Source organism: Streptomyces sp. NPDC058274 (assembly GCF_042881375.1).
Classification (GTDB): domain Bacteria; phylum Actinomycetota; class Actinomycetes; order Streptomycetales; family Streptomycetaceae; genus Streptomyces.
Window position 1 is genome coordinate 399107 of sequence record NZ_JBHVXW010000001.1, and the last position, 113457, is coordinate 512563.

The following is a 113457-nucleotide window of genomic DNA, read 5'->3' on the forward strand; positions in this document are numbered from 1 at the left end:
TCTCCCTCCGCGGGGGTCTCCCCGGGTGCGGGGGCGGCGGGGGGGGGGGGCGGGGGGGCGGGGGGGGGGGGGGGGGGGGGGGGGGGGGCGCCCCCCCCCCCCCCCCGGGACGGGACGGGCAGGGGCGGAGGGGGCGAGAACCCCCGATGCCCACCCCCACCGGGCGAAGCAGAGAAGGCCCGGGGCCACCAGAAATCGGTGGCCCCGGGCCTTCGGCGTTGTTACCCCGCACACCCGCACAGGCGCCCAGCGACCGCACAAAAGGGCGGGGCCCCCGGTACAACCCGGGGGCCCCGCCCTGAACGCTGCCGACGCCTAAGGCGTACGAGAGGCCGTCAGTTGTCGTCCTCGTCGATCAGGAATCCACGCATCGGCGAGGGAGCCTGCTGCATCGGCGACGGCCCCTGCGGCCGCACCGGCGCCATCGGCTGGGTCATCGCCGGAGACATCTGCTGCTGACCACCGTAGGACGGCGGCGGCGACTGGTTGCCACCCATCGTCTGGTTGCCGCCGTACGACGGAGCACTCGCACCGGCCGGCGCCATGGACGGCGCGGACGACGGCAGCGAAGCGGTGGCCGGGGCACGCGGCGGAGCCAGCGAGTCGTCCGCCTGGGTCTCCAGCTGACGCAGCTGGGACTCGAGGTAGGACTTCAGACGCGTACGGTACTCGCGCTCGAAGCCTCGCAGGTCCTCGACCTTGCGCTCCAGCGTGGCACGGGCGGACTCCAGGGAGCCCATCGCGACGCGGTGCTTCTCCTGCGCGTCCCGCTCCAGGGCGTCGGCCTTGGCGCGGGCGTCGCGCTCCAGGCCCTCGGCGCGGCTGCGGGCCTCGCCGACGATCTTGTTGGCCTCGGAGCGGGCCTCGGCGATCGCCTGGTCGGCGGTCTGCTGCGCCAGCGAGAGCACCCGGGCGGCGCTGTCGCCACCGGGGCCCTGACCGGGCTGCGGCATCTGCGGACCGTGACCGCCCATGGGGCCACCCATGGGACCGCCCATCGGGCCGCCCATCTGCTGCATCTGGCCCTGCATCTGGCCGGGACCCTGACCCATCGGGCCCTGACCCATCGGACCCTGACCCATCGGGCCGGGACCCTGCTGACCCTGGCCGCTCGGGCCGGCGGGCAGCTGCGGCGCACCGCTCGGCAGCTGGGGCGGGCCGCCCATGGGGCCGCCCATCTGCTGCTGCGGCGGGCCCGATATGCCGGCGGGCACCGGGGCGCCCGGACCGCGCATGCCCTGCGGCGGACCCTGCTGCTGGTGCTGCGGGTCCTGCTGCTCGGGCGGCTTGCGCATGCCCTGCTGCTGGTTCTGCGCAGCCGCGCGCGTGGCCGCCGCCAGTTTGGCGCGCAGGTCCTCGTTCTCACGGAGCAGACGCGTCAGCTCGGCCTCGACCTCGTCGAGGAAGGCATCGACCTCGTCCTCGTCATAGCCTTCTCGGAGGCGGACGGTCGTGAACTGCTTGTTCCGCACGTCCTCGGGGGTCAACGGCATCTCTTCACCTCAACGTAGTCATCGGCAGTCGGCAAGACCGTATCGTCCACAGTCACCTCGCGAGATTTCCCACGAGAGTGATCAGGATGTAGACGATGATCATCAGTACGAAGAAGGACAGGTCAAGTGCCACGCCCCCGAGACGCAGCGGCGGGATGAACCGCCGCAGAACCTTGAGCGGTGGATCGGTGACAGTGTAGGTGGCCTCCAGAACGACCACCATCGCCTTGCCGGGTTGCCATGAGCGGGCGAACTGGAACACGTAATCCATGACCAAACGGAAGATCAGCACGATGAGGAAACACATCAGCGCGACGTAGAGAATATTCAAAACCACGCCCATGATCCGTGCGTCCCTCTCCCCTGCTCCCGTGCGGTGTCCGGCCTTGCGTCTCAGCTCTGGTTGAAGAACCCGCCCTCTGCGATGCGGGCCTTGTCCTCCGCCGTGACATCGACGTTAGCAGGCGACAACAGGAACACCTTCTGCGTCACCCGCTCGATGCTGCCGTGAAGACCAAACACCAAACCGGCCGCAAAGTCGACAAGTCGCTTCGCGTCTGTGTCATCCATCTCAGTCAAATTCATGATCACCGGGGTGCCCTCACGGAAGTGTTCCCCGATGGTACGGGCCTCGTTGTAGGTCCGCGGGTGCAGCGTGGTGATCCGGTACGGCTCTCGTTCGGACACGACCTTGGGCATGATCACCGGTGCGTTCTTCTCCAGGGGCTGGCGTTCTTGTGTGATGGATGCCACGGGTGCGATTCGCGCCGGACGCCCGGATTCCGCGGGGAGCGAAGCGGCACGGGACACGGAGTCGCGCTGCACCGGGGGCTGCACCACTCGTACCGATTCGTCCCGTTGGGACTGATGTGCCTGGTGCGATTGGTGCGACGGCTCGTGCCGCCTGCGGTCCCGCTCGGGTTCCGGGTCGAGCTCTGGCTCGAAGTCGTCGTCGGGGTCGAATCCCCTGCCGTCGTACCCATCGTCCTCCACGAGGCCGAGGTAGACCGCCATCTTGCGCATCGCGCCGGCCATGCTCTGAGTCCTCCGCTCTGTGGTGGATCGGCTGACGAGTTGCCAAGTGCCCGCGATCCACGAGGTCGTTATGCCCGCCTAGCAGCGGTAATGACCATATTTTCTGCTGTGGTCCGACTTCTTGGCGACGTTACCCGAGCCTGGGGCGGACGCCGAGTACCGCAGTGCCGACGCGTACATGTGTCGCTCCGGCGGCCACGGCCTGTTCGAGGTCCGCACTCATCCCTGCAGAGACCATGTTCGCAGCCGGATGGGCACGGCGCAGGACAGTCGACAAATCCATCAGCCGCTCGAACGCCGCCTGTTGGCGCCCCGCGTACGGTCCGGTGAGCGGGGCGACGGTCATCAGCCCGTCGAGCCGGAGCCCGGGAGCGTTCGCGACGAGGTCGCCCAACTCTTCGATTCCGCCGACTCCCACGCCTCCCCGCTCGCCCCGGCCGCTCTCCTCCGCGTCCAGCGCGACCTGGATCAGGCAGCCAAGTTCGCGCTCCGACCGCACCGCTTCCTTCGACAGAGCCGTGACGAGTTTGGGACGGTCGACGGACTGCACGACGTCGGCATAACCGGCCACGGACCGCACTTTGTTGGTCTGCAGCTGACCGACGAAGTGCCAGGAGAGGGGCAGGTCCGAGCACTCCGCCGCCTTGGGCGCCGCGTCCTGGTCCCGGTTCTCGGCGACGTGACGCACACCGAGTTCCGACAGGATCCGCACATCACCGGCCGGATAGGTCTTGGTGACCACGATGAGGGTCACCTCTTCTCGCTTGCGCCCGGCGGCCACACACGCCGCCGTGATGCGCTCCTCCACATTCGCCAGGTTTCCGGCGAGTTGATCCTTACGGTCCGTCATGCCCCATCAGCCCAGCCACACATAGCCCGCGAGCCGCCCGGTGGTGCGGTCGCGTCGGTACGAGAAGTGGTCGACCGACTCGAGCGTGCACACCGGCGACTGCTGCCGGTCGCGCACCCCGAGCCGCTCCAGCTGCGCGTGCACGCCGGCGGTCACGTCGACCGCCGGAGTGCCCCAGCTGGTCTCGGCGTACGCCGCGGGCTCCACGGCGGCGACCTCGGCGCGCATCAGCTCCGGCACCTCGTAGCACCGGCCGCACACGGCGGGTCCGGTGCGGGCGACGATCCGGGACGGTTCGGCACCGAGTTCCACCATGGCCGCGACCGCCGCGGGGACGACCCCGGCGATCATGCCTGGCCGCCCGGCGTGCGCGGCGGCCGCGACTCCCGCGACCGGATCGGCCAGCAGGACGGGGGTGCAGTCGGCGGTGAGCACGGCGAGCGCGAGTCCGCGCCGGGCGGTCACGATCGCGTCGACCTCCGGCACCGGACGGTCGCCCCACGGTGCGTCGACCACCGTCACGTCGGGCCCGTGCACCTGGTTCATCCAGACGACCCGGGCCGGGTCCAGGCCCAGGGATTTGGCGGCCAGTTCGCGATTGGTCCCCACGGCGCCGGGGTCGTCGCCGACCGCGCCGCCGAGGTTGAGCTCCTCGTACGGAACGGCGCTCACCCCGCCCCACCGGTCGGTGAAGGCGAAGTGGGCGCCGCTCGCGGTGCTCGTTTCGGAGCGATGTCCTATCACTTCAGGAAGTCCGGCACGTCCAGCTCTTCGGCCGCGCTGTCCGAGTAGGAGCGGGAGGGCGGGACCGGCGGGGAGACCGGCAGTTCGTTCGCCGGCTCGGGGGCGGGCGCGGGGTCCTCCTTCGGCGTGACGCTGCCGAGCGAGCCGAAGGACGGACGGCTGTCGGCCGACCGTACCGGCGTGGGCTCGTCGCGCTTGGCCGAGGACGAACCGAGGACGGTGTCCCGCTTGGACGGCGGCTGCCCCCCGTCGAAGCCGGCGGCGATGACGGTGACCCGCACCTCGTCGCCGAGGGCGTCGTCGATGACCGCGCCGAAGATGATGTTGGCCTCGGGGTGCGCGGCCTCGCTCACCAGCTGGGCGGCCTCGTTGATCTCGAAGAGACCGAGGTCGGAGCCGCCGGAGATGGAGAGCAGCACACCGCGTGCGCCGTCGATGGAGGCTTCCAGGAGCGGCGAGGAGATCGCCATTTCCGCCGCCGCCACGGCACGGTCGTCCCCGCGGGCCGAGCCGATGCCCATCAGGGCCGAACCGGCCTCGGACATCACGGACTTGACGTCCGCGAAGTCGAGGTTGATCAGACCGGGGGTGGTGATGAGGTCGGTGATGCCCTGAACACCGGAGAGCAGGACCTGGTCCGCCGACTTGAAGGCGTCGAGGACCGAGACCTGGCGGTCCGAGATGGACAGCAGCCGGTCGTTCGGGATGACGATGAGGGTGTCGACCTCTTCGCGGAGTTCCGCGATGCCGTCCTCGGCCTGGTTGGCGCGGCGCCGCCCTTCGAAGGTGAAGGGGCGGGTGACCACGCCGATGGTCAGGGCGCCGAGGGAGCGGGCGATGTTGGCCACGACGGGGGCGCCGCCGGTGCCGGTGCCGCCGCCTTCGCCGGCCGTGACGAAGACCATGTCGGCCCCCTTGAGGACCTCCTCGATCTCCTCGCGGTGGTCCTCGGCGGCCTTGCGGCCGACGGCCGGGTTGGCTCCGGCGCCGAGTCCGCGAGTGAGTTCACGGCCGACGTCGAGCTTGACGTCGGCGTCGCTCATCAACAGAGCTTGCGCGTCGGTGTTGATGGCGATGAACTCGACGCCCTTGAGACCGACCTCGATCATCCGGTTGATGGCATTGACACCACCGCCGCCGACACCGATGACTTTGATGACTGCGAGGTAGTTCTGCGGTGCTGCCACGTCGAAGGCCTCTCGCCTCGAGTTACGTGTCGCCGCCTCGCGTATTCGCGATCCGACGACTGATGCCGAATGGGACGGTCCGAACGCCGACCCGAACCCTAACGCTGAAGTTTAGGGTTACCAGTGTGTCTGTTCCTTGGACTCTCCGAACAGGACACTAAGTCGACAAGTGGCGCACGTTCAACGAACACGCCGAACCTCCCGTTTTTCTTTTCACCCTATGTGATCAGGCGTAGCGCTGCCCAACCAGGGTGCTGGCCTGCGCGGATGTGCGTCAACTCCCTGATGACGCAGGGGCGGTGGGCGCACTTACGTCGAAGTGCCGGGCCCCGGGAGCTGCTTTCATGAGAGCGGTGAGCGTCCGCGCCTTCGCGCGGCCCTTCTCGTCGCTCCCCCATGCCACCGTGCGCCCGCCGCTCAACTCCAGCGAGATGGAGTCGTACGAACGGACCTTGACGGTCCGGGTTTCACGGGCGACGTCGGCCGGAATGTCGCCGGCGACCCGCACCGCCTCGCGCACCAGCCGGTCGGTGCCGAAGCGGCGCAGCCCCGCGGACCGGGGAACCGTCAATTCCAGCGTGGGGATGCCCTTCGGGGCGTCGGAAACCGTAGCGAATCGCACGCCCTCAGCGTCCACTTCGACGAACTTTCCACCCTTTTCGACGATCAGGACCGGAGTGCGCTCGGTCACTTTCAGTCCGATTCCGTGCGGCCAGGAACGAACGACGTCAACCGTGGCAATTCGGGGCAATTTCTCACGCAATCGCGCTTCAATGGCATCGGTGTCGACGGAAATCAGGGGCGACCCGACCGGCACCTCGGCCGCTTCGCGCACCTGTCGGTCCGTCAGTACCCGCATCCCGGTGGCGGACACCTTCTCCACCCGCAGCCAGTGCGAGCCGTAGAGGACCCACACCGATCCGGCGCCCGCCAACACCAGCGCGAGCAAAAGGATGATGAGCGTACGAGGGCGCGGAAGCCGCCCGTTGCGGGGCGGCCGGGGCGGGCCGGACTCCAGCTTCTGCCGTTCGCCGCGTTGCGCGGTGCTCGGTCCGGCCACGCTCCCTGCCTTCCCTCATACGGTGCTAGTGACGGCGTGAGGCGATCGCCTCGTACACCATGCCGACGAGCAGGTCGTCGGCGTCCCGGCGGCCGAACTCGGAGGCGGCGCGGGACATCTCGTACAGCCGGTGCGGGTCGGCGAGCACGGGCAGCACGTTCGCCTGGATCCACTCGGGCGTCAGTTCCGCGTCGTCGACCAGCAGTCCGCCGCCGGCCTTGACCACCGGCTGGGCGTTGAGCCGCTGTTCGCCGTTGCCGATCGGCAGCGGGACGTAGGCGGCCGGCAGCCCGACGGCGGAGAGTTCGGCGACGGTCATCGCGCCCGCACGGCAGAGCATCATGTCGGCCGCGGCGTACGCGAGGTCCATCCGGTCCACGTACGGTACCGGGATGTAGGGGGGCATCCCCGGCATCTGGTGGACCTGCGGCAGTTCGTTCTTGGGTCCGACCGCGTGCAGGATCTGGATACCGGCCTGCTGGAGGTACGGGGCGACCCGCTCGATGACCTCGTTGAGGTGGCGGGCGCCCTGGGAGCCGCCCGAGACGAGCAGGGTCGGCAGCGCGGGGTCGAGACCGAAGGCGGCGCGCGCCTCGGGGCGCACGGCCGCCCGGTCCAGGGTGGCGATGGAGCGGCGCAGCGGGATGCCGATGTAGCGGGAGCCGCGGAGCTTGCTGTCCGGGGTGGAGACGGCGACCTGGGCCGCGTACCGCGATCCGATCTTGTTGGCCAGACCCGGGCGGGCGTTGGCCTCGTGGACGATGATCGGCACGCCCAGGCGCTTGGCGGCGAGATAGCCGGGCAGGGCGACATAGCCGCCGAAGCCGACGACCGCGTCGGCCTTGGTGCGCTCCAGCACCTGCTCGACGGCCTTGATCGTGCCGCGCAGCCGTCCGGGGACGGTGATCAGCTCGGGGGTCGGCTTGCGTGGCAGCGGCACGGCGGGGATCAGCGCGAGTTCATAGCCCCGCTCGGGTACGAGTCGGGTCTCGAGTCCGCGCTCCGTGCCCAGGGCCGTGATCCCCACGGTCGGGTCCTGCCTGCGCAGGGCGTCCGCGAGGGCGAGCGCGGGCTCGATGTGGCCGGCGGTCCCCCCGCCGGCGAGTACGACATGCACCGAAATTCACCGCTCTCCGGACGAACGCGCCGAGGCACGCCGTCGCATCGTGTTCCATCTCCGAGGCTCTCCAGAGCCTCTGGCCGCAGCACGCTTTTTACCAAAGCGGGGTTGCCGCATGGCAAGCGCAGCCCGCGCAGCGGGCTCGTCGCGTGCGAAGGCGATCAGCAGCCCGATGGCGAACATGGTCGGCAGCAGGGCGGAACCCCCGTAGGAGAACAGCGGGAGCGGGACTCCGGCGATCGGCAGCAGACCGAGCACCGCACCGATGTTGATCACGGCCTGCGCCGTGATCCAGGTGGTCACGCCTCCCGCGGCATACCTCACGAAGGGGTCCTCCGTGCGTCCGGCCACGCGGATACCCGCATAGCCTAGAGCCGCGAAGAGGGCGAGTACCGACAGCGTCCCTGCCAGGCCCAGTTCCTCCCCGGTGATGGCGAAGATGAAGTCGGTGTGTGCTTCGGGGAGTTGGCCCCATTTCTCCACACTGGCACCCAGCCCGGATCCGAAGAGTCCGCCGGAGGCCAGGGCGTAGATACCGTGCACGGCCTGCCAGCAGGTGTCGTTCGGGCCGGGTTCCGTGGCGCCGATACAGCCGAGCCGCGCCATCCGGTTGGGGCTGGTCTTGATGAGGATGATGCCGAGCGTCGCGGCGATGGAGAGCACGCCCGCGAACAGCCGGGTCGGCGCCCCGGCCAGCCAGAGCAGCCCGAAGAGGATTGCGGTCAGGATGATCGCCGTACCCATGTCGCCGCCGAGCATGATCAGCCCGAGCAGCATGAAGGTCACCGGAACGAGCGGCACCAGCATGTGCTTCCACTGGGTCAGCAGCCGCTTGTCCTGCTTGCGGGCGATCAGGTCCGCGCCCCACAGCACGAGCGCGAGCTTGCCGAACTCGCTCGGCTGGAGCTGGAAGGGGCCGCCGACGGAGATCCAGTTCTGGTTGCCGTTGACCGCCACTCCTATCCCCGGCACCTGCACCAGGACCATCAGGAAGACGGAGCCGGCCAGTATCGGATAGGCAAGGGCGCGGTGCAGCTTCACCGGCATCCGCGAGGCGATCAGCAGCAGTACGGTGCCGATCAGGGCCGCGAGGAACTGCTTCCGGAAGAAGTAGGAACCGGGCAGCGACATCTGCAGCGCCGTGATCATCGAGGCCGAGTAGACCATCACGAGGCCGAGCACGGTGATCAGCAGACTGCTGCCGAAGATCAGATAGTACGCGGTGAGCGGCCGGTCCCAGACGCGGCGCAGGCGCAGGTAGAGACCCCGCAGAGGGCTGTCGCCCGCGGGACGCGCTGCGGGACGCCTGGCGGCCCGCTGCACGGGAGGGCGGCCGGTACGGCTACTGGGCATCGGCGTCTCCGGGCCACAACGATGTCACGCGTCCGTCCCTCCCAGGGTCGCCCGGCAGGCGGCCGGGTCAGGTGCCGAGTTCGCGAACCGCCTCCGCGAAAGCGTCACCGCGCTTGTTGTAGTTGGCGAACATGTCCATCGAGGCGCAGGCCGGGGCCAGCAGCACCGTGTCTCCCGGCCCGGCGAGCCGCTGGGCCTCCTGGACAGCCGCGAGCATCGCCCCAGTGTCCGTCCGGTCCAGGTCGACGACCGGTACTTCGGGCGCGTGTCGCGCCAGGGCTTCCCGGATGAGGGCGCGGTCGGCGCCGATCAGCACGACGCCCCGAAGTCGCTTCGCCGACTTGGCGACCAGCTCGTCGAAGGTCGCGCCCTTGGCCAGCCCGCCGGCGATCCACACGATCGACTCGTACGCCGCCAAAGAGGCTTCCGCCGCATGGGTGTTGGTCGCCTTGGAATCGTCGATGTACGCGACCTGGTCCACATCGGCCACGTGCGCGATGCGGTGGGCGTCCGGCCTGAAGGCCCTCAGTCCGTCCCGTACGGCCGTGGGGGGCACCCCGAAGGCCCGCGCCAGGGCCGCCGCCGCAAGGGCGTTGGCGACGTTGTGCGGGGCCGGCGGCTGGACGTCGGAGACCTCGGCGAGCTCCTGGGCGTTCTTCTGCCGGTCCTCGACGAAGGCGCGGTCGACCAGGAGGCCCTCCACGACACCGAGTTGGGAGGGTCCGGGCGTGCCGAGCGCGAAGCCGATCGCCCGGCAGCCCTCCTCGACGTCCGCCTGGCGCACCAGGTCCTCGGTGGCCTTGTCGGCCACGTTGTAGACACAGGCGACGCGATTGCCCTCGTAGATGCGGCCCTTGTCGGCGGCGTACGCCTCCATGGAGCCGTGCCAGTCGAGGTGGTCGGGCGCCAGGTTGAGGACGGCGGCCGAGTGGGCGCGCAGCGAGGGCGCCCAGTGCAGCTGGTAGCTCGACAGCTCCACCGCGAGGACGTCGTAGGGCTCGTCGCCGAGTACGACGTCCAGCAGTGAGACCCCGATGTTGCCGACGGCGGCCGTGCGCAGGCCTGCCGCCTTCAGGATCGAGGCGAGCATCTGGACGGTCGTGGTCTTGCCGTTGGTGCCGGTGACCGCGAGCCACGGCGCCGCGTCGGGCCCGCGCAGCCGCCAGGCCAGCTCCACGTCACCCCAGACCGGGACGCCCGCCTCGGCGGCCGCGGTGAACAGCGGCTTGTCCGGCTTCCAGCCGGGCGCGGTGACGATGAGCTCGGTGCCCTCGGGCAGGGTGGCGCCGTCACCGAGGCGCACGGTGACGCCGAGCGCCTCCAGGTCCGCGGCCTGGGCCCGGGAGCGCTCGTCGTCGCCGTCGTTGACGACCGTGACGACCGCGCCGAGCCCGTGCAGTACGCGGGCCGCCGGGATACCGGAGACGCCGAGTCCGGCGACGGTGACGTTCTTCCCCTGCCAGGTGGTCACTTCTTGGCTGCCCATCCCGCGTAGAAGAGGCCGAGGCCGACGATCACGCACATGCCCTGGATGATCCAGAAGCGGACCACCACAAGGACCTCGGACCACCCCTTGAGTTCGAAGTGGTGCTGGAGGGGTGCCATCCGGAAGACGCGCTTGCCGGTGAGCCGGAAGGAGCCGACCTGGATGACGACCGACATGGTGATCAGGACGAAGAGACCGCCGAGCAGGGCGATCAGGAACTCCGTGCGGGAGCAGATCGCGAGACCGGCGAGCGCGCCGCCGAGCGCGAGCGAACCGGTGTCGCCCATGAAGATCTTGGCGGGCGAGGTGTTCCACCACAGGAAGCCGAAGCAGGCGCCCATGAGGGCGGCGGCGACGACCGCGAGGTCGAGTGGATCGCGCACTTCGTAGCAGGCGGCCGGGTTGGTCAGGGTCGCCGCGTTGGCGCAGGACTCCTGGAACTGCCAGACGCCGATGAACGTGTAGGCGCCGAAGACCATCACGGAAGCGCCGGTGGCCAGGCCGTCCAGACCGTCCGTCAGGTTCACGCCGTTCGACATCGCGAGAATCATGAACAGCGCCCAGACCACGAACAGCACCGGTCCGATGGACCAGCCGAAGTCCTGCACGAAGGAGAGCTTCGTGGAGGCCGGGGTGTTGTTGCGGTTGTCCGCGAACTGCAGCGAGAGCACCGCGAAGGCGATTCCGACGGTCAGCTGGCCGGCCATCTTCGCCTTGGCCCGCAGACCCAGCGACCGGCGCTTGACGATCTTGATGTAGTCGTCGAGGAAGCCGACCAGGCCCATCCCCGTCATCAGTCCGAGCACCAGGAGCCCGGAGAACGTCGGCGGCTTGCCGGTGATGACCTTGCTGAGGAAGTACGCGATGAGCGTCGCCAGAATGAAGGCGATACCACCCATCGTCGGCGTACCGCGCTTGGCGTGGTGCTCACGCGGGCCGTCGTCGCGGATGTACTGGCCGTAGCCCTTGCGGGCCAGCAGCTTGATCAGCAGCGGGGTACCGATCAGCGTCAGGAAGAGGCCGATGACTCCCGCGAACAGGATCTGGTTCATCATCGGGCGGAAACCTCACCCTCGGCACCGGGCTCGAGCAGCGCGAGCGCCACCCGTTCGAGCCCGACCGACCGGGACGCCTTCACGAGCACGACATCCCCCGGGCGCAGCTCGCTGCGCAACAGGTCGACAGCCGCCTGTGCGTCGGACACGTGCACCGACTCCTCACCCCACGAACCCTCGTTATATGCGCCCAGTTGGAGCCAGGACGCTTCCCTGCCCCCGACCGCGACGAGCTTGCTGACGTTGAGTCGGACGGCGAGCCGTCCGACCGCGTCGTGCTCGGCGAGCGCCTCGTCCCCGAGCTCGGCCATCTGACCGAGCACCGCCCAGGTCCGCCGCCCCTTGCCCATCGCCGCGAGCGCGCGCAGGGCGGCTCGCATGGACTCGGGGTTCGCGTTGTAGGCGTCGTTGACGACCGTCACGCCGTCCGGGCGCTCCGTGACCTCCATCCGCCAGCGGGAGAGGGAGCCCGCCTCGGAGAGCGCGCGGGCGATCTCGTCTGCGGACATGCCCAGCTCATGGGCGACGGCGGCCGCGGCGAGCGCGTTCGACACGTGGTGCTCACCGTACAGGCGCATGGTCACGTCACTGCACCCGGAGGGTGTGTGAAGCCTGAATGCGGGCTGTCCGCCGTCCGTGAGACGGACGTTCTCGGCGCGTACGTCCGCTTCGCCGGACTCTCCGAAGAGGATCACCCTGGCCTTCGTACGGGATGCCATCGCGCGGACGAGGGGATCGTCGGCGTTGAGGATCGCGGCGCCGTCCTCCGGCAGGCTCTCGACCAACTCGCCCTTGGCCTGGGCGATCTGCTCACGGCCGCCGAACTCGCCGATGTGCGCGGTGCCGACGTTCAGGACGAGACCGATCCTCGGCGGGGTGAGTTCCGTGAGGTAGCGGATGTGGCCGATGCCGCGCGCGCCCATCTCCAGTACGAGGAAACGGGTTTCCTCGGTGGCGCTGAGCGCGGTCAGCGGCAGTCCGATCTCGTTGTTGAGCGAACCGGGCGTGAAGACGGTCGGCGCCTTGCTCCGGAGCACCTGCGCGATGAGGTCTTTGGTACTGGTCTTGCCCGCGGAGCCGGTGAGCGCCACGAGGGTCGCGCCGAGGCGTTCGACCACATGGCGCGCGAGGGCGCCGAGAGCCGCCTGGACGTCCTCCACGACGATCGCGGGGACGCCCACGGGCCGGGAGGCCAGGACGGCGACCGCGCCCGCGTCGACGACCGCCCGGGCGTAGTCGTGGCCGTCCACGCGCTCGCCGACGAAGGCGACGAAGAGGCTGCCGGACTCCACTTCACGGGAGTCCCTGACGACCGGTCCGGTGACCTGTACCGCCGGATCCGGTATGTCGTACGTCTGCCCGCCGACGACTGCTGCGATCTCGGCGAGAGAGAGGGCGATCACAAGTTCATCCCTGGGTCTTCTGGATAGCTTCGCGAAGCACCTGGCGGTCGTCGAAGGGACGGACCACCCCGGCGATGTCCTGGCCCTGCTCGTGGCCCTTGCCCGCGACCAGCACGGTGTCGCCCGGCTGCGCGCGGGCGACGGCGGCGGCGATGGCGGCGGCCCGGTCCTCGAAGACCTGGACCTCGCCGCGTTCGTGCGCCGGCACTTCGGCGGCGCCCGCGAGCATCGTGGCGAGGATCGCGAGGGGGTCCTCGCCACGGGGGTTGTCGGAGGTCAGTACGGCGGTGTCGGCGAGCCGGGCCGCGGCGGCGCCCATCGGCATCCGCTTGGTCCTGTCGCGGTCGCCGCCGCAGCCGAGCACGATGTGCAGCTTGCCCTCGGTCACCTTGCGCAGCGCGCGCAGGACCGATTCGACGGCGTCCGTCTTGTGCGCGTAGTCGACCACGGCGAGATAGGGCTGGCCCACGTCCACGCGCTCCAGGCGGCCCGGTACGCCCGGCACGGCGGCGATGCCGTCGGCGGCGCCCTGCGGGTCGATCCCGGCCACGGCGAGGGAGACGATCGCGGCGAGCGTGTTGGCCACGTTGAAGGGCCCGGCGAGCGGCGACTTCGCCGTGATCCGCTCCCCCTTGGGGCCGATCACCGTGAACGTCGAGTCCATGGGCCCGACTTCGACGTCCGTGGCGCGCCAGTCGGCGTCGGGGTGGCCCTCGGCGGAGAACGTGACCACGGGGACGCCGGCTTCCTTGACGAGCCTGCGTCCGTATTCGTCGTCGAGGTTGATCACGCCGAGTCTGCTGCGTTTCGGCGTGAACAGCTGCGCCTTGGCCCGGAAGTAGTCCTCCATGTCGGAGTGGAACTCCATGTGCTCCGGGCTGAGGTTGTTGAAGACGGCGATGTCGAAGACACAGCCGTCGACGCGGCCGAGCACCAGCGCGTGGCTGGAGACCTCCATGGCGACCGCCTCGACACCGCGCTCGCGCATGACCGCGAACAGCGCCTGGAGGTCGGTGGCTTCGGGCGTCGTACGCTCCGACTTGATGCGCTCGTCGCCGATGCGCATCTCGACCGTGCCGATGAGCCCGGTGGAGCGGACCGTCTTCAGACCGCCCTCGACGAGGTACGCCGTGGTGGTCTTGCCGGAGGTGCCGGTGATGCCGACCTGGAGCAGGTCGCGCCCGGGGTGGCCGTAGATGGTGGCCGCCAGCTCCCCCATCCGGGCGCGCGGGTCGTCGACGACGAGGACCGGCAGACCGGTGGCGGTGGCCCGCTCGGCGCCCGTCGGGTCGGTCAGCACGGCGACGGCGCCGAGGCCGGCCGCCTGCGTCACGAAGTCGGCGCCGTGGAGGCGGGCGCCGGGCAGCGCGGCGTACAGGTCGCCGGGACGTACGGCACGGGAGTCATGGGTGATGCCCGTGACCTCCGTGGCGCTCGCGGGCTTCTCGGCACCCAGCTGATCGGCCAGTTCCGCCAGGGGTGTGGCGGAGACGTGAACCGGTCGCGGCGGCCCCGGATATGTCACAGGAACGCCCTTCTGGGTGGTTTGGGACTGATCAGCGTGTGGCACGGCGGTGAGCGTACCGGGCACACCCCCGCCGGAGCGAAGTGAGGGGCGCGGCGGGGTGTGGTTCCCGGGGTCCGGGGTGATCGTTGTCACGAGCTGTTCCTGGTCCGTTGTGCGGGGAGGAGCTGGTCGGGGCGTGCGCCGAGCGGGTCAGGGAGTGAAGCTGACGGGCAGCCTGGCGGGCTCGGCGCCGGTGGGCGGGACCTGGAGGGTCTTCAGCGCGAACTCCATGACCTGCTTGTAGATGGGACCGCAGATCTGGCCGCCGAAATAGCTGCCCTTGGTGGCGTTCTGAATGGCGCAGTAGACGGTCACCCGCGGTTTGTCCGCGGGCGCGAACCCGGCGAACGACGAGGTGTAGCCGTGGTACTTGCCAGTGGCCGGATCCACGCGGTTGGCCGTACCCGTCTTGCCCGCGACCCGGTAGCCCGGGATGCGCGCCTTGGCGCCGGTGCCCTCCTCGTCGTCCACCACGGACTCCAGCATCTGGGCGAGGGTCTTCGCCGTCTTCTCGCTCACGACCCGCGTCTTCTTGGGCTCGGGAGCGGGTGTGAAGCGCCCGTCGGGGCCCTTCGCGCCGCGCACCAGCGTGGGCTCGACGCGTACGCCGCCGTTGGCGATCGTCGAGTAGACGGAGGCCGCCTGCATCGCGTTGAGGGACATGCCCTGGCCGAAAGGAATCGTGTACTGCTGCGAGGTCGACCACTTGCCGGCGGGCGCGAGGATGCCCTTTGTCTCGCCGGGGAAGCCGAGCCCGGTGTAGCTGCCGATGCCGAACTTGCGCAGATACGAGTAGAGGACTTGGTTGGCCTGCTGCTGGGTCTTGCCGAGCTGGCCGGCCGCGAGGATGGTCCCGATGTTGCTGGACTTGGCGAGGACGCCGTTGAGCGTCAGGTTCCAGGTCGCGTGGTCGATGTCGTCCTGGAAGAGCCGGTCGCCGCGGTGCAGCCGGTTGGGCACGACCACATGGGTCGCGGGCGTCGCGACGTTCTCCTCCAGCACGGCGGCCATCGACATGACCTTGGCGGTGGAGCCGGGCTCGTAGGCGTCCTGGAGGGCCGCGTTGCCGAGGGCCGCCGAGTTCGCCTGCGAGAGGTCGTTCGGGTCGAAGCCGGGCGAGTTGGCCATGGCCAGGATCTCCCCGGTCCGGGTGTCCTGCACTATCACGTACCCGCGGTCCGCCTTGGACTTCTTCACCTGCTCGGTGATGGCGTTCTGCGCGGCCCACTGGATGTCGCGGTCGATGGTCAGCTCGACGTCGGAGCCGGCCACCGCGGGCGTCTCGGTGGAGCCGGCGGTGGGCACCTGCCGGCCGCCGGACTGGGCGTAGCGGATCTTGCCGTCCTTGCCGGCGAGTTCCTGGTTCAGCTTCTGCTCGACACCACCGCCGCCCTTGCCGTCGGCGTTGACCCAGCCCAGTATCCCGGCGGCGAGATCGCCGTTCGGGTACACGCGCTTGCTGGCCGGGACCGCGAGGACGCCCGCGAGGACGTTGAACGTGGTCTTGTCGGTCTCCGCCTTGGCCGCGAGGGTGTCCTTGAGGTCCTTGATCTGCTTCCAGACCTGCGGCGTCTGGCGGTGCGCGAGCAGGGTGTACCGCGTGTTCCTGGTACTGAGCTTCTTGGCGATCCTGTCCGCGTCCTGGTCCAGGATCGGGGCGAGGAGCGCGGCGGCCTGCTCGGGCGCGTCCGACGTCTTCGTGGCGCCGGACGTGAACATCGTGGGGTCGGCCGTGATGTCGTACGCGTCCACGCTGGTCGCGAGCTCGATGCCGTTGCGGTCCGTGATCCCGCCGCGCTCGGCGGCCAGGGTGCGGCCGACGTACCGGTTCTGCTCGGCCTTCGAGGCATAGGCGCTGGCGTCCACGGCCTGCACCTGGAGCAGCCGTACGACGAAGGCGACCATCACCAGGGTCAGCGCGAGGCTGACCATGCGCAGGCGGGGGCGCGGGCTGCCGAGCCGGATGACGCGCGGGCCGCTCTGCCGGGGCGCGCCCGGGCGGCGGGCGGGGCGCGAGCCGGGGCCCGGGCGCCGCTGGCCGGGGCGTACGGGCCTGGCGGGGCCGGGCACGCGGCGGCGCGGCGGTTCCCTGTCGGACACTTCCGTCACCTGCCGTATGTGGTGGGCTGCGTGAAGGGGGCGGTGGTGGGGATCTGCGGGGTGGGCGCGGCCGGGGAGACCTGCGCGGGGGGCGCGCTCACGGCCGGTGCCGGGGTCGGGACCGGGCTGGGGGGCGCCGTCGGGCTCGCGCTGGGCGCGGGGGCGACGACCTCGGGCGGAAGCGCCTGGTTGTGCACCGAGGACTGTTCGGCGGCCGCTCCTGGAACACCCTTGACGGTGCCGTCGGGATTGAGGAACGCGGGGTCGCCGCCGGGGACCATGCCCAGCTCGCGGGCGCGGCGCTGGAGGGCGTCGGGGGCCGAGTAGGAGTCGACGTCCCGCTGGAGCTCCTGCTCCTCGTCCGTGAGGCTCTTCGTCTCCTTCTGGAGGTCGTCGAGCCGGAACGACCCTTCACTGAGCGCGGAGTTCAGCACGAGGAGCCCGATCAGACCGCCGCCGAGCAGCAGGACGACCAGCAGGACGAAGGGGGTGCGGGCGGCGTGTCCCGCTCCGGCGGGCAGGAGCCGCGCGAGCCGGGCGGCCCGGCCCCTCAGTACGGGTTTCCTGCTCACGGACCCTCCCGGCGCGTCTGGATTTCCCACTCATCGGCCACCCCGTGAGTTCGGTTCTCCAACTCACTCACGCTCCCCTGCGTGCGGCTCACACGGCTCCCTTCGTGCGCCTCACTCGGCGTCCTCGCGGATGCGCAGCGCCCCCCGCAGCCGCGCGGGGGCCGCCCGCCGGTTCTCGGCGACCTCTTCCTCGGTGGGAAGTTCGGCACCGCGGGTGAGCAGCTTGAGCCGCGGCTGGTAGCGCTCGGGGACGACCGGCAGTCCGGGCGGGGCGGTGGAGGCGGCACCGGCCGCGAAGACCTGCTTGACCAGCCGGTCCTCCAGGGAGTGGTACGACAGCACGGCGATCCGGCCGTCGACGGCGAGCGCCTTCACGGCGGCGGGGATCGCCCTCTCCAGGACGGTCAGTTCGCCGTTGACCTCGATGCGCAGCGCCTGGAAGGTGCGCTTGGCGGGGTTGCCGCCGGTGCGCTTGGCGGCCTGGGGCAGCGAGTCGCGGATCAGCTCGACGAGCCGGGCACTGTTGCTGAAGGGCTCCTTGTCACGCTCGCGCACGACGGCGGACACGATCCGCTTGGCCTGCTTCTCCTCGCCGTACGCCCGCAGGATCCGCACCAGTTCGCCCGGCGGATACGTGTTGAGCACCTCGGCCGCGCTGATGCCGGTCGTCTGGTCCATGCGCATGTCGAGGGGGGCGTCCTGCGCGTACGCGAATCCGCGGTCGGCCTCGTCGAGTTGCATGGAGGAGACGCCGAGATCGAACAGCACGCCCTGGACGTGCGGGAGGCCCAGGCGGTCGAGTACGTCGGGGAGTTCGTCGTACACCGCGTGCACCAGGGTGGCCCGGTCACCGAAGGGGGCGAGCCGCTCCCCGGAGAGGCGCAGTGCCTCCTTGTCGCGGTCGAGGGCGACGAGCCGGACCTCGGGGAAGCGGGCCAGCAGGGCCTCGCTGTGCCCGCCCAGGCCGAGGGTGCAGTCGACGACCACGGCTCCCGGCCGCTCCAGTGCGGGCGCCAGCATGTCCAGGCACCGCTGGAGCATCACCGGGACGTGTCGACTCTGGCTCAAGGGGCCCTCTCAGGTCCGCGCGGCCGTACGCACCGCCGGGTCCCCGCCCGCTCGAGAAGGGGAGGCCTGCCGGCGCCGGGTGAGTGGCGTCAGCCGACCGGGAGCGGGAGGAGGCCGAGCCGTACGTACGCACCGCGCACGCGGGGAGAAACCGGAAAAGCGCCGGGTTCTCCGGGAAAAGTCCAGCAGGGAGAGCCTCGTCTCCCGCTTCGCGTCACTTTAGTCCACGGTGTCTCGCGGTCAATCAACCGGCATGCGCGTCGCGTACCCCGCTCTCCGTGAAGCGGCGACTCGGAAAGAATCATCCGTACGGGTGCGTCGCCACCGCCCGTGTGGGTTACCTCACAACAAGCCACGATGACGTTTTTTGTCCTCTCTCACAGCAGGACTACGCCCCGCGTGACCAGTAACGTCAGAGCTATGACGACTTCTGCATCCGTGCCCGCAGAGCGCGAAGGCGCCATAGCCACCGGCACCGTCACCGACCGACTCGTCGACGCGAACGAGCAGTACGCCGCCGCTTTCAGCGACCCGGGGATGGACGCCCGTCCCGTCCTGGGCGTGGCCGTCGTGGCCTGCATGGACGCCCGGCTCGACCTGCACGCCGCGCTCGGCCTGGAACTGGGCGACTGCCACACCATCCGGAACGCGGGCGGAGTCGTCACCGACGACGTGATCCGCTCCCTGACCATCAGCCAGCGGGCGCTCGGCACCCGCAGCGTCGTGCTCATCCATCACACCGGCTGCGGCCTGGAGGCCCTCACCGAGGACTTCCGGCACGACCTGGAGATGGAGGTCGGCCAGCGCCCCGCCTGGGCCGTGGAGGCCTTCCGGGACGTCGAGCAGGACGTACGGCAGTCCATGCAGCGGGTGCGCACCTCGCCGTTCCTGCTGCACACCGAAGACGTGCGCGGTTTCGTCTTCGACGTGAAGACGGGTCTGCTGCGCGAGATCGACCCCGCCTGAGCGCCCCTGCGGACTCGTATGCCACTGTCCACACGGAAACTCCCGGGTGTTGCCGGGCCCAAAAGGCCGTAAGACCTGACATAAGACGGCCAGTTATCCACAGGCGAGTGACACGAACCGGTAACGGCAACAAGAATGCGGGTGTGGCGTCACGCGGAACTTTTCCCGCGTGGTGTCCGTGTTTCGGGGTGGGCCGTTCCGCATCACAGAGCGTCGGCCCGGGCAAGGGCCGAGGAGGGCCGGGTGACGACCTATGACGATCGAGCGAGCCTCACTGATCTGACCGCCACTGCGGAGCGTGTCCGCAGTTCGGTGGAAGAGGTGATCGAAGGCAAGCCAGAGGTCGTACGGCTTTCGCTGACCGTGCTGCTCGCCGAGGGGCATCTTCTGATCGAGGATGTCCCGGGCGTCGGCAAGACCATGCTGGCCAAGGCATTGGCGCGGTCCATCGACTGTTCGGTGCGGCGTATTCAGTTCACGCCCGACCTGCTGCCCTCGGACATCACAGGTGTGTCCATCTGGGACCAGCAGCGCCGGGAATTCGAGTTCAAGCCGGGGGCGATCTTCGCGCAGATCGTGATCGGCGACGAGATCAACCGTGCCTCGCCCAAGACGCAGTCGGCTCTGCTGGAGTCGATGGAGGAGCGCCAGGTCACCATCGACGGGCAGACGTACGAACTGCCCAGCCCCTTCATGGTGGTGGCCACGCAGAACCCGGTCGAGATGGAGGGCACGTATCCGCTGCCCGAGGCCCAGCGCGACCGTTTCATGGCCCGGGTCTCCATCGGCTACCCCAGCGCGGAGGCCGAGCTGCAGATGCTGGACGTGCACGGCGGGGTCTCGCCGCTCGACGACCTCCAGCCGGTGGCCCACGCGCACGACATCGTGAAGCTGATCGACGCGGTGCGCACGGTCCACGTCGCCGATCCCGTCCGGCGGTACGCGGTGGATCTGGTCGCGGCCACCCGGACGCACCCCGACCTCAGACTCGGCGCCTCGCCGCGGGCCACGCTGCATCTGCTGCGCGCGGCGAAGGCGTCCGCCGCCCTGAGCGGCCGGGAGTTCGCGCTGCCGGACGACCTGCAGGCACTCGCCGTGGCCGTGCTGGCCCACCGGCTGCTGCCCACGGCACAGGCGCAGCTGAACCGGCGCACGGCCGAGCAGGTCGTCCAGGAGATCCTGCAGCGCATCCCGGTGCCCTCGGCACCCCAGCAGCAGGGCGGCGCCTTCATCACGGGCCGCAGTGCCACCGCGTTCGGCTCGCAGCCGCCACGGAGGCTGTGATGACCTCAGGGGGGACCGGACACGCGGAGGAGTCCAAAGGCGGACTGCGCACGGCGCTCGCCGGGCTCACCACCCGCGGTCGCTCCTTCCTCGCCGCCGGAGTGGCGGCCGCCATCTGCGCGTACGTCCTCGGGCAGAGCGATCTGCTCCGGGTCGGCCTGCTGCTCGCCGTGCTGCCGCTGGTCTGCGCGACCGTGCTGTACCGCACGCGCTACCGGGTCTCGGGCAGCCGCCGGCTCTCCCCCGCGCGCGTGCCCGCCGGTTCGGAGGCCCGGGTCCACCTGCGCATGGACAACGTCTCCCGGCTGCCCACCGGCCTGCTGATGCTCCAGGACCGGGTGCCGTACGTGCTCGGTCCCCGTCCCCGGTTCGTCCTGGACCGGGTCGAGGCGGGCGGCAGCCGTGAGGTGTCCTACCGCGTGCGCTCGGACCTGCGCGGCCGCTATCCCCTCGGTCCGCTGCAACTGCGCCTCACCGACCCGTTCGGGATGTGCGAACTGACCCGCTCCTTCTCGACGTACGACACGCTGACGGTCATCCCGCGCGTGGAGCCGCTGCCGCCGGTGCGGCTGAGCGGCGAGGCGAAGGGGTACGGCGACGGACGGCACCGTTCACTCGCGCTGGCCGGCGAGGACGACGTCATCCCGCGCGGGTACCGGCACGGCGACGATCTGCGCCGCGTGCACTGGCGGCTGACCGCGCGGTACGGCGAGCTGATGGTCCGCCGTGAGGAGCAGCCGCAGCGCGCCCGGTGCACGGTGCTGCTCGACACCCGCGGCGTCGCCTTCGCGGGCGCGGGCCCGGACTCGGCCTTCGAATGGGCCGTGTCGGGCACGGCGTCGACGCTGGTGCACATGCTCGAACGGGGCTTCTCGGTGCGGCTGTTGACGGACACCGGGAGTTCGGTGCCGGGTGAGGGCACCGACGGTTTCGCCGGTGCGAGCCAGGAGTCGGCCGACGCGGCGGGGCTGATGATGGACACCCTCGCCGTCGTCGATCACTCGGACGGCACGGGCCTGTCCCGCGCCTACGACGTGCTGCGCGGGGGCAACGAGGGCCTGCTGATCGCCTTCCTCGGCGACCTGGACGAGGAGCAGGCGACCGTGCTCGCCAAGATGCGCCAGCGCAGCGGCGGCGCTCTGGCCTTCCTGCTGGACAGCGACGCCTGGGTGCGGGAACCCACCGATGTCCCCGGCCCGTTGGACAAGAGCGAGGAACAGCTGCGCATGCTGCGCGAGGCGGGCTGGACCGCCGTGAAGGTGCCGCGGGCGGCGCAGTTCGCCGACCTGTGGCGGCAGGCGGACCGGCAGCGCATGGGCGCGGCGTCGACGGGGAGCACGGCAGGGGGCGGTGGCTCATGAGCGGGCGGGGACGACTGGCGCTGTGTGCCGCGGCGGCGACGCTGATGGCGGCCTGCGCCCTGCTCCCGCTGGTGGACCCGGCGACCTGGATCCTGCAGGCGGCCCTGCTGCTGGCGCTGCAGACGGGTGTGGGCGCGCTGACCCGGCGGGTCCCGCTGGCCCGGCCGCTGACGGTGGCCGTGCAGGCACTGGCGACCCTGATGCTGCTGACCCTCACCTTCGCCCGCCAGCAGGCCATCGTCGGAGTGATCCCCGGTCCCGACGCGTTCCACCGCTTCGGCATGCTGCTCCAGGTGGGCGCGGACGACGTGGGGCGGTTCGCGATCCCGGCGCCGCTGTCGGACGGCATCCGGCTGATGCTCGTCGGCGGTGTGCTGGTCATCGGGCTCGCGGTGGACGCGCTCGCGGTGACGTTCCGCAGCGCAGCCCCGGCCGGGCTGCCCCTGCTCGCGCTCTACTCGGTGGCCGCCGGACTGGCCGGCGGCGGCGCCGCGTGGTTGTGGTTCCTGCTCGCGGCCACCGGCTATCTGATGCTGCTCCTGGCCGAGGGCCGCGACCGGCTCTCCCAGTGGGGACGGGTCTTCGGCGGGGCGCCCCGCGCTCCGGGCGCGGAGCCCGCCGGCGCAGCCGTCGCCCCGGTCCGCACCGGGCGGCGCATCGGCGCGGTCGCGCTGGGCATCGCCCTCGTGGTGCCGCTCGGCCTGCCCGCCCTGGACGGCGGCCTGCTGGGCGCCGCGGGCACGGGCGTCGGCACGGGCACGGGCGGCGGGGGCACGATCTCCGCGGTGAACCCGCTGGTCTCGTTGCGCGACAGCCTGAACGTGAACGAGGACCGCCAGGTCCTGTCGTACCGCACCAGCACCGAGGACACCCAGGAGATGTATCTGCGGATCGTCTCCCTGGACGACTTCGACGGGACGGCCTGGAAGCCGGCCCAGCGCCACATCGAGGCAGTGCCGGACAAGTTCCCCACGCCGATCGGCCTCGGCTCCGACATCCGGCGGACCGAGATCCGCACGAGCATCTCGGCCGCGGACTGGTACGCGCAGGACTGGCTGCCGATGCCCTATCCCGCCAGCGCGGTGAACATCGGCGGCAATTGGCGGTACGAGCCCGTGGGGCGCACGCTCGTCGGCGACCACGGCCAGAACACACGCGGCGTGCAGTACGACGTCACCAGCCTGGTCGTGCAGCCCACGGCCGGGCAGCTCGCCCTGGCCCCGGAGCCGCCGGCGTCCTTGAAGCGCGAGTTCACCAAGGTGCCGGAGTCGCTGCCGGCGGAGGTGGCACAGACCGCGCGCGACGTCACCGAGGGCTCCGCGAACAACTACGAGAAGGCCGTCAAGCTCCAGGACTACTTCGCCGTCAGCGGCGGTTTCACGTACGACACCCAGGTGCAGGTCGGCAGCGGTTCCGCCGCGATCGCGCGTTTCCTGAGGGACAAGGAGGGCTTCTGCGTCCACTTCTCCTTCGCGATGGCCGCGATGGCCCGCACGCTGGGCATACCCGCCCGGGTCGCGGTGGGCTTCACTCCCGGATCCCCGCAGCCGGACGGCTCGATGTCGGTCGGCCTGCGCGACGCACACGCCTGGCCCGAGCTGTACTTCGAAGGCGTGGGCTGGACCCGCTTCGAGCCGACCCCGAACCGGGGGACGGTGCCGGAGTACACGCAGACGGACACGCCCGGCAGTGATGTCCCGACCGTCCCGAGGCCGACCCAGTCGTCGTCCACGGCCCCGTCCGCCGCCCCCTCGGCGAGCGAGAGCTGCTCGGCCCAGCAGAAGAAGCTGGAGGCGTGCGCGAGCGACTCGGCGCAGGCCGCGGTCGGCTCCGGTGACGACGGTCCGCCGTGGTTCCTGATCCTGGCGCTCACGCTGGCGGGGCTCGCCGTACTGGCGGTGCCGTTGCTGCCGATGCTGTGGCGGATACGGGTCCGGGCGGTCCGGCTCGGCGCCCACGGCCGTACGGAGGAGGGCGCGGCGGCGCACACCCTGGCCGCCTGGCAGGAGGTGACCGACACGGCGTGGGACCACGGGATCGCGCCGGACGACTCCCAGACGCCGCGGAAGGCCGCCGCCCGGCTGGTCCGGCTCGGGCATCTCGAAGCGGACGCGGAGGCGTCGGTGCACAGACTGGCGGCGGCGGTGGAGCAGGTGCTCTACGCTCCGCGGCCTCGCCCGACGGCGGGACTCGCGGAGGACGCCCGCCGGGTCGTGGCCGCCCTGCACGCGTCGGTGCGCCGTTCCACCCGGCTGCGCGCCCTCGTGGCGCCGCGTTCAGCCGTCCGGGTGGCCTGGGCGGCATCGGCCCGCTGGACGGCCCTGACATCCACCCTGAGAGCCCGCCGAGCCGCCCTGCTCCGACGCCCGTCCAACCAGAACCCCTGACCCCGTCCTGACCGCGCCCCCTGCCCACCCGGGCCAGGGGGCGCGGGGGGCCGGCACTGTGAGCCACCGCCCGGGGCAGCCGCCGTGGGCCACCGCCCGGGGCAGCCGCCGTGGGCTACCGCTGCGGACACGGGGCCCACCGGCGGACAGACGAGCGCCGCTGCGGACACCCGCCCCCACCGGCCGGCAGACGAGTCCCGCCGCCGCTGCGGACAGACGCCCACCGCCCAGCAGACGAGTACGCCACCGCTGTAGGCAGTCCCCCCACCGCCCGGCGGACGGGCACCGCCACCGCTGTGGGCACCCGCCCCACCGGCGCAGACGGGCACCGCCACCGCTGTAGACAGTCCCCCCACCGTCCAGCGGACGGGCACCGCCACCGCTGTGGGCACCCGCCCCACCGGCGGGCAGACGGGCACCGCTGTGGGCAAGCGTCCCGCAGGGCGGGACGGGTGGGCACAGCCACCAGCGCCGGGTGCCTTCGCATCCAGGGTTCCCAGCAACACCCCGACCAGGGGAGGTCGGCACCCCACCAACGCCCCCGACCCGGGGAAGGTCGGCACCCCACAGGCCCGGCGCGGAGCACCGCGGCCCCCGAGCCCCGACGCGCACCGCTGCAAGCAAGGCAAGACACGCAGACACGCAGACACGCGTGAGGGGGTGTCCTGCCCACACGGGCCAGGACACCCCCTCACGCGACGTAAGACGGCTGCGAACGCCCGGAGGGCCTAGTGGCCCTGCTGTTCGTCGCGACGACGCTGCCAGCGTTGCTCGATACGGTCCATCATGGAGCGGCGCTGCCGCGGCTGGCGCCGACCGCCGGGCGCACCCGCGGCCGGCTGCTCACCCGGCTTGGGCGCCTTGCGCCAACCGGTGACGGCGAGCACCGCGCAGCCCAGCATGACGAGGAACCCCACCACACTGATCCAGATCTGCTGTGCGACCATTCCGGCCATGAGGAGCGCGATACCCACCAGGAAGCCCGCGACCGCCTGGTAGACCCGTCGCCGGGTGTACGTACGCAGCCCGCTTCCCTCAAGCGCTGTCGCGAACTTGGGATCTTCGGCGTACAGCGCTCGCTCCATCTGCTCGAGCATTCGCTGCTCGTGCTCCGAGAGCGGCACGGAGTCCTCCTCATCGTGCAGTCGCCGGGGCGACTGGGGGTCCCCTTCAGGATAGGCAGGGAATCGCCCCCGTGAAACCCGCCCCTCTACGCCAATTAGCCAACCGGAACCCGCCATGACGGTCTCGGCCCACTGAAGCGTGCATTCCCCAGCGGCCGCCCCGTCATGCCGGGAGGTCTCCCTCGATCATACGGCGCAGAGCGCCCGATCGGGGGGCCTGTGGCGTACTCCATGTGCAGCCAAGGGCCTGATCAGCGGCGCGCGACGGGAGGGGCTCAGGCCCCTCCTGTCCCCCGCGTCTCACCGAGCACATGGAGTTGCGTGGCCACGGAGTGGAACGCGGCGACCTCGGCCGCCGCGGCCTCCAGCTTCAGCAGTGCCTCCATGGCGCCCGGTTCGGTGTCCACCAGGACTCCCGGGACCAGGTCGGCGAAGACCCGCACCCCGTGTACGGCGGCGACGCGCAGGCCCGCGCCCTCGACCAGCGCGGTGAGCTGTTCGGCGGTGAAGCGGTGGGGCACGGGATCACCCTCGCCCCAGCGTCCGTCCGGGTCGGCCAGCGCCTGCCTGGCCTCCTTGAAGTGCCCGGCGAGAGCCCGCGCGAGCACGGCGCCGCCCAGCCCGGCGGCGAGCAGGCTGAGGACGCCCTCGTCGCGCAGCGCGTCCACCACGTTGCGGACGCCGTCGGCAGGGTCGTCCACGTACTCCAGGACGCCGTGGCACAGCACCGCGTCGTAGCCGCCGCGCTCGACCACGTCGAAGAGGCCGTGCGCGTCGCCCTGGACGCCCTTCACCCGCTCGGCGACGCCGGCTTCGGCGGAGCGGCGCTCCAGCGCGAACAGGGCGTTCGGGCTGGGGTCGACGACCGTGACACGGTGGCCGAGACGGGCGAGGGGCACCGCGAAGTTGCCGCTGCCGCCTCCGGTGTCGAGCACGTCGAGCGACTCGCGCCCCGTGGCCTTCACGCGGCGGTCGAGGGCGTCCTGGAGGACCTCCCACACCACGGCGGTACGGAGAGAAGCGCGGGGGCGCATCGGGTCCGACACGGCAGTTGACTCCTCGGCGCGGCACCGCCTGTTGGTCGGGCGGAGCGATCGGGACGCCCCCCACCGGCGGGAGGCGTATACGTCTCCCACCCTATTGCCTCCGTCGCCGGACCCGGCCCCCGTCTCACGCGCCGGGAAAGCGGGCGGGCCGCGACCCCAGCGCCGGTCACCCCCGCTCCGCAGGCACACGGCCCACCAGCGGTCGGCGTCTTCGCCCACGCACCCGGAGCTCCCGCCCAGGGCACTCGACCCGCTCGCCGTCACGGGCCGGCAGCGCTCTCGCTCGCAGGCACCCGCCCGGCCGCTCGCGGTCATCAACACCGGGCGCTCCCGCCCACCGGTGCTCAACCCGCGTCCGGGACCCCGTGGTCCACGTCCTGGCGTGGCTGGGGCAGCACCGGCTGGAGGACCAGCATCCGCTCGACGAGGCGCAGGAACATCGCCACGTCGCGTATCAGATCGTCGGCGTCGCGGTTGGTCGCGGCGCCCTGGATGCCCGCCTCGGCGCGGGCGCGGCGCCCGGCTCCGGCGGCGAACAGCGCGCTCCACTCGGCGAGTTCGGGAGCGATTTCGGGGAGCACTTCCCAGGCGCTCCGGATGCGTGCCCTGCGTCGCTGGGTGGGTTCGGGGCGGCCACGCGCTGCGAGCACGGCGGCGGCGGTGCGCAGGGCGGCCAAGTGCGCTGTCGCGTAGCGCTCGTTGGACGTCTCGAGGGCGGTCGCCTCGTCGAGTCCGGAGCGGGCCTGGGCGAGCAGGTCGAGGGCGGCGGGAGGGGCTGTGGTCCGACGCAGCACGGGGTGCACGTCGCTCGCGGGGCCGGTCAGTGAGGGGGCAGGGCCGGTGGCGCGGCGCCGACGGGCGGCGGCTGCGGATGAGTTGGCCATGACGAACCTCCTGTCGTCGTGTGACGGCACTGTGGCCGTATGTGCCCATCGTGAGGTATGGCACTGACAATCCGTTCTGACCAGGCCTTTTGCTTCGATCGAAGGTTCGAGATAGTTTTTGCACTGACCAGTCAGTTCAAAACAGGGGACCTTGACCCGGCCCCCTGCTCAGGGGAGCGAGGGGGACATGGGCGAGCCACAGGCACCGGCCGCGATCGCCGTCAGCGCGCGGGGGTTCGGGCTCAAGGGCCCGCGCGGCTGGGCGTTCAGGGGCGTCGGCATCGATGCGGAACCCGGCTCACTGATCGCGGTCGAGGGGCCGTCCGGTACCGGCCGGACGTGTCTCCTGCTCGCGCTCAGCGGACGGATGAAGCCCACCGAGGGGCGGGCCTCGGTCGGCGCTTTCGAGCTGCCCCGGCAGATGTCGGCCGTACGCGGGATCAGCGCGCTCGCCCATGTCCCCGGCGTCACGGACCTGGAACCGGCCCTGACCGTCGGGGAGCACCTGCTCGAACGGGCCCTGCTGCAGCGGCGGTTCACCGGTTCCGTGGGCGACTCCCTGCGGGACCTGCTGCGGCCGCGCGCCGAGCGGGCCGCCGAGGCGAGGCTGCGTGTCGACACCGCGCTGGCCGCGGCCGGACTCGACCCGTCCGCGCTGCCCAAGGGCTCCCGGACCGCCGTGCGCGACCTGGAGCGGCTGGAGGCGCTGCGGCTCTCCGTGGCGCTGGCCCTCATCGGCAGCCCGCGTCTGCTGGCCGTCGACGACATCGATCTCAAACTCTCGGACGCCGAACGGGACGAGGCCTGGGCCCTGTTGAGGTCGCTGGCCGAGTCCGGCATCACGGTCGTGGCGGTGTGCAGCGAGGCTCCCGAGGGAGCGGTCGTCGTGTCCACGCACCCCGAGGCCGAGCGGGACGAACACCCGGACGCCGCGGACCGCACAGAGACCGGCGACGACCCCGAGCCGGAGGAGCACCGCGATGCCACCGGCCGCGAAGAGACCGACGACAAGGAGACGGCGGATGCGCTCCCCGAAACTGGCCGCGCTTGAGATCAGGCGATTCGGCAGGGGGAAGCTGCCCCGCGCCGCGCTGGCCGCGCTCCTGCTGCTGCCCCTGCTCTACGGCGCCCTCTACCTGTGGTCGTTCTGGGACCCGTACGGGCGTCTCGACCGCATTCCCGTGGCGCTCGTGAACGCCGACGAGGGCGCGACGGCCGCCGGCAAGAAGGTCACCGCCGGCGACGACATCACCAAGGGGCTGCGCGACAGCGACACCTTCGAGTGGCACGAGGTGAGCGCCGCCGAGGCCCGCGAGGGCGTCGAGGACGGCACCTACTACCTGTCGCTCACCATGCCGGAGGACTTCAGCGAGCGCATCGCCTCCAGCTCCGGGGACTCCCCCGAGACGGGCGCCCTCCAGGTGCGTACGAACGACGCGAACAACTACATCGTCGGGCAGATATCCCGGACCGTGTTCAGCGAGGTGCGCACGGCCGCGTCCACGAAGGCCTCGCGGTCGTTCCTCGACAGGGTCTTCATCTCGTTCTCTGACATCCACGGGAAGACCGAGAAGGCCGCCAAGGGCGCCGACAAGCTCACGGGCGGGATCGGCAAGGCCAAGAAGGGCTCCAAGGACCTGGCCGACGGCCTCAAGGACGCCAAGGCGGGCAGCGGGAAGCTGGCCGGCGGCCTGAAGAAGCTCAGCAAGGGAGCGGGCGATCTGGAGGACGGGTCGCAGCGCGTCGCGGACGGAACCCAGACGCTGGCCGACAAGGTCAACGGGATCGCCGACGGGTTGGGGCCCTTCCTGAAGGACAACGAGAAGACGATCGGTGACACCGCCCAGCTCGTCGCCGACTCCGCGTCCGGGATCCGCAAGAACCTCGACAGCCTGGTGAAGGCGGCGCCGATCGCCGCCAAGGGCGCCCACGCGGCCTCCGACACGCTCGACCGCGTCTACAAGGCGCGCTGCGAGACCCCGGTGATCCCCGACCCCGCGTGCCCGGACCTGAAGAAGGCCAAGCAGGCGGCCGCGGACTCGGCCAAGGTCGCCGACGACGTGAACGCGCTGGTGGCCGACCAGGACGGCGACCTCGACAAGCTGGACAAGAACCTGGCCACCCTCCAGAAGCAGGCTCAGGCGCTCGCCGACCGCTCACCACACCTCTCCGAGGACCTCGACGACGCGGTCTCGAAGATCAACCAGCTCAACAGCGGTGCCGGCAAGGTCGCCAAGGGAGCGAAGACGCTGCACACCGGGCTCGGCACGGCGAAGCGGGGCGCGGCGGACCTCGACGAGGGCGTCGGCAAGCTCGAGACCGGTGCGGTCGACCTCAACGGCGGCATGTACAAGCTCGTCGACGGCTCCGGAAAGCTCGCGGGCGGACTGCACGACGGCGCCGGCAAGATCCCCGACTACGACAAGCAGGACCGCGACCAGCGCACCGACGTCATGTCCGACCCGGTGCAGCTCGCCTCGCGGGACCTGCACAAGGCCCCGAACTACGGCACCGGTTTCGCCCCGTACTTCATCCCGCTGTCCCTGTGGGTGGGCGCGATGGTGGCGTACATGCTGATCCCGCCGCTCAACCGGCGCGCGCTCGCGGCCGGCGCCCCGGCGTGGCGGATCGCGGTGGCGGGCTGGCTGCCGGTCGCGGCGCTGGGCGTCCTGCAGACCGTCGCGCTGATGTCGGTGCTGCACTGGGCGGTCGGCCTGGAGATGACCCGGGCGGCCGGGACAGTGGGCTTCCTGTGCCTGGTGACGGCGTGTTTCGCGGCGATCGTGCAGTGGCTGAACGCGCGCTTCGGAGCGGCGGGCCGGATCCTCGTCCTCGCCCTGCTGATGCTCCAGCTGACCTCGGCCGGCGGCACGTACCCCGTGCAGACCAGTCCGGGCTTCTTCAACGCGATCCACCCCTTCCTGCCGATGAGTTACGTCGTCGACGCCCTCCGCAGGCTCATCACGGGCGGCGGTCTCGGCCCGGTCTGGCAGGCCTGTGCCGTCCTCGCGGCCTTCACCGCGGGTGCCCTCGCCCTGACCGCCCTGTCCGCCCGCCACAAGCAGGTGTGGACGCTCGACCGGCTGCACCCGGAGCTGACCCTGTGACCGTTCCTGTGACAATCAAGGCCATGGACAGCACCAGCGCCACGGGGGCCGGCAGCAGCCGTCGCGAGGCGACCCGGCAGAAGCTCTACGAAGCGGCCGTCACCCTCATCGCCGAACAGGGGTTCTCGGCCACCACGGTGGACGAGATCGCCGAGCGCGCGGGCGTCGCGAAGGGCACGGTCTACTACAACTTCGCGAGCAAATCGGTGCTCTTCGAAGAGCTGCTGCGACACGGCGTGGAACTCCTCACCGCGTCGCTCCGGGAGGCCGCCGAGCGGACCGCGCGGGACGGCGGCAGCAAGGTCGACGCGCTGGACGCGATGATCCGGGCCGGGCTCGTCTTCATCGACCGCTATCCGGCCTTCACTCAGCTGTACGTCGCCGAGCTGTGGCGCACCAACCGCGCCTGGCAGTCCACGCTCATGGTGGTGCGGCAGGAGGCCGTCGCCGTCGTGGAGGGCGTGCTGCGCGACGGCGTGGCGAACGGCGAGCTCAGCGACGAGATCGACATCCCCCTGACGGCGGCCGCGCTGGTCGGCATGGTCCTGGTGGCCGCCCTGGACTGGCAGGCGTTCCAGCCGGAGCGTTCCCTGGACGATGTGCACGCGGCGCTCTCCCGGCTCCTCCAGGGGCGCGTCGGCGGCCGCCGCCAGGACTGATCCTCCGGCCGGCTCCCGCACACACGAGAGCGCCGGTCCGCTGTGGCCGCGTCCCCCGCGGGCCACCTCGAACCGGCGCTTCGCCGTACTCCCCCGTGCTTCCCCCGTACCCCGTCGGGCCCCCGTGCGGTCATTCACCGGGCCCCCCGTGCCTCGCTCCCGCCGACGAGAGTCGGCGGAAGGAGCGGTCCAGGGCCTGCCCCGTTCCGCCGCCCCGTGTCGGCGGTGCCGGAGCCGTGCCCCTTTCCGTGCCTCCACTCTGTCGTTCCCGCTGGTCGGGCCCATCCGCGCGGGTACTCATCTACCTCCCTGAGTACGTGTACTCAGACCTGCGCACTCAGACCCAGGACGCACCGCCGCCAAGTGGTTACGATCGCGTCCGTGTCCGTACTCCCCCTGGTCTTCACCAGCGGCTGGGCCAGCGGTGTCAACGCGTACGCGGTGGTGCTCCTGCTCGGCGTCTTCGGCGCGACCGGCCTCAGCGACGACGTTCCGGAGTCCCTGCAACGCCCTGAGATCCTGATCACAGCGGGCGTCCTGTTCCTCTGCGAGGCGGTCGCCGACAAGATCCCCTACGTCGACTCGGTGTGGGACTCGGTGCACACCGTGATCCGGCCGGTGTCGGGTGCGGTGGTCGGAGCGCTGCTCGCCGGGCAGAGCGGTTCGCTGCCCGATCTGGCGGCCGGCGCGATCGGCGGTTCGACGGCCCTGGCGAGCCACGCCGTCAAGGCCGGGACCCGGATGGCGATCAACACCTCGCCGGAGCCGTTCAGCAACATCGCCGTGAGCACCGCCGAGGATCTCGGGGTCGCCGGGATCCTCACCTTCGCGATGTTCCATCCCGAGGCCGCGGCGATCATCGCGGGTGTCCTGCTGCTCGCGGGGCTGCTGCTGCTCTTCTTCCTGGTCTCGCGCATCCGGCGGTTCCTGCGCCGCCGGGCCCAGCGCCGCGAGGAGAAACGGCTCGGGGCGCAGGTGGGACCCCCGCCCGGCTGACCCCGCCGCCCTGGCCCCGGCCCGCCCCGGAGGGAAAGGGCGGACCCGTGGCTGTCAGTGGCGGCCGATAAAGTCCCTGGCATGGCACGGATTGCGGTGATCGGCGCCGGGATGGGCGCGATGGCGTCCGCCGCCCGGCTGGCCGTCGCGGGCCACCGGGTGGTGGTGTACGAGCGCGCGGCGACGTACGGCGGAGCGGTGGGCCGCTTCGAGCGCGACGGCTTCTCCTTCGACCTGGGCCCGGGGCTGCTTCCGCTCCCGGCGGTCTACCGCGATCTGTTCGTCAAGACGGGCAGGGAGCCCCTGGAGGCCTGTGTCGAGCTGGTCCAGGTGGACCCGTCCGCACACCACGTCTTCGCCGACGGCACCCAGGTCGCCGTACCGAACGCTTCGCGCGCGGGTGTCGTGACCGCACTGGACGAGGCCCTCGGCGCCGGCTCAGGCAGCCGTTGGGGCGACTTCCTGGTCCGGGCCCGGGAGGCCTGGGACCGGACACGCCGGCCGCTCCTGGAGGAGCCGCTGTGGCCGAACTGGTCGGTGCTCGCCGACCGCGAGCCCTACCCGGCGGTGCCGCACAAGCGGCTGCTGCGCACCCGGCGGGCCGCCACCCTCGCCGAGATCGGCGCCTGGGAGCTGCGCGACCCGCGTCTTGCGGCCCTGCTGGAGAGCCACGCGCTCGCGTACGGGCTGGATCCACGCGTCACCCCGGCGAGCGCCGCCGTGCTGCCCTATCTGGAGCACGCCTTCGGCACCTGGTCCGTGCGCGGCGGCATCCGGGAGCTGGCCCGCGCCGTCCACGAGCGGTGCGTCGCCTGCAAGGTGGAGTTCGTCTTCGGTGCCGAGGTCACGGGGATCGTCGAGAAGGACGGCCGGGCCGCGGGCGTGGAGCTCGCCGACGGGACGGTCGCGGACGCCGACTTCGTGGTCGCCGGGGTCGCCCCCGTGGCCCTGGACCGTCTTACCCCGGGGACGGCGGTCCGCGGTGAGGGCGAAGTGCCTCCGCAGCGCGGGGCGTTGAGCCGGCTGACCGTATTGCTGGCCCTGCGGGGCGGCCGGCCGCAGGGGGCGGCGCACCGGACGGTGGTGCACGCGGCGGACCGTGACGAGGAGTTGGACCGGCTCTTCGGCGCGCACCCGGGCCTCCCGGCCGCACCCACCGTCACGGTGCTGCGCCCGGACGACCCCGCGTCGGCCCCCGATCAGGAGCACGAGGCGCTCACCCTGACCGTCACCGTGCCGGCCGGCCTGGAGGTCTCCGATTCCGATGTCGAGCGAGTGCTCGCTGTCGCCGGCCGCGCCCTGCCCGGCCTCCGCGACCGCCTGCTGTGGCACGAGGTCCGTACGCCACTGGACATCGCCAGGGCGACCGGCGCGGACGGTGGAGCGGTCCCGGCGCCGGCCCTCGCCGCCTCGGGCGGCCGCCTGCTGCACGCGTCGAACGTCACCCGGCTCCCGGGGCTGTTCGCGGCGGGCGGCTGGGCGCATCCGGGCGGCGGGCTGCCGCACGCGGGGATGTCGGGCGCACTGGTCGCCGGACTCATCGTGGAGGGACCGGAGTTCCGCGGCTCGCAGTGAGCCGGCCGGTCGCCGGTGGCAGTTCCGCGGCCGGGCGTCAGCAGAAACAGGTCAGCACGTCAGTAGGTCGGTAGGTCGGTACGTCAGTAGGTCGGCAGGTCAGTAGCGGTACTGCTCATCGAACCCGTTGCCGTTGCCGTTGTTGTTCCCGTCGCCCTGGTACGGGTACTGCTGCTCCGGCGGGAGTTCGCCGCCGTACTGGTCGTCGGTGGTGCGCTGCTGGGGGACCCAGACCCCGCCGGACGGGGTCTCGCCGCCATAACCGCCGGCCGCGTACTGGGACTGGTCGTAACCCTGCTGGTCGTACCCCTGCTGGCCGCCGTAGCTGTTGTCGTACGTGGCTCCGCCGTAGGTCTGCGTGCCGATGTACGGGTCGGAGTAGGCGGCGTACTGCTGCTGCCCGGCGTCGTAGCCGTACTGCTGCTGGTCGTATCCGGAGTAGCCGTCGTACGCGTAGGCCTGCTGGTCCTGCGGCTGGGCGGCGCCGGCGTAGGACGGGTCGGTGGCGGCCGCGTAGGCGTTGTCGCTGTAGACGCCGTAGGAGCCCGTGTCGTCGGGCAGGGGCTGCGGCTCGTACACGGCGGTGCTCTCGGCGGCGGAGGGCATCGCGCCGGGGTGCGCGGGGGTGAAGACGTCGTCGCGGTCGTAGTCGTCGTCGTCCGCGTACTTCTCCGCGGGGTTCGCATCGAGGTCGGTGACCTCGAGCGTCGGGTCCTGGCGGTCCGGCTCGCCGCGGCGGCGCTTGCTCTTGCCGGCGCTCTTGCCCGCTCCCGGCCGGCTGCCCACGGCCCAGCCGGCCGCGAAACCGCGGCGGAAGGAGAGCGTGACGTAGGTCTGGCCGACGGCGAAGGCGGCCGCGCCCAGACCGATGACGATCACGGAGGGGATCAGCACCCCGAGGACAACCCCGAGGAAACCCACGAAGGCGAGCAGTCGCCAGCGCAGCCGCGCCTTGTACTGCAGCAGCACCTCGCCCAGCAGCCACAGCGCGACAATTCCGAACGCGATGTAGAGGACCGTCCAGCCCATGTACGCCCCTCTCCCAGTGACCGCTACGCAGTGTGTCGTATGCCGGTGCGGCGGTCTAGGCCTGCTGTGAGTGGTGCAGGCCCAGATTCTCGTAGATTTCCAGCGTCGCCGTGGAGTTGTTGAGCGTGATGAAGTGCAGTCCGGGGACTCCCTCGGCCAGCAGCCTCGCGCAGAACTCGGTGGCGAAGTCGATTCCAATCGAGCGTACAGCCGCCGGATCGTCTTTGGCTGTGACGATCCGCTCTTTCAACTCGGCCGGAATGGAGGCGTTGCTGAGCTTCGGCAGCCTCTCCAGCATCTTCACGCTCGTGACCGGCATGACCTCGGGGATGACCGGCGTCTCGCAGCCGGCGGCGACGACCCGGTCACGCAGCCGCAGATACGACTCGGGCTGGAAGAACATCTGGGTGATCGCGTAGTCGGCGCCGGCCCGGCACTTGTCGACGAAGTGCGAGACGTCCAGGTCCCAGGTCGGGGAGCGCGGATGCATCTCGGGGAAGGCGGCCACGCCCACGCAGAAGTCGCCGGACTCCTTGATGAGCCGGACGAGTTCGGCCGCGTAGGTCAGGCCGTGGGGGTGCGGCACCCAGTCGGCCATGGGGTCGCCCGGCGGGTCACCGCGGACCGCGAGCATGTTCCGGATCCCGGCGTCCGCGTACTGGCCGATGATGTTGCGCAGTTCGGCGATGGAGTGGTTGACCGCGGTGAGGTGGGCGACCGGTGTGAGGGTGGTGTCCGCGACGATCTGCTCGGTCTCCCTGACCGTGCCGGCACGCGTGGAGCCGCCGGCGCCGTAGGTGACGGAGACGAAGTCGGGTGCGACGGCCTCGACCCGGCGGAGGGCGTTCCACAGGTTCCGCTCACCCTTGGGGGTTTTCGGCGCGGAGAACTCGAACGAGTACGTCTTCTTGCCGGTCGCGAGCATGTCGCGCACGGTGCGTGCGCGATCAGTCCTGGTGGAGGCAGATCCGAGGGCCATATCCGCAGGTTAGCCAGGGGACGCCGGTCCCCCAACCGAACCGATGAGATTTGTCCGATTTGTCGACTTCTTGTCCACCCTTCGGACACGCAGCGTCAAGCTCCGGCGCCTTACGCCGCCGGAACCGCTGTGCGAGCTGGTCAAGCCGCCCGGAGCCGCTTCGCGAACTCTCCGGCCGCCGCCGCGGGGTCGTCCGCCTCGGTGATCGCCCGCACGACGACGACGCGGCGGGCGCCCGCTTCGAGCACCTCGTCCAGATTGCCGAGGTCGATGCCGCCGATGGCGAACCAGGGGCGGTCGGTGCCCAGCGAGGCGGTGTGCCGCACCAGGTCGAGGCCGGGGGCGTGACGGCCGGGCTTGGTGGGGGTGGGCCAGCAGGGGCCCGTGCAGAAGTAGTCCACGCCGTCCTGGACGGCGGCGGCCGCGGCCTCGGGCCCGGCATGCGTGGAGCGGCCGATCAGGACGTCCTCGCCGAGGATCGCGCGGGCGGCGGGGACGGGGAGGTCACCCTGGCCGAGGTGCAGCACGTCGGCGCCGACGGCATGGGCGACGTCGGCACGGTCGTTGACCGCGAGGAGCTTGCCGTGGCGGGCGCAGGCGTCCGCGAAGACCTGGAGGTGCTCCAGCTCCTCGGCGGCCTCCATGCCCTTGTCGCGCAGCTGCACGATGTCGACCCCGCCCGCCAGGGCCGCGTCCAGGAACTCGGCGAGGTCGCCCTGGCGCTTACGGGCGTCCGTGCACAGGTAGACCCGGGCGTCGGCGAGCTGTCGGCGGGCGGTGGCGGCGGTCTCGGGCATGCGGGTATGTCCCCCGTGGTCGGTGGCACGTACGGACCGCGGCGGCCGGGTGGAGCGGCGAGCCGTGGTCCGTACGCCGGACGGTTGTCGGATCAGACGGCGAGCGCCTGGGCGCGGCGCTTCACCTCCGTGCCGCGATTCTCGCTCAGAGCCTGCGCGGGGGTGCCGGGCAGGGTCGGGTCGGGGGTGAAGAGCCACTCGAGCATCTCTTCGTCGGAGAAGCCGTCGTCCCGCAGGAGCGTCAGGGTGCCGGTCAGGCCCTTGACGACCTTCTGCTCGGCCCCGTCGATGAATGCGGCGGGGACGTGCAGCGCGCGGTTCTCACCACGGCGTACGGCGATCAGCTGGCCTTCCCTGACCAGCTGCCGGACGCGGGTCACCTCGACGCCGAACTGTTCGGCGATGTCGGGGAGGGTGAGCCAGGCGGGGACGAGAGCATCGATCTTTGCGTCAATCTCGGTCACAGGACAAGCCTGCCATCCCGGACTGACAGTCGGAAGCCAGACCCCTCCGACCTGGGGTGACGGATAGTGCCTGTCCGGTGGATCGTGCGGTGGATCGCGGGGTCAGCCCTCTTTCCCGGCACCGCCGGGACGGAACCGCCGGACGGAACCACCGCAACCGGACCAACGGAACGGAACCGCAAGATCCGCCGGACGGCCCCAGGTGCCTAGGCCGCGGCGGCCTTCAGTGGCCGCGCCGGGTCCGCGAGGAGTTCCGGATCCATGGGGATCCCCGCCTCGATGACCTTGCGGCCCTGGGCCAGGTCCCGGGGGCGGCCGACCGCGAGAAGCGCGACGAGCCGGCCCTCCCGCAGCCAGCAGACCGTCCAGGCCGCCCCCGTCGGGTCGCCGCGCCACACCGTCGTGTCGGCGGGGGCGTGATGGCCGACGTACTGCACGAAGCGGCCGAACTGCTCGGACCAGAAGTACGGAACCGGGTCGTAGGCCGCCGGGGCCTCGCCGATGATGTTCGCCGCCACCGTGCGCGGCCCCTGCAGGGCGTTGTCCCAGTGGTGGACCAGAAGACGCCCCTCGTACCGCCCCGAGGGGAAGGAGGCACAGTCGCCGACCGCGAACACATCCGGCGCGGAAGTGCGCAGATGGGCGTCGGCCAGCACCTCGCGGTGGGCGCCGAGCGTGATCCCGGAGCCGGCCAGCCAGGCGGTCGCGGGGCGGGCGCCGATGCCCACGACGACCGCGCCAGCGGGCACCCGCGAACCGTCGTCCAGGATCACCGCGCCGGGCTCGACGCGCTCCACGCGCGCGTGGGTGCGCAGCGTGGCACCGCTGTCGGCGTACCAGGCGGCCATCGGCGCGGCCACCTCGGCGGGCAGCGCTCCGGCCAGCGGCCGGTCGGCGGCCTCGACGACGGTCACCGCGCAGCCGGCCTCACGCGCCGCCGTGGCGAACTCGGCCCCGATCCAGCCCGCTCCCACGACCACGATGTCGTGCTGCTGGGCGAGCACGGGACGCAGCCGCTCGGCGTCGTCGAGGGTGCGCAGCAGATGGACCCCCGGCACGCCCTCCGTGCCCGGCAGCCGGATCGGTTCGGCACCCGTCGCGAGGACGAGGACGTCGTACGGCACCGGACCGGAGTCGGTGTCCAGCTCGTGGTCCCCGGGGCGCACGGCGAGTGCCTCGCGGCCGAGCTGCAGTTCGATGCCCAGTCCCTCGAAGTCCACGTCGAAGGCGGACCCCTCCGACTTGCCGAGCAGCACGGCCTTGGACAGGGGCGGCCTGTCGTAGGGCTGGTGCGGCTCCGCGCCGATCAGGGTCACGCTGCCGGTGAAGCCCTGTTCCCGCAGGGCGACCGCGGTCTGCACCCCGGCCATGCCCGCGCCCACGACGACGACCCGTCGTGCGGTCCGCTCCTGCGCCTGCGTCTGCTCGCTCACCTGATCACCTTAGACACCTGACAAATTGTCAGTCAGGGGACGTGCTCAGTGACCTGTTCCACACTTCTCGTGGATCTGTTCCACCACGCTCGTCCCGCTGCCCGCCTGCGATTCCCATTGCCAGGTCTCCTCCAGGCGCACCCGGCCGTCGGCCAGTTCGACGACCGCGGACACGCAGTGCCCGGAGGAGGTCGTGCCGTCGTGCTTCAGCTGCACGTAACGGAAGTCGAGCCGGTCACCCTCCCGTCTACCCACGAGATGACCACGTACGACATCACCGCCCGCGTACTCGGCCCAGATCACTCCGTCCTTCTCGTGGTACGTGAACCGGGTGCGGGTGCCGACCTGACCCGGCGCCTGGTCGGCGACCGGGGCCAGGACGAGACCGTCGAGCGAACGGGCCATGCGCGGAGGCTCCTCTACTGAGGTTCGAGACGAAGGGCTAGGCTGGCCAACGTAAAGCACACGCGGGAGCCCGGACGCACCGGGCTGAGAGGGAGGCTGGGACGGCCTCCGACCGTACGAACCTGATCCGGGTCATGCCGGCGAAGGGAGGGGCTGGACGCCCATGTCGCGTACCTCAGACGTCCTGGTCATCGGGGGCGGAATCATCGGTCTGGTGACCGCCTGGCGGGCCGCTCAGCGCGGGTTCTCCACCGCGGTCGTGGACCCGGAACCGGGCGGCGGAGCGGCGCAGGTGGCCGCCGGGATGCTGGCCGCCGTGACCGAACTGCACTACGGCGAGCAGACCCTGCTGGGGCTCAACCTCGCCTCCGCGCGCCGCTATCCGGACTTCGTGGCCGAGCTGACCGCGGAGACCGGCCTGGACCTCGGCTACCGCCAGTGCGGCACGCTCGCCGTCGCGCTCGACGCCGACGACCGGGCCCATCTGCGCGAACTGCACGCCCTGCAGAGCCAGTCGGGCCTGGAGTCCGAGTGGCTGAGCGGCCGCGAGTGCCGCCGCCTGGAGCCGCTGCTGGCGCCCGGGGTGCGCGGCGGCCTGCGGGTGGACGGCGATCACCAGATCGACCCGCGCCGGCTGGCCAGGGCCCTGGTCACCGCATGCGAGCGCGCCGGGGTCGTCTTCCACCGGACCTGGGCCGAGCGGCTCTCCGTCGCCCGGGACCGGGCCACGGGCATCGGCACCGCGCACGGCACCGCACTCTCGGCGGGCCACGTCGTCCTCGCCGCGGGCAGCCTCAGCGGGCGGCTCGCCGGGGTCCCCGACGCCGTACTGCCGCCCGTGCGGCCGGTGAAGGGGCAGGTGCTGCGGCTGACCGTGCCGGGCCGGTACGCGCCCTTCCTGAGCCGGACCGTGCGGGCCGTCGTCCGCGGCAGCCATGTCTATCTGGTGCCGCGCGAGAACGGCGAGCTGGTCGTCGGCGCCACCAGCGAGGAGCTGGGCTGGGACATGACGGTGACCGCGGGCGGCGTGTACGAGCTGCTGCGCGACGCCCATGAGCTGGTCCCCGGGATCACCGAACTGCCGCTCACCGAGACCCGGGCGGGTCTGCGCCCCGGCTCGCCGGACAACGCGCCGCTGCTCGGCCCGACCGAGCTCGACGGCCTCCTGCTGGCCACCGGGCACTTCCGCAACGGCGTCCTGCTGACGCCCGTGACCGGCGACGCCATGGCCCACGTACTCGCCACCGGTGAACTCCCGGCCGAGGCACGCCCCTTCACCCCCAAGCGCTTCAGCACGGCCCTCACGGAGCAGCCCGCATGAACATCATCGTCAACGGCGAACAGCAGCGGATCGCCGCGGGCACCGCGCTCGACACGCTCGTCTCGACCCTGACCCCGGCCCCGTCCGGCGTCGCCGCCGCGCTCAACGAAACCGTCGTCCCACGCGCGCGGTGGTCGTCCACGTCCCTCTCCGAGGGTGACCGCGTCGAAGTCCTCACCGCCGTCCAAGGAGGCTGACCCATGGCCGACGATCCCTTCGTCCTCGGCGGTACGACCTTCTCGTCCCGGCTGATCATGGGCACCGGCGGCGCCCCCAGCCTCGACGTGCTGGAACGCTCGCTCGTCGCGTCCGGCACGGAGCTGACGACGGTCGCGATGCGGCGCGTGAACCCGGCGGCGCACGGCTCGGTCCTCTCCGTGCTCGACAGGCTCGGCATCCGGGTGCTGCCGAACACGGCGGGCTGTTTCACCGCGGGTGAGGCCGTGCTGACCGCTCGCCTGGCCCGCGAGGCCCTCGGCACCGACCTGGTCAAGCTGGAGGTCATCGCCGACGAGCGCACGCTGCTGCCCGATCCGATCGAGCTGCTGGACGCCGCCGAGACGCTCGTGGACGACGGCTTCACCGTGCTGCCGTACACGAACGACGACCCGGTCCTGGCACGGAAGCTGGAGGACGTCGGCTGCGCCGCCGTGATGCCGCTGGGCTCGCCCATCGGCTCCGGGCTCGGGATCCGCAATCCGCACAACTTCCAGCTGATCGTGGAGCACGCACGCGTGCCGGTCATTCTGGACGCCGGTGCCGGCACCGCGTCCGACGCCGCGCTCGCCATGGAACTGGGATGCGCCGGTGTGATGCTCGCCTCGGCGGTGACCCGCGCGCAGGAGCCCGTCCTGATGGCGGAGGCCATGCGGCACGCGGTCGAGGGCGGGCGTCTGGCACGGCGCGCGGGACGCATTCCGCGCCGGCACTTCGCCGAGGCGTCCTCCCCCGCGGAGGGCATGGCCCGGCTGGATCCGGAGCGGCCCGCCTTCTAGACCCTGTCACTGAGAGATGTCCCACCCTCGGCGGCCGCGGTTCCCCGTCGGGGTGGGACAGGTCCGTCACAGGTCGGCTGCAGTCATGCGCCGGTATCGGCCGAACGGGCGGTGTGTCGGTGACGGATCGTAGACTCACCCGCGTGGATACGACCCTTCAGGACCCGCTCGTCGGGCACGTGCTCGACGGCCGCTATCGCGTCGACGCGAGGATCGCGGTCGGCGGGATGGCCACGGTCTACCGGGCCCTGGACACCCGCCTCGACCGCGTGCTCGCGCTCAAGGTGATGCACCCGGCGCTGGCCGCCGACGGCTCGTTCGTCGAGCGCTTCATCCGTGAGGCCAAGTCGGTGGCACGGCTCGCGCACCCCAATGTGGTGCAGGTCTTCGACCAGGGGACGGACGGGTCGTACGTCTATCTGGCCATGGAGTACGTCGCCGGGTGCACCCTGCGTGACGTGCTGCGCGAGCGGGGCGCGCTGCAGCCGCGGGCCGCGCTCGACATCCTGGAGCCGGTGCTCGCCGCGCTGGGGGCCGCGCACCGCGCCGGATTCGTGCACCGCGACATGAAGCCGGAGAACGTCCTCATAGGGGACGACGGCCGCGTCAAGGTGGCGGACTTCGGGCTCGTCCGCGCGGTGGACACGGTCACGAGCACGACCGGGTCCGTGCTCGGCACCGTCTCGTATCTCGCTCCCGAGCAGATCGAGCACGGCACGGCCGACCCCCGCGTCGACGTGTACGCGTGCGGGGTCGTGCTCTACGAAATGCTCACCGGCGAGAAGCCGCACTCCGGCGACTCCCCCGCCCAGGTGCTCTACCAGCACCTGCACGCGGACGTGCCGGCGCCGTCGGCCGTCGTGCCGGGGCTGGCCTTCGCGCTCGACGACCTGGTCGCCTCCGCCACCGCCCGCAACCCCGAGGTGCGCCCGTACGACGCCGTGGCGCTGCTCGCGCAGGTGCTGGAGGCGCGCGCCGGGCTCAGCCCCGAGCAGCTCGACGCCGTACCGCCGAAGGCCCTGACCCCGGACCACGACAACGCCGAGGACCGTACGAGCGTGATCCCGCGCTCGCTGTCCGGGCAGCGGCCGCTGCCCGTGAACGAGGACGACGCGGCCGTACTCAACCGGACCAGCCGTTTCGAGAGCCCGCCGCCGCCTCCGCGGCGCCGCGGGACCCGGCCCCGCCGCGGGCTCTTCGCGATCATCGCGGCGGTGCTGCTGGCGCTCGGCCTCGGCGCCGGTGTCTGGTACATCAACTCGGGGCAGTTCACCAAGGTCCCGCCCGTGCTGGCGAAGACCGAGGCGCAGGCGAGGGAGCGGCTCACAAAGGCGGGCCTGGACGTCAAACAGGTCAAGCAGGCCTACAGCGACACGGTGAAGCGGGGCACGGTCAGCACGGTCGACCCCGGGGTCGGCGCCCGCATCCGGGAGAACGACGGGGTGACCCTGACCATCTCCAGGGGCCCGGAGACCGTGAAGGTGCCCGATGTGGCGGGTTCCTCCCTCAGCGAGGCCAAGGCGCAGCTGAAGGACAAGGGCCTGGCGCCGGGCATGGTCACCAGGGTTTTCAATGACGACGTCGACCAGGGTTCGGTGATCAGCACGGCCCCAGCAGCGGGCACCGAGCGGCACGCCGGTTCGGCCATCGCGATCACCGTCAGCAAGGGCAGCCGGATAGAGGTGCCGGAGGTCACCGGCGAGTCGGTGGAGGACGCCACCGCGGACCTCGAGGACGAGGGCCTGAAGGTGAAGATCGCCTCCCAGCGCGTGACGTCCGAAGTCGACAAGGGCGAGGTCGCCGAGCAGACACCGGTACCGGGCCGCTACCTGGCCGAGGGTGACACCGTCACCCTGACCATCTCCAAGGGTCCCGAGATGATCGAGGTCCCGGACGTCGTGGGGGACAGCGTGGACGACGCCACGAAGGCGTTGAAGGGCGCCGGGTTCGAGGTCGAAGAGGACCGAGGGCTGTTCGGGCTCTTCGGGGACACGGTCAAGAGCCAGTCGGTGGACGGCGGGGACGAGGCCCCCAAGGGGTCGACGATCACTATCGAGATCCGCTGAGGTGGTCCTCGTGCGATGCGCTGAGGCGGTCCTCCTGAGATCTGCTGAGGCGGGGCTCGTGAACTGCGCTGAGCCGGCCCGGGTGAGATCCGCCGACCGGTCACCGCTCAGCGCGTGACACCCTGAAGTACGTGACCAGCGAGAAACTCCGCAATCCTGTCGGCGGCCATGTGCCCGTGGCCGGCGGCCTCAGCTCCGTCGGCCTGACCTACGCGCGCGAGATGGGCGCCGAAGCCGTCCAGGTCTTCGTCGCCAATCCGCGCGGCTGGGCGACCCCGCCCGGCAACCCTGAGCAGGACGAGGAGTTCCGCGCGGCCTGCGCCGCCGAGTCGATTCCGGCGTACGTCCATGCCCCGTACCTGATCAACTTCGGCTCGCACACCGAGGCGACCGCCGAGCAGTCGGTGCACTCCCTGCGGCACTCGCTGCGCCGGGGCCGGGAGATCGGCGCGCTCGGCGTCGTCGTGCACACCGGGAGCGCCACCGGCGGCCGGGACCGGGCCACGGCCCTCGCGCAGGTACGCGAGCGGATGCTGCCGCTGCTCGACGAGCTCACGCACGACGACGACCCGTATCTGCTGCTGGAGTCGACGGCCGGCCAGGGCGCTTCGCTCTGCTCCCGCACCTGGGACTTCGCGCCGTACTTCGAGGTGCTGGACGCCCATCCGAAACTCGGCGTCTGTCTCGACACCTGCCACATCTTCGCGGCGGGGCACGACCTGACGGGGCCGAGCGGGATGCGCCAGACCCTCGACCTGCTGGTCGACACGGTCGGCGAGGGCCGGCTCAGGCTCATCCACGCCAACGACTCCAAGGACGTGGTCGGCGCCCACAAGGACCGCCACGCGAACATCGGCGCAGGTCACATCGGTGAAGATCCGTTCCGGGCGCTGATGACCCACCCCGCCACCGAGGGCGTACCCCTGATCATCGAGACGCCCGGCGGGAAGGAAGGGCACGCGGGGGACGTCGAGCGGCTGAAGAAACTCCGCGACATGTGAGTCGGTGGCCGGCGCGGTTCCTCAGCCGCTGCCGAGGCCTCCGCAGCGCCCATCCGAAGCGGCTTCCGGAGCTGCTCCCGGTCCTTCCGAAGCCGCACAGGCGACGCTGCACTGCCTCACCGGCTGCGCCATCGGCGAGGTGCTGGGCATGGTGATCGGCACCGCGCTCGGCTGGGGCGATGTGCCGACGATGGTGCCGGCGATCGCGCTCGCCTTCTTCTTCGGCTACTCGCTGACGCTGCGCGGGGTGCTCAAGGCGGGCGTCGGCTTCAGGACGGCCTTCCGGGTCGCCCTGGCCGCGGACACCCCGTCCATCGCGGTGATGGAGCTGATCGACAACGGCGTGATCGCGCTCTGGCCGAGCGCGATGGAGGCACACCTCGACGACCTGCTCTTCTGGGGCGCGCCGGCGATCTCACTGGTGATCGCCTTCGTGGTCACGACCCCGGTCAACAAGTGGATGATCGGCCGCGGCAAGGGTCACGCGGTGGTGCACCAGTACCACCACTGACCGCGCCAGGCGGTACTCGGGAGACCTCAGAGCTCGGGGCCGTCCCCGAGCTCTTCCTGGTAGGAGTAGCGCTGCTCGCGCCAGGGGTCGCCGACGTTGTGATAGCCGCGCTCCTCCCAGAAACCGCGGCGGTCGGCCGTCATGTACTCGACGCCGCGGACCCACTTGGGGCCCTTCCAGGCGTACAGGTGGGGCACCACCAGGCGGAGCGGAAAGCCGTGTTCCGCGGTGAGCAGCTCGCCGTCCTTGTGGGTGGCGAAGATCGAGCGGTCGGAGGCGAAGTCGTCGAGGCGCAGGTTCGAGCTGAAGCCGTACTCGGCCCAGACCATCACATGAGTGGCGGTGGGCGCGGGCGGGGCGATCTCCAGGATCGTCCGCGCGGGAATGCCGCCCCATTCGGCACCGATCATGCTGAACTTCGTGACGCAGTGCAGATCACCCACCACCGTCGCGTACGGCAGGGCCGTGAACTCCTCGTGGGTCCAGCAGTGCTTCTCGTTGTCCGCGGTGGCGCCGAATACCCTGAACTCCCAGCGCTCGGGGCGGAACTTGGGCACCGGGCCGTAGTGGGTGACCGGCCAGCCGCGCTGCAGTCGCTGTCCCGGCGGGAGCTCCGACCGTGCCGCTTCTCCAGATTCACGCTCCACCGGCTGACCCATGACTCCATCCTGACAGACCTGGGACGGTGCACATGACCAGCCTTGTTCCGATTCGGGCAACTCCTACTAAGCATGCACTTACTGGACGGCCCTGAGCGCCGGTGCAAGGATGCGGCGCAACCTGCCCAGTCCCCCCACTTGGAAGGAGCCTCTGCAATGCAGGGCGACCCCGAGGTCATCGAATTCCTCAACGAGCAGCTGACCGGTGAGCTGACCGCGATCAACCAGTACTTCCTGCACGCGAAGATGCAGGAGAACTTCGGCTGGACGAAGCTCGCGAAGTACACCCGGCACGAGTCGTTCGACGAGATGAAGCACGCCGAGGTGCTCACCGACCGGATTCTCTTCCTGGAGGGCCTGCCGAACTACCAGCGGCTCTTCCATGTGCGGGTGGGACAGACCGTCACCGAGATGTTCCAGGCGGACCGGCAGGTGGAAGTCGAGGCGATCGACCGCCTCAAGCGCGGGATCGAGGTGATGCGCACCAAGGGTGACATCACGTCCGCGAACATCTTCGAGTCGATCCTCGAGGACGAGGAGCACCACATCGACTACCTGGACACCCAGCTGGAGCTGGTGGAGAAGCTCGGCGAGGCGCTCTACATCGCGCAGCTCATCGAGCAGCCGGACAGCTGAGCCGCACTGGCGGCCCGCGGAGGGAGCCCGGGGCCCGAGTGCTAGGCGGCCTCGTTGAGTACGGCGACGTCGGAGGCCTCGGCGGCCTCGGCGAGGACGGGCCGGCGCCGGTCGGTGAGCTCACCGGGCGGGCAGGCGCCCCGGCCCAGCAGGGCCTGGATGCGGCGTACGCACGAACCACAGTCCGTGCCCGCCTTGCATGCCGACGCGATCTGCCGGGGGGTGCAGGCACCCCCCTCCGCGTGCTTCTTCACCTGCGCCTCGGTGACACCGAAGCAGTTGCAGACGTACACGCGGGTTCACCTCCCGACGGGATGCTGGGTCGTGCCGTCCCGATTGTGTTCGGTGAGGCAAACCTAACCTTACCCATAGGGAAGCCGCCACAAAAGTGGAAGGGGGCGCGGATCGTATGTGATCCGCGCCCCACTTCACGTCGGTGCAATGACCCGACCGACTCTTGATCTGCTACTGGTCGCGGTACATCTCGGCGACCAGGAAGGCCAGGTCCAGGGACTGGCTGCGGTTCAGCCGCGGGTCGCAGGCCGTCTCGTAGCGCTGGTGCAGATCGTCGACGAAGATTTCGTCGCCGCCGCCCACGCACTCGGTGACGTCGTCACCGGTGAGCTCGACATGGATGCCGCCCGGGTGGGTGCCCAGCGCCTTGTGGACCTCGAAGAAGCCCTTGACTTCGTCGAGCACGTCGTCGAAGCGGCGGGTCTTGTGGCCGGAGGCCGCCTCGTAGGTGTTGCCGTGCATCGGGTCGGTGATCCAGGCCACCGTCGAACCGGAGGCGGTGACCTTCTCGACCAGCTCGGGCAGCTTGTCGCGGACCTTGTCCGCGCCCATCCGCACGATGAAGGTGAGCCGGCCGGGCTCGCGGTCCGGGTCGAGGCGCTCGATGTACTGCAGCGCGTCCTCGGGAGTCGTCGTCGGACCGAGCTTGATGCCGATCGGGTTGCGGATCTTCGAGGCGAACTCGATGTGCGCGCCGTCCAGCTGACGGGTGCGCTCGCCGATCCACACCATGTGGCCCGAGACGTCGTAGAGCCGGCCCGTGCGCGAGTCCACCCGGGTCAGCGCCGACTCGTAGTCGAGCAGCAGCGCCTCGTGGGAGGCGTAGAACTCGACGGTCTTGAACTCCTCCGGGTCCGTGCCACAGGCCCGCATGAAGTTCAGCGCCTGGTCGATCTCACGCGCCAGCTGCTCGTAACGCTGGCCCGAGGGGGACGACTTCACGAAGTCCTGGTTCCAGGCGTGCACCTGGCGCAGGTCGGCGTAACCACCGGTGGTGAAGGCGCGCACCAGGTTGAGCGTGGAGGCGGAGGCGTTGTACATCCGCTTCAGGCGCTCGGGGTCCGGGATGCGGGACTTCTCGTCGAAGGCGAAGCCGTTGACCGAGTCGCCCCGGTACGTCGGCAGGGTCACGCCGTCGCGGGTCTCGGTCCCCTTGGAGCGCGGCTTGGAGTACTGGCCGGCGATCCGGCCGACCTTCACGACCGGCACCGAGGCGGCGTACGTCAGCACGGCGCCCATCTGGAGCAGGGTCTTCAGCTTGTTGCGGATGTGGTCGGCGGACACCGCGTCGAAGGCCTCGGCGCAGTCGCCGCCCTGGAGAAGGAACGCCTCTCCCTTGGCGACGGACGCCAACCGGGCGCGCAGCTGGTCGCACTCGCCGGCGAAGACGAGAGGCGGATACGACTCGAGGTCCGCGATCACTGCGCGCAGAGCCTCGGTGTCGGGGTACTCGGGCTGCTGCGCCGCGGGCAGGTCTCGCCAGGTGTTGCCAGCGCTTGCGCTGGACTTAGCGTTCACGGTCACCCCCACAACATTACGGGGTCGTGTCGGGCGTCCATTCACCTGCTCATCAAGTGAGACAGGGGGCGCTCGTACGGCATGCGGCACCGGGCAGCCGTACGACGGGCCTGCGGGCCCCTCCGGAGAGGGGCCCGTCCGTGGTGCCGGGACGTCAGGGGCCCACGTCCAGCTGGTTGCGGTCGATGCCGATCTTCACGCCGCCATGGGTCTCGGTCCGGTCGCCGGCGTACTGGTGGATGCGCTGGTGATCGGCCCACAGGCGGGCGGGGATCGCCGAGTCCTCGGTGGTGGCGGAGTCGTTCCAGCGGGCGAAGTGGATCACGTCGGGGAGCGTGATGCCGTCCGCGCCGGCGACGAGGTCCTGGATGAGGGACGAGGAGCTGCCGTACGCCCCGGAGCGGTAGCCGAGCTCGTGCAGCCGCTTGGTGTAGGCCTCCAGGTAGGTGAGCACGCGGGTGGTGACGGCTCCGCCGGTCGTGTAGTGCTCCAGGTCGTTGTAGATCACCGTCCCCTTGCCGAGCCCGACGGCGGCCGCCTGCCGGGCCGCGTCGTCGGCGGCCTCGGTGCCCTGCGGGGCCGCGTCGGTGATCGCCGCGCAGCCGCTCCCGCAGCTGCCGCCGCTCGCCGAGGGCTGCCGGCCTACGTAGAGCGGGATGAACCGCCAGCCGCTCGCGTACTGCTTCTGCACCCAGCTCGCGGTGAGGTTCGGCTGGGCGCAGGCCCGGTTGATGCCGCCGATGTAGATGCCGACGGCGCCGTAGCCGGAGGTGTCCTTCCAGGCGTCCATGGCCGCCTGGCTGGGAGCGGTGCAGGCGTCGAAGCCCTTGCCCCGGAAGGACGTCGCGTCCGCGGGGACGGCCAGCGCGGCGGGCGCCTCGGCGACCGTCTCGGCCCGCGCGGAGGCCACGTTCAGGCCCGCGGTACGGAGGATCTCCTGGATCCGCGTCCGGTCCTGGCCGTACGCGGCGGTCACGGCGATCCGGTCGGCGGTGGCCCGGTAGGTGCCGGCCGTGCGGTTCTCGGTGACATCGGTGCCGGCCGCTCCGGTGGGCTGCAGCAGCAGCGCCTCGGTGCGTCCCGTCGGGTCCGCCGGACAGTTCTGGCGGGAGCCCGGTGTGCCGAGGTACACGACGTGCCGGTCGAACCGGACGCAGGTGTCGGGGTCCTTCTCCAGGTCCACGACCCGCCAGGAGGCGGGAACGGTGAAGACATGGCCGCGATAGGTGACGTGGATGGTGTCGTCGGAGGTCCGCTGGGACGCCGGGGCGGTGCCGGGCGAGCCGGTGGCGAGTGCCGTGGCCGCGGCGAGCACCGTGAGCACACGTGCGCCGCGGCGGAACAGGGGGGAACGAGCTGGGTGGATGACTCTCTCCTCGGTCGGGCTGCACGGTCGGGCTTTCTGCCCATGAATGGCCGGACGGGGTGTCGTCCGAACCCCTCTACGGCCCGGTTCACGCTGTTGCCGGGCCGCGGACGTCGGGTAAGGTGCGGCGCATGTTCGCGCACTCGATCCAGAACTGGTGGTGGACCGCTCATCCGGCGGCCCACTGACTGCGCGTACGCAAGACTTCGCGAAGGCCGCCCGAGGGGCGGCCTTCGGTGTTTTCGGACCCGGCCGTTCCTCTCCGAGTGAGCTCTCCGCGTGAGACCTCCGGGCGGAGGTCTCCGTGGGAGGACTCTCCGCACTCCCGAGAGAAGGAACAGGACCGATGAACCTGCTCGATCTGCTGGACGATCCCCGTCCGTTCGCCCTGCTGCGCCGTCGCACCCCCGGCCGTGACCACGACGTGGTCGAGCTCCTGCGCGGTCCGGTGACCGAGGTGGACCGCCTCGCCGACATCCCCGTCGGCGAGGGTCCCTCACTGGCCCTGGTGCCGTTCCGGCAGATCCGGGAGCGCGGCTTCGACGTCCGCGACGACGGCACCCCACTGGCCGTCCTCACCGCCGAGGACCGCTGCGAACTCCCCCTGGCGCAGGCCCTGTCGCAGCTCCCGTCGCACGACGTGCGCGTGACGGGCGGCGGCTTCGACGTCCCCGACGAGGAGTACGCCGGGATCGTCGGCCGTGTGCTGCGGGAGGAGATCGGGCGGGGCGAGGGCGCGAACTTCGTCATCCGGCGTACGTACGAGGGGGAGATCCCGGGGTTCTCGAAGGCCGACGCCCTCGCCCTCTTCCGGCGGCTGCTCGTCGGCGAGCGGGGCGCGTACTGGACGTATGTCGTGCACACCGGGGAGCGCACGCTGGTCGGGGCGAGTCCCGAGGTGCATGTGCGGATGTCCGGCGGGACGGTCGTGATGAACCCGATCAGCGGCACGTACCGCTACCCGGCCGGAGGGCCCACGCCGGAGCACCTGCTGGAGTTCCTGGCCGACGGCAAGGAGATCGAGGAGCTCTCGATGGTCGTCGACGAGGAACTCAAGATGATGTGCACCGTCGGGGACCGGGGCGGTGTGGTGATCGGGCCGCGGCTGAAGGAGATGGCCCATCTCGCGCACACCGAGTACGAGCTGCGGGGCCGGTCCTCGCTGGATGTCCGCGAGGTCCTGAGGGAGACGATGTTCGCGGCGACCGTCACCGGGTCGCCGGTGCAGAACGCGTGCCGGGTCATCGAGCGCCACGAGGTGGGCGGACGCGGCTACTACGCGGGGGCGCTGGCCCTCGTCGGACGGGACGCGGGCGGGGCGCAGACCCTCGACTCCCCCATCCTCATCCGCACCGCCGACATCGACGCGGACGGACGGCTGCGGGTGCCGGTGGGCGCCACCCTCGTCCGGGGGTCGGATCCGGCGAGCGAGGTCGCCGAGACCCACGCTAAGGCGGCCGGGGTGCTGGCGGCGCTGGGGGTGCGTTCCGGCAGGCCGCGCGAGGAGGGCGTACGGCCCGGGCTCGCCGACGATCCGCGCGTGCAGGCGGCGCTCGACGGACGGCGGGGCTCGCTCGCGCCGTTCTGGCTGCGGATGCAGGAACGGGCCGGGTCCCTGGAGGGGCACGCGCTCGTGGTGGACGCCGAGGACAGCTTCACGGCGATGCTCGCGCATGTGCTGCGGTGCTCGGGGCTCGACGTGACCGTACGGCGCTACGACGAGCCGGGCCTGCGGGAGGCCGTCCTCGCGCACGAGGGGCCGCTGGTGCTGGGGCCGGGCCCGGGTGATCCCTCGGACGCGGCGGACCCCAAGATGCGGTTCCTGCGCGCGCTGACCGCCGAGGTGCTCGCCGGGCCCGGGCACGGGGTGCTCGGCGTCTGCCTCGGCCATGAGCTGATCGCGGCCGAGCTGGGCCTGGAGACCGTGCGCAAGGACGTGCCGTACCAGGGGGCGCAGACGGAGATCGACCTGTTCGGGCGCACCGAGACCGTCGGGTTCTACAACAGCTTCGTGGCGCACTGCGACGACGAGGCGGCGGCGGAACTGGCGGCCCACGGCGTCGAGGTCGCCCGCTCCGCCACCGGTGAGGTGCACGCCCTGCGCGGGCCACGTCATGCCGGAGGCGCGCCCATGAACGCATTCGCGGGCGTGCAGTTCCATCCGGAGTCGGTGCTGTCGCTGCGCGGTGCGGAGATCGTGCGGGAGTTGCTGGGTCAGCTGCGCGGGACGGCGGGGACCAGCACGTTCTCCGAGCGGCGGCCCGCCTTGTAGTCGAGGACGTTGCGCACCGTGGCGTCGACGATCTGGCCGACGGCGTCCACGGTGTAGTACGCCTGGTGGGAGGTGACCAGGACGTTCGGGAAGGTGACGAGGCGGGCCAGGGTGTCGTCCTCGACGGCCTCGAGGGACTTGTCGAGGAAGAACAGGCCGGCCTCCGCCTCGTAGACGTCGAGGCCGACGCCCGTGAAGCGGCCCGCGCGCAGTTCGGCGACGAGCGCGCGGGAGTCGATCAGGCCGCCGCGGCTGGAGTTCACCAGGATCGCGTCGTCCTTCATCGCGCGCAGGGCGGCCGCGTCGATGAGGTGCTGGGTCTCCGGCATCAGCGGTACGTGCAGGGTGATCAGGTCGGACTCGGCGAGCAGCTCGTCCTTGGGGACGTATGTCATGCCGAGTTCCAGGCAGGCGGGGTTCTCGACGACGTCCCAGCCGAGCAGCCGCACGCCGAAGCCGTGGGCGATCCGGGCGAACGCCTCGCCGATCTTTCCGGTGCCGAGGACGCCGACGGTGCGGCCGTGCAGGTCGCGGCCCATCAGACCGTCCAGCCGGAAGTCGAAGTCGCGGGTGCGGTTGGCGGCCCGCACGACCCGGCGGTTGACGGCCATGCCCAGCGTCCAGGCGAACTCGGCGACCGAGTACGGCGAGTAGTACGAGACCCGGGCGACCGTCATGCCGAGGCGCTCGGCCACCTTGAGGTCGATGTTGTTGAAGCCGGTGGAGCGCTGGGCGATCATCTGCGTGCCGCCGGCCGCCAGGGTCTGCAGGACGCGGTGGCCGAGTTCGGCGTTGACGCTGGTGGAGATGATCTCGTAGCCGGCCGCGATGGGGGCGGTGTCCTCGTTCAGGAAGACGCCCAGGCAGCGGACCTCGTGGTGCCCTTCGAAGGCCTTCTCGATCAGGGGCTTCTCGTCGGACTGCACGCCGAACGCGAGAATTTCCACGGTTTCTCCCACCTGGTCTGCATACAGCTGGTTACCGCCGAATATAGGGCGGTAACCAGCGCTGTGCAGCGGCTGCGGCCGGGGCCCGGACCCGGGCCGCCGGTCAGGTCCTAGCCGAAGAAGACCCCGACCTCCTCGTACAGCTTCGGGTCCACCGTCTTCAGCTTCGCCGTGGCCTCCGCGATCGGGACCCGGACGATGTCGGTGCCCTGCAGCGCGACCATCTTGCCGAAGTCGCCGTCGCGGACGGCCTCGATCGCGTGCAGCCCGAAGCGGGTGGCGAGCCAGCGGTCGAAGGCGCTGGGGGTGCCGCCGCGCTGGACATGCCCGAGGACCGTGGTGCGCGCCTCCTTGCCGGTGCGCTTCTCGATCTCCTTGGCGAGCCATTCGCCGACGCCGGAGAGCCTGACGTGTCCGAAGGAGTCGAGCGTGCCGTCCTTGAGGACCACGTCGCCGTCCTTGGGCATGGCCCCCTCGGCGACGACCACGATCGGCGCGTACGACGACTTGAAGCGGGAGGTCACCCAGGCGCAGACCTGGTCGACGTCGAAGCGCTGCTCGGGGATGAGGATGACGTTCGCGCCGCCCGCGAGGCCCGAGTGCAGGGCGATCCAGCCCGCGTGCCGGCCCATCACCTCGCAGACGAGGACCCGCATGTGCGACTCGGCGGTGGTGTGCAGCCGGTCGATCGCCTCCGTCGCGATGCCGACCGCCGTGTCGAAGCCGAAGGTGTAGTCGGTGGCGGACAGGTCGTTGTCGATGGTCTTCGGGACGCCGACGACGTTGATGCCGTATTCGTCGGTGAGCCGCGCGGCGACGCCGAGGGTGTCCTCGCCGCCGATGGCGATGAGCGCGTCGACCTCCTGCTTGGCGAGGGTCTCCTTGATCCGGCGGATGCCGTGCTCCTGCTTGAGAGGGTTGGTGCGCGAGGAGCCGAGGATGGTGCCGCCGCGGGGCAGGATGCCGCGCACGGCCGGGATGTCGAGCCGTACGGTGTCGTTCTCGAGCGGACCCCGCCAACCGTCCCGGAAGCCGACGAAGTCGTAGCCGTACTCCTGCACGCCCTTACGGACGATGCCCCGGATGACGGCGTTGAGCCCGGGGCAGTCGCCGCCTCCGGTCAGTACTCCGACCCGCATGGAAAAGTCCCTTCGCCGCGGTTGCCTGATGGGACTCACGCTAATAGTGATCCAGGTCACTTCGGCATGGGGCGGAAGGTCAATTCCGGTGAATTGTGCGGGAGTTGATCACTCGCCTTCACTCGATGGTGGGGTGCGGAGGGTTTACACCTCCGCGGGGCGGCGGCTTCGGGCCAGGACGTACGACGGAGATCAGGCCACGCCGAACCGCACTCCGACGGCGATCAGGCCCTGTCGAACCGCCCTCGGACGGCGGATCAGGCCTCGTCGAGACCGCGCTCTATGGCATAGCGCACCAGCTCGACCCGGTTGTGGAGCTGGAGCTTGCCCAGGGTGTTCTGCACGTGGTTCTGGACCGTGCGGTGGGAGATGACCAGGCGCTCGGCGATCTGCTTGTAGCTCAGCCCCTTGGCGACCAGGCGCAGGACCTCGGTCTCCCGGTCGGTGAGCTGGGGCGCCTTCGGCTCGCCGCCGCCGGTGGCCGGCGCGGGCTCGGAGGCGAGCCTGCGGTACTCGCCGAGGACCAGACCGGCGAGCCCGGGGGTGAACACCGGGTCTCCGACGGCCGTACGGCGCACCGCGTCGATCAGCTCCTCGGTGGACGCCGACTTCAGCAGATAGCCGGTGGCGCCGGACTTGACCGCCTCCAGGACGTCGGCGTGCTCACCGCTTGCCGAGAGGACCAGGACGCGCAGGGCGGGATGGGCGCCGACCAGCTCCTTGCAGACCTGGACGCCGGGCTTGGCGGGCAGGTTCAGGTCCAGCACGAGGACGTCGGGGGTGACGGCCCGGGCACGGCGCACGGCCTGCTCGCCGTCGCCGGCCGTGGCGACCACGTCGAAGCCGGACTCGGCCAGGTCGCGGGCGACGGCGTCGCGCCACATGGGGTGGTCGTCGACGACCATCACCTTGATCGGGTCCTCGCCCACCTGCTGTGCCGCCTCCGTCGTGTCCGTCATCGCTGTCCCGCCGTCTTCGTCATCGTGGTCCGTCGTGTTCACCGGCGCCGGCGCGCCGTCCTCGTCGTGTGTGCGGTCGCGTCATCGCGGTCCCGCGGTCGTCAGCGCGCGGTCGCCTTCCCCCGCGTCGCCTTGGGGACCTTCAGCTCGACCTCCGTGCCCTGGCCCGGTACCGAGATCAGCTCGGCCGAGCCGCCGATGTCGCGCAGCCGGCCGCGGATCGAGAGGGCCACACCGAGGCGCCCCTCCCCCTCGGCCTGGGCGAGCCGCCCCTCCGGGATGCCCGGTCCCTCGTCGCGCACGGTCACGATCACCTCGTCCGGCTCGTCCTCCACCAGGATCCAGGCCCGGGCGCTCTCGCCGACGTGCTTGCGGACGTTGTCCAGGGCCGCACCGACAGCGTCGGCGAGTTCCCTGGCGGTGGCCGGGGCGAGCGGCACGGGGGCGCCGGGCTCGGACAGGGTCACGCGCGCGCCGGCGTACCGGGCGAGCAGGGAGCGCAGGTCGAGCGGGCCCTCGTCGTCGTCCGGCTCGTCGACGGCGCGTACGAGCGCTCCGAACGCGGCGTCCTCGGAGACCCGGGAGACGGGCACCAGGCCGCCGGAGACCAGCGTGCGCAGGGCCACCTCCTGCTCGCCCGCCATCCGGCCCAGCTCGGCCGCCTCGCCGCCGAGCACGGCACCGCGCCGCTGCACCATGGCGAGCACCTGGAGGACGCTGTCGTGGATGTCGCGGGCCAGCCGCTCGCGCTCCCGGGTGGCGGCCTCGATCTCCAGGGCGCGGGCGAGGGTGCGCTCGGATGCGCGGGCGACCTCGACCACGTATCCGATGGCGATGGAGGCGACCCAGACGAGGAGCACGTTGTGGACGGTGTCCCGGGTGGGGGCGCCGCGCTCGACGAGGTTGGCGGCCGCGACGAGCGTGGAGGCGAAGGCGGCCCAGCGCCAGCCGCCCTTGATCGCGAAGGCGAGGACGGAGCCGGCGGTCCATATCGACGGCAGCGTCGGGCCACCGGCCTCGATCCGGGAGGAGGCGTCGGCGACCCGGGTGAGCAGGATGCCGGCGAGCGCGATGGTGAGGTCGGCGGTGAGGAACCGCTTGGTGCAGCTGGCGGCGCCGGCGACCCGGGGCAGGGTCGCCAGCGTCCAGACGCACATCACCGCGAAGTAGGCGACGGCCACCCCGGGCCGGGGGAACTCGCGGTACGCGGTGCTGAAGAGCCCGATCGCGTAGAACATCGTCAGGACGCGATACGCGGTGAGCGCGCGCCACAGCGGCTGCTCGACCGACATCCTCATGACCCTCTCGCGCTTGGCCATGTCCCCCACCCCCCTCTGCTCTGCGGTCGTTCGCCCCCGGAGTGCCCGGACCGGGAAACAGCCGTGGCCGGCCCTTCGGCCCCCGCGCGCGAACTCCCCGCGCCGGCGCGCCCCTCCGGCCCGCTCACTCCCCTGACGGACGCGGCTAGGAGCCGGACCGTTCCTTCTCGGCCTGTTCCTTCTCGGCCTGCGCGAGCGCGGCCCTGGCCGCCTTCTCGGCTTCCTTCTCCGCCTTCGCCGCGTCCGCGATCTGCCGCTTGGCAGCCGTCGCGTACACGTCGACGTACTCCTGGCCGGAGAGCTTCATGATCTCGTACATGACCTCGTCGGTCAGCGCGCGCAGGACGAAGCGGTCGTGCTCCATGCCGCTGTAGCGGCTGAAGTCGAGCGGCTTGCCGATGCGGATGCCCGGGCGCATCAGCTTGGGCATCACCTGCCCGGGCGGCTGGATCTTCTCCGTGTCGATCATGGCGACCGGGATGACGGGCGCGCCGGAGGCGAGCGCCACGCGCGCGAGGCCGCCGGGCTTGCCCCGGTAGAGCCGGCCGTCGGGCGACCGCGTGCCCTCCGGATAGATCCCGAACAGCTCACCGCGCTCCAGGACGTCGATGCCGCTCTTGACGGCCGCCGCGCCGGCGCCGCGCGCGCCCGAGCGGTCCACCGGAAGCTGGCCGACGCCCTTGAAGAAGGCGGCGGTCATACGTCCCTTGATGCCGGGCGTCGTGAAGTACTCGGCCTTGGCGATGAAGGTCACCTTGCGGTCGAGGACCGCGGGCAGGAAGAACGAGTCCGAGAACGACAGGTGATTGCTCGCCAGGATGGCGGGGCCCTCGGCGGGAATGTTGTCGATGCCTTCCACCCAGGGCCTGAAAGCGAGCTTCAGCGGCCCTCCGATGGAAAACTTCATTGCGCCGTAGATCAACCGACTGCCTCCTGTGTCGTCGTTCAGACCTTAACCCGGAGCACTGGCAAAGGACCCGACGACCCTGGTCGGTGTCAGTGCGGTCGCGTACGGTGAAGTACGCCTCGAACCCTCGGGGTCCGACCCGCGGGGTCGAATCGAGCTTCCGCCGACGTGCCGCGTGTGCGTCGCCGGGTCCTGCGTCCGTTCCACCCACCTGATGAACAGGAGACCGAAGGTGCCGGTCCTTCCTGGAGCCGAGCCGTACCGCCACGAGGGCGGAGAGATCGGTGTGCTCCTCTGCCACGGCTTCACCGGTTCCCCGCAGTCGCTGCGCCCCTGGGCGGAGTATCTCGCCGAGCGCGGTCTGACCGTGGCGCTGCCGCTGCTGCCCGGGCACGGCACCCGCTGGGAGGACATGCAGCTCACCGGCTGGCAGGACTGGTACGCGGAGGTGGACCGCGAGTTGCGCGCCCTGCGCGAGCGGTGCACACAGGTGTTCGTCTTCGGTCTCTCCATGGGCGGCGCCCTGACCCTGCGCCTCGCCGCGAAGCACGGGGACGAGGTGAGCGGCATCGTCGTCGTCAACCCGGCGAACAAGGTGCACGGCCTGTCGGCGTACGCCCTTCCGGTCATCCGCCACTTCGTCCGGACGGTGAAGGGCATCACGAGCGACATCGCCAAGCAGGGCAACATCGAGATCGGCTACGACAAGGTGCCGCTGCACGCCGCGCACTCGATGCGGAACTTCTACCGGATCGTCGACGCCGAGCTGCCGCAGGTCACCCAGCCGTTGCTGCTGCTGCACAGCCCGCAGGACCATGTCGTGCCGCCCGCCGACTCGGCGCGCGTCCTCAGCCGGGTGTCGTCCACGGACGTGACCGAGATCCTGCTGGAACAGAGCTACCACGTCGCGACGTTGGACCATGACGCGGACCGGATCTTCGAGGAAAGCTACGCCTTCCTCGCCCGGCTCGCGCCCGGCCTCGGCAAGGACTCCGAAGCGGGGCGGACAGGTCAGGTGGGTCAGCAGGAAGGGACGGCCACTGGTGGCTGAGCACGACGCGGACCGCGGCGACCCCGACGAGAAGGACCCGCCCCTCGGTGACGAGCAGAGCGTGCCCTTCGACGAGGCCGCCGCATGGGCGGCCATCGTCGCCGGGTACGGCGACGAGCCGAAGGACCCGCCCGGCGCCAAGCCCTTCAAGTCGGTCGAGGACCTGGCCCTGCTGGACCCCGAGACGAACGACTCCGAGGAGAAGTCACCGGAGCCCCCCGCCTCGGCCAAGCCCCTCGGCAGTTCCGTCGCCTTCGCCCCCGGAGTCACCGGCGGCCCGCGCGACTACGCGGCGCCCGACGCGTCCGAGGACGACTTCGACGAGGACGACGAGGGCCACTTCGTACCGCCCGAGCCGCCTCCGCTGCCCGCGGCCGACGCGACGGCCAGGTTCGCCTGGCTGGCGGTGGTCGGCGGGCCGATCCTGCTGCTCCTCGCCGTCCTGCTCGGCTGGGACATGACCTGGTGGCTCGCCACCCTCGGCATCGGCGGCTTCCTCGGCGGCTTCGCCACGCTGGTGATGCGCATGCGGGACGACGACGAGGAAAGCGACGGCCCGGGGCGCGGCGCCGTGGTCTGACCCGTCCGGCCCGTCCGGCCCGTCCGTTCACCGATCCGCACGACAGGACCCGCCCTGAGACGCTCCGGGCGGGTCCTGTCGTGCGGGTCACCGGCGTCGCCGGGAGTGGGCACGCCGAGTGTGGCCACGCCGTGATCGACCGGACAGGGCCTAGCCGGCAGGCACCCTGAGCGCGGTCAGCACCGGCAGGTGGTCCGTGGCTGCCCGCAGGTCCGCCTCCGTGACCCCGGGCTGCCCGAGCGGCACCCCGCAGCCGAGGACCTCGATGCCCTCGGTGGCGAAGATCGCGTCGATGCGCTGATGGGGGTCGGCAGGGGTCGACGTGTACTCGGCGCCCCAGGGAACCGTGGCCCAGCCGTCCTGGAGGGCGGCGCCGAGGCGTTTGAAGCTGCGGCCGTCCGGGCGCTCGTTGAGATCGCCGCCGACGACGGCGTGCGGGGTGCCGAGCCCGGCGAGACGGTCCAGGAGCAGGCCCGACTGCTCGTACCGCTCGTCCTTCTGGAGCGAGAGATGACAGCTCAGGACGCCGAGCCGGGCCCCGCCGAAGCGCACCACCGCCGTCGCGAAGCCACGCCGGTGCAGGCCCGGTGTGAGCGGGAGCAGTACGTCCTCGGTGCGCTCGACCGTCGCCCGGAGGCTGCACAGGATCGCCGGCCCGGACGCCGTGGCTCCGCCCGACAGGATCACCTGTCCGGAGGCCGCCGCGAGCCGGGCCAGCTTCTTGCGCCAGCGGAAGAACCGCGGAGCCTCCTGGACGAGGACCAGATCGGGGGCGCAGGCACTGATCACCCGGGCGAGCGCGTCCGTGTCGTCGCGCATCGAGCGGATGTTGTAGCTGAGCACCCGGACGACGGCCGAACCGTCGGCTTCGGTGCGGGAGTTGGGCAGCGGACTGGTCGCGCTGGGCGTGCTCGTCGGCATGGCGATCAAGATACGACAGGTACGGGCCACGGGGTGACCGGGCGACACGACGGCCCCGCCGCAGGGTGACCCGGCGACACGACGGCCCCACCGACGCAGGCCGCAGGGTGACCCGGCGACACGACGGCCCCACCGACGCAGGCCGCAGGGTGACCCGGCGACACGACGGCCCCGCCGACGCAGGCCGCAGGGTGACCCGGCGATACGCGGCCCCGCCGACGCAGGCCGAGGCCGGCTCCCCCGACGACGGACGCCCGCCGGTCCCCGTAAGGGAACTCGGCGGGCGTCGGCCGACGGCAGGCGTCTCACATGATCGGGTCGGGCTCCCGGGCCAGGTCGGCGGCGCCCACCATGCCGGCCTTGTTGCCGAGCTGCGCGGCGATGACGTCGGCCACCGGGCGCCAGTTGCCGCCGACCAGCCAGCGCTTGTACGACTTGCGGATGGGGTCGAGGACCAGCTCGCCCTCGTCCGAGAGGCCGCCGCCGACGATGAAGGCGGACGGGTCGAAGAGGGAGGCCAGGTCGGCGAGACCGGCGCCGGCCCAGCGGGCCAGCTCGCGGTAGGAGTCGACGGCCACCGGGTCACCCTGGCGGGCGGCCATCGAGATGTGCTTGCCCTCGATGCCGTCCGGAGTGCCGTCACCCAGCGAGAGCAGGATGTCCGCGTTCTCGGGGGTCGCGTTGGCCCGCTGCTTGGCGTAGCGGACGAGGGCGCGGCCCGACGCGTACTGCTCCCAGCAGCCCTGGCTGCCGCAGCCGCACAGCAGCCCGTCCGGGACCATCCGGATGTGACCGAACTCGGCGGCCACGCCGAAGTGCCCGCGGCGCAGCTTGTTGCCGATGATGATGCCGCCGCCGAGGCCGGTGCCCAGCGTGATGCAGATGACGTTGCGATGGCCCTTGCCCGCGCCGAACCTGTACTCGCCCCACGCGGCCGCGTTCGCGTCGTTCTCGACGACGACGGGCAGGCCCACGCGGCCCTCGACCTCGTCCTTCAGCGGCTCCTGCCGCCAGTCGATGTTCGGCGCGAAGTAGACCGTGGAGCGCTGACGGTTGACGTAACCGGCAGCCCCGATGCCCACGCCGACGATGTCGTGCCCCGCGCGGGCACCCTCGACGGCCGCGGCGATGGCGTCGACGATCGCCTGCGGTGTGGTGGGAGTCGGCACCTTGAAGGTCGAGAGGATGTTGCCTTCCTCATCGACCACGCCGGCCGCGATCTTCGTGCCGCCGATATCGACGCCGATGGTGAGTCCCATGAATCCCTCAGTTTCGGTCGAGCCCCGCTACGGCCAACCGTACCCGAGGGGCTCTCAGTCCAGGTCGATGTGTTCCCCGGGACCGGTGCCCTCGTCGCGGGGGCGCGCGTCCCGGGCCGTCCAGCGGCGCTCCTGTGCCTCGACGGCCGAGCGGTAGGCGGCGAGCAGCTCGGAGCCGGCGGCGGCCAGGTGGTCGAAGACGGCGGGGTTGCGCTCGATGACGGGTTCGACGGCGGCCTTCGCCTGCTGGACGACCTGGCTGACCATCTGCTGCGCCGTGCCGGAGGCGACGGCGCCGAGGACGGGCGACTGGAGTCCGGACAGTTTGTCGGCGACCGCGTCGACGAGCTTGCGCAGTTCCTCGGCGGCGGAGCCGGGCGGGGTGCCGTACTGAGTGCGGCGGCGGGCCTTCTCCGCCGCGAGGTCCTCGGCACACGCCTTCGCCCAGGCGTCGGCGTCGGCTGCTCGCACCTCGTCGGCCCTCTCCTGAGCGGCGTCGGACATGGGGCGCTCTTCGCTCATGGCGGACTCCTGACTACGGTTCGTCTCTCCGACGTTACCCGAACGGGGGTACGCGGTTCACCGGGTCCGCGGCCATGGACCGCGACTCGGTCAGCTTGCGCCGGCTCCCGGCGGCCACAGACCGGGGTCCGGCGTGAAACGGATCCGCAGCTCGCCCTCGCGCAGGGCGGCGCCGGCCACCCTGCAGCGGCGCAGGGCGGACGGGAGCGGGACGATCCGGCGGAACGGGCCGACGGTGACGACGAGTTCGTCGCCGCGGCGCAGGAGGTCCAGCTCCTCCCGTATCGCGCCGGGCAGCGGGATGTGCCAGACGAGCACCCCGTCGTCGGCGAGCGCGTCGGTGACGGGCCACACGACCGGTTCTCCGGCTTCACCCGCGCCCGGGACCGCGAGCGCGCCGAGGTCGTCGGTGCCGCGGGGGTCGCGCCCGAGGTGGCTGACCTCGTGGACCTCGTACGTCTCTCGCCACTCGTCCAGGGCCTTGCGCTGCCGGCCGGCGAGGGCGGCGAGCCAGGCGTCTTCGCCGGCCCCGGGCAGCACCCGGTTGGCGACCAGGGCGTCGAGCCGCAGGCCGCGCAGGGCGAGGGCGGTGGCCGCGCCGCGGACGGCGTCGGCGCCCGCGGGGCCGGGCTCGGCGACCAGTCGTACGGTCGTCGCGCGGTCCTCGACGACCGCCTCCACGGCGGCCAGTTCGACGTCCCAGCGGGCCGCGGTCTCGTACAGCCACTCCGACGGCATCGGCACGCCGGCCAGCCGGCCGAGGACGGGGCGCAGAGCTCGGGCCGCCTGGCGCTCGGGCGGGAGCAGCCGGCGCAGATAGCGGCGCAGTTCACCGGGCAGGGCGAGGAGGGCGAGCGCCTGCGGTGTCGGCGGGAGGTCCACGACCAGCAGGTCGTACGGACCCGCCGTCGCCGCGTCCCGCAGGGCGCGCAGCAGCGCGAGCTCCTCGGCGCCGGGGAGGGGGGTGACTTCCTCGGCGTCCAGACGGGCGGCGCCGAGCAGGTCCAGGGCGGTGGTCGCGCGCTTCTGGAATGCGGTGAGGTCCTCGCGGAAGCGTTCCGCGGCGTCGGGGCGCCAGGTGGTGAGGTGGTCGGCCGCCTCCACGGGGGCGGGGCCTGTCCGTACGCCCAGGGCGGTGCCCAGGGTGTCCGTGCGGTCGGCGCTCAGCACCAGGGTGCGGGTGCCCTCGCGGGCGGCTTGCAGCGCGGTGGCCGCGGCGACGGTCGTGCGGCCGGAGCCGCCGGGGCCTGTGATCAGGAGGGTGCGCATGTAGGTGAACGGTACCTGTGCCGGCGGGGCGCGGGGTGCGAGGCGGATTTCGCCCCCTCCGCCCCTACCCGTCCCGTACCCGGGGGCTCCGCCCCCAGGCCCCCGTATCGCGCTGACGCGCTCGTCCTCAAACGCCGGACGGGCTGAAGCCCCTCAGCCCGCGTCTCCCGATTCGACGCGCTTCTTCAGGCCCGCCAGTGCCCGGTCGATGATGACCTTCTCGGCCTTGCGCTTGATCATGCCGAGCATGGGGATCTTGACGTCGACGGTCAGCTGGTAGGTGACCTGGGTGGCGCCGGTGCCGGCCGGCTTCAGGATGTACGAGCCGTCCAGGGAGCGGAGCATCTGGGACTTGACCAGGGTCCAGGAGACCTCGTGGTCGCCGGTCCAGGTGTAGCCGAGGGTCTGGTCGTCCTTGATGGCGCCCGCGTCCATGACGAGACGCACCTGCTCGGCGCGGCCCCGCTCGTCCGTGGCGAGCACCTCCGCCTCCTTCACCTCGCCGGTCCAGTCCGGGTAGCGGGCGAAGTCCGCGATCACCGCCATGACGTCGGCCGATGCCGCCTCGATCGTGATGCTCGAGCTGGTGTGTTCCGCCATCGCGGGGGCTCCTCCAGATGCGGTCCGGTGAGGGAGGGTGCTGCGCACGTGTGTGCAGCGTGAAGGCTACCGCGCACCGGAGGGGGTGCCGTCACCCGTACCGGGTCCGGAGGGCCCGCGGGCTCACCACTCCAGGGCCCAGGGCCTCCCGGACCCCGCGAAGTGCCCGACGTTGACGCATTCCGTCGCGCCGATCCGCATCCGCCGGACCAGTGGCTGGTGGACATGGCCGAAGAGGGCGTAGCGCGGGCGCGTGCGGCGGATCGCCTCCAGCAGGGCCCGGCTGCCGCGCTCGAAGCGGCGGGCCACCGTGTCGTAGACCAGCTCCGGCACCTCCGGCGGGATGTGGGTGCACAGCACGTCCACCTCGCCGACCGCCTCGATCTTCGCGGCGTACTCCTCGTCGCTGATCTCGTACGGCGTGCGCATGGGGGTGCGCAGACCGCCGCCGACGAAGCCGAAGACCCGGCCGCCGATCTCGGCCCGCTCGCCGTCGAGCACGGTGGTGCCCGGTCCGGCGTACTCCCGCCAGAGGGTCGGCATGTCGACATTGCCGTAGGTGGCGTACGTCGGAGTGGGGAAGGCGGCGAACAGCTCGGCGTACTGCTTGCGTACCGCCGTCTCGATGGCCGCGGCCCGGTCCGCGCCGATGCCGCTCCACAGCCGGGACCCGAACTCCCGCGCCTCCTCGTAGCGGCGGGCGGTGCGCAGCTCGACGATCCGGTCCGCGTTCTCGACGCCGAAGAGATCGGGGAAGATGCCGCGCGAGTGGTCGGCGTAGTCGAGGAAGAGCACCAGGTCACCCAGGCAGATCAGGGCGTCGGCGCCCTCGCCGGCCCTGGCCAGGTCGCGCGCGTTGCCGTGCACGTCACTGACCACGTGGATACGCGTCCTGTGGTTTCCGCCTGGTGTGAATGCCATGACGATCAAGCGTAGGCGTGTGCGGCAAACGTGAACAGAGGCGGTCGGACCTGCGGTTACTGGCTAGTCAGGAAGGGCGTGGACTACTCTGCGCCAAGGAAAGCCAACACGTGTGACGCAGGGAACATCTCGGTGGGACCCCCTATCGAAACTGCCGTACCGGTGGGTAACGTCCGGGCAGTCCAGTCGTGCTCAGGATTTCAACAATGACGTCCCGGAGCACCCGCCCGAGCCTTGGACCGCACCGTCGCATCACACAGAGTCGTGGCGCCGGCGCCCTATGAGGAGCAGCAGTCTTGCGCGAGTTCAGCCTTCCGGCTTTGTACGAGGTCCCTGCGGACGGAAATCTCACCGACATCGTCCGTAGAAACGCCGCGCAGCATCCTGACGTCGCCGTCATCGCCCGCAAGGTGGGCGGCGCCTGGACGGACGTGACCGCCACCACCTTCCTCGCCGAGGTGCGCGCCGCGGCCAAGGGCCTGATCGCGTCGGGCGTGCAGCCCGGCGACCGGGTCGGCCTGATGTCCCGCACCCGCTACGAGTGGACGCTGCTCGACTTCGCGATCTGGAGCGCCGGCGCGGTCACCGTGCCGGTGTACGAGACCAGCTCGGCGGAGCAGGTGCAGTGGATCCTCGGCGACTCGGGCGCGACCGCCTGCATCGTCGAGCTGGACACGCACGCGGCCTGCGTGGAGTCGGTGCGCGACGGGCTGCCCGCCCTCAAGCGCATCTGGCAGATCGAGGGCGGCGGGGTCGAGGAGCTGGGCCGCGCGGGCAAGGACGTCACCGACGAGACGGTCGAGGAGCGCAGCTCGCTCGCCAAGGCCGACGACCCGGCGACCATCGTCTACACCAGCGGCACCACCGGGCGCCCCAAGGGATGCGTCCTCACCCACCGCAGCTTCTTCGCCGAGTGCGGCAACATCGTGGAGCGCCTGCGCCCGCTGTTCCGTACGGGCGAGTGCTCGGTCCTGCTCTTCCTGCCCCTCGCGCACGTCTTCGGCCGTCTGGTGCAGGTCGCGCCGATGATGGCGCCGATCAAGCTGGGCTGCGTCCCGGACATCAAGAACCTCACCGACGAACTGGCCGCCTTCCGGCCGACGTTGATCCTCGGTGTGCCGCGCGTCTTCGAGAAGGTCTACAACTCGGCGCGCGCCAAGGCGCAGGCGGACGGCAAGGGCAAGATCTTCGACAAGGCGGCGGACACGGCGATCGCCTACAGCCGGGCGCTGGACACCCCGTCGGGCCCCTCGCTCGGCCTGAAGATCAAGTACAAGACCTTCGACGCGCTGGTCTACAGCAAGCTGCGCGCCGTGCTCGGCGGCAAGGGCGAGTACGCCATCTCCGGTGGCGCCCCGCTGGGCGAGCGCCTCGGGCACTTCTTCCGCGGCATCGGCTTCACGGTCCTGGAGGGCTACGGCCTGACCGAGTCCTGTGCGGCCACCGCCTTCAACCCCTGGGACCGCCAGAAGATCGGCACGGTCGGCCAGCCGCTGCCCGGCTCGGTCGTGCGGATCGCGGACGACGGCGAGGTGCTGCTGCACGGCGAGCACCTGTTCAAGGGCTACTGGAACAACGAGGCCGCCACGGCCGAGGCGCTGGCCGACGGCTGGTTCCACACCGGTGACATCGGCACCCTCGACGAGGACGGCTACCTCCGGATCACCGGCCGCAAGAAGGAGATCATCGTCACCGCGGGCGGCAAGAACGTCGCCCCGGCCGTGATCGAGGACCGCATCCGCGCGCACGCGCTGGTCGCGGAGTGCATGGTGGTCGGCGACGGACGCCCGTTCGTCGGCGCGCTGGTCACCGTGGACGAGGAGTTCCTGGGCCGCTGGGCCGAGGAGCACGGGAAGCCGGCCGGTTCCACCGCGGCCTCGCTGCGGGACGACGCGGATCTGATCGCCGCGATCCAGGACGCGGTCGACGACGGCAACGCCGCCGTCTCCAAGGCGGAGTCCGTGCGCAAGTTCCGTATCCTCGCCTCCCAGTTCACCGAGGAGTCGGGGCACCTGACGCCGTCGCTGAAGCTCAAGCGCAATGTGGTGGCCAAGGACTACGCCGACGAGGTCGAGGCGATCTATCGGGGCTGACGCCCCAGCGGGTGGGCTCCCGGCGCGGGCGGGGCAGCGGGGTTCCCGCCGCGGGGGCGGGGGCAGTGCAGCCGGCCTCACGCCGAGGGGGCAGTGCAGCCGGCCTCACGCCGAGGGGGCAGTGCAGCCGGCCTCACGCCGAGGGGGCGGTGCAGCCGGGCTCACGCCGTAGCGGCGGGGGTTTCGGTCCGGCTCGCCGGTCGTGCGTGGTTGCTCGCGCAGTTCCCCGCGCCCCTGGGGGGCGCCCCAACAGGGGCGCCTTACAACAGGTCCTTGAGGCGCTCGGCCAGCAGGTCCCAGCGCCACTTCTCCTCGACCCAGGCGCGGCCCCGCTCCCCCATCCGGCGACGCAGCTCCGCGTCGCCGAGGAGGGTGACGACGCGGTCGGCCGCCGCCTCCGGCGAGCCCCCGCGGACGACCCAGCCGGTCTCCCCGTCGAGCACCGCGTCCGGCGCTCCGCCGGAGTCCCCGGCGACGACGGGCAGCCCGGTCGCGGACGCCTCCAGGTACACGATCCCGAGCCCCTCGACATCGAGCCCGCCCCGGCGGGTGCGGCACGGCATCGCGAAGACGTCCCCGGCGCCGTAGTGCGCGGGCAGTTGTGACCAGGGCACCGCGCCGGTGAAGCGGACGGAGTCGGCGACCCCGGTCTCCCGCGCCAGCTTGCGCAGTTCCCTCTCGTAGGGGCCACCGCCGACGATCAGCAGCACCGCCTCCGGCTCCCTGGCCAGGATCCGCGGCATGGCGAGGATCAGGGTGTCCTGGCCCTTGCGCGGGACGAGGCGTGAGACGCAGACGACCACCGGGCGCTCGGTGAGCCCGAGGCGGGCGCGCACCTCGGCGCCGCCCGAGCCGGGGTGGAAGGTCTTCTCGTCGACGCCGGGCGGCAGTTGGACCATGCGGGCGGCGGCCTCGGGGGTCAGCGCGGCGGCGACGCGCGACCGCGTGTACTCCCCGAGATACGTGATCGTGTCCGTGGACTCGCCGATCCTGCGCAGGAGTTGACGGGCGGCGGGCAGCTGCGCCCAGCCGGCCTCGTGTCCGTGCGTGGTCGCCACCAGCCGCCGCGCACCCGCCTTCCGCAGCGCCGGCGCCATCAGCCCGAGCGGGGCCGCCGCCCCGAACCACACCGACGTACAGCCGTGCTCGCGCAGCAGCCCGACGGCCCGGCGGGTCACCGCGGGCGTCGGCAGCAGCATCGTCGTCCGGTCCCGTACGACGGTGAAGGGCTGCTCGGCGTCGAAGGCGGCCGTCGCCTCGGCACCCTCGCGGCCGCGCTTCCAGGTGGAGGCGTAGACGACGAGCTGCCCGGGATCCAGCCGCAGCGCCATGTTGTGCAGGAAGGCCTGGATGCCGCCCGGCCGGGGCGGAAAGTCGTTGGTGACGATCAGGGTCTTGTGCATCGCGCCCGACCCTACCCAACCCGCTCTCCTGGCTGTACGTACAGCTCCGTACGGCCGCGCTTCACGGCTCCCGCACAGCCCGGCACGCCATCATGACTCCGCGAACCACACAAGATCCGGACGAACAAGGGCCAGGTGGGCATGACGGGCACACGGGGGGACAGGTTCCCGTACGCGCTGCTGGGGACCTGGGGTCTGACCAGGCTGGTGCTGCTGCTCTTCGTCTTCCGGGTGTTCGTCTTTCCCGGTCCGGACGTGACGAGCGACGTCTCGGTGATCTACCAGGGCTGGTACGAAGTGCTGCGCACCGGCACCTTCCCGCTCGACGACGTCACCTGGCAGTACCCGCCGGCCGCCGCGCTCGCGATCCTCTCCCCCGGCCTGCTGCCCTTCCTGGACTACACGTCGGCCTTCTTCGTCCTCGCCTTCCTCGCGGACGTGCTGGTGTTCGCGCTGCTCCGCTACGCGGGCCTGCGTCCGGGCAAGTCGCTGCGCGGCGCCTGGGTGTGGGTGGCGGGCGTGCCGCTGCTCGGACCGACCGTGTACGCGCGGTACGACGTGATGGTGACGGCCGTCGCCGTGGCGGCGCTGCTGGCCGGTGTGCGCCATCCGCGTCTGATGGGGGCGCTCGCGGGCTTCGGCGCGATGGTGAAGGTGTGGCCGGTCCTGCTGCTGGTGGGGGCCGCCAAAGGGAGCGCCAAACGGGCGTGGGGCTCGGCGGCGGTGACGACCGGCGGGCTCGCGCTGCTGTTCGCCGCGTCGATGCCCGGCGCCTTCTCCTTCCTGGCCTTCCAGCGCAACCGGGGCACCGAGGTGGAGTCGCTCGGCTCCCTGGTCTTCCATGTCGCCCGGCACTTCGGCTGGGACGGCGAAGTGCTGCTCAACTACGGCTCGGTGGAGTTCCTGGGACGGTACGTCGACGTGGTGAGCGGGGCGGCACTGTTCCTCACCGCGGTCGCGTTCGGCTGGGTGCTGCTGTGGCGGCTGTGCGCGAAGCGGTTCCTGGCGCACACGCTCGCCGAGGCCGCGTTCGTGGCGGTGCTCATGTTCACGGCCACCAGCCGGGTCATCAGCCCGCAGTACATGGTGTGGCTGGTCGGACTCGCGGCCGTCTGCCTGTGCTTCCGCGGCACCCGGATGACCGTGCCCGTGGTCCTGGTGCTGGCGGCGGCCCTCGTGACCGTCCTGGAGTTCCCGGTCTGGTTCTCGCACGTGGTCGCCAGTGACGCCCTCGGCATCACCCTCCTCTTCGTCCGCAACGGCCTGCTGGTGGCCGCCGCGCTGACCGCCGCCGTCCAGCTGTGGCGGGGCACGGTCTCCCGGCCGGCCCCGACCGTGCCCAGTCAGGCGGCCCGCACCAGGGAGAGCCTGGCGTCGTCCTGACGCCGCAGGAGGACGAGGACGGCGGCCCACTGCACCACCATCGACAGGCACATCGCCAGACAGATCCCCGGCAGGCCGAGCCCGGACAGCGCGAGGGCGAGCGGAAGGTGAACCGCCGTGCCGAGCAGGGTCACCCGGAGCAGCACGGGTGCGCCGCCACTGCCCTCGAAGACTCCGGCCAGCGCGATGAACCCGGCCATCAGCAGCAGATACGGTCCGGCGCAGCGCAGGAACACCACGCCCGCGTGCGCGACCGCGGGCCCGGCGCCGAAGGCCCGCATGATCCACGGCGCGAGCACCGCCAGCAGGACGGCGGCCAGGGCTCCCACGGCTCCGGAGACGAGGACGGCCTGCCGCCCGATCGCCCGCCGCTCGTCCCGGCCGGCGCCCCGCGTATGGGCGGTGTGGATCGAGGCGGCCTGGCGCACCGCGTAGAGGGCCATGGTGGCGACGTACATGACCTTGTAGGCGATCGAGTAGGCCGCCACGGCGGTGACCCCGAGCCGGGCCACGATCGCGACGAGCACCAGTGCCCCGCCCTGGCGCACGGTGAAGTCGGCGGACATCGGCAGCCCGGTCCTCAGCGTCCGGCGCAGGGCGGCTCCGGTGGCCTCTGCGGGCGGGACCTGCGCGGCCGTCCGCAACAGCGCGTTCCGGCGCAGGGCGAGCAGCCCGGCACCCAGGGCCAGGCACCGGCACAGCACCGTGGAGGCGGCGGCACCGCGGACGCCGTAGCGGTGGATGAGCAGGGGGTCGAGGCCCAGGATCAGTCCGTTGGCGAGCAGGGCGAGGCGCATCGGGGTGCGGGTGTCGCCGGCGCCCTTGAGGATGCCGTCGACGAGGTTCTGCGCGAAGAACACGGCGATACCCGGCAGGGAGATCGCGAAGTAGCCCGCGCAGAGGGCCAGGGCGGGCCCCTGACCGCCCAGTACGAGCCGGGCGAGGGGTTCGCGCAGCAGGTAGCCACCGGCGGCGGCCAAGGGCGTGACAAGGGCGCACAGCGCCCACCCCCCGCGCACGGCCGCCCGCACGGCTCCCGGCTCCTCCGCTCCCCTGGCGTGCGCGACCAGCACGGTCGTGCCGGAGGCGAAGACGAGGGCGATTCCGAGGAGCACGTTCTCGGTGTTGGTGGCGACGGCGACGGCCGCCACGGCGGGGCCGCCGAGCCGGGAGACCCAGACGGTGTTGATGATCCCGGCGGTCACGGAGGCGAGCAGCGAGAGGTAGACGGGGTGGGCGAGCGCCACGAGCCGCCTGCGATGGGCGGCGGATCCCTGTAACTGCACGGACTCCTGGGACTTCTGGGACTCCTCGGACCGCACGGACCGCACGGACCGCACGGACCCCTGGGACCGCACGGACTCCTGGGACGGCACAGACTCCTGGGACGGCACAGACTCCTGGGACGGCACGGACTCCTCGGGACTGGACTGCACGATGATCCCCCTCGATTCGAGCTACCTCGTTTAGAGGTAGCTCGATAAGAGGTAGCATTCCCGGTACGAGACGCGCAACCGTCCGCAGCCCAGGGCGTCCCGGGCGCCACGGCGGCCCGTCCGAGATCCGCACGAAGGGACCCGATCGCATGCTGGAGCTGTCGATCCTGGGCTTTCTCTCCGAGGAGCCCCTGCACGGATACGAGCTGAAGGAGCGCATCAAGGCGCTCAGCGGCCATGTCCGCCCGGTCAGCGACGGCGCCCTGTATCCGGCGATCACCCGGCTCGTCGCGGCGGGCAGGCTGGAGCAGCACACGGAACCCGGGGCCGGCGCCGCCCCGCGCCGCATCCTGTCGCTCACCGAGAGCGGCCGGGAGGACCTCCTGGAGCGGCTGCGCCGGCCCAAGCAGGCGGAGATCACCGACCACGTCCGCTTCAACACCCTGCTGGCGTTCCTGCGCCGGCTTCCCGATCCCCGGGAACAGGCCGCGGTGCTGCGCCGCCGCCTGGACTTCCTGCAGACACCCGCGAGCTTCTTCTACCGCGACGGAGAGCCGGTCCGCGCCGAGGAGACGGACGACCTCTTCCGGCAGGGCATGCTGCGGGTGGCGCGGGCGACGGGCGAGGCGGAGCGGGCGTGGCTCGCCGAGGCCATCGCCCGGCTGGAAAGCTGAAGTCCCGCGCAGCTCAGCCCAGTTGGGCCCGCAGATACTCCCGCCAATCCTGCGTGAACTTCTCCGGTGTCGTATGCAGTACGTCCTTCAGCGCGCCCTCGACGGCTCCCGGCCGCCGCCCGTGGTCTCCGACGGCCCGGTAGAAGTCGTTCAGCCGGACCTCGCCCCAATGGTCGGCGATCAGCCGGCAGGCCAGCCAGCCGCCCTCGTAGGCCCGCGCCAGCTCGGCCGCGTCCCCGCTGAACCCGAAGTCCGCGTCCGCCGGGAGATCGGCCGGGAGGTGTCCCTCGACCACGGCACTCTCCAGCTCCGGGGCGGCCTGGGCGGCGGTGCGGCCGGTGCCGAGGTAGCCGATCCAGTCGGCGTACCCCTCGGAGAGCCACAGGGGCGTGGCCGGCGTGGTGTGGGCGCGCGTGGCGACGTGGGTCGTCTCGTGGGTGAGCACCACCTGTCTGCCGAGGTCGCCCAGGACGCCGTACGCCTCGGGGTTGACGATGATCCGGTCCGCGGGCGCCCGCGCCGAGGCGCCCGCCTCACCCGTGGTGACCGCCGCGATCCCCCGGTACCCGGACGCCGGCGCGCCGAGCAGCTCGGCCATGCCCTCCAGCGACTTCGGTACGAGGACGACGACATGGCCGGCCCAGTCCGTGCCCCAGGCCTGCGACACCGCGGGCGCGGCGCGGTCCGCCAGCCGCGCGTACCCGCGCAGCGTCTCGTCCGACTGCCCCACGCCGAGCACCAGGCTGTGCTCACCTCGCACGGCGCGGACGGCGCCCTGCTCCCACAGCTGTTCGGGCGCCTTCTTCGCGGGGAGATCGGAGGCGACGTACCAGTGCCCGCCGCTGCGGGTCAGGTGCAGGGTGCGGGCGGCGACCAGAGGCGCGCTGTCGTAGCCCTTGATGCGGTAGCTCAGGTCCGCCTCGGCGGTGGCCCGGTCCCCGGAGCGGTCGAAGCCGGTCAGGCGGTAGGTCCAGGAGGCCAGCGGGACGGCCCGCAGATTCCCGAACCCGGCGTCCTGCGCGGTCCGTTGTCCGTCGCCCGCCGCCTCGGTCGCCCGGTAGGCCGCCGCGTCCCCGGCGAGGACCGCCGCCGCGCGCCGGTCGAGCACCTGCTGCACCGCGTCGGCCGCGGTGTCGTGCGCCGGCCCGCCACCGCACCCGACCAGGGCGGCGAGCAGCAGCACACAGCTCGCAACGACCCCCGGAACGCGCCCACGACCAGCCACGTTCCGATCGTACGGCGCGCGTGCCGGACCGCAGGGCACGCGTCACGGACCGGACCGAAACCGCCGTGCCGCAGCAGGGCCGGAGCGGGCGGTCAGACCCGCGTCACGGACGACACCGGCATCATGCCCACCGGGTCGTAGCGCACCGGTGCGCCCGGGTAAGGGGCGTGGATCACCTGTCCGTTGCCCACGTACATCCCGATGTGACTCGCGTCGGAGCGGTAGGCGACCAGGTCGCCGGGCCGGGCCTGGGAGAGCGGGACCTGCCGCCCGGCGTACCGCTGCGCCTGCGAGGTGCGCGGGAGACCGACGCCGGCCTGCGCGTACGACCACTGCATCAGGCCCGAACAGTCGAAGCCGGTGGGCCCGCTGGCGCCCCACACGTAGGGGCGTCCGATCGCGGAGCGGGCGGCGGCGACGGCTGCGGCCGCACGGCCCGAGGCGGGGGCGGCATCGCCGAGGTCGGGGATGTCCCGGCCGGAGCGGGAGGCGCGGTCGTAGGCGGCACGCTCCGCGAGCGGCAGCGAGTTGAGCAACTGCCGCGCCTTGGTGAGCTTCTGCTCGACGGTCTTCTTGTGCCGGGCGACGGCCTTGCGGCTCTTCTCCAGCTCGGCCAGCTTGCCGGTCGCCTCCTCGCGGCGCTGGGCGAGGTCGCGCATGGCCATCTGGAGGTCCTTGAGCTCACCGGCCTGGTGGGCACCGATCCGGTCGAGCGCGGCGGCCTTGTCGAGGTAGTCGTCCGGGTCGTCGGAGAACAGCAGCGCGAGCGAGGGGTCCATACCGCCGGAGCGGTACTGGGCTCCGGCCAGCGAACCGAGCGCGTCCCGCATGGTGTTGATGCGCTCCTGCTGACGGGCGATCTCGTCCTGTGCCGTGGACACCTGCTTGCGCAGCGAATCGGCGCGTTCGTCGGCCTTGTTGAACGCCTCGGTGGCCTGCTCGGCCTGCTCGTACAGGCGGTCCACCTTGGCGCGGGTGTCGTCCTGGGGAGCGGCGAGGGCCGGCACGGCCCCGAGTGCCGCGGCCGCGGCGGACAGCACACAAACGGCGGCGCTGGTCGCGCCCCGGTCGAACCCGGACGGTGCAAGGCGGCGATGGAACCCCACGGGTGGCCGCTCTCCCTTCCGCTGACGAACCCCCGGAGTTGGGGGAAACGCGCCAGACAGTAGCCGTGCGACTACGCACCGGCCAAAGACCCCGACGGGCACACAACGTGACGCCCCGCCTCAGACGCAGGTCATCAGCGGGGCGTGGGGTCAGCGGGAGTCACCGTAATTCGCCCGTTTGGGCGGTGTGGCGGGGGCCCTCAGGAGACGCGGGAGACGGTTCTCAGATGCGGACGCCGAACTGGAAGGGCATGTTGCCGATCGACTCGTAGCGCACGACGGTGCCGGTGCGCGGGGCGTGGATCACCTGGCCGTTGCCGGCATAGAGGCCGACGTGGTGCTGGTCGCCGTAGAAGATGACCAGGTCGCCGACCTGCAGGTCGCTCTGCGAGTAGATGCGCGTGCCGGCGTTGGCCTGCTCCTGCGAGGTCCGGGGTATCGAGACACCCGCCTGCGCGTAGGCCCACGAGGTGAGACCGGAGCAGTCGAAGGAGCTGGGGCCCGTGGCGCCGTAGACGTACGGCGAACCGAGCTTGGTCTGGGCGGCGGCGTACGCGGCGCCGGCGCGGCCGGAGGCCGCCGTGCCGCCGGAGTCGAGGGCGCTGCGCTCGCTGGTGCGGCTGGCGCGGGCCTGCTCGGCGTCGAGGGCCGCCTTCTCCTTGGCCGTCAGGGTGTTGAGGAGCTTCTGCGCCTCGGCGAGCTTGCCCTGGACTTCCTTCTTCTTCTTGCCGAGCTCGGTGCGGGTGTCGGCGAGGTCCTTGAGCTTCGCGGAGGCTTCCTCGCGCTGCTGGGCGAGCGAGCGCTGCTTCTCCTGGATCTTCTTCAGGGCCTCGACCTGCTGGCCGCTCAACTGGTCCAGCGTGGAGGCCTGGTCCAGGAAGTCATCCGGGTCGGAGGAGAGGAAGAGCTGGACGGAGGGGTCGATGCCGCCGGAGCGGTACTGGGCCGTGGCGAGCGAACCGAGGCCGTCGCGCAGGGTGTTGAGCTCTTCCTGACCGCGGGCGACGTTGTCCTGCAGGGTGCCGATCTGCTTCTCGAGCTTGTCCTGCTTCTCCTTGGCCCCGTTGTACTTCTCGGTGGCCTTCTCCGCCTCTTCGTAGAGCTTGTCGACCTTGGACTTGACCTCGTCCTTGCTCGGCTTCTCGCTCGGCGCGGCGTTCGCGGCCTGCGAGCTGAGGGCAACTGCAGCGGCTGCGGCGGTGGTGAGCACGGTCACACGGGTGCGGCTCGGCTGCTTGGGTCGACGGTGGGACGCCACGAAGGCGAGCTCCTTCTTCCTCCAGCCGCCTGCCGATGCGCCGACGGGCGGTGTCCCTCCACCGTCACTCCCAATGAGTGATCACCCGAGCGGAGGTTCGAGGCCTGACCCTAGTGACCTTCTTGTGATCAGTTCAAATCCTCACAGGAAAAATCTCGGTCACCGAGTGCATTCTTTGCCGACAACTCACGTGCAGTAATGCGCGTTTGACGCTACGTTGCGTGAAGGTTCCGCCAATTCGGGCATCAGGCCCAGAAGTTACGCATGGTGCGTACGTTGCCCTATGAGGCCGTACGAGCGGAAAGGCACCGCGGCGGAACCGGCCCCGGAAACGGTTTGGTTCCGGTTCGGCGAGCCGACTGGAAAACGGGCTGATATGGGCGGGTTCAGCCCCGTGAGAACCGCTTGAGGAGCACCACCGAAGCCACCGGACGCGCACCCGCCTTGGCGATCCCGTCGGCCACCTCGCGGTCGGTCGAGACCACGATGACCGGCCGCCCCGGCGGCTCGGCGCGCACCAGCTGACGGATCAGCTCGTCCGCGGTGACACCCGCCTTGGAGAACAGCACCCGCACCCCGCGCGGCGGCGCGAGCAGCACGGGCGCGGCCAGCTCGGCCCCGTCGAAGACACACGTCACCTCGGCGCCGGTCTGCGCGGCGAGCTGCGAGAGCTGGCCGAGCAGCCGCAGCCGCTGCTTCTCCAGCGGCATCTGCGGATAGCCGGTCTTGGTGACGTTGTAGCCGTCGACGACCAGATGCGCCTGCGGCAGCGCGAGCAACTGGTCGAGAATCGCGGGGTCGTTCTCGGACAGGGCGCGCGCGGCGATGTCCTTCGGGGTCATCCGTCCCGGTTCGACCGCGTCCACCGTCTCGGCGGGCCGTACCGACACCGGCGGCAGGGCGAGTTCGCGCCGCAGTCCCTGGGCCGCGTCGAGCACCGTGTCGAGCAGCAGCCGTACGCGCATGTCCTCGACGCTGCGGCCCTCGCGCGCGGCCCTGCGGGTGGCCTCGAGGGCCGCCTCGACCTCACCGAGCCGCGCCTTGAGCCGCCGGCTCTCGCTCTCCGCCGCGGACACCTGGGACTGGCCCTCGGTGCGCGCGGTCTCCAACTCGCTCTGGATCTTGCGCACGGCCGCCTCGCCGCGCTTGACGTCACTGAGGGCGCTGCGCAGCTTGCGGTGCAGCGATTCGGCTTCCTTCTTCGCCGAGTCCAGCTCCGTACGCAGCCGTTCGGTCTCGGCCTTGACCTGGCCGCGGGCCGCCGTGAGCTCCTCGCGCAGCCGTTCCAGCTCGGCCCGGTTCTCCTCGTCGACGCGCTCGGCGTCCGCCCGCAGGGCCTCCTCGCCCGCGGCGGCCACCAGCTTCACCCAGCCCGTGGGACGCAGCACATAGGCCGCGGCCGCCACATCCAGCGGATCCGCGGCCGGAGGCGGCGCGCCCGAGTCGAGGGCGCCGGTGAGTTCCGGCTGGACCTCTCTCAGCTTCTCGGCGATGCGCTGTCTGAAAAGGGGGTCCGTCTCCAGGGCGGCGGCCATGGCGTTGCCCGCGAACTTGGCCCGCCGGTTCGGGGCGAACCGCGCGTACTGCCTCAACTGGGCCGGCAGCTCGCCCACGGTCAGTCCGCCGAAACCGTCGGAGACGATCTGCACGACCCGACGGCGCACGCCGTCGGGCAGCGGACGGTCGAGCACCTCGGCGGTGCCGTCGTCCGGCTCCCCGCCTGTGGTCTCCACCATCCGTCACCCCAAAATCCGTGCGGGGGCCGCTCCCTCAGGAGCCGGCACCCGGCCTGTCCACCAGTTCCACCTGATCCACGGCATTGCACCAGCGGCACCGCACCGACTCGATGGTCTCACTGACCACCTCGCGCTCCTCGACCTTGGGATCACCGGCCAGGTCGAGGTGCACGTACTCGACGACCTTCGACGAGCGGGTCACGTCGAAACGGGTGAGGTTGCCGCAGAGCGTGCAGCGCCACCGGGTCTCGGCAGTCGGCAGGGGAACCGTCATCGTGGCTGTTTCGCTTTCCTTCTAGTGTCCGTGATGCGCCAGCTTCCCTGGTGCGTGTGGGTCGTAACCCTAAGGCCTGGGGGGTCCTCGACGCTCGGCCGTCCACGCGGCGAGGCGGTCTGTGCGCTTCGGTCCTGTTACGTCATGCTCTGTTCATGATCAGCAAGTGGAGTGCGACGGTCGGCCGGGCGGTCCGCGGCCAGTCGGCACCGGTGACGTACGGACTGATCGCCGTCTGCTGTCTGATCTTCGTGATCGGCCCGGCGGCGGGCCTCAATCCGGCGTACGGCACCGGGGACGAGCTGCTGGCCGCCCAGCGTGCCTACTTCCGCCGCTGGGGCGTGGTGCCGGCCGAGCTCTTCGGCGGCGACCCGCGTGCCGCGCTCACCCCCGCGACGGCGCTCTTCATCCACGGCAGCTGGCTCCACCTCCTGGGCAACATGCTCTTCTTCTACGTCTTCGGGTTGATGGCCGAGGAACGCATGGGCCATGTGCAGTTCGCCCTCTTCTACGTCGGCTGCGGTTACCTCGCCCTGCTCGGTTACGCGATCGCCAACGCGGACTCCGTGCAGACCCTGGTCGGCGCCTCGGGGGCGATCTCCGCGGTCCTCGGCGCGTTCCTGTACCTGTTCCCCGGCGCCCGGGTGACCAGTCTCTTCCCGTTCCTGTTCTTCCTGCCGCTGCGCTTCCCGGCCTGGGTGGTCCTGCCCTTCTGGGTGGTCCTGCAGTGGCTGGCGGCGGGCCACGACAACTCGGGACCGGGGGTCGCCTATCTGGCCCACCTGGTGGGGTTCTCCGTGGGGTTCCTCTACGCGTGGGTGCGCTTCGGCCGGGCGGCTACAGTGAAAACCCCAGCGACGGCCCCCGAGGGAGAAAAACAGCCGTGATCACCGCGATCGTGCTCATCAAGACCAGCGTGGACCGGATCCCCGAGATCGCGGAGTCGATCGCCGCCCTCGAGAGCGTCAGCGAGGTCTTCTCCGTCACCGGCACGTACGACCTGATCGCCATGGTCCGCGTCAAGGCGCACGACGACCTGGCGGACGTCATCCCCGGCAGCATCAGCAAGATCCCGGGCGTCGAGGGCACCGACACGCACGTCGCGTTCCGCACGTACTCCCAGCACGACCTGGAGGCGGCGTTCGCGATCGGCCTCGACTCCTGAGCCGGGACCTGCCGTGAACGCCGCCTCCGGGCGCTGAGCTGTTCTCGCGAGACGGTCTCCGGGACCTCAGACGGCGGGCACGCAGCGCCCGTCCTCGGTCCGGTACTGCCAGCGCGCACCGTCCCGCACGAGCTCCTTCACAGCGCGCACGAAGCGCTCCACGTGCTCGTCCGGGGTGCCGGCGCCGAAGCTGACGCGGATCGCGTTGAGGGACTTCTCACCGGGCGCGGCCTCGGGGGCACCGCACTCGCCCTGGCTCTGCGGGTCGCTGCCCAGCAGCGTGCGCACCAGCGGGTGGGCGCAGAACAGACCGTCGCGCACGCCGATGCCGTACTCGGCGGACAGGGCGGCCGCGAAGTGCGAGCTGTTCCAGCCCTCGACGACGAAGGAGATGACGCCGACCCGCGGGGCGTCGTCACCGAAGAGGGACAGGACACGCACCTCGGGCACCTCGGCGAGGCCCGCGCGGACCGTGTCGATCAGATACCGCTCGCGGGCCACCAGGGTGTCGAAGCCGGCCTCGGTCAGGGCCTTGCAGGCCGACGCGATCGAGTGGACCCCGATGACGTTCGGCGAACCGGCCTCGTGACGGGCGGCACTCTCGTGCCACTCCACGTCCACTCCCCCGTCCTGGCGCCGCGAGACCTTGCGGCTGGCGCCGCCGCCCGCGAGGTACGGCTCCGCCTCGGTCAGCCAGTCGGCGCGGCCCGCGAGGACACCGGAGCCGAACGGGGCGTACAGCTTGTGGCCGGAGAAGGCGACCCAGTCGACGTCGAGCTCCCGCACCGACACGGGGTGGTGCGGGGCGAGCTGCGCGGCGTCCAGGACGATGCGCGCACCGTGCGCGTGGGCAGCCGCGGCGAGTTCACGCACCGGCCACAGCTCGCCGGTGACGTTCGAGGCACCGGTGACGCACACCAGGGCCGGGCCGTAGGGGTCGCGGTCGGCGAGCGCGCGCTCCAGGGTCGCCACGGCCTCACCGGGCGTCCGCGGGGCGTTCAGGTACGTCACCCGGGCGTCCCGCCAGGGCAGCAGCGAGGCGTGGTGCTCGGTCTCGAAGACGAAGACCTGGCAGTCGGCCGGCAGCGCGGCGGCGAGCAGGTTCAGCGAGTCGGTGGTCGAACGAGTGAACACGACCTGGTCGTTCTCACGGCAGTCGAGGAACTCGCCGACGGTCCTGCGGGCGTTCTCGAACAGGTCGGTGGAGAGCTGGGACAGATATCCGGCCCCGCGGTGCACGCTGCCGTAGTACGGGGCGTACGCGGCCACGTCGTCCCACACCCGCTGGAGGGCCGGCGCGCTGGCGGCGTAGTCGAGCGCGGCGTACGTGACTTCGCCGCCGGTGACGAGCGGGACGGTGACATGCCGGCCCAGAACCGGCAGCGGGGCACAGACGGACGGGTCGGCGGCAACGGTGGAGACAGACATGGCGAACTCCCGTATGAGGCAGGCGAAATCACCACGCGAGCGGGTACGGAACGTACGGCCGGCTCGGCGCAGAAAAGGTGAAAGGGGTATGCGGAGGCGGGGCTCTACGCCCTATCGCATTCGCTTGCTCACAGAAGGCTCCCTGAATGACCAGGACCCCTGGGCTGTAGCCACTCGGAAGAGGGCGAGGGGTCCGCGCTTGCCGCAGACCTCGCTGCCTGCGGCCTGGTCTTCACCCGGGGCACCCCGCCACGGACGGAGGGTTGCCGGACAGCCGGCCGGGGCCTGATGGCTGTCGCTCATGACCTGCCCAGCATCTTGCCACATGATCGTCCCGTCGCAACCCCGTGTCCGGATGCCGGGACGACGACGGCCCGGCCGGCTCGGGGGCCGGCCTCTTGGGCCCTGGGGCCCGGGTACCGCAGGCAGCCACGGCGGCCGGGCCGAGCCGGCGCCCCCCGTAAGGCCGAGCCGGCGCCCCCCGTACGGCCGAGCCGGCGCCCCCGTACGGGCTGAAGCGGGCGGGGGCCGCACCCCCGCCCGCCACGGGCGCTACGCGTTCGTGGCCGCCACCCACCGCTCGAGAGCCCGCTTCGCGGCCCCCGAGTCGATGGCCTCCGCCGCCTGCTGCATCCCGGCGTGGATCTGCTCGGCGAGCGACCCGTCGCCCGGCGACAGGGCGACCAGCGCAGCCGCGGAGTTCAGCAGCACCGCGTCCCGCACCGGCCCCTTCTCCCCGTTCAGCAGCCGGCGCGCGACATCCGCGTTGTACGACGCGTCGGCGCCCCGCAGTGCCTCCACCGGGACCAGCTCGATCCCGACGTCCCGCGGATCGAAGCTCTCCTCGTGGACCTTCCCGTCGCGTACGACCCACACCTTCGACGTCGACGTGGTGGTCAGCTCGTCGAGGCCGTCGTCGCCGCGGCAGACCAGCGAGGAGTTCCCGCGCTCGGCGAAGACTCCGGCCACGATGGGCGCCATCCGGAGATCGGCGACACCGACCGCCTGCGCCTTGACCCGCGCCGGGTTGGTGAGCGGCCCGAGGACGTTGAAGGTCGTCCGGATCCCCAACTGGCCGCGTGCCGCCGCCACATGACGCAGCGCCGGATGGAACTTCACCGCGAAGCAGAAGGTGATCCCGGCCTCCTCGGCGACCTCGGCGACCCGCTTCGGGGTCAGCTCCAGGTTGACGCCGAGCTTCTCCAGGACGTCCGAGGCGCCGGACGCGCTGGACGCGGCCCGGTTGCCGTGCTTGACGACCTTGGCACCCGTGCCGGCCACGACGATCGCCGACATCGTGGAGATGTTGACGGTCTTCGCGCCGTCGCCGCCGGTGCCGACGATGTCGACGGTCGGCCCCGGCACCTCGATCACGTTGGCGTGCTCGTACATCGTCCGGACGAGCCCGGAGATCTCCTCGACGGTCTCGCCCTTGGCACGCAGCGCCACCACGAACCCGGCGATCTGCGCGTCCGTCGCCTCGCCCCGCATGATGCGGTCCATCGCCCAGGCCGTGTCGTCCGCGCTCTGGTCACGGCCTTCGAGAAGGCCGTCCAACACCACGGGCCAGGAGCGGCCCGCCGCGATGCCGCCTCCAGCGGGGGTCACAGCACTCATATGCCGCTCCTGGGTTCGTAGACACGTACAAGAAGACACGTACACGACGTGTAACAAGCAGGGTCCACCCTATCCAGGCCCAAGGACGGCAAAGAGCCCCGTCCATGCAATGGACGGGGCTCCAGCCGTGGCGGTCAGCGCGGACCGGTCAGGTGATCAGTGGTGGCCGTGGCCGCTCGTGATCTCCTTGTACTCCTCGACCGTGGGCTTGGGGATCTGGCTGTCCTCCCCGTAGAAGCCCTCGCTCAGCTTGGCGCGCAGCTTCTGCGAGCCCTTCACCTTGCGCTCGACACCGTTCTCGTCGACCGCGGGGCCGATCTGGGCCGGCTGGTACTGCTCGTGCGCGGTGAGCGTGTGCAGTGCCTCCTGGCTGAGCGGCTCGTGCACCTCGATGAACTCACCGTGCGGCAGGCGCTTGATGATGCCCGACTCGCGGCCGTGCAGCACCTTGTCCCGGTCGCGGCGCTGGAGGCCGAGGCAGATCCGCTTGGTGATGAGGAACGCGATGACCGGTCCGACGAAGAAGAAGATCCGGACGAACCAGGTGATCGAGTTGATCGACAGGTGGAAGTGCGTGGCCCACAGGTCGTTGCCGCCGCCGATCAGCAGACCCAGGTACAGCGTCACCCAGGCCACACCGAAGGCGGTGCGGGTCGGCACGTTGCGCGGGCGGTCCAGGATGTGGTGCTCGCGCTTGTCGCCGGTGACCCAGGACTCGATGAACGGGTAGACCGCGATCGCGACCAGGACCAGCGGGAAGATCATCAGCGGGATGAACACGCCCAGTACGAGCGTGTGACCCCAGAGGTTGATCTCCCAGCCCGGCATGAAGCGGATCAGGCCTTCGGAGAAGCCCATGTACCAGTCGGGCTGGGCGCCCGTGGACACCTGGTCCGGACGGTAGGGACCCATGGCCCAGATCGGGTTGATCGAGGCGATCGCCGCGATGGCGGTGATGACACCGAAGACCAGGAAGAAGAAGCCGCCCGCCTTGGCCATGTAGACCGGCAGCAGGGGCATGCCCACGACGTTCTTCTCGGTCTTGCCCGGACCCGCCCACTGCGTGTGCTTGTGGTAGAAGACCAGGATCAGGTGCCCCACCACCAGACCGAGCATGATGCCCGGCAGCAGCAGGATGTGGATCGAGTAGAAGCGGGCCACGAAGTCGCCGCCCGGGAACTCGCCTCCGAAGAGGAAGAACGAGAGGTACGTGCCGACGATCGGCACCGACAGGATGGCGCCTTCCATGAAGCGCACACCGGTGCCGGAGAGCAGGTCGTCCGGGAGCGAGTAACCGGTGAAGCCGGTGAACATGCCGAGGACGAACAGCAGGAAGCCGAACATCCAGTTGATCTCACGCGGCTTGCGGAACGCGCCCGTGAAGAACACGCGCATCATGTGCACGAACATGCCCGCGAGGAAGATCAGCGCCGACCAGTGGTGGATCTGCCGGATCAGCAGACCGCCACGGACCTCGAAGCTGATGTGCAGCGTCGAGCTGAACGCCTCGGACATCATCTGTCCCTGCAGCGGGATGTAGCTGCCGTGGTACTCCACCTCGTTCATCGACGGGTGGAAGAACAGGGTCAGATACACACCCGTGAGGATGATGATGATGAAGCTGTAGAGGCAGATCTCGCCCAGCATGAAGGACCAGTGGTCCGGGAAGATCTTGCGCATGTTGGACTTGGCCAGGGAGTAGATCCCCAGTCGGCCGTCCGCCCAGTCGGCCACCCGCTCACCGGCGGGCGCCTTCTCGCGCGAACGCGGCTCGTTGTTTTCAGTGCTCATCCGCGCTCCCAGAAAGCAGGACCGACGGGCTCTTCGAAGTCGCCGAGCGCCTGAAGGTAGCCCTCATCGTTCACGCCGATGCGCAGCTGCGGCAGAGCGTGACCGGCCGGGCCGAAGATCACTCGGGCACCGTCGGAGAGGTCGAAGGTGGACTGGTGGCACGGGCAGAGGACGTGGTGCGTCTGCTGCTCGTACAGGGAGATCGGGCAGCCGACGTGGGTGCAGATCTTCGAGTACGCCACGATGCCCTCGTGCGCCCACTCGAGCTCGCGCTTGTCCTTGATGTTGTCCGGCTGCAGCCGGACGATCATCAGGGCCGCCTTGGCGATCTCGGTCTGGAACTCCTCGTCGTGCTCCTCCAGGCCCTCGGGCTTGGCGAAGGTGAGCGAGCCGACGGCGACGTCCGAGGGACGCAGCGGCTCGTTCGTGTTCATGTTGACGAGGAGCTTGCCCTTGGACCAGAGCGTGTGGCGCAGCTTGTCCTCGGGCAGCGGGCCCAGGTCGCGCAGCAGCAGCACGCCGGACAGGGGCACCAGGGTCAGCGCGCCGAACATCGTGTTGCGGATCAGCTTGCGACGGCCGAACCCGGACTCCTTGGCACCCTGCGCGAAGTCGGCGTGGACCTTGGCCCGCACCTCCGGCTCCGCCTCGATCGGGTGCCGGTCGTCGGCGATCTCCACGTCGGACATCAGCGTGCGGGCCCAGTGGACCGCGCCGGCGCCGATCGCGAAGAGCGCGAAGCCGAGCGTCATGCCGAGCGCGAAGTTGAGCGCGCTGATGTGACCGAGCGGGAAGATGAAGACCGACTTGTCGGCCGGGATCGTCACGAACGAGACGATGAACCCGATCGTGGCCAGCATCGACAGCGTGAACAGCATGGCGACCACGCGCTCGGAGCGCTGGGCGGCCCGCTCGTCGATGTCCTGGACACGGTGCTCGTGGGGCGGCAGCCCCGGGTTGGCGAACGGGTTCTGCTCGTCCGCTACGTCGACGGCACCGTGCCCGTGCTCGTCGGTGGCCCGCTCGGCGGGCAGCTTCTCTTCTGGAATGTCTTGGCTACTCATGACTTCTTGGCCTTTGCGGTCCGAGCGGCGACCCAGACGGCGACGGCGATCAGGGCGCCGAGTCCGAAGATCCAGGCGAACAGACCCTCGCTGACCGGCCCGAGGCCGCCCAGCTCAAGACCACCGGGGCTCTCGGTGTCGCTTCCGTTGACCGCGTGGAGGTACGCGATGATGTCCTTCTTGTTCTTCTCCGACATGGTCGTGTCGGGGAAGGACGGCATGTTCTGCGGGCCGGTCTGCATGGCCTCGTAGATGTGCTTCGGGTCGACGCCTTCAAGGCTCGGCGCGTACTTGCCCTCGGACAGCGCACCGCCCTTGCCGGTGAAGTTGTGGCACTGCGCGCAGTTGGTGCGGAAGAGCTCGCCGCCCTTGGCGATGTCCGCGCCTTCCGGGCTGTACTGGTTCTTCGTCGGCACCGAGGGACCGGCGCCGAGCGAGGAGATGTACGCCGCGAGCTGGTCGATCTCGGCCTGCGAGTAGATGACCTTCTTCTTCGGTACCTGCGCGCCCGGCTGCTGGGCCGGCATACGGCCGGTGCCGACCTGGAAGTCGACGGCCGCGGCGCCCACGCCGGTGAGCTGCGGCCCGTCAGAGGTGCCCTGACCGCCGGTGCCGTGGCAGCTGGCGCAGCCCACGGCATAGAGCTTCTTGCCCTCGTCGATGGCGAGGGACTGGGCGGTTTCGTCGGCCTGCGCCTTGCTCGCGGGTGCGAACGCGGCGTACAGCCCCCCGGTGGCCGCCAGCGCGAGGAGTAGGACGACGACCGCCGCCAGCGGATGGCGTCGTCGTGCGGAGAGCTTTTTCACGGATTACCCCGGTGTCAGGATCTTCTGCGTCGGTGCTTCTGGAATGTGTTCGGTGGGTCGTCGGACGACGCACCGGCTACTTGATCAGGTAGATCGTGGCGAAAAGGCCGATCCAGACGACATCGACGAAGTGCCAGTAATAGGACACGACGATGGCTGCGGTGGCCTGCTCGTGAGTGAACCTCCTGGCCGCGTAGGTGCGGCCGAGGACGAACAGGAAGGCCAGCAGACCGCCTGTCACGTGCAGACCGTGGAAGCCGGTGGTCAGGTAGAACACCGAGCCGTACGGGTCGGAGGAGAGCGAGAGCCCGTCCTTCTTGACCAGTTCGGTGTACTCGAAGATCTGACCGCCGATGAAGATCGCACCCATGATGAAGGTGACGATGAACCACGCCCGGAGCTTCTTCACGTCGCCACGCTCGGCGGCGAAGACGCCGAGCTGGCAGGTGAGTGAGGAGAGCACCAGGATCGTGGTGTTCGTCGCTGAGAACGGAACGTTCAGCGACTCGGCCATGTCCTTCCAGTGATTCGACCCGGTCACCGATCGCAGGGTGAAGTACATCGCGAAGAGGGCCGCGAAGAACATCAGCTCGGAACTCAGCCAGATGATGGTTCCGACGCTGGTGAGGTTCGGCCGATTGACCGACGGGTGCGCGTGCCCGGTTTCTACTGTCGTTGCTGTCGCCACGACCGACATTATGTCGGTCGCTTATCCCGCCCTCACCCCGGGGGGTGCCGTTCGGAGTGTCCGAGGGGTGTGTCCTGCCCGTATGGCCCATCGAAGCCCTGTCCGAACCGGTGTTGACGAGGTGTTTGAGGGAGTAGCATCCGCGCATCGGTTCACGCCCGTACGACGCCAGAGTCGCCGAAGTCACGGAGGAACAATGCAGCCGACCGCCACGGTGCTGGTCTACAGCGACGACTCCAACACCCGCGAACAGGTCCGGTTGGCGACCGGCCGCAGGCCGGCGGCCGACGCACCCCAGGTCGAGTTCCTCGAATGCGCCACGCCGGCGGCCGTACTGGCCGAGCTGGACAAGGGCGGCATCGACGTCTGCGTCCTGGACGGCGAGGCGGTGCCGATGGGCGGCATGGGCGTGTGCCGCCAGATCAAGGACGAGATCTTCAACTGCCCGCCCGTGCTGGTACTCATCGGCCGCCCGCAGGACGCCTGGCTGGCCACCTGGAGCCGCGCGGACGCCGCGGTGACCCTGCCGGTCGACCCGGTGGAGTTCGCGGCCTCGCTGGCCTCGCTGCTGCGCCGCAAGGCCCTGCTGGGCACCTGAGCCGCCGCTGCGGGGCTTGCTCTCAGGCACTCTCCGGGCGCAGCCGCGCACGGTCCGCGGGGCGGGGTCCGTCCGGGGTCCCGCCCAGCAGCGCGCTGCCCGTGCGCCACTTCTTCCAGTCGAGGTTCCAGTCGCCGAACCCGTTGCCGAACGGGTCCATCATGTCGCCGTTGGAGTTCTGGACCTTCACGATGTCGCCGGCGCGGACGTTCTCGAAGAACCAGGCGGCGTTGGCGGTGCTCATGCCGGTGCAGCCGTGGCTGACGTTGGCGGACCCCTGCGAGCCGGTGGACCAGGGCGCCGCGTGGACGTACTCACCGCTCCAGGTCACCCGGGTCGCGTAGTACACCGGCAGGTCGTACGAGTCCGAGCTGCCCTCGGAGATGCCGATGCTGGTACCGCGCATCCGTACGAAGTACTCCTTGCCGAGCACGACCTTGACGCCGTTGCGGGTCTCGAAGCCGGGCTTGCCGGTGGTGACCGGGATCTCGTTGATCTCGTCACCGTTCTTGTAGACCGTCATCGAGTGCGCGGCGGCGTCGGTCACCGCGATGACGCGGTCGCCGGTGGTGAGCTTCAGCGGCTTGGCGTTGCCACCCCACATACGGTCGCCGATCTTGATGCCCGCGAGGTTGGCGTGCGCCTGGATGGTGGCGTTGGTGGGCCAGTACTCCTTGGGGCGGAAGTGCAGTTCCTTGTCGTCGACCCAGTGCCAGGCGCCCTCGACGGCGGGCGTCGAGTCCACCTTCAGGGCGCGCTCGACGATGGCCCGGGAGGCCTTGTCCTTGATGGGGGCGCTGAGTTCGGCGGTGACGGGCTGACCGACGCCGTACTTGCCCGCGTCCGGCCCGAAGGTGACGTCCAGCCGCTTCTTCGTGGAGGGCTTGGTGGTGTCGAAGGAGAGGACCTTGCGCCCGGGCGCGCCGTCCTCGTCCTCGGTGCTCACCGACACCGTGTAGTGGGCGTCGGCGGCGAGCGGTGAGGTGCTGTGCCAGCGGCGGCCGTCGGCGGACAGCTGGCCCGCCAGATACCTGCCCGTGGCGTCCACGGCCGTTACGTCCGTGATGCGCCCGTCGGAGCCTCTGGAGGTGATCTCCAGGGGCTTGTCCGGGTCGGCCTTGCGGCTGCCGCCGGCGGGGCCGTTGAAAGCGATCTGACCCGCCGCGTCGTACGGCTTGGCCGAGAGCGGGTTGCCGTCCGAGCTGCAGGCGGTGGACCCCGCGCCGAGGGCGACCACCAGCGTGGTGCAGCTGACGACCGTGCGGATTCGCGGTGAGTGGTTCATGAGCCCACGCTAAGAAGCCCCACCGGCTCCGGCGCGGTGAGTGAGCCGTGCGAGGGACAGGAGGTGTGGCAAAAGGGGGAGCCCGGTCACTCCTGACGGAGTGTCCGGGCTCCCGTGCGCTCAGCGCGTGCTACTGGGTGCGGTCTTCACCGCGGTAGTACTCGAAGACCCAGCCCCACAGGCCGATCAGGATGATCGGGGCCGAGAAGTACATCAGCCACCAGCCGAAGACGACGCCCAGGAAGGCGAGCGCGCCACCGGTGCCGAGGGCGAGCGGCTGCCAGCTGTGCGGGCTGAAGAACCCGACCTCGCCGGCGTCGTCCGCGACGTCGGCCTCCTTGTTGTCCTGAGCGCCCGCGTCGACCCGCCGGGCCGTGAAGGCCAGGTAGTAGCCGATCATGATGCTCAGGCCGAAGGCCAGGAAGAGTGCCGTGGTACCGGCGGGCTCCTTCGACCACACGCCATAGACGATCGCCATGACGAGGATGAAGACGGCGAGCCAGATGAACATCTTGCCCTGGATCTTCACTTGCCGGTCTCCTTGCTACCCGCGAGGGCGCTGGCACCGTGGCCGCCGTGTCCGAGCTGCTCGAGAGCGGCGATCTCCGGGTGGTGCAGGTCGAACGCCGGGGATTCGGAGCGGATCCGCGGCAGGGTGAGGAAGTTGTGCCGCGGCGGCGGGCAGGAGGTCGCCCACTCGAGTGAACGGCCGTAGCCCCACGGGTCGTCGACCTCGACCTTCTTGCCGTACTTGGCCGTCTTCCACACGTTGTAGAGGAACGGCAGGATCGACAGGCCGAGCAGGAAGGAGCTGATCGTCGAGATCGTGTTCAGCGCGGTGAAGCCGTCGGCGTCGAGGTAGTCCGCGTAACGGCGCGGCATGCCCTCGGCACCCAGCCAGTGCTGCACCAGGAACGTGCCGTGGAAGCCCACGAACAGCGTCCAGAAGGTGATCTTGCCGAGCCGCTCGTCGAGCATCTTGCCGGTCATCTTCGGCCACCAGAAGTGGAAGCCGGAGAACATCGCGAACACCACGGTGCCGAAGACCACGTAGTGGAAGTGCGCCACCACGAAGTACGAGTCGGAGACGTGGAAGTCCATCGGCGGCGAGGCCAGGATGACGCCGGTCAGACCACCGAAGGTGAAGGTGATGAGGAAGCCGACGGCCCAGAGCATCGGTGTCTCGAAGGACAACGAGCCCTTCCACATCGTTCCGATCCAGTTGAAGAACTTCACGCCCGTTGGCACGGCGATGAGGAACGTCATGAAGGAGAAGAACGGCAGGAGTACGCCGCCGGTGACGTACATGTGGTGCGCCCACACCGTCACGGAGAGACCCGCGATGGAGATGGTGGCGCCGATGAGGCCCATGTAGCCGAACATCGGCTTGCGGCTGAACACCGGGATCACTTCGGAGATGATTCCGAAGAACGGCAGGGCGATGATGTACACCTCTGGATGGCCGAAGAACCAGAAGAGGTGTTGCCACAGCAGCGCACCGCCGTTCGCGGCATCGAAGACATGTGCCCCGAATTTCCGATCCGCCTCCAGCGCGAACAGCGCGGCGGCGAGCACGGGGAAGGCCAGCAGGACCAGTACCGCGGTCAGCAGGACGTTCCACACGAAGATCGGCATGCGGAACATCGTCATGCCCGGTGCGCGCATGCAGATGATCGTGGTGATGAAGTTGACCGCGCCGAGGATGGTGCCGAAGCCGGAGAAGGCCAGACCCATGATCCACATGTCGGCGCCGACGCCCGGTGAGCGGACCGCGTCCGACAGCGGGCTGTAGGCGAACCAGCCGAAGTCGGCCGCGCCCGACGGGGTGAGGAAGCCGCCGACCGCGATGGTCGAGCCGAACAGGTAGAGCCAGTAGGCGAACATGTTCAGCCGTGGGAACGCCACGTCGGGCGCGCCGATCTGCAGCGGCATGATCCAGTTGGTGAAGCCGGCGAACAGCGGCGTCGCGAACATCAGCAGCATGATCGTGCCGTGCATCGTGAACGCCTGGTTGAACTGCTCGTTCGACATGATCTGCAGACCAGGACGCGCGAGCTCGGCGCGCATCAGCAGCGCCATGACGCCACCGATGCAGAAGAACGCGAACGACGTGACCAGATACAGCGTGCCGATCGTCTTGTGGTCGGTGGTGGTGAGCCACTTGACCACGACGTTGCCGGGCTGCTTGCGCCGGACCGGCAGCTCGTTCGCGTACGAGCCTTCGGCCTCGGCGGCACCCTGAGGTTCGTTGAGGATGCTCACAGGTTGTTCGTCTCCCGGTTCTTCTCGTGGCCCGTCTGCTCAATGCCGGCCGGGACGTAACCGGTCTGCCCCTTCGCCGCGAGCTCCTTGAGGTGGGCCTCGTAGCGCTCGGGAGAGACGACCTTCACGTTGAAGAGCATCCGGGAGTGGTCGACGCCGCACAGTTCGGCGCACTTGCCCAGGAAGGTGCCCTCCTTGTTGGGGGTCACCTGGAAGGAGTTGGTGTGGCCCGGGATGACGTCCTGCTTCATGAGGAACGGCACCACCCAGAAGGAGTGGATGACGTCACGTGAAGTGAGGATGAACCGGACCGTCTTGCCCTTGGGCAGCCAGAGGGTCGGACCGGGGTTGTGCGTCTGCGGGTTCTGCGAGGCCGGCGTACCGACGTCGTAGACACCACCGGCGTTCGCCGGGAACTGCTTGGTGAACCGGTCCGGAATGGCGGCCAGGTTCTTGTCCGTCGTCGCGTCGCCGGTCGAGCCGTCGACGTTCTCGATGTAGTTGAAGCCCCAGCTCCACTGGAAGCCGACCACGTTGACCGTGACGTCCGGCTTCTTTGAGAGGTCCAGGAGCTTCGACTCGTCGCGTGCCGTGAAGTAGAAGAGCACCGAGACGATGATGAGCGGGACCACCGTGTACAGCGCCTCGATGGGCATGTTGTACCGGGTCTGCGGGGGAACTTCGACCTTGGTGCGGCTGCGCCGGTGGAAGAAGGTGCTCCACAGGATCAGGCCCCAGACCAGCACGCCCGTGGCGAGTGCTGCGGCCCACGACCCCTGCCACAGGGAGAGGATCCGCGGAGCCTCTTCCGTGGTCGGGGTGGGCATACCAAGGCGGGGGAAGTCCTTGTATGTGCAACCGGTGGCGGTCGCCAGGACCAAGCCCGCTGTCAGTGCCTGCAGCAGCTTCCGCCGCATCGGGCGCCGCGGCGAGCGGTCGGAGCCGTAGGGACTCACGTAGCGCCTTCCCGAGAGTCTCGCCCGCGCTGGTTGGCTACGGCCTTCTCGCTGGTCGCTCGCCGCCCTGGCACACGGGCAGGGGTTTGGATGTTTATGCGGACCAAACCCTACTGGACGCTATTTGGGGTCGCGCGGGGAGGGTGCCCAACGCGCCGTCCGACACCCCGAAGGAGTGGAATGCCCCGCTCCGGCCGCCTTCTGACACCCCCTCCGGACCAGGAGTTAGCGTGGACACGTGCCTTATTTCGACGCCGCCTCCTCGGCCCCGCTCCACCCGGTAGCCCGGCAGGCCCTGCTGGCCTCGCTCGACGAGGGGTGGGCGGACCCCGCCCGCCTGTACCGCGAGGGGCGCCGGGCCCGGTTGCTGCTCGACGCCGCGCGCGAGGCGGCCGCCGACGCGGTGGGCTGCCGCCCGGACGAGCTGGCGTTCACCTCGTCCGGGACGCGGGCCGTGCACTCCGGGATCGCGGGCGCCCTGGCGGGCCGTCGGCGCGTCGGAGGCCACCTGATCGTGTCAGCGGTCGAACATTCTTCGGTGCTCCATTCGGCGGAGGTCCATGAGACGGGCGGCGGGACGGTGACCCAGGTCCCGGTCCGGCGCACCGGTGCCGTCACCGCCGACGCGTACGCGGCCGCCCTGCGCCCCGACACCGCGCTCGCCTGCCTCCAGTCCGCCAACCACGAGGTGGGGACGGAGCAGCCGGTGGCCGCGGTGGCGCAGGAGTGCCGGGCGGCCGGCGTACCGCTGCTCGTGGACGCGGCGCAGTCGCTGGGCTGGGGGCGAATCGAGGGCGACTGGTCCCTGCTCGCGGCGAGCGCCCACAAGTGGGGCGGGCCTTCGGGGGTCGGGCTGCTCGTCGTCCGCAAGGGGGTGCGGTTCGCCGCTCAAGGGCCCGTGGACGAGCGGGAGTCGGGGCGGGCGGCCGGCTTCGAGAACATCCCGGGGATCGTGGCCGCGGCGGCCGCGCTGCGCGCCGTACAGGCGGAGGCGGCCACGGAGGCGGCGCGACTGCGGGAACTGACGGACCGGATCCGCACGCGGGTGCCCGAACTGATCCCGGACGTGGAGGTGGTCGGCGACCCGGACCGGCGGCTGCCCGGCATCGTCACCTTCTCCTGTCTCTATGTCGACGGAGAGACTCTGCTCCACGAGCTGGACCGCGCGGGGTTCTCGGTCTCCTCGGGGTCGTCGTGCACGAGCAGCACGCTGACGCCGAGCCATGTCCTGAAGGCCATGGGCGTGCTCAGCGAGGGCAACGTCCGCGTGTCGCTGCCGCCGGGCACGCCGGCGGCGGACGTCGACCGCTTCCTTTCGGTCCTCCCCGCTACGGTCCTGGCGGTCCGCGAGAAACTGGGCGCCCCGGCCGAGCCGACGAAGACCCCCGCCGCCGCCCATGCGCTCCTCGTGGACGCCCTGGGCAAGCGGTGCCCGATCCCGGTCATCGAACTGGCCAAGGTCATCGGCGACGTCCCGGTGGGCGGCACGGTGCGCGTCCTCTCGGACGACGAGGCGGCACGCCTGGACATCCCGGCGTGGTGCGAGATGCGGGGACAGGAGTACGTCGGGGAGGAGCCGGCGGAGCGCGGTGCGGCCTATGTGGTCCGCCGGCTGTCCTGACGTCGTGACCGGATGAGCTAGGCCAGGTGGACCTGCACCTCGGCGGCCGCCTCGTGGCCGTAGGCCTTGGTGAAGCGGTCCATGAAGTTGGTGCGGCGCAGCTGGTACTCCTGGGTGCCGACCGTCTCGATGACCAGGGTGGCCAGCATGCAGCCGACCTGGGCGGCCCGCTCCAGCGAGACGTTCCAGGCGAGGCCGGAGAGGAAGCCCGCGCGGAACGCGTCGCCCACGCCCGTGGGGTCGGCCTTGCGCAGCTCCTCCGGGCAGCCGACCTCGATCGGCTCCTCGCCGGCGCGCTCGATGCGCACGCCCTGCGCGCCGAGGGTGGTCACCCGGTGGCCGACCTTGCCCAGGATCTCCTCGTCGGTCCAGCCCGTCTTCGACTCGATGAGCCCCTTCTCGTACTCGTTCGAGAAGAGGTAGGTGGCGCCGTCCAGCAGGGTCCGGATCTCGTCGCCGTTCATCCGGGCGATCTGCTGGGAGAAGTCGGCCGCGAAGGGGATCGCGCGGGAGCGGCACTCCTCGGTGTGGCGCAGCATCCCCTCGGGGTCGTCCGCGCCGATCAGGACGAGGTCGAGACCGCCGACCCGGTCCGCCACGGCCTTCAGCTCGATGAGCCGGGCCTCGCTCATCGCGCCCGTGTAGAAGGAGCCGATCTGGTTGTGGTCGGCGTCCGTGGTGCAGACGAAGCGCGCGGTGTGCAGCACCTCGGAGATGCGGACGGAGCCGGTGTCGACGCCGTGGCGGTCCAGCCAGGCGCGGTACTCGTCGAAGTCCGCGCCGGCCGCGCCGACCAGGATCGGGGACGTACCCAGCTGGCCCATACCGAAGGCGATGTTCGCGCCGACACCACCCCGGCGTACGTCGAGGTTGTCGACCAGGAACGAGAGGGAGACCGTGTGCAGCTGGTCCGCGACGAGCTGGTCGGCGAAACGGCCGGGGAAGGTCATGAGGTGATCGGTGGCGATGGAGCCGGTGACTGCGATACGCACGGCGGGGACACACTCCTGCAGGGGAGGGGATTGACAGTTCACGCTACCCGGCGGGGCGCGTGCTCTGAAGCGGGCAAAACTACCCGATAGTAGATCTTTCTTCGTGCGGTGATCAGTGCTTACGGTGCGGGTATGACGAACCTCAAGGTCCACGGCTCCGCTCCGCTCGACCTCGAAGGCGGTCTGGCGTCGCTGCGCGGCGACTGCGCCCGGATGGTCCCGCACTGGACGGCGCCCGACCGCAGCACCCCCCACCCCGTCTCCCCGTCCCTCATCCACGGCGTGACCGTGCCCCCCACCTCGGCCCGGCTGCTGGACGCCATGTCCGACTACGGCGACTGAGGGCGCCGGGCGAGCCGGCGGACCCGGCGCCCGCAGGGAACCGCGCGCTCCCCCGCTGCGTCCCATCGCTGTCCCCCGTAAAGGGGATGCGGTATACGACCCTTCGGCCCGACTTTTGACAGGGCCGGGTCATCATGGACAGCAGCGGAGGCGAAGGAGCGATGCGGTGAGCACCGAGCGACCCGACAACGACGCGGCCGAACCCACCGAGGGCGGCGAGGCGGCCAAGGCGCGTCGGCGGCATTCCCCGGTGGCCGTCGTCTCGGTCGCGGCCGCGGTTCTCCTCGTCGGAGGCGGTGGGGCGTACGTCGCCACCACCGCGTACGACGGCGGGGGCGGCCGCGCCGGCTCGGGGGCCGCCGGCGGCGACGGCACTCCCCCGCCGCTGGCCCTCGACGGCTACTCCGAGGGCGGTTCGGGCACGGGCGACACGAACGGCATCGCGCCGGGCGAGCCCAATCCCTATGGCACGAGGTATCGCGCGGACGGCAAGCTGCCCGGCGGTCCGGACTCCGCGCCCGTGTACGCGGCGAAGGGGGAGGTCACGAAGGCCGAGGTGGCCCGGCTCGCCGAGTCCCTGGGGCTCAAGGGCACACCGCAGGCGTCCGGCGAGGTCTGGAAGGTCGGGCCGGACAAGGACGGCTCCGGGCCCAGCCTCCAGGTGAACAAGCGGGCGCCGGGGACCTGGACGTTCAGCCGGTACGCGCCCGGGAGCGACAACCTCTGCAAGAGCCCGACCGTGTGCGCGGGAGGCTCCGCGAGCTCCGGCAAGGCGTCCGACACCAGTGCCGCGGTGACTGAGGCCGCCGCGAAGAAGGCCGCCGCGCCCGTGCTGAAGGCGGCCGGACAGGACGACGCGAAGCTGGACGCGCGCCAGCTCATGGGCGCCGTACGGGTGGTGAACGCGGATCCGAAGGTCGGCGGCCTGCCGACGTACGGCTGGGCCACGGGCATCCAGGTCGGCGCGGACGGGCAAGTGGTGGGCGGCAGCGGCCAGTTGAAGACACCGGTGAAGGGCGACACGTACCCCGTCATCGGCGCGCAGCGGACCCTGGATCTGATGAACGGGTCGGCGCCGGGCGGCGGGCGCAAGGGCATCGGCGGCTGCGCCAGCCCCGTCCCGCTGAAGGACCGTGACGAGGCGCCGTGCGGGGCGTCCACCGCGACGCCGGCCCCCGAGTCCGTGGCGGTCGAGAAGGCGACCTTCGGGCTCGCCTCGCACGTCGTGGACGGACGGCAGACGCTGGTGCCGTCCTGGCTGTTCGAGGTACGGCCGAAGGGGGCCGACGACGGCATCACCGTGACGCATCCGGCCGTCGACCCGCGGTATCTGACCGCGCCGGGGCCCGCCCAGAGCCCGACCGGGCCGCCGAGCCCGCGGCCGACCGGCCCGGGCGACGAGCCGACCTCGCAGCCGTCGTCCCGCGCGGTGCCGGTGGAGGGCTACACGGCGGACGGCAAGGACCTGACCGTGAGCTTCACCGGCGGGGTCTGCGCCGACTACTCGGCCTCGGCGAGCGAGACCTCGGACAAGGTGACGGTCACGGTGACCGAGAAGCCGTGGAAGGGCAAGGTCTGCGTCCTGATCGCCAAGGTCTACGAGAAGACGGTGCACCTCGACCAGCCGCTCGGCGACCGCAAGGTCGTGGGAGCCGACGGCAAGGCGGTCAAGAAGGGCGAGGTCACCAACCCGGGCGGCGGGGCGGGTCCGCAGTGACGCGGCATCGGTGACTCAGAAGGGCCGGGAGCGGCCCTCCTGGCGATCTCGGCGGCTCTTTGGGCCGGGGGGCCGCCCTGCGTACGACCTCGTGGCTCTGGAGGCACCCAGGGTCACTTCAAGGCCCCACTCACTCCCGCGGCCCCTTCCGAGGGCGCCGCGGACGTGCGAAGGCGGCGTCCCTGTCGGAGGGGGACGCCGCCTTCGTCATGACGCGCGGACCGAGCCGCACCACCGGCTACGCTCGGTCGGGGGACGATTCAGCTGAAGGAGTCGCCGCAGGCGCAGGAGCCCGTCGCGTTCGGGTTGTCGATCGTGAAGCCCTGCTTCTCGATGGTGTCCACGAAGTCGATCGAGGCGCCGCCGAGATACGGGGCGCTCATGCGGTCGGTGACGACCTTGACGCCGTCGAAGTCCTTGACGACATCTCCGTCGAGGGAGCGCTCGTCGAAGAAGAGCTGGTAGCGCAGGCCGGAGCAGCCACCGGGCTGAACGGCGACGCGCAGCGCCAGATCGTCACGGCCTTCCTGGTCGAGCAGGCCCTTGACCTTGGCAGCGGCGGCTTCGGACAGGATGATGCCGTCGCTCACGGTGGTGGTCTCGTCCGATACGGACATCTGCTTCTCTCCCGGGTTGTACGGAGACTGCTTGCCGACGGTTGCAACCGGCATGGCCGCGGATTCATTCCGGGCCGGGTCTTGTCTTTTCGCTTCTCCCTTCATGCTCGCACATGCGCCGTGAAGCGAACACCGGCCTGTGGACAACCCCACGGACACCGGGATGTCACCCGCCATCGGGGCGGCCAGGATTCACGTCACATCGACGCAATGGCCGTCGTCAAACTGACGTGAAGCGGTTATGATAGATAGCGTCATATCGACGAAAAGGCATGTCCCGCAAGTCCCGCGGGGATCGATCGGACTCCCCGCGAGCCGCAGAACAGAAAGGGTGCGTGTCGTGACCACCGCCCAGCCCCAGGAGCTCGACGTACAGCCGACGCCCCTCGCCCTGCTCCTGCTCGGCCGCGAGGCCGACCCGAGGAGCGAGCGTGGCGTCGAGTGTCCCGGCGACCTGCCCTCACCGTCCGACCCGGACCTGGTGGAGCGCGCCCGCGCGGCGAAGGAGAAGCTCGGGAACAAGGTCTTCGTCCTCGGCCACCACTACCAGCGCGACGAGGTCATCCAGTTCGCGGACGTCACCGGCGACTCCTTCAAGCTCGCCCGGGACGCCGCCGCGCGCCCCGAGGCCGAGTACATCGTCTTCTGCGGCGTGCACTTCATGGCAGAGTCCGCCGACATCCTCACCTCCGACGACCAGAAGGTGGTCCTCCCCGACCTCGCCGCCGGCTGCTCCATGGCCGACATGGCGACGGCCGAGCAGGTCGCCGAGTGCTGGGACGTACTGACCGAGGCCGGCATAGCCGAGCAGGTCGTGCCCGTCTCGTACATGAACTCCTCCGCGGACATCAAGGCCTTCACGGGCAAGCACGGGGGCACGATCTGCACCTCCTCCAACGCCAAGAAGGCGCTGGACTGGGCGTTCGAGCAGGGCGAGAAGGTGCTCTTCCTGCCGGACCAGCACCTGGGGCGCAACACGGCCGTGCGCGACATGGGGATGTCCCTGGAGGACTGCGTCCTCTACAACCCGCACAAGCCCAACGGCGGGCTGACCACCGAGCAGCTGCGCGCCGCGAAGATGATCCTGTGGCGCGGCCACTGCTCCGTCCACGGCCGCTTCTCGGTGGAGTCGGTGGAGGACGTACGGGCCCGGATCCCCGGGGTGAACGTGCTGGTCCACCCCGAGTGCAAGCACGAAGTGGTGGCCGCCGCGGACTACGTGGGCTCCACGGAGTACATCATCAAGGCCCTGGAGGCGGCTCCGGCCGGATCCAAGTGGGCCATCGGCACGGAGCTGAACCTGGTCCGCCGGCTGGCCAACCGCTTCGCGTCAGAGGACAAGGAGGTCGTCTTCCTCGACAAGACGGTCTGCTTCTGCTCGACCATGAACCGCATCGACCTCCCGCACCTGGTCTGGACCCTGGAGTCCCTGGCCGAGGGCAACCTCGTCAACCGCATCGAGGTCGACAAGGAGACTGAGGCGTTCGCGAAGCTCGCGCTCGAGCGGATGCTGGCGCTGCCGTAGCGCGTGTCGCCGGACGCGACCACGTCCGTACGCGGGTAAGGGGTGCCCCTCCATGGGGGGCACCCCTTACCGCATGCGGGACCGGTGTCAGCCGCACAGGACCGGTGTCAGCCGTACTGGCCCGGTGTCAGGCGGACGAAACCCGGTGTCAGCAGTACAGGTTCGATCCGGGCGTGACGCCGAGGATCGAGGTGAAGCGGTTGTAGGCGTCGACACGGCTCTGCACCTGGGCGGGGTTCTTGCCGTCGCACTCCAGGGAGCCGTTGATGCTGCGGATCGTCTGGCCGAATCCGGCACCGTTGACCATCGCGTTGTGCGGGGTCATCGTGCCCGGGCCGGACTGCGTGTTCCAGTACCAAAGGCCCGTCTTCCAGGCCACCGCCGCGTCGTTCTGCACGAGCCAGGGGTTGCCCAGCAGGTCGATGCCCAGCGCGTCACCCGCGGCCTTGTAGTTGAAGTTCCAGCTCAGCTGGATGGGCCCACGGCCGTAGTACGCCGACTGACCGGCCGGGCAGCCGTAGGACTGACCCCAGTCGCAGTAGTGGGAGTAGTTCGCGGTGTTCTGCTCCACCACGTACACCAGACCACCGGTCTCATGGTTGACGTTGGCCAGGAACGCCGCCGCCTCCTGCTTCTTGACCGTGTCACTGCCCGTGTTCGCGAACCCGGGGTAGGAGCTGAGCGCGGCGGTCAGACCGCTGTAGGTGTAGAAGGAGTTCCGGCTCGGGAACATCTGGTTGAACTGCGCCTCGGAGACGACGAATCCGCTGGGCGTACCCCCACCGGAGGAGGGAGCCGTCCACTTCTGGTTCGCGGCGCCGGTGCAGGTCCAGATCTGCAGCCGGGTGCTGTTGGCCGAGTTGTTGCCGGTGACGTCGACGCACTTGTTCGCCGAGATACTGACGATGTCCTGGGCGGAGGAGACGGCCCACTTCTGGTTGGCGCCGCCGCTGCAGTCCCACAGCTGGAGCTGGGCCCCGTCGGCGGTCGAATTGCCGGTGACGTCCAGACACTTGCCGAGCGCCCGGATCGTGCCGTCGGAGCCGACGTTCCACTGCTGGGCCGCGCTGCCGTTGCAGTCGTACAGCTGCACCGCCGTGCCGTTGGCGCTCGACGCGCCGGCCACGTCGATGCACTTGCCCGCGAGTCCGCTGATCTGGCCGGTGGCCGCCGCGGCGGGGGACGCGGGCAGCACGCTCAGCAGGCCCACGACGAGGGAACAGGCAGCGGCGTAGGCCGCCTTGCGGGCCGTGGGGAGGCCCCGCCGGACGGCCGTGCGTCTCCACTGGAATTTCATGCCCATGTCATACCTTTCGCCGCAATATGCTCAAGTGGGGAGTCGAAAGAGGGGTGTTCACCGCTTGTTTTAAGGCGTGAACCAAACGGAGTCAAGTCAGGTACGGACCAGCGATCGGCACTGCGGGCAGGGCGGCCGAAAACGACCGGGCCCCCGTCCCGGCGCACGATGCGCGGGGGCGGGGGCCCGGGTGGCGATCCGGATGACAGCCGGCCGACAGCGAAGTGACAGCCGGCCGGCAGTCGGGGTGACCGAGCGTCAGACTCCGGCGGGCTCCGGGGACTTGTCCGCCTCGTCGGAGGCGGTGGCGTCGCCGGACTTGGCCGACCTCTTCGTCGCCTTCTTCTTCGCCCGCCGCTCCTTGCGCAGTTCGATCATCGCGTAGAGCGTCGGGACGAGGAGGAGGGTCAGCAGGGTCGACGTGATCAGACCGCCGATGACGACCACGGCCAGCGGCTGGGCGATGAAGCCGCCCTCGCCGGTCACACCGAGCGCCATCGGAAGGAGGGCGAAGATGGTCGCCAGCGCGGTCATCAGGATCGGCCGCAGACGGTGCCGGCCGCCTTCGATCACGGCCTCGACAACTCCGCACCCCTGCTTGCGGTACTGGTTGATCAGGTCGATCAGCACGATCGCGTTGGTGACCACGATGCCGATGAGCATCAGCATGCCGATCATCGCCGGGACACCCATCGGGGTGCCGGTGGCGACCAGCAGACCGATCGCGCCCGTGGCCGCGAACGGGATGGACACCAGCAGGATGAGCGGCTGGACCAGCGAGCGGAACGTCGCGACCAGCAGCATGAAGACGATCGCGATCGCCGCCAGCATCGCGAGGCCCAGCGAGGCGAACGCGTCGTCCTGGTCCTGCGAGACACCGCCGATCTCCGCCGTCGCCCCCGCCGGGAGCTTCAGCTTGTCCAGCTTGGCCGTGAGGTCCGCGCTGACCGCGCCGGTGTTGTCGCCGGTCGGCTTCGCGCTGATGGTGGCTGCCCGCTGACCGTCGATACGCGTCATGGAGACCGGGCCGTCCACGAGCTTCACGGTCGCGATGTCACCGAGCTTCACGGCACCGAGGCGCAGGCTCTTCAGCTCGTCCAGCGTCCGGGCCGGCTCGGCCGACTTGATGACGACGTCCCGCTCGGTGTCGCCCAGGATCGCCTTGCCGCTGGTCGTGCCGCGCACCGCCTGGGCGACGGCCGCGCCGAGTGTCGTGTCGTTGAAACCGGCCGCCGCCGCACGGGAGTTGGCCTTGACGGAGATCCGGGGCACGCTCTGCGCCAGGTCGCTCGTCACGTCCGTGACGTCGTCGAGCCCGGCCACCTCGTCGCGGACCTCGTCGGCCGCCTTGCGCAGGACGCCCGCGTCGGCCGACTTCACGACGACGCTCAGGTCCTGGCTGCCGAAGCCGTCGCCGGCCGCCACCGTGGTCGTCCCGATCCCGGAGAGCTTGCCGAGACCGTCCTCGATGCTGTCCTGGACATCGTCGTACGACGCCGAGTCCTCCAGCATGACCTGGTACGAGGCGTGGTTGGTGTCCGTGCTGCCGCCGAAGGCCGCCATGAAGCCGGACGAGCCCACCGTGACCTGGTAGTCCTTGACGCCCTTGACCCCGTCGAGCATCTTCTCGACCTTCCTGGCCGAGGCGTCGGTCGCCGCCAGGCTGGTGCCGGGCTTCAACTCCTGCTGGACGGAGAGGACTTCCTGCTCGCCCTGGTCGAAGAAGTTCGTCTTCAGCAGCGGCGCCATCCCGAACGTGCCCACCAGGATGACGATCGCGATCGCCACGCTGGTGAGGCGGCGACGGGTCGCGAAGCGCAGGACCGGCACGTAGAAGCGCTGGAGACGGCTGCGCGCCTCCTTCTCCTCCGCCTTGCGGCGTGCCTCGTCGGCGTCCGCCGGGGTGCCCTTCGGGGCGCGCAGGAACCAGTACGACAGCACCGGTACGACCGTGAGCGAGACGAGCAGGGACGCGAGCAGCGCCGCCGTGACCGTCAGGCTGAACGAGCCGAAGAGCTCGCCCACCATGCCGCCGGTCAGGCCGATGGGCAGGAAGACGGCGACCGTGGTGAGGGTCGAGGAGGTGACGGCGCCCGCGACCTCGCGGACCGCCTTGAGGATCGCCTCCTCGCGCTCCTCGCCGTAGCCGAGGTGCCGCTTGATGTTCTCCAGGACGACGATCGAGTCGTCGACGACCCGGCCGATCGCGATGGTCAGCGCGCCCAGCGTCAGCATGTTGAGCGACAGGTCGCGGGTCCACAGCACGATCAGGGCCAGCACCACCGACAGCGGGATGGACACCGCGGTGACGAGGGTGGAGCGGATCGACGCCAGGAAGACCAGGATGACGAGGACCGCGAAGAGCAGACCGAGCGCACCCTCGGTGGTCAGTCCGTCGATGGACTTGGACACCGCCGGACCCTGGTCGCTGACGACCGTGATCGTCGCGTCCTTGCCCAGGTCCTTGCGGAGGTCGGGCAGCTTGTCCTTCACCGCGTCGGAGATGGCGACCGCGCTGCCGTCGTGGTCCATGGTGACCACGACCGCGAGGCTGGGCCGGCCGTCCGTGCGCGTGATGGAGTCGGCCGTGGCCTGCTCCTGCTCGACCGCGGCGATGTCACCGAGGCGGACGGGCTTCTTCCCGCCCGCGCCCGTGACCATCAGGTCCTGGATCTGCTTCAGCGAGGTGAAGCCGCCGCCGACCTGGACGGTGCGGTTGCTGCCGTCCTCGTCGAAGGAGCCCGCCGGGACGGTCGCGCCGCCCGCCTGCAGCGCCTGGCCGAGGGCGGCCGTGGTGAGACCCGCCCGCGCCATCTTCTTGTCGTCGGGCGTGACGGCGACCTGGAGGTCCCGGACGCCGTCGACCGTGACCTGGCCGACGCCGTCGATGTCCTTCAGCGCCGGTACGACGGTCCGGTCCAGCTGATCGGACAGGGCCTGCTGGTCCTTGTCCGAGGTGACGGCCAGCGTGACGGTCGGGATGTCGTCGGTCGAACCGGCGATGACCTGCGGGTCGACATCGTCCGGGAGCTGGACGCGGGCCCGGTTCACGGCCTGCTGGACGTCGGCGACGAGCTGCTTGGTGTTGTTGCCGTAGTCGAAGGACGCCATGATCACGGCGTTGCCCTCGCTCGCCGTGGAGGTGACGCCCGTGATCCCGTCGACGGATTCGAGGTTGTCCTCGATGGGCTCGACGACCTGCTTCTCGACCACGTCCGGGGACGCACCCTGGTACGGCGCCAGGACGGACACCATGGGCAGTTCGATGGTGGGCAGCAGCTGCTGCTTGAGCTGTGGGATCGCGATCGCTCCGAAGGCGAGCGCGACGATCGACATCAGCCCTATCAGGGCCCGTTGCGCGAGGCTGAATCTGGACAGCCAGGACATGGGTGGCAGGTCTCTTTTCCGTGGTGTGAGCGGCAGGCGGGCACATGTGAGCGCCTCTTGTCACACCCTGAGCCATCACCGGCGGCCGATCCGTCGCCCCCAGGTCCATTTCCTTATACGGCGCCTACTGCGGCCGCAGTAGGCGCCGGTGGAGCTCACTCCACCCTTGGACGTACCAGGCCCGACTCGTACGCGATGACGACCAGTTGGGCGCGGTCGCGGGCGCCGAGCTTGGCCATGGCCCGGTTGACGTGCGTCTTCACCGTCAGCGGGCTGACTTCGAGGCGCTCGGCGATCTCGTCGTTGGAGTGCCCGCCGGCGACCTGCACCAGGACCTCGCGCTCCCGGACGGTGAGGGTGCCGAGCCGTTCGGAGCGGGCCGGGTCGCGCCCGTCGTCGGCGGGATCGCCCTGGGCGAGGAACCGGGCGATGAGCCCCTTGGTGGCGGCGGGCGAGAGCAGTGCCTCTCCGCCGGCCGCGATCCGGATGGCGCTGAGCAGTTCATCGGGCTCGGACCCTTTGCCGAGGAACCCGGATGCCCCGGCCCGCAGCGACTGCACCACGTACTCGTCGACCTCGAAGGTGGTCAGCATGACCACGCGGACCTGGGCGAGACCGGGGTCCGCGCAGATCAGCCGGGTGGCGGCCAGCCCGTCGGTGCCCGGCATCCGGATGTCCATCAGCACCACGTCGGCGCGCTCCTCGCGCGCGAGCCGCACCGCCTCCGCGCCGTCGGCCGCCTCGCCCACGACCTCCATGTCGGACTCGGAGTCGACCAGGACGCGGAAGGCACTGCGCAGCAGCGCCTGGTCGTCGGCGAGCAGGACGCGGATGGTCATGCGGAGTCCCCCGTGGCAGGCGTGCGGTTGTTGACGGGAAGGATCGCATGGACCCGGAAACCGCCGCCGTACCGGGGACCGGCGGTGCAGGTGCCGCCGAGCGCGGTGACCCGCTCGCGCATGCCCAGCAGCCCGTGCCCGCCCCCGTCCTGCGGTCCCTCGTCCTGCCCAGGCCCGTTGTCGAGCACGGTGACCTCGACGTTCGGTCCCACGCGTACGACGCTGACCTCGGCCTTCGCCGCGGGGCCCGCGTGCTTCTGCACGTTCGTCAGGGCTTCCTGGATGACGCGGTAGGCGGCCAGGTCGACGGCGGCCGGCAGGGCGGTGCCATGGTCGGCGCCGGCGACCTCGACGGGGAGACCGGCGTTGCGGAAGGTGTCGGCGAGCTCGTCGAGCCGGTGCAGGCCGGGGGCCGGCTCGGTGGGGGCCTCCGGGTCCCCGCTCTGCCGCAACAGCCCCACCGTCGCCCGGAGTTCGTTCAGCGCGGAGCGGCTGGCCTCCCGCACATGGGCGAGCGCCTCCTTGGCCTGGTCGGGCCGCTTGTCCATCACGTGCGCGGCGACGCCGGCCTGCACATTGACCAGGGCGATGTGATGGGCGACGACGTCGTGCAGATCGCGGGCGATCCGCAGCCGCTCCTCGGCGACGCGGCGGCGCGCCTCTTCCTCCCGGGTTCGCTCGGCCCGCTCGGCACGCTCCCGTATGGCGTGCACGAAGGCGCGCCGGCTGCGTACGGCGTCGCCCGCGGCGGCGGCCATTCCGGTCCACGCGAAGATGCCGAGGTTCTCCTGGGTGTACCAGGGCAGGGGGCCCGCGAGCATCGCGACCGCCGTCAGCAGGGTCATGGTGAGCAGACCGAGGCGCCATGCCGTGGGCCGGTCGGTGGCCGAGGCCACGGTGTAGAGGGCGACGACGGCGCACATCACCACGGGGCCGCGGGGGTCGCTGGACACCAGCTCCACGAGCGAGACGGCGACCGTCGCGGCGAGGACCGGGATGGGGGCGCGGCGGCGGAGGACGAGGGCCGCCGCGCCGAGCACCATGAGCGTGAGGCTGAGGGGGTTCGGGGTGCGGACGCCCCAGGTCGCGGCGTGATCCGCGTGCGGGTCGATGACGGAACTCGCCGCCATGCAGACCAGGACGCCGGCGGCGAGGGCCGCGTCGAGGGCCAGCGGGTGGGCCCGGGCTCTGCACCTGGTGCGCTCTAGCGTGCTCACCCGTGCAAAGGTACGGGGCCCTTGGCGGGGGCGGAACGGTGCTACCCGGGTACCTGGGGTGGTGCGGAGGGCCCACGCGCGCGGGCCCCTGCGGGGGGCGTGTACGCGGGTCACCCCGCCCCGCCCCCTACAGGCTGCCGCTGCCCGCAGCTACGACGTCACCCCGGGATCAAGCCGTCGTCCCGGAGCATGGCCCGGACTTCTTCCAGGGTGGCGTCCGGGGCGGGGAGGATGAGTTCCGACGGCTCGAGGGAGTCGTCGGGGAGCGGCGTGCCCAGGCGGCGGACCGCCTCCAGGAGGGCGCCCAGCGTGCGGCGGAAGCCGTCCTGGTCGCCGCTCTCCATGGCGGCGAGCAGCTCGTCGTCCAGCTTGTTGAGTTCGGCGAGATGGCCGTCGGCCAGCTCCACCTGGCCCTCCCCCATGATCCGTACGATCATGTCGCCCTCCTCAGGCGTGGGCCCCGACTACTGCTTGTCGAAGCGTGGAGTGTCCTGTGGCTGCTGGGACTGGGCCTTGCCCGAGCCGCCCTCGATCGCCTGCTGCGACGAGGAGCCGCCCGCCAGCTCCGCCTTCATCCGCTGCAGCTCCAGCTCTACATCCGTACCACCGGAGAGCCGGTCCAGCTCGCTCTGGATGTCGTCCTTGGCCAGTCCGGACTGGTCGTCGAGGGCGCCGGAGGCGAGCAGCTCGTCGATCGCGCCGGCCCGCGCCTGGAGCTGAGCGGTCTTGTCCTCGGCGCGCTGGATGGCCATGCCGACGTCGCCCATCTCCTCGGAGATGCCGGAGAAGGCCTCGCCGATCCGGGTCTGCGCCTGGGCCGCGGTGTACGTCGCCTTGATCGTTTCCTTCTTGGTGCGGAAGGCGTCGACCTTGGCCTGGAGGCGCTGGGCCGCAAGGGTGAGCTTCTCCTCCTCGCCCTGGAGGGTCTGGTGCTGGGTCTCCAGGTCGGTGACCTGCTGCTGGAGCGCGGCCCGGCGCGAGAGCGCCTCGCGGGCCAGGTCCTCACGGCCGAGCGCGAGCGCCTTGCGGCCCTGGTCCTCCAGCTTCGTCGACTGCGACTGGAGCTGGTTGAGCTGCAGCTCCAGACGCTTGCGCGAGGTGGCCACGTCGGCGACACCGCGGCGCACCTTCTGCAGCAGCTCCAGCTGTTTCTGGTACGAGTAATCGAGGGTCTCGCGCGGGTCCTCGGCCCGGTCAAGGGCCTTGTTCGCCTTCGCGCGGAAGATCATCCCCATACGCTTCATGACACCGCTCATGGGCTTCGCGCGCCCCCTTCTGACGGACTCCGGATCCAGCACCTGCGACAGAACCCACAGTACGGGCCCTGCATCCATTACTGCACTGTTCGGGGACGGATGCGCTCATCCCCAAGGACGACTGCGTACGGCCCCACTCCGGCGTAGGGAGTAGGTGTCCCCCGAGGGTCCACGAGGGATCCTGCGGGATTCACCCGGCCGAACCGTGAGCAACGTCCGCTCTGTCCCCTACAGACGCCCGGTGTTGCCGGATCGTTCCCCAGTCCGCGGCGGTCCATGCCCCCGCACCCCGTACCCTTGGGTTTTGTGTTCCGTAGCCGTGCCAAGGAAGAGAAGGCACCCGCCGACAAGGCGCTGGTGACCGACTCCAAGATGCCCCGTGACCCGCAGGCCCCCAAGGGTCGCCCCACGCCCAAGCGCAGTGAGGCCCAGACCCAGCGCCGCAGCGTGGCCAAGACTCCGACGTCGCGGAAGGAGGCATCCAAGCGGCAGCGTGACGACCGCCGAGTCCAGCTGGAGAAGCAGCGCGCGGCGCTGGCCAGCGGCGACGAGCGTTATCTGCCCGCCCGCGACAAGGGTCCCGTGCGCAAGTTCGCGCGTGACTTCGTGGACTCCCGGTTCTGCGTCGCCGAGTTCTTCCTGCCGCTGGCCGTGCTGATCCTGGTCCTGAGCATGGTGCGGATCGGTTCGCTGCAGAACATCGCGCTGCTGCTGTGGTTGATCGTGATCGTGCTGATCGTGCTCGACTCGGTCGGCATCGCGATCCGCCTGAAGAAGCAGCTGAACACCCGCTTCCCGGACGCGCCCAAGAAGGGCGCCGTCCCGTACGCGCTGATGCGCACGCTCCAGATGCGTCGACTCCGGCTGCCGAAGCCGCAGGTCAAGCGCGGAGAGCGGCCCTGAGCGCGACATCTTTCTCCGGGGGCGCGGCGGATGCCTGGCTGAGCAAGCTGGGCGGGCTGCGTGATGTCGTACGACAGGAGCTGGTGGCCCGGCAGCTCGACGAGCAGATAGCGGGCCGCTACCCGGTCGGACAGCGGCTGCGGGTCCTCGATGTCGGGATGGGCCAGGGCACCCAGGCGCTGCGCCTGGCCCGGGCCGGCCATCAGGTGACCGGTCTGGAGCAGGACGCCAGGATGCTCGCCGTGGCCCGGGAGGCGCTGGCCGCCGAACCCGAGGGCATTCGGGGGCGCGTCCGGCTCATCGAGGGGGACGGCCGGGAGACCGGGGTCCACTTCCTGCCGGGCAGCTTCGACGTGGTGCTGTGCCATGGCGTGCTGATGTACGTCGAAGAGCCCGATCCGCTGCTCGCGGGCCTGGCGCGGATGCTGGCGCCCGGCGGCCTGCTCTCCCTCCTGGTGCGCAACGCGGACGCGCTGGCCATGCGGCCGGGCCTGTCCGGCGACTGGGCCGGGACGGTCGGCGCCTTCGACTCGGTCTCCTACACGAACCGCCTCGGTCTCGACGTCCGCGCCGACCGGCTCAGCACGCTGACGGCGACCCTCGCGGGCATCGGGGCACCCCTGGGGACCTGGTACGGCGTGCGGGTCTTCACCGACACGGCGGCGGACGAGGCGGTGGTCCCGCCGGACCTGGAGGCGCTGTTGGCCGCGGAGGAGCGGGCGGGGCGTACGGATCCGTACCGTCAGGTCGCCGCGCTGCTGCACCTGTGCGGTGTGCGCGGCTGACGACGCCGCCTGTTCGGGAGTACGGGCCCGGGGTGCCGCCTGTTCGGGAGTACAGGCCCGGGGTGCCGCCTGTTCGGGTGTGCACCGGAGGCTGAACCAACCGCCAAAAGGGACACTTCGGGCATGGATGCTTTCCCTGCCCGCGCCTTCACCCGTACGCGCACCCGTAGCCGAGTGCGCCGGATCCTTCCCGCGGCCGCCTTCGTCTGGTGCGTGACGCTGCTGGCCGGCTGCTCGGAGTCCGGGTCCGCGTCCGGTGAGGACGGCGTGACGACGACCCAGGCGGCCGCGCCGAGGGCCGCAAGCGACCTCCAGGACGACTACCAGAAGGTCATCAAGAACGTCCTGCCCTCGGTCGTACAGATCCAGGCGAGCAGTGATCTGGGGTCCGGGGTCGTGTACGACGGCAACGGGCACATCGTCACCAACGCCCACGTGGTCGGGAACGAGAAGACGTTCAAGGTGACCACGGCCAACAGTGAGGACGTGCTGACGGCGCGGCTCGTCTACTCCTATCCGGAGCAGGACCTGGCCGTCATCAAGCTGGAGAAGGTGCCGGACGGGCTGAAGGCGGCCGCCTTCGCCGACTCGTCGAAGGTGGCGGTGGGCCAGATCGTCCTGGCGATGGGCTCCCCGCTCGGGCTGTCGTCCAGCGTGACGCAGGGCATCGTGTCGGCGACCGGACGGACCGTCAGCGAGGGCAGCAGCGGCGGCGGCACCGGGGCGACCATCGCGAACATGGTGCAGACGTCGGCCGCGATCAACCCGGGCAACAGCGGGGGCGCCCTCGTCGACCTGGACGGCCGGGTGATCGGCATCCCGACGCTGGCCGCCTCCGACCCGGGCCTCGGCAGTACCGCGCCCGGCATCGGATTCGCGATCCCCTCGTCGATGGTGAAGACGGTCGCCGACCAGATCATCAAGGACGGCAAGGTCACCGACTCGGGGCGGGCCGCGCTCGGCATCACGGGCCGGACGGTGGTCGACGACAACTACACGGCCGCAGGTGTCGCCGTGGTCGACGTCAAGGACGGCGGCGCGGCCGCCAAGGCGGGCATCCAGCCCGGGGACATCATCACCGGGCTCGGTGGCACGGACATCAGCTCGATCACCTCCCTGTCCGAGGCGCTGGCCGCCGAGAAGCCGGGCGACCGGACGAAGCTGACGTACACGCGGGGCGGGGCCGAGAAGACCGTCGACGTCACCCTGGGCGAGCAGTGAGCGGGGCTGCCGGGAGCGGTACTCCCGGCAGCCCCGTGGGCCTGCGCGCGCGACGCCCGGTACGGGACCTACGCGTCCTCGGCGTGCAGGCTCATCGGCCCGTAGATCTTCGTGGTGTCCTCGAACAGCAGGACCTGGTCGGCCCCGCCCTCCGCGAGATCCTTCCAGTGCTCCCCGATCCAGGACTCGGCGTCCCCCTGCGTGGTGAACTCCTCAGGCGCGACCGAGGGCTGGACCTCCGCCCCGTCGGCCTTCTCGAACCGCCACGTCCATGCCGCCATGTACGCCTCCAAGGTATGAGCACACTGCACAGCAGTCCCCGGACAAGATCCGGTTCCTGTCCGAAGCCTAGCCGGACGCGCAAGACCAGCACCGACAGGCGAAAATCATCCCCGTGGAACTGACTCTGCTCGGCACCGGCGCCCCGGCGGGCCTCCCCCGCCCCGACTGTCCCTGCGCGGCCTGCGCCACCGCGGTCGGCGCGGACGCGCGGGCGGCGACCGCGCTGCTGGTGGACGGGACGCTGCTGCTCGACCTCACGCCCGGAGCCGCGTTCGCGGCCGCCCGCGCGGGCCATTCGCTGGGCGGCGTACGGCAGGTGCTGCTGTCGCACCCGCACAACGGGCCGGCGGTGGAGGTCCCGGCGGGGCTCCCGCAGCCCGGACGGGTGCCCGACGGTCGGGAGTTGGCGCTGCTGACCGGGCACCGGGTGCGGGCGGTGCCGATGGACGCGCCGGGGACCGGGTACGCGGTCACGGGCCCCGACGGACAGCGGCTGCTCTATCTGCCGCCGGGTGCGGCGCCCGCCGGACTCGACGAGAACGGCGAGCCGTACGACATGGTGGCCGTCGACGTGGTGGGCCGCCCGGACGCGTTGGCGAAGCTGCGCGCGGCCGGTGCGGTCGGTCCGGCGACGGACGTCATCGCCGTCCATCTCGACCACGACGTGCCGCCGGGGCCCGAACTGCACCGCCGGCTCGCCGCCGCCGGAGCGCGCACGGTGCCGGACGGTGCGACGCTCGTGGTCGGCGTCTACGAGGACGTGCCGGACGTGCCGCGCCGCACGCTGGTCCTCGGCGGTGCCCGCTCCGGCAAATCCGTCGAGGCCGAGCGGCGCCTGGAGGCGTTCCCCGCGGTGCTGTACGTCGCGACCGGCGGCACCCGTGACGGGGACAGCGAGTGGGCCTCGCGCGTGCACACCCACCGTGAGCGCCGCCCCGGGTCCTGGCGTACGACCGAGACCTGCGACCTCGTGCCGCTGCTCGCGGCGGACGGCCCCCCGCTGCTCATCGACTGTCTGTCCCTGTGGCTGACGGACGCGATGGACGCGGTCGACGCGTGGGACGACGCGGAGTGGGCGAGCGGCGGTGAACGCGCCCTGCGCAAGCGGGTGGCGGAGCTGACGGGCGCCGTGCGCGCCACCCGCCGGACCCTCGTCGCCGTCTCGAACGAGGTCGGCTCCGGCATCGTCCCGGCCACCGCGTCCGGCCGCCGCTACCGCGACGAACTGGGGCGGCTGAACGCGGCGTTCGCGGCGGAGTGCGAGCACGTGCTGCTGGTGGTGGCGGGCCAGGCGCTGCCGCTTCGGGGCTGACGGCGGCCGGGACCGGGCGCCGAGACGGCGGCTCAGGCGATGCGACGGGCGATGATCCGGTACGTGTTCGAGAAGCGGGTCCGGCGGAGCAGCGGGGCGAGGGCGTGGTCCAGGGCGGAGGCCACGGCCAGGAAGGGGACCGTGATCCGCGTCAGGGCGGTACGCACCAGGCGCTGGAGTTCGGTGGGGGGCTTGGCCCGCCAGGGTGCGTCGATGTCCGGCAGCAGCCGTGCGCAGAGCAGGGAGACGGCGCCCGTCAGGTCGTACGGGATGTGCGGTTCGCGGCGGTCGGTGGAGACGACCTCGAAGCCGAGGGAGGTGAGTTCGGCGAGCAGGTTGGCCAGCGGCATCAGGTGCAGGTGCTGCGGCTGGCCGTACGAGACCCACCACTTGCCGAGCAGGGTGCCGAACACGCAGGCGGGGTCCGGGACTTCGACGAGGAGGTGGCCGCCGGGGCGCAGGACCGCCAGGGCGGCGCGCAGCTCCTCGCGCGGGTCGGGGGCGTGCTCCAGGTGGTGGAACATGCTCACGACGTCGTAGCGGCCGCGCAGCCGCTCGGCGAGCTCCGGGTCGGTCAGGCGCCCGAGGTGGGCCTCCTCGACCCGCCCGGCCTCACGCGCCTTCTCGACGCGCACGGTGAGGTCGACGCCGTCGAAGGCGGTGTAGGGGTGGACCTCGCGTGCGGTCTCCGGGAAGTGCCCGTGTCCGGTGCCGACGTCCAGCCAGCTCTCCGGTTCGGGGAAGCGCAGCATCGCGCGGGCCGCGGCCCGGTGGCGTCTTCGGCTGCCGCGGGCGGCGAGGATGCGTTCCGCGAAGCCTTCGTGGCCCTCGTGGAAGTCCAGGTGGTAGAAGGCCAGGCCCTCCGCGGTGAGCCGGGGGTTCTGGAAGGCGTGGCCGCAGTCCAGGCACTCGTCGACGACGAAGGTGCCGGGCTGGTGCCGGCGCAGATCCGTGGTGCGCAGCCGGGTGCGGAGCCGCTGCGCGCCGCACCAGGGGCAGTCCTCCCTGCGGGGCTCGTGGAACCGTTCCGTGCCCAGGGCGAGTTCGCTCAGGTACGCGGCGCGGCGCGAGGCGCTCGTGTGCGGGATGGAGATCATGGCGGCTCCTGGACCCGAGGGGCAATTCACTGCAAAACGGAACGTATGGGATTCCGATCATGGGTGCAATGACGTGGCGCAGCCGTGTTCGATCGCGGCCGGTACTGTTCGGCGAATGAGCTCGCTTAATCTCGACGACTTCACCGATCTGATCGAGCGCCCCGACGGTGGTGTGCGCCGCGACGCCGAGGCGCGCAGGGAGCGGCAGAGCGTGCCGCCCGGGTCGCTGGGGCGGCTCGACGACCTGGGTGAGTGGCTGGCGGCCGCGCAGTCCGCGGTGCCGGTGCGGCCGGTCGAGCGGCCTCGCCTGGTGCTGTTCGCGGGCGACCACGGTGTCGCCGGACTCGGCGTGTCGGCCCGCCCCGCGGGCACCGCCGACCAGTTGGTGCGGACGCTCCTGGAGGGCGGCAGCCCGGCCGCGATCCTCGCCCGCCGGCTCGGCGTACCGGTGCGCGTGGTGGACATGGCCCTGGACTGCGAGCCCGAGTCGCTGCCCGCGGACGTCGTACGGCACCGGGTGCGGCGCGGCTCCGGGCGGATCGACGTCGAGGACGCGCTGAGCACGGAGGAGGCGGAGGCGGCGTTCCTGGCGGGCGTCGCGGTCGCCGACGAGGAGGCGGACTCCGGCACCGATCTCGTCGTACTCGCCGATGTGAGCGTCGGCGGGACGACCGCGGCGGCGGTGCTGATCGCCGCGCTGTGCGGGACCGATGCCTCGGTGGTCACCGGCCGGGGCGGACGGCCCATCGACGACCTGGCGTGGATGCGCAAGTGTGCGGCGGTCCGTGACGCGCTGCGTCGCGCCCGGCCCGTCCTCGGGGACCAGCTGCAGCTGCTCGCCACGGTCGGCGGGGCCGATCTCGCGGCGATGACCGGGTTCCTGCTCCAGTGCGCGGTGCGCAAGACGCCGGTGATCCTGGACGGCGTCGTCTCCGCCGCGTGCGCTCTCGTCGGGCAGCGGATCGCCTTCCGGGCCCCGGACTGGTGGCTGGCCGGGCAGAACAGCGGCGAGCCGGCGCAGGCGAAGGCGCTCGACCGGATGGCGCTCGAACCCCTGCTCGACCACGGGGTCACGGTCGGCGAGGGCGCGGGCGCGCTGCTCGCGCTCCCCCTGGTCCAGGCGGCGGCCGCGCTGGCGGCGGAGCTGCCGGAGACTCCCGGGAAGGACGCGGAGGCCGCCGGCCCGGAACAGGAAGCGGAGGCCGCCGGCCCGGAGCCCGAGCCGGCGACCCCCGGCCCGGAACAAAAGCCGGCGACCCCCGGCCTGGAACAGGAGCTGGAGACCCCCGGCCCGGCACCCGAAAAGGAATAGCCGGAAACCGGTCCAGCCGCCCCGCCACCACAACACGGCGCCCCGGCCCCGCCGGAATCCGCCGTCCCCACCCAGCACGGGGCGGCGGATTTTTCCTGCCTCCGCCATGGCCCGGGGCCCGGAGAACCCGCGGTCACGGCGTGCCTCCACCACGGTATAACGCCCCATATCATCGCCATTTATGGGAGATACCCGAATTGCCGCTGTACACGAACGGGTTCCGGCCCGCCACGACCACGGGGACCGCCGGTCCACCGGGACCTCCCGGCGAAGCGCCGCCTTCGCCGTCTGGTACGTGCGGACCGTCGCGTTCGTCAACTTCCTGAGCGCCGCCTGGGTGTCCCTCGGACAGGACGTACGGCGGCACAACACGGAGAACTACTTCACGCCGTATCTCCTGACGGCGGGGTTCGCGTCCGGGGTGTTCACGATGTTCCTCGCCCTCACCCTGCGCCGCCGCAAACGGGCCGCGTGGATCCTGAACCTCGTCCTCAGCGGGTTGTTCCTGATGCTGTTCGCCTTCGCGATGGCCTTCCCGGAGATCCGGCAGTACGCGCAGAACTGGATCTCGCTCGGTCTGACCGCGGCCTTCGTCGCCTCGCTCGTCGTCGGCCGCCGGGAGTTCTACGCGAAGGGCGACCGCTCGAACCCGAAGCTCGCCGCGGCCGTCGCGGTCGGCGGTCTGCTGGTCACCTCGCTGCTCGCCGCGCTCCTGGTCACGGTCACCAACCACGCGCACGACGCGCACCGTTCGACCTTCCTGGACCGGTGGCGCTACGGCACCCTGCGGCTCGTCTCGGTCGCCGCCGACGACGCGCACGTCCCCGGGATCACGACTCCCAACTGGGTCAACGTCACCATCAACGTGTTCAGCACCCTGCTGGTGCTCGCCGTCCTCTACGCGGCCTTCCGCTCCCGCCGCGCCGTCGACCCACTCACCGAGGACGACGAGAAGCAGTTGCGGCAGCTGCTGGAGAAGAACGGCGACCGGGACTCGCTCGGCTACTTCGCGCTGCGGCGCGAGAAGAGCGTGGTGTGGTCGCCGACCGGCAAGGCGGCGGTGGCGTACCGGGTCGTGGGCGGTGTGTCACTGGCGTCCGGCGACCCGATCGGCGACCCCGAGGCCTGGCCCGGCGCCATCGAGCCCTGGCTCGCCGAGGCGCGCGAGCACGGCTGGATCCCGGCGGTGATGGGCGCGAGCGAGGAGGCCGGCACCATCTACGCCCGCCATGGCCTTGACGCACTCGAACTGGGCGACGAAGCCCTGGTGGAGACCGCCGAGTTCACCCTCGAAGGGCGGGCCATGCGCACGGTCCGCCAGGCCTACAACCGGGTGAAGCGGGCGGGCTACGAGGTCCGCATCCGGCGGCACGAGGACATCCCCGCCGAGGAGATGGCGTACCTGCTGCGGCGCGCCGACGACTGGCGGGACGGCGCCACCGAACGCGGCTTCAGCATGGCCCTCGGCCGGCTCGGCGACCCCGAGGACGGGCAGTGCGTGATGCTCGAATGCACGGACGCGCACGGGGAGTTGAGGGCCGTGCTGTCCTTCGTGCCGTGGGGGCCCGGCGGGCTCTCCCTCGACCTCATGCGACGCGACCGCGACTCCGAGAACGGACTGATGGAGTTCATGGTGATCGAACTCCTGCGGCGCGCCCAGGAGATCGGGATCACTCAGGTCTCGCTGAACTTCGCGATGTTCCGCTCGGTCTTCGAACGGGGCGCACGCCTCGGCGCGGGGCCCGTGCTGCGGCTGTGGCGCTCGCTGCTCAGCTTCTTCTCGCGGTGGTGGCAGATCGAGTCGCTGTACCGCGCCAACGCCAAGTACCGGCCCATCTGGGAGCCGCGGTTCCTGCTCTTCGAGA

At 71.0% G+C, this 113457-nt stretch carries 103 protein-coding genes and 2 riboswitches (1 of these 105 running past the window's edge); of the genes, 36 read left to right on the top strand and 67 right to left on the bottom strand.

Translation table 11 applies throughout. The annotated features are described in order from the left end of the window. Nucleotides 1–335: 335 nt before the first annotated feature. From ACFVYF_RS01820 to rsmH, 16 genes are all read right to left on the bottom strand, one after another. Nucleotides 336–1493 (bottom strand): DivIVA domain-containing protein, encoded by a 1158-nt coding sequence (locus ACFVYF_RS01820; protein ID WP_389449208.1) that lies wholly within the window; start codon nt 1491–1493, stop codon nt 336–338. Nucleotides 1494–1545: 52 nt separating this feature from the next. After that, a complete protein-coding gene (locus ACFVYF_RS01825) occupies nt 1546–1836 on the bottom strand; it encodes a YggT family protein (RefSeq protein ID WP_389449211.1) in 291 nt (96 codons plus the stop codon). Nucleotides 1837–1886: 50 nt separating this feature from the next. Next, nucleotides 1887–2528, bottom strand: a complete 642-nt coding sequence (locus tag ACFVYF_RS01830) for a cell division protein SepF (protein ID WP_389449214.1) — start codon at nt 2526–2528, stop codon at nt 1887–1889. 130 nt (nt 2529–2658) lie between these two features. Then, on the bottom strand, nt 2659–3378 hold the full coding sequence (locus ACFVYF_RS01835; RefSeq protein ID WP_389449217.1) for a YggS family pyridoxal phosphate-dependent enzyme: 720 nt from the start codon (nt 3376–3378) through the stop codon (nt 2659–2661). A gap of 6 nt (nt 3379–3384) precedes the next feature. Continuing rightward, nucleotides 3385–4122, bottom strand: a complete 738-nt coding sequence (pgeF, locus tag ACFVYF_RS01840) for a peptidoglycan editing factor PgeF (protein ID WP_389449219.1) — start codon at nt 4120–4122, stop codon at nt 3385–3387. Continuing rightward, nucleotides 4119–5309, bottom strand: coding sequence for a cell division protein FtsZ (gene ftsZ / locus ACFVYF_RS01845; protein WP_389449222.1), 1191 nt, complete (start codon nt 5307–5309; stop codon nt 4119–4121). Before ftsZ ends, pgeF begins: the two co-directional genes overlap by 4 nt. Nucleotides 5310–5583: 274 nt before the next feature. Then, a complete protein-coding gene (locus ACFVYF_RS01850; protein WP_389449225.1) occupies nt 5584–6369 on the bottom strand; it encodes a cell division protein FtsQ/DivIB in 786 nt (261 codons plus the stop codon). A 25-nt stretch (nt 6370–6394) separates the two neighbouring features. Further along, on the bottom strand, nt 6395–7486 hold the full coding sequence (gene murG, locus ACFVYF_RS01855; RefSeq protein WP_383280061.1) for an undecaprenyldiphospho-muramoylpentapeptide beta-N-acetylglucosaminyltransferase: 1092 nt from the start codon (nt 7484–7486) through the stop codon (nt 6395–6397). Between the two features lie 6 nt (nt 7487–7492). After that, nucleotides 7493–8842 (bottom strand): putative lipid II flippase FtsW, encoded by a 1350-nt coding sequence (ftsW, locus tag ACFVYF_RS01860; RefSeq protein WP_389449228.1) that lies wholly within the window; start codon nt 8840–8842, stop codon nt 7493–7495. A gap of 67 nt (nt 8843–8909) precedes the next feature. Continuing rightward, a complete protein-coding gene (murD, locus tag ACFVYF_RS01865) occupies nt 8910–10328 on the bottom strand; it encodes a UDP-N-acetylmuramoyl-L-alanine--D-glutamate ligase (RefSeq protein WP_389449231.1) in 1419 nt (472 codons plus the stop codon). Next, nucleotides 10310–11383 (bottom strand): phospho-N-acetylmuramoyl-pentapeptide-transferase, encoded by a 1074-nt coding sequence (gene mraY / locus ACFVYF_RS01870; protein ID WP_383280052.1) that lies wholly within the window; start codon nt 11381–11383, stop codon nt 10310–10312. The genes murD and mraY overlap by 19 nt, the downstream gene beginning before the upstream one ends. Continuing rightward, a complete protein-coding gene (gene murF / locus ACFVYF_RS01875; RefSeq protein WP_389449235.1) occupies nt 11380–12786 on the bottom strand; it encodes a UDP-N-acetylmuramoyl-tripeptide--D-alanyl-D-alanine ligase in 1407 nt (468 codons plus the stop codon). The genes mraY and murF overlap by 4 nt, the downstream gene beginning before the upstream one ends. Nucleotides 12787–12790: 4 nt before the next feature. Continuing rightward, entirely contained in the window at nt 12791–14311 is a 1521-nt protein-coding gene (locus ACFVYF_RS01880; RefSeq protein ID WP_389449238.1) for a UDP-N-acetylmuramoyl-L-alanyl-D-glutamate--2,6-diaminopimelate ligase, read from the bottom strand. Nucleotides 14312–14503: 192 nt separating this feature from the next. Beyond that, a complete protein-coding gene (locus ACFVYF_RS01885; RefSeq protein ID WP_389449241.1) occupies nt 14504–16453 on the bottom strand; it encodes a peptidoglycan D,D-transpeptidase FtsI family protein in 1950 nt (649 codons plus the stop codon). A 5-nt stretch (nt 16454–16458) separates the two neighbouring features. Next, complete coding sequence (locus tag ACFVYF_RS01890) at nt 16459–17025, bottom strand: septum formation initiator family protein (RefSeq protein WP_389449243.1); 567 nt, start codon at nt 17023–17025, stop codon at nt 16459–16461. Between the two features lie 111 nt (nt 17026–17136). Further along, the gene (gene rsmH / locus ACFVYF_RS01895; protein ID WP_389449246.1) at nt 17137–18093 is read right to left on the bottom strand and encodes a 16S rRNA (cytosine(1402)-N(4))-methyltransferase RsmH; all 957 of its coding nucleotides are present in this window, start codon (nt 18091–18093) and stop codon (nt 17137–17139) included. 420 nt (nt 18094–18513) lie between these two features. On the opposite strand from rsmH, the gene ACFVYF_RS01900 reads away from it, so the two are divergent. From ACFVYF_RS01900 to ACFVYF_RS01915, 4 genes are all read left to right on the top strand, one after another. Continuing rightward, nucleotides 18514–19059, top strand: coding sequence for a beta-class carbonic anhydrase (locus ACFVYF_RS01900; RefSeq protein WP_389449249.1), 546 nt, complete (start codon nt 18514–18516; stop codon nt 19057–19059). Between the two features lie 243 nt (nt 19060–19302). Beyond that, complete coding sequence (locus tag ACFVYF_RS01905; RefSeq protein WP_389449252.1) at nt 19303–20343, top strand: AAA family ATPase; 1041 nt, start codon at nt 19303–19305, stop codon at nt 20341–20343. Next, nucleotides 20343–21704: a DUF58 domain-containing protein gene (locus ACFVYF_RS01910; protein ID WP_389449255.1), complete on the top strand. Its 1362-nt coding sequence runs from the start codon at nt 20343–20345 to the stop codon at nt 21702–21704. Before ACFVYF_RS01905 ends, ACFVYF_RS01910 begins: the two co-directional genes overlap by 1 nt. Beyond that, nucleotides 21701–24091, top strand: a complete 2391-nt coding sequence (locus ACFVYF_RS01915; RefSeq protein ID WP_389449258.1) for a DUF3488 and DUF4129 domain-containing transglutaminase family protein — start codon at nt 21701–21703, stop codon at nt 24089–24091. The genes ACFVYF_RS01910 and ACFVYF_RS01915 overlap by 4 nt, the downstream gene beginning before the upstream one ends. Before the next feature lie 728 nt (nt 24092–24819). On the opposite strand, the gene ACFVYF_RS01920 is transcribed toward ACFVYF_RS01915, so the two are convergent. The 3 genes from ACFVYF_RS01920 to ACFVYF_RS01930 form a co-directional block, all read right to left on the bottom strand. Continuing rightward, nucleotides 24820–25215: a DUF3040 domain-containing protein gene (locus ACFVYF_RS01920; RefSeq protein WP_389449261.1), complete on the bottom strand. Its 396-nt coding sequence runs from the start codon at nt 25213–25215 to the stop codon at nt 24820–24822. Nucleotides 25216–25490: 275 nt separating this feature from the next. Then, nucleotides 25491–26261 (bottom strand): class I SAM-dependent methyltransferase, encoded by a 771-nt coding sequence (locus ACFVYF_RS01925; protein WP_389449264.1) that lies wholly within the window; start codon nt 26259–26261, stop codon nt 25491–25493. 344 nt (nt 26262–26605) lie between these two features. Then, complete coding sequence (locus ACFVYF_RS01930) at nt 26606–27145, bottom strand: SAV_6107 family HEPN domain-containing protein (protein ID WP_389449266.1); 540 nt, start codon at nt 27143–27145, stop codon at nt 26606–26608. A gap of 187 nt (nt 27146–27332) precedes the next feature. On the opposite strand from ACFVYF_RS01930, the gene ACFVYF_RS01935 reads away from it, so the two are divergent. The 5 genes from ACFVYF_RS01935 (at nt 27333) to ACFVYF_RS01955 (ending at nt 33482) form a co-directional block, all read left to right on the top strand. Continuing rightward, nucleotides 27333–28196, top strand: a complete 864-nt coding sequence (locus tag ACFVYF_RS01935; RefSeq protein WP_389449269.1) for an ATP-binding cassette domain-containing protein — start codon at nt 27333–27335, stop codon at nt 28194–28196. Then, complete coding sequence (locus ACFVYF_RS01940; RefSeq protein ID WP_389449272.1) at nt 28168–30252, top strand: YhgE/Pip family protein; 2085 nt, start codon at nt 28168–28170, stop codon at nt 30250–30252. Before ACFVYF_RS01935 ends, ACFVYF_RS01940 begins: the two co-directional genes overlap by 29 nt. 23 nt (nt 30253–30275) lie before the next feature. Then, entirely contained in the window at nt 30276–30911 is a 636-nt protein-coding gene (locus tag ACFVYF_RS01945) for a TetR/AcrR family transcriptional regulator (protein WP_389449275.1), read from the top strand. A 381-nt stretch (nt 30912–31292) separates the two neighbouring features. Continuing rightward, nucleotides 31293–31907: a DUF4126 domain-containing protein gene (locus ACFVYF_RS01950; protein ID WP_389449278.1), complete on the top strand. Its 615-nt coding sequence runs from the start codon at nt 31293–31295 to the stop codon at nt 31905–31907. Nucleotides 31908–31988: 81 nt separating this feature from the next. After that, a complete protein-coding gene (locus ACFVYF_RS01955) occupies nt 31989–33482 on the top strand; it encodes a phytoene desaturase family protein (protein ID WP_389449281.1) in 1494 nt (497 codons plus the stop codon). Between the two features lie 99 nt (nt 33483–33581). Here ACFVYF_RS01955 and ACFVYF_RS01960 read toward each other — a convergent pair whose 3' ends face one another. The 6 genes from ACFVYF_RS01960 to ACFVYF_RS01985 form a co-directional block, all read right to left on the bottom strand. Beyond that, the gene (locus tag ACFVYF_RS01960) at nt 33582–34511 is read right to left on the bottom strand and encodes a hypothetical protein (RefSeq protein WP_389449284.1); all 930 of its coding nucleotides are present in this window, start codon (nt 34509–34511) and stop codon (nt 33582–33584) included. A gap of 55 nt (nt 34512–34566) precedes the next feature. Further along, nucleotides 34567–35490 carry a methylenetetrahydrofolate reductase [NAD(P)H] gene (gene metF / locus ACFVYF_RS01965; RefSeq protein ID WP_389449287.1) on the bottom strand — a complete coding sequence of 308 codons (924 nt, stop codon included), beginning with the start codon at nt 35488–35490 and terminating at the stop codon, nt 34567–34569. Nucleotides 35491–35630: 140 nt separating this feature from the next. Beyond that, nucleotides 35631–36287 (bottom strand): thiamine phosphate synthase, encoded by a 657-nt coding sequence (gene thiE / locus ACFVYF_RS01970; protein ID WP_389449290.1) that lies wholly within the window; start codon nt 36285–36287, stop codon nt 35631–35633. A gap of 92 nt (nt 36288–36379) precedes the next feature. Beyond that, the gene (locus ACFVYF_RS01975) at nt 36380–36751 is read right to left on the bottom strand and encodes an Rv2175c family DNA-binding protein (RefSeq protein ID WP_389449293.1); all 372 of its coding nucleotides are present in this window, start codon (nt 36749–36751) and stop codon (nt 36380–36382) included. 206 nt (nt 36752–36957) lie between these two features. Then, complete coding sequence (locus ACFVYF_RS01980) at nt 36958–38184, bottom strand: NAD(P)/FAD-dependent oxidoreductase (protein ID WP_389449296.1); 1227 nt, start codon at nt 38182–38184, stop codon at nt 36958–36960. Nucleotides 38185–38229: 45 nt separating this feature from the next. Further along, nucleotides 38230–38589 carry a hypothetical protein gene (locus tag ACFVYF_RS01985; RefSeq protein WP_389449299.1) on the bottom strand — a complete coding sequence of 120 codons (360 nt, stop codon included), beginning with the start codon at nt 38587–38589 and terminating at the stop codon, nt 38230–38232. Nucleotides 38590–38641: 52 nt separating this feature from the next. Beyond that, a riboswitch (TPP riboswitch) is annotated at nt 38642–38755 on the top strand. Here ACFVYF_RS01985 and thiO point away from each other — a divergent pair. From thiO to ACFVYF_RS02015, 6 genes are all read left to right on the top strand, one after another. Continuing rightward, complete coding sequence (gene thiO / locus ACFVYF_RS01990; protein WP_389449300.1) at nt 38753–39910, top strand: glycine oxidase ThiO; 1158 nt, start codon at nt 38753–38755, stop codon at nt 39908–39910. Its footprint overlaps the riboswitch before it by 3 nt. After that, nucleotides 39907–40107, top strand: a complete 201-nt coding sequence (gene thiS / locus ACFVYF_RS01995) for a sulfur carrier protein ThiS (protein ID WP_389449303.1) — start codon at nt 39907–39909, stop codon at nt 40105–40107. The genes thiO and thiS overlap by 4 nt, the downstream gene beginning before the upstream one ends. Before the next feature lie 3 nt (nt 40108–40110). Further along, a complete protein-coding gene (locus tag ACFVYF_RS02000) occupies nt 40111–40905 on the top strand; it encodes a thiazole synthase (protein WP_389449306.1) in 795 nt (264 codons plus the stop codon). A 143-nt stretch (nt 40906–41048) separates the two neighbouring features. Continuing rightward, nucleotides 41049–42971: a Stk1 family PASTA domain-containing Ser/Thr kinase gene (gene pknB / locus ACFVYF_RS02005; RefSeq protein ID WP_389449309.1), complete on the top strand. Its 1923-nt coding sequence runs from the start codon at nt 41049–41051 to the stop codon at nt 42969–42971. Between the two features lie 131 nt (nt 42972–43102). Further along, on the top strand, nt 43103–43972 hold the full coding sequence (locus ACFVYF_RS02010) for a deoxyribonuclease IV (protein ID WP_389449312.1): 870 nt from the start codon (nt 43103–43105) through the stop codon (nt 43970–43972). Between the two features lie 28 nt (nt 43973–44000). Further along, nucleotides 44001–44483 carry a DUF4396 domain-containing protein gene (locus tag ACFVYF_RS02015; protein WP_389450596.1) on the top strand — a complete coding sequence of 161 codons (483 nt, stop codon included), beginning with the start codon at nt 44001–44003 and terminating at the stop codon, nt 44481–44483. Between the two features lie 26 nt (nt 44484–44509). Here ACFVYF_RS02015 and ACFVYF_RS02020 read toward each other — a convergent pair whose 3' ends face one another. Beyond that, nucleotides 44510–45142, bottom strand: coding sequence for a sulfite oxidase-like oxidoreductase (locus tag ACFVYF_RS02020; RefSeq protein ID WP_389449314.1), 633 nt, complete (start codon nt 45140–45142; stop codon nt 44510–44512). Nucleotides 45143–45298: 156 nt separating this feature from the next. Between ACFVYF_RS02020 and bfr the strand changes: the two genes are divergently transcribed. Further along, a complete protein-coding gene (gene bfr / locus ACFVYF_RS02025; RefSeq protein ID WP_266503102.1) occupies nt 45299–45778 on the top strand; it encodes a bacterioferritin in 480 nt (159 codons plus the stop codon). Nucleotides 45779–45819: 41 nt separating this feature from the next. Here bfr and ACFVYF_RS02030 read toward each other — a convergent pair whose 3' ends face one another. The 3 genes from ACFVYF_RS02030 to ACFVYF_RS02040 all read right to left on the bottom strand — a co-directional run bounded on the left by ACFVYF_RS02030 (nt 45820) and on the right by ACFVYF_RS02040 (nt 48914). Then, a complete protein-coding gene (locus ACFVYF_RS02030; protein WP_389449317.1) occupies nt 45820–46071 on the bottom strand; it encodes a bacterioferritin-associated ferredoxin in 252 nt (83 codons plus the stop codon). A gap of 172 nt (nt 46072–46243) precedes the next feature. Beyond that, complete coding sequence (locus ACFVYF_RS02035; protein ID WP_389449320.1) at nt 46244–47596, bottom strand: class II 3-deoxy-7-phosphoheptulonate synthase; 1353 nt, start codon at nt 47594–47596, stop codon at nt 46244–46246. 148 nt (nt 47597–47744) lie between these two features. Beyond that, entirely contained in the window at nt 47745–48914 is a 1170-nt protein-coding gene (locus tag ACFVYF_RS02040) for a glycoside hydrolase domain-containing protein (protein ID WP_389449323.1), read from the bottom strand. Between the two features lie 173 nt (nt 48915–49087). On the opposite strand from ACFVYF_RS02040, the gene ACFVYF_RS02045 reads away from it, so the two are divergent. Continuing rightward, nucleotides 49088–49144: a trp operon leader peptide gene (locus ACFVYF_RS02045; RefSeq protein WP_076973970.1), complete on the top strand. Its 57-nt coding sequence runs from the start codon at nt 49088–49090 to the stop codon at nt 49142–49144. Between the two features lie 158 nt (nt 49145–49302). After that, nucleotides 49303–51228 carry an anthranilate synthase family protein gene (locus tag ACFVYF_RS02050; protein ID WP_389449326.1) on the top strand — a complete coding sequence of 642 codons (1926 nt, stop codon included), beginning with the start codon at nt 49303–49305 and terminating at the stop codon, nt 51226–51228. On the opposite strand, the gene ACFVYF_RS02055 is transcribed toward ACFVYF_RS02050, so the two are convergent. The 5 genes from ACFVYF_RS02055 to ACFVYF_RS02075 form a co-directional block, all read right to left on the bottom strand. After that, nucleotides 51171–52175, bottom strand: a complete 1005-nt coding sequence (locus ACFVYF_RS02055; RefSeq protein WP_389449329.1) for a 2-hydroxyacid dehydrogenase — start codon at nt 52173–52175, stop codon at nt 51171–51173. The two genes, ACFVYF_RS02050 and ACFVYF_RS02055, sit on opposite strands and share 58 nt — an antisense overlap. A gap of 110 nt (nt 52176–52285) precedes the next feature. Then, nucleotides 52286–53314: a 6-phosphofructokinase gene (locus tag ACFVYF_RS02060; protein WP_389449331.1), complete on the bottom strand. Its 1029-nt coding sequence runs from the start codon at nt 53312–53314 to the stop codon at nt 52286–52288. A 257-nt stretch (nt 53315–53571) separates the two neighbouring features. After that, entirely contained in the window at nt 53572–54219 is a 648-nt protein-coding gene (locus ACFVYF_RS02065; RefSeq protein WP_389450599.1) for a response regulator, read from the bottom strand. Nucleotides 54220–54374: 155 nt separating this feature from the next. Beyond that, entirely contained in the window at nt 54375–55592 is a 1218-nt protein-coding gene (macS, locus tag ACFVYF_RS02070; RefSeq protein ID WP_389449334.1) for a MacS family sensor histidine kinase, read from the bottom strand. Nucleotides 55593–55737: 145 nt separating this feature from the next. Next, nucleotides 55738–56499: a lysophospholipid acyltransferase family protein gene (locus ACFVYF_RS02075; RefSeq protein ID WP_389449336.1), complete on the bottom strand. Its 762-nt coding sequence runs from the start codon at nt 56497–56499 to the stop codon at nt 55738–55740. A gap of 232 nt (nt 56500–56731) precedes the next feature. Here ACFVYF_RS02075 and ACFVYF_RS02080 point away from each other — a divergent pair, with 232 nt between their 5' ends. Continuing rightward, on the top strand, nt 56732–57550 hold the full coding sequence (locus tag ACFVYF_RS02080; protein WP_389449339.1) for an alpha/beta hydrolase: 819 nt from the start codon (nt 56732–56734) through the stop codon (nt 57548–57550). Beyond that, nucleotides 57543–58130 (top strand): hypothetical protein, encoded by a 588-nt coding sequence (locus ACFVYF_RS02085; protein ID WP_389449342.1) that lies wholly within the window; start codon nt 57543–57545, stop codon nt 58128–58130. Before ACFVYF_RS02080 ends, ACFVYF_RS02085 begins: the two co-directional genes overlap by 8 nt. A 150-nt stretch (nt 58131–58280) precedes the next feature. Here ACFVYF_RS02085 and ACFVYF_RS02090 read toward each other — a convergent pair whose 3' ends face one another. The 6 genes from ACFVYF_RS02090 to ACFVYF_RS02115 all read right to left on the bottom strand — a co-directional run bounded on the left by ACFVYF_RS02090 (nt 58281) and on the right by ACFVYF_RS02115 (nt 63622). Beyond that, a complete protein-coding gene (locus ACFVYF_RS02090; protein WP_389449345.1) occupies nt 58281–59051 on the bottom strand; it encodes an endonuclease/exonuclease/phosphatase family protein in 771 nt (256 codons plus the stop codon). A gap of 305 nt (nt 59052–59356) precedes the next feature. Continuing rightward, the gene (locus tag ACFVYF_RS02095; RefSeq protein ID WP_389449348.1) at nt 59357–60310 is read right to left on the bottom strand and encodes an ROK family glucokinase; all 954 of its coding nucleotides are present in this window, start codon (nt 60308–60310) and stop codon (nt 59357–59359) included. A gap of 54 nt (nt 60311–60364) precedes the next feature. Beyond that, a complete protein-coding gene (locus ACFVYF_RS02100; RefSeq protein WP_389449351.1) occupies nt 60365–60832 on the bottom strand; it encodes a DUF5304 domain-containing protein in 468 nt (155 codons plus the stop codon). A 90-nt stretch (nt 60833–60922) separates the two neighbouring features. Next, nucleotides 60923–62101 (bottom strand): ArsA family ATPase, encoded by a 1179-nt coding sequence (locus ACFVYF_RS02105; protein ID WP_389449353.1) that lies wholly within the window; start codon nt 62099–62101, stop codon nt 60923–60925. Between the two features lie 153 nt (nt 62102–62254). Further along, on the bottom strand, nt 62255–62701 hold the full coding sequence (locus ACFVYF_RS02110; protein WP_389449356.1) for an SRPBCC family protein: 447 nt from the start codon (nt 62699–62701) through the stop codon (nt 62255–62257). 123 nt (nt 62702–62824) lie between these two features. After that, nucleotides 62825–63622, bottom strand: coding sequence for a metallophosphoesterase (locus tag ACFVYF_RS02115; protein ID WP_389449359.1), 798 nt, complete (start codon nt 63620–63622; stop codon nt 62825–62827). Between the two features lie 296 nt (nt 63623–63918). Here ACFVYF_RS02115 and ACFVYF_RS02120 point away from each other — a divergent pair, with 296 nt between their 5' ends. Then, on the top strand, nt 63919–65715 hold the full coding sequence (locus ACFVYF_RS02120) for an AMP-dependent synthetase/ligase (RefSeq protein ID WP_389449361.1): 1797 nt from the start codon (nt 63919–63921) through the stop codon (nt 65713–65715). Between the two features lie 260 nt (nt 65716–65975). Here the strand turns inward: ACFVYF_RS02120 and ACFVYF_RS02125 are convergent, their stop codons facing one another. Next, nucleotides 65976–67118, bottom strand: a complete 1143-nt coding sequence (locus ACFVYF_RS02125) for a glycosyltransferase family 4 protein (protein WP_389449364.1) — start codon at nt 67116–67118, stop codon at nt 65976–65978. Between the two features lie 141 nt (nt 67119–67259). Here ACFVYF_RS02125 and ACFVYF_RS02130 point away from each other — a divergent pair, with 141 nt between their 5' ends. Next, on the top strand, nt 67260–68501 hold the full coding sequence (locus ACFVYF_RS02130) for a glycosyltransferase 87 family protein (protein WP_389449367.1): 1242 nt from the start codon (nt 67260–67262) through the stop codon (nt 68499–68501). On the opposite strand, the gene ACFVYF_RS02135 is transcribed toward ACFVYF_RS02130, so the two are convergent. Further along, nucleotides 68462–69787 (bottom strand): MATE family efflux transporter, encoded by a 1326-nt coding sequence (locus ACFVYF_RS02135; protein WP_389450602.1) that lies wholly within the window; start codon nt 69785–69787, stop codon nt 68462–68464. The genes ACFVYF_RS02130 and ACFVYF_RS02135 overlap by 40 nt on opposite strands. 299 nt (nt 69788–70086) lie before the next feature. Between ACFVYF_RS02135 and ACFVYF_RS02140 the strand changes: the two genes are divergently transcribed. Continuing rightward, nucleotides 70087–70611: a PadR family transcriptional regulator gene (locus tag ACFVYF_RS02140; RefSeq protein ID WP_389449370.1), complete on the top strand. Its 525-nt coding sequence runs from the start codon at nt 70087–70089 to the stop codon at nt 70609–70611. 13 nt (nt 70612–70624) lie between these two features. Here ACFVYF_RS02140 and ACFVYF_RS02145 read toward each other — a convergent pair whose 3' ends face one another. The 5 genes from ACFVYF_RS02145 to ACFVYF_RS02165 all read right to left on the bottom strand — a co-directional run bounded on the left by ACFVYF_RS02145 (nt 70625) and on the right by ACFVYF_RS02165 (nt 76210). After that, nucleotides 70625–71836, bottom strand: a complete 1212-nt coding sequence (locus tag ACFVYF_RS02145) for a hypothetical protein (protein WP_389449373.1) — start codon at nt 71834–71836, stop codon at nt 70625–70627. A gap of 92 nt (nt 71837–71928) precedes the next feature. Next, nucleotides 71929–72942, bottom strand: a complete 1014-nt coding sequence (locus ACFVYF_RS02150) for an NlpC/P60 family protein (protein WP_389449376.1) — start codon at nt 72940–72942, stop codon at nt 71929–71931. 223 nt (nt 72943–73165) lie between these two features. After that, a complete protein-coding gene (locus ACFVYF_RS02155) occupies nt 73166–74200 on the bottom strand; it encodes an NlpC/P60 family protein (protein ID WP_389449379.1) in 1035 nt (344 codons plus the stop codon). A gap of 386 nt (nt 74201–74586) precedes the next feature. Beyond that, nucleotides 74587–75936, bottom strand: coding sequence for an NYN domain-containing protein (locus tag ACFVYF_RS02160; protein ID WP_389449382.1), 1350 nt, complete (start codon nt 75934–75936; stop codon nt 74587–74589). Between the two features lie 34 nt (nt 75937–75970). After that, complete coding sequence (locus ACFVYF_RS02165; RefSeq protein ID WP_100592168.1) at nt 75971–76210, bottom strand: hypothetical protein; 240 nt, start codon at nt 76208–76210, stop codon at nt 75971–75973. Nucleotides 76211–76365: 155 nt separating this feature from the next. Between ACFVYF_RS02165 and ACFVYF_RS02170 the strand changes: the two genes are divergently transcribed. Together ACFVYF_RS02170 and ACFVYF_RS02175 are read left to right on the top strand one after the other, a co-directional pair. Next, nucleotides 76366–77097 (top strand): rhomboid family intramembrane serine protease, encoded by a 732-nt coding sequence (locus ACFVYF_RS02170; protein WP_389449385.1) that lies wholly within the window; start codon nt 76366–76368, stop codon nt 77095–77097. After that, a complete protein-coding gene (locus ACFVYF_RS02175; RefSeq protein ID WP_383279870.1) occupies nt 77094–77375 on the top strand; it encodes an Lrp/AsnC family transcriptional regulator in 282 nt (93 codons plus the stop codon). The genes ACFVYF_RS02170 and ACFVYF_RS02175 overlap by 4 nt, the downstream gene beginning before the upstream one ends. 66 nt (nt 77376–77441) lie before the next feature. Here ACFVYF_RS02175 and ACFVYF_RS02180 read toward each other — a convergent pair whose 3' ends face one another. From ACFVYF_RS02180 to ACFVYF_RS02205, 6 genes are all read right to left on the bottom strand, one after another. Beyond that, nucleotides 77442–78803, bottom strand: coding sequence for an aminotransferase class V-fold PLP-dependent enzyme (locus tag ACFVYF_RS02180; RefSeq protein WP_389449389.1), 1362 nt, complete (start codon nt 78801–78803; stop codon nt 77442–77444). A 190-nt stretch (nt 78804–78993) separates the two neighbouring features. Next, a riboswitch (SAM riboswitch) is annotated at nt 78994–79110 on the bottom strand. A gap of 245 nt (nt 79111–79355) precedes the next feature. Beyond that, the gene (gene trpD / locus ACFVYF_RS02185) at nt 79356–80420 is read right to left on the bottom strand and encodes an anthranilate phosphoribosyltransferase (RefSeq protein ID WP_389449392.1); all 1065 of its coding nucleotides are present in this window, start codon (nt 80418–80420) and stop codon (nt 79356–79358) included. A 156-nt stretch (nt 80421–80576) separates the two neighbouring features. After that, nucleotides 80577–82211, bottom strand: a complete 1635-nt coding sequence (locus ACFVYF_RS02190) for a cytochrome bc complex cytochrome b subunit (protein WP_389449395.1) — start codon at nt 82209–82211, stop codon at nt 80577–80579. Further along, nucleotides 82208–83275, bottom strand: a complete 1068-nt coding sequence (locus tag ACFVYF_RS02195; protein WP_389449398.1) for a Rieske 2Fe-2S domain-containing protein — start codon at nt 83273–83275, stop codon at nt 82208–82210. Before ACFVYF_RS02195 ends, ACFVYF_RS02190 begins: the two co-directional genes overlap by 4 nt. Then, the gene (locus ACFVYF_RS02200) at nt 83272–84081 is read right to left on the bottom strand and encodes a c-type cytochrome (protein ID WP_389449401.1); all 810 of its coding nucleotides are present in this window, start codon (nt 84079–84081) and stop codon (nt 83272–83274) included. Before ACFVYF_RS02200 ends, ACFVYF_RS02195 begins: the two co-directional genes overlap by 4 nt. A gap of 76 nt (nt 84082–84157) precedes the next feature. Then, nucleotides 84158–84778, bottom strand: coding sequence for a heme-copper oxidase subunit III (locus ACFVYF_RS02205; RefSeq protein ID WP_389449405.1), 621 nt, complete (start codon nt 84776–84778; stop codon nt 84158–84160). A 187-nt stretch (nt 84779–84965) separates the two neighbouring features. On the opposite strand from ACFVYF_RS02205, the gene ACFVYF_RS02210 reads away from it, so the two are divergent. Continuing rightward, on the top strand, nt 84966–85367 hold the full coding sequence (locus ACFVYF_RS02210; protein ID WP_383279851.1) for a hypothetical protein: 402 nt from the start codon (nt 84966–84968) through the stop codon (nt 85365–85367). A gap of 22 nt (nt 85368–85389) precedes the next feature. Here ACFVYF_RS02210 and ACFVYF_RS02215 read toward each other — a convergent pair whose 3' ends face one another. The 4 genes from ACFVYF_RS02215 to coxB all read right to left on the bottom strand — a co-directional run bounded on the left by ACFVYF_RS02215 (nt 85390) and on the right by coxB (nt 89870). After that, on the bottom strand, nt 85390–86652 hold the full coding sequence (locus ACFVYF_RS02215; RefSeq protein ID WP_389449408.1) for an Ig-like domain-containing protein: 1263 nt from the start codon (nt 86650–86652) through the stop codon (nt 85390–85392). 130 nt (nt 86653–86782) lie between these two features. Then, a complete protein-coding gene (locus tag ACFVYF_RS02220) occupies nt 86783–87181 on the bottom strand; it encodes a cytochrome c oxidase subunit 4 (protein WP_389449411.1) in 399 nt (132 codons plus the stop codon). Beyond that, nucleotides 87178–88914 carry a cytochrome c oxidase subunit I gene (gene ctaD / locus ACFVYF_RS02225; RefSeq protein WP_389449414.1) on the bottom strand — a complete coding sequence of 579 codons (1737 nt, stop codon included), beginning with the start codon at nt 88912–88914 and terminating at the stop codon, nt 87178–87180. Before ctaD ends, ACFVYF_RS02220 begins: the two co-directional genes overlap by 4 nt. Beyond that, nucleotides 88911–89870, bottom strand: coding sequence for a cytochrome c oxidase subunit II (gene coxB, locus ACFVYF_RS02230; RefSeq protein WP_389449417.1), 960 nt, complete (start codon nt 89868–89870; stop codon nt 88911–88913). The genes ctaD and coxB overlap by 4 nt, the downstream gene beginning before the upstream one ends. A 238-nt stretch (nt 89871–90108) precedes the next feature. Here coxB and ACFVYF_RS02235 point away from each other — a divergent pair, with 238 nt between their 5' ends. Next, nucleotides 90109–91491 carry a cysteine desulfurase/sulfurtransferase TusA family protein gene (locus tag ACFVYF_RS02235; protein WP_389449420.1) on the top strand — a complete coding sequence of 461 codons (1383 nt, stop codon included), beginning with the start codon at nt 90109–90111 and terminating at the stop codon, nt 91489–91491. Between the two features lie 17 nt (nt 91492–91508). On the opposite strand, the gene ACFVYF_RS02240 is transcribed toward ACFVYF_RS02235, so the two are convergent. Next, nucleotides 91509–92483 carry a carbohydrate kinase family protein gene (locus tag ACFVYF_RS02240; protein WP_389449423.1) on the bottom strand — a complete coding sequence of 325 codons (975 nt, stop codon included), beginning with the start codon at nt 92481–92483 and terminating at the stop codon, nt 91509–91511. Nucleotides 92484–92615: 132 nt separating this feature from the next. On the opposite strand from ACFVYF_RS02240, the gene ACFVYF_RS02245 reads away from it, so the two are divergent. Together ACFVYF_RS02245 and ACFVYF_RS02250 are read left to right on the top strand one after the other, a co-directional pair. Beyond that, a complete protein-coding gene (locus ACFVYF_RS02245; RefSeq protein WP_389449426.1) occupies nt 92616–92825 on the top strand; it encodes a hypothetical protein in 210 nt (69 codons plus the stop codon). A gap of 166 nt (nt 92826–92991) precedes the next feature. Continuing rightward, complete coding sequence (locus tag ACFVYF_RS02250; RefSeq protein WP_389449429.1) at nt 92992–94542, top strand: hypothetical protein; 1551 nt, start codon at nt 92992–92994, stop codon at nt 94540–94542. Nucleotides 94543–94802: 260 nt separating this feature from the next. Here the strand turns inward: ACFVYF_RS02250 and ACFVYF_RS02255 are convergent, their stop codons facing one another. Further along, a complete protein-coding gene (locus ACFVYF_RS02255) occupies nt 94803–95159 on the bottom strand; it encodes a HesB/IscA family protein (RefSeq protein WP_389450605.1) in 357 nt (118 codons plus the stop codon). A 331-nt stretch (nt 95160–95490) separates the two neighbouring features. Here ACFVYF_RS02255 and nadA point away from each other — a divergent pair, with 331 nt between their 5' ends. Beyond that, nucleotides 95491–96684: a quinolinate synthase NadA gene (gene nadA, locus ACFVYF_RS02260; RefSeq protein ID WP_389449432.1), complete on the top strand. Its 1194-nt coding sequence runs from the start codon at nt 95491–95493 to the stop codon at nt 96682–96684. 148 nt (nt 96685–96832) lie between these two features. Here nadA and ACFVYF_RS02265 read toward each other — a convergent pair whose 3' ends face one another. The 6 genes from ACFVYF_RS02265 to ACFVYF_RS02290 all read right to left on the bottom strand — a co-directional run bounded on the left by ACFVYF_RS02265 (nt 96833) and on the right by ACFVYF_RS02290 (nt 104680). After that, complete coding sequence (locus ACFVYF_RS02265) at nt 96833–97981, bottom strand: glycoside hydrolase family 19 protein (RefSeq protein WP_389449435.1); 1149 nt, start codon at nt 97979–97981, stop codon at nt 96833–96835. A gap of 258 nt (nt 97982–98239) precedes the next feature. Continuing rightward, nucleotides 98240–101368 carry an efflux RND transporter permease subunit gene (locus ACFVYF_RS02270; protein WP_389449438.1) on the bottom strand — a complete coding sequence of 1043 codons (3129 nt, stop codon included), beginning with the start codon at nt 101366–101368 and terminating at the stop codon, nt 98240–98242. Nucleotides 101369–101523: 155 nt separating this feature from the next. Continuing rightward, the gene (locus ACFVYF_RS02275; protein ID WP_389449441.1) at nt 101524–102207 is read right to left on the bottom strand and encodes a response regulator; all 684 of its coding nucleotides are present in this window, start codon (nt 102205–102207) and stop codon (nt 101524–101526) included. After that, nucleotides 102204–103424 carry a sensor histidine kinase gene (locus tag ACFVYF_RS02280; protein ID WP_389449444.1) on the bottom strand — a complete coding sequence of 407 codons (1221 nt, stop codon included), beginning with the start codon at nt 103422–103424 and terminating at the stop codon, nt 102204–102206. Before ACFVYF_RS02280 ends, ACFVYF_RS02275 begins: the two co-directional genes overlap by 4 nt. 158 nt (nt 103425–103582) lie before the next feature. Continuing rightward, nucleotides 103583–103861 (bottom strand): hypothetical protein, encoded by a 279-nt coding sequence (locus tag ACFVYF_RS02285; protein WP_389449446.1) that lies wholly within the window; start codon nt 103859–103861, stop codon nt 103583–103585. A 27-nt stretch (nt 103862–103888) separates the two neighbouring features. After that, nucleotides 103889–104680 (bottom strand): PspA/IM30 family protein, encoded by a 792-nt coding sequence (locus ACFVYF_RS02290; protein WP_389449449.1) that lies wholly within the window; start codon nt 104678–104680, stop codon nt 103889–103891. Nucleotides 104681–104956: 276 nt separating this feature from the next. Between ACFVYF_RS02290 and ACFVYF_RS02295 the strand changes: the two genes are divergently transcribed. From ACFVYF_RS02295 to ACFVYF_RS02305, 3 genes are all read left to right on the top strand, one after another. Continuing rightward, nucleotides 104957–105583: a DUF3043 domain-containing protein gene (locus tag ACFVYF_RS02295; RefSeq protein ID WP_389449452.1), complete on the top strand. Its 627-nt coding sequence runs from the start codon at nt 104957–104959 to the stop codon at nt 105581–105583. An 83-nt stretch (nt 105584–105666) separates the two neighbouring features. Further along, complete coding sequence (locus ACFVYF_RS02300; protein WP_389449455.1) at nt 105667–106368, top strand: class I SAM-dependent methyltransferase; 702 nt, start codon at nt 105667–105669, stop codon at nt 106366–106368. Between the two features lie 123 nt (nt 106369–106491). Beyond that, a complete protein-coding gene (locus ACFVYF_RS02305) occupies nt 106492–107589 on the top strand; it encodes a S1C family serine protease (protein WP_389449457.1) in 1098 nt (365 codons plus the stop codon). Nucleotides 107590–107657: 68 nt separating this feature from the next. Here the strand turns inward: ACFVYF_RS02305 and ACFVYF_RS02310 are convergent, their stop codons facing one another. After that, nucleotides 107658–107870, bottom strand: a complete 213-nt coding sequence (locus ACFVYF_RS02310) for a hypothetical protein (protein ID WP_383287012.1) — start codon at nt 107868–107870, stop codon at nt 107658–107660. 113 nt (nt 107871–107983) lie between these two features. Here ACFVYF_RS02310 and ACFVYF_RS02315 point away from each other — a divergent pair, with 113 nt between their 5' ends. Continuing rightward, nucleotides 107984–109183 carry a bifunctional adenosylcobinamide kinase/adenosylcobinamide-phosphate guanylyltransferase gene (locus ACFVYF_RS02315; RefSeq protein ID WP_389449460.1) on the top strand — a complete coding sequence of 400 codons (1200 nt, stop codon included), beginning with the start codon at nt 107984–107986 and terminating at the stop codon, nt 109181–109183. Nucleotides 109184–109215: 32 nt separating this feature from the next. Here the strand turns inward: ACFVYF_RS02315 and ACFVYF_RS02320 are convergent, their stop codons facing one another. Further along, nucleotides 109216–110280 (bottom strand): class I SAM-dependent methyltransferase, encoded by a 1065-nt coding sequence (locus ACFVYF_RS02320; RefSeq protein WP_389449464.1) that lies wholly within the window; start codon nt 110278–110280, stop codon nt 109216–109218. Between the two features lie 115 nt (nt 110281–110395). Between ACFVYF_RS02320 and cobT the strand changes: the two genes are divergently transcribed. Both cobT and ACFVYF_RS02330 read left to right on the top strand, forming a co-directional pair. Beyond that, a complete protein-coding gene (gene cobT, locus ACFVYF_RS02325) occupies nt 110396–111592 on the top strand; it encodes a nicotinate-nucleotide--dimethylbenzimidazole phosphoribosyltransferase (protein ID WP_389449467.1) in 1197 nt (398 codons plus the stop codon). A 181-nt stretch (nt 111593–111773) separates the two neighbouring features. Further along, on the top strand, nt 111774–113457 hold the 5' portion of the coding sequence (locus tag ACFVYF_RS02330; RefSeq protein ID WP_389449470.1) for a phosphatidylglycerol lysyltransferase domain-containing protein. Its footprint extends 113 nt past the window's final position; the window shows 1684 of its 1797 coding nt (coding positions 1–1684); it begins with the start codon at nt 111774–111776; the stop codon falls past the right edge of the window.

What these genes read in the sequence shown, in the direction of transcription:
- ACFVYF_RS02310 (WP_383287012.1), bottom strand. Translation starts at nt 107,870, where the DNA reads ATGGCGGCATGGACGTGGCGGTTCGAGAAGGCCGACGGGGCGGAGGTC.
- ACFVYF_RS01910 (WP_389449255.1), top strand. Translation starts at nt 20,343, where the DNA reads ATGACCTCAGGGGGGACCGGACACGCGGAGGAGTCCAAAGGCGGACTG.
- ACFVYF_RS02170 (WP_389449385.1), top strand. Translation starts at nt 76,366, where the DNA reads ATGATCAGCAAGTGGAGTGCGACGGTCGGCCGGGCGGTCCGCGGCCAG.
- ACFVYF_RS01960 (WP_389449284.1), bottom strand. Translation starts at nt 34,511, where the DNA reads ATGGGCTGGACGGTCCTCTACATCGCGTTCGGAATTGTCGCGCTGTGG.
- ACFVYF_RS02065 (WP_389450599.1), bottom strand. Translation starts at nt 54,219, where the DNA reads ATGGTCGTCGACGACCACCCCATGTGGCGCGACGCCGTCGCCCGCGAC.
- ACFVYF_RS01935 (WP_389449269.1), top strand. Translation starts at nt 27,333, where the DNA reads ATGGGCGAGCCACAGGCACCGGCCGCGATCGCCGTCAGCGCGCGGGGG.
- ftsW (WP_389449228.1), bottom strand. Translation starts at nt 8,842, where the DNA reads ATGCCCAGTAGCCGTACCGGCCGCCCTCCCGTGCAGCGGGCCGCCAGG.
- thiO (WP_389449300.1), top strand. Translation starts at nt 38,753, where the DNA reads ATGTCGCGTACCTCAGACGTCCTGGTCATCGGGGGCGGAATCATCGGT.
- ACFVYF_RS02320 (WP_389449464.1), bottom strand. Translation starts at nt 110,280, where the DNA reads ATGATCTCCATCCCGCACACGAGCGCCTCGCGCCGCGCCGCGTACCTG.
- ACFVYF_RS02090 (WP_389449345.1), bottom strand. Translation starts at nt 59,051, where the DNA reads ATGCCGACGAGCACGCCCAGCGCGACCAGTCCGCTGCCCAACTCCCGC.
- ACFVYF_RS02140 (WP_389449370.1), top strand. Translation starts at nt 70,087, where the DNA reads ATGCTGGAGCTGTCGATCCTGGGCTTTCTCTCCGAGGAGCCCCTGCAC.
- ACFVYF_RS02095 (WP_389449348.1), bottom strand. Translation starts at nt 60,310, where the DNA reads ATGGGACTCACCATCGGCGTCGATATCGGCGGCACGAAGATCGCGGCC.
- ACFVYF_RS01835 (WP_389449217.1), bottom strand. Translation starts at nt 3,378, where the DNA reads ATGACGGACCGTAAGGATCAACTCGCCGGAAACCTGGCGAATGTGGAG.
- ACFVYF_RS02180 (WP_389449389.1), bottom strand. Translation starts at nt 78,803, where the DNA reads ATGTCTGTCTCCACCGTTGCCGCCGACCCGTCCGTCTGTGCCCCGCTG.
- ACFVYF_RS02075 (WP_389449336.1), bottom strand. Translation starts at nt 56,499, where the DNA reads ATGAAGTTTTCCATCGGAGGGCCGCTGAAGCTCGCTTTCAGGCCCTGG.
- ACFVYF_RS02255 (WP_389450605.1), bottom strand. Translation starts at nt 95,159, where the DNA reads ATGTCCGTATCGGACGAGACCACCACCGTGAGCGACGGCATCATCCTG.
- ACFVYF_RS02130 (WP_389449367.1), top strand. Translation starts at nt 67,260, where the DNA reads ATGACGGGCACACGGGGGGACAGGTTCCCGTACGCGCTGCTGGGGACC.
- ACFVYF_RS02105 (WP_389449353.1), bottom strand. Translation starts at nt 62,101, where the DNA reads ATGCGCACCCTCCTGATCACAGGCCCCGGCGGCTCCGGCCGCACGACC.
- ACFVYF_RS02165 (WP_100592168.1), bottom strand. Translation starts at nt 76,210, where the DNA reads ATGACGGTTCCCCTGCCGACTGCCGAGACCCGGTGGCGCTGCACGCTC.
- thiE (WP_389449290.1), bottom strand. Translation starts at nt 36,287, where the DNA reads ATGCCCGAGACCGCCGCCACCGCCCGCCGACAGCTCGCCGACGCCCGG.
- thiS (WP_389449303.1), top strand. Translation starts at nt 39,907, where the DNA reads ATGAACATCATCGTCAACGGCGAACAGCAGCGGATCGCCGCGGGCACC.
- ACFVYF_RS01945 (WP_389449275.1), top strand. Translation starts at nt 30,276, where the DNA reads ATGGACAGCACCAGCGCCACGGGGGCCGGCAGCAGCCGTCGCGAGGCG.
- murD (WP_389449231.1), bottom strand. Translation starts at nt 10,328, where the DNA reads ATGGGCAGCCAAGAAGTGACCACCTGGCAGGGGAAGAACGTCACCGTC.
- ACFVYF_RS02000 (WP_389449306.1), top strand. Translation starts at nt 40,111, where the DNA reads ATGGCCGACGATCCCTTCGTCCTCGGCGGTACGACCTTCTCGTCCCGG.
- ACFVYF_RS01930 (WP_389449266.1), bottom strand. Translation starts at nt 27,145, where the DNA reads ATGGCCAACTCATCCGCAGCCGCCGCCCGTCGGCGCCGCGCCACCGGC.
- trpD (WP_389449392.1), bottom strand. Translation starts at nt 80,420, where the DNA reads ATGAGTGCTGTGACCCCCGCTGGAGGCGGCATCGCGGCGGGCCGCTCC.
- ACFVYF_RS02285 (WP_389449446.1), bottom strand. Translation starts at nt 103,861, where the DNA reads ATGATCGTACGGATCATGGGGGAGGGCCAGGTGGAGCTGGCCGACGGC.
- ACFVYF_RS02110 (WP_389449356.1), bottom strand. Translation starts at nt 62,701, where the DNA reads ATGGCGGAACACACCAGCTCGAGCATCACGATCGAGGCGGCATCGGCC.
- ACFVYF_RS02195 (WP_389449398.1), bottom strand. Translation starts at nt 83,275, where the DNA reads ATGAGTAGCCAAGACATTCCAGAAGAGAAGCTGCCCGCCGAGCGGGCC.
- ACFVYF_RS02205 (WP_389449405.1), bottom strand. Translation starts at nt 84,778, where the DNA reads ATGTCGGTCGTGGCGACAGCAACGACAGTAGAAACCGGGCACGCGCAC.
- ACFVYF_RS01820 (WP_389449208.1), bottom strand. Translation starts at nt 1,493, where the DNA reads ATGCCGTTGACCCCCGAGGACGTGCGGAACAAGCAGTTCACGACCGTC.
- ACFVYF_RS02305 (WP_389449457.1), top strand. Translation starts at nt 106,492, where the DNA reads ATGGATGCTTTCCCTGCCCGCGCCTTCACCCGTACGCGCACCCGTAGC.
- ACFVYF_RS02190 (WP_389449395.1), bottom strand. Translation starts at nt 82,211, where the DNA reads ATGAGCACTGAAAACAACGAGCCGCGTTCGCGCGAGAAGGCGCCCGCC.
- ACFVYF_RS02270 (WP_389449438.1), bottom strand. Translation starts at nt 101,368, where the DNA reads ATGTCCTGGCTGTCCAGATTCAGCCTCGCGCAACGGGCCCTGATAGGG.
- ACFVYF_RS02160 (WP_389449382.1), bottom strand. Translation starts at nt 75,936, where the DNA reads ATGGTGGAGACCACAGGCGGGGAGCCGGACGACGGCACCGCCGAGGTG.
- ACFVYF_RS01955 (WP_389449281.1), top strand. Translation starts at nt 31,989, where the DNA reads ATGGCACGGATTGCGGTGATCGGCGCCGGGATGGGCGCGATGGCGTCC.
- ACFVYF_RS01940 (WP_389449272.1), top strand. Translation starts at nt 28,168, where the DNA reads ATGCGCTCCCCGAAACTGGCCGCGCTTGAGATCAGGCGATTCGGCAGG.
- mraY (WP_383280052.1), bottom strand. Translation starts at nt 11,383, where the DNA reads ATGATGAACCAGATCCTGTTCGCGGGAGTCATCGGCCTCTTCCTGACG.
- ACFVYF_RS02050 (WP_389449326.1), top strand. Translation starts at nt 49,303, where the DNA reads ATGAACCTGCTCGATCTGCTGGACGATCCCCGTCCGTTCGCCCTGCTG.
- cobT (WP_389449467.1), top strand. Translation starts at nt 110,396, where the DNA reads ATGAGCTCGCTTAATCTCGACGACTTCACCGATCTGATCGAGCGCCCC.
- bfr (WP_266503102.1), top strand. Translation starts at nt 45,299, where the DNA reads ATGCAGGGCGACCCCGAGGTCATCGAATTCCTCAACGAGCAGCTGACC.
- ACFVYF_RS02100 (WP_389449351.1), bottom strand. Translation starts at nt 60,832, where the DNA reads ATGAGCGAAGAGCGCCCCATGTCCGACGCCGCTCAGGAGAGGGCCGAC.
- ACFVYF_RS02115 (WP_389449359.1), bottom strand. Translation starts at nt 63,622, where the DNA reads ATGGCATTCACACCAGGCGGAAACCACAGGACGCGTATCCACGTGGTC.
- ACFVYF_RS01830 (WP_389449214.1), bottom strand. Translation starts at nt 2,528, where the DNA reads ATGGCCGGCGCGATGCGCAAGATGGCGGTCTACCTCGGCCTCGTGGAG.
- ACFVYF_RS01915 (WP_389449258.1), top strand. Translation starts at nt 21,701, where the DNA reads ATGAGCGGGCGGGGACGACTGGCGCTGTGTGCCGCGGCGGCGACGCTG.
- ACFVYF_RS02245 (WP_389449426.1), top strand. Translation starts at nt 92,616, where the DNA reads ATGACGAACCTCAAGGTCCACGGCTCCGCTCCGCTCGACCTCGAAGGC.
- macS (WP_389449334.1), bottom strand. Translation starts at nt 55,592, where the DNA reads ATGGCCAAGCGCGAGAGGGTCATGAGGATGTCGGTCGAGCAGCCGCTG.
- ACFVYF_RS02125 (WP_389449364.1), bottom strand. Translation starts at nt 67,118, where the DNA reads ATGCACAAGACCCTGATCGTCACCAACGACTTTCCGCCCCGGCCGGGC.
- metF (WP_389449287.1), bottom strand. Translation starts at nt 35,490, where the DNA reads ATGGCCCTCGGATCTGCCTCCACCAGGACTGATCGCGCACGCACCGTG.
- ACFVYF_RS01825 (WP_389449211.1), bottom strand. Translation starts at nt 1,836, where the DNA reads ATGGGCGTGGTTTTGAATATTCTCTACGTCGCGCTGATGTGTTTCCTC.
- ACFVYF_RS02060 (WP_389449331.1), bottom strand. Translation starts at nt 53,314, where the DNA reads ATGCGGGTCGGAGTACTGACCGGAGGCGGCGACTGCCCCGGGCTCAAC.
- ACFVYF_RS02295 (WP_389449452.1), top strand. Translation starts at nt 104,957, where the DNA reads ATGCCCCCGCACCCCGTACCCTTGGGTTTTGTGTTCCGTAGCCGTGCC.
- ACFVYF_RS01985 (WP_389449299.1), bottom strand. Translation starts at nt 38,589, where the DNA reads ATGGCCCGTTCGCTCGACGGTCTCGTCCTGGCCCCGGTCGCCGACCAG.
- ACFVYF_RS02210 (WP_383279851.1), top strand. Translation starts at nt 84,966, where the DNA reads ATGCAGCCGACCGCCACGGTGCTGGTCTACAGCGACGACTCCAACACC.
- ACFVYF_RS02290 (WP_389449449.1), bottom strand. Translation starts at nt 104,680, where the DNA reads ATGAGCGGTGTCATGAAGCGTATGGGGATGATCTTCCGCGCGAAGGCG.
- ACFVYF_RS02020 (WP_389449314.1), bottom strand. Translation starts at nt 45,142, where the DNA reads ATGGGTCAGCCGGTGGAGCGTGAATCTGGAGAAGCGGCACGGTCGGAG.
- ACFVYF_RS01900 (WP_389449249.1), top strand. Translation starts at nt 18,514, where the DNA reads ATGACGACTTCTGCATCCGTGCCCGCAGAGCGCGAAGGCGCCATAGCC.
- ACFVYF_RS02215 (WP_389449408.1), bottom strand. Translation starts at nt 86,652, where the DNA reads ATGAACCACTCACCGCGAATCCGCACGGTCGTCAGCTGCACCACGCTG.
- ACFVYF_RS02265 (WP_389449435.1), bottom strand. Translation starts at nt 97,981, where the DNA reads ATGAAATTCCAGTGGAGACGCACGGCCGTCCGGCGGGGCCTCCCCACG.
- ACFVYF_RS02275 (WP_389449441.1), bottom strand. Translation starts at nt 102,207, where the DNA reads ATGACCATCCGCGTCCTGCTCGCCGACGACCAGGCGCTGCTGCGCAGT.